Annotated in this window: 127 protein-coding genes, 1 tRNA gene and 1 pseudogene (2 of these 129 running past the window's edge); 52 read left to right on the top strand and 77 right to left on the bottom strand. The window is 69.6% G+C overall.

What is annotated here, in order from left to right; all coding sequences use genetic code 11:
• From dcd to FXF51_RS06690, 3 genes are all read left to right on the top strand, one after another.
• Nucleotides 1-309, top strand: partial view of a dCTP deaminase gene (gene dcd, locus FXF51_RS06700; RefSeq protein WP_148433524.1) — the 3' portion only. The gene continues 267 nt to the left of window position 1, outside the view; only the last 309 of its 576 coding nucleotides appear in the window; the start codon falls outside the window, past its left edge; it ends in the stop codon at nucleotides 307-309.
• A 252-nt stretch (nucleotides 310-561) separates the two neighbouring features.
• Nucleotides 562-1,179 carry a DUF47 domain-containing protein gene (locus FXF51_RS06695; RefSeq protein WP_020544729.1) on the top strand — a complete coding sequence of 206 codons (618 nt, stop codon included), beginning with the start codon at nucleotides 562-564 and terminating at the stop codon, nucleotides 1,177-1,179.
• Nucleotides 1,180-1,188: 9 nt separating this feature from the next.
• On the top strand, nucleotides 1,189-2,196 hold the full coding sequence (locus tag FXF51_RS06690; protein WP_148433377.1) for an inorganic phosphate transporter: 1,008 nt from the start codon (nucleotides 1,189-1,191) through the stop codon (nucleotides 2,194-2,196).
• Nucleotides 2,197-2,259: 63 nt separating this feature from the next.
• Here the strand turns inward: FXF51_RS06690 and mshD are convergent, their stop codons facing one another.
• Nucleotides 2,260-3,165 (bottom strand): mycothiol synthase, encoded by a 906-nt coding sequence (gene mshD / locus FXF51_RS06685; RefSeq protein ID WP_262379321.1) that lies wholly within the window; start codon nucleotides 3,163-3,165, stop codon nucleotides 2,260-2,262.
• 108 nt (nucleotides 3,166-3,273) lie between these two features.
• On the opposite strand from mshD, the gene FXF51_RS06680 reads away from it, so the two are divergent.
• Nucleotides 3,274-5,061, top strand: coding sequence for a bifunctional metallophosphatase/5'-nucleotidase (locus FXF51_RS06680; protein WP_148433375.1), 1,788 nt, complete (start codon nucleotides 3,274-3,276; stop codon nucleotides 5,059-5,061).
• On the opposite strand, the gene FXF51_RS06675 is transcribed toward FXF51_RS06680, so the two are convergent.
• The gene (locus FXF51_RS06675) at nucleotides 5,058-5,390 is read right to left on the bottom strand and encodes a pyrophosphatase (protein WP_148433374.1); all 333 of its coding nucleotides are present in this window, start codon (nucleotides 5,388-5,390) and stop codon (nucleotides 5,058-5,060) included. The two genes, FXF51_RS06680 and FXF51_RS06675, sit on opposite strands and share 4 nt — an antisense overlap.
• Nucleotides 5,391-5,413: 23 nt before the next feature.
• Nucleotides 5,414-6,739 (bottom strand): sensor histidine kinase, encoded by a 1,326-nt coding sequence (locus FXF51_RS06670; protein WP_187414225.1) that lies wholly within the window; start codon nucleotides 6,737-6,739, stop codon nucleotides 5,414-5,416.
• Nucleotides 6,740-6,953: 214 nt separating this feature from the next.
• Between FXF51_RS06670 and FXF51_RS06665 the strand changes: the two genes are divergently transcribed.
• Complete coding sequence (locus FXF51_RS06665; RefSeq protein WP_148433372.1) at nucleotides 6,954-7,937, top strand: NAD-dependent epimerase/dehydratase family protein; 984 nt, start codon at nucleotides 6,954-6,956, stop codon at nucleotides 7,935-7,937.
• Nucleotides 7,938-7,965: 28 nt separating this feature from the next.
• Here the strand turns inward: FXF51_RS06665 and FXF51_RS06660 are convergent, their stop codons facing one another.
• The gene (locus FXF51_RS06660; RefSeq protein WP_262379320.1) at nucleotides 7,966-9,387 is read right to left on the bottom strand and encodes an MFS transporter; all 1,422 of its coding nucleotides are present in this window, start codon (nucleotides 9,385-9,387) and stop codon (nucleotides 7,966-7,968) included.
• Nucleotides 9,388-9,474: 87 nt separating this feature from the next.
• On the opposite strand from FXF51_RS06660, the gene FXF51_RS06655 reads away from it, so the two are divergent.
• On the top strand, nucleotides 9,475-10,935 hold the full coding sequence (locus FXF51_RS06655; protein WP_148433370.1) for a purine-cytosine permease family protein: 1,461 nt from the start codon (nucleotides 9,475-9,477) through the stop codon (nucleotides 10,933-10,935).
• Entirely contained in the window at nucleotides 10,928-11,386 is a 459-nt protein-coding gene (locus tag FXF51_RS06650) for a hypothetical protein (RefSeq protein WP_148433369.1), read from the top strand. The genes FXF51_RS06655 and FXF51_RS06650 overlap by 8 nt, the downstream gene beginning before the upstream one ends.
• 4 nt (nucleotides 11,387-11,390) lie before the next feature.
• Here the strand turns inward: FXF51_RS06650 and FXF51_RS06645 are convergent, their stop codons facing one another.
• Nucleotides 11,391-13,190, bottom strand: coding sequence for an alkyl/aryl-sulfatase (locus FXF51_RS06645; protein ID WP_148433368.1), 1,800 nt, complete (start codon nucleotides 13,188-13,190; stop codon nucleotides 11,391-11,393).
• A gap of 130 nt (nucleotides 13,191-13,320) precedes the next feature.
• On the opposite strand from FXF51_RS06645, the gene FXF51_RS06640 reads away from it, so the two are divergent.
• Nucleotides 13,321-13,947, top strand: coding sequence for an HAD family hydrolase (locus FXF51_RS06640; protein ID WP_222871145.1), 627 nt, complete (start codon nucleotides 13,321-13,323; stop codon nucleotides 13,945-13,947).
• Nucleotides 13,948-14,017: 70 nt separating this feature from the next.
• On the top strand, nucleotides 14,018-14,956 hold the full coding sequence (locus FXF51_RS06635) for a ribose-phosphate diphosphokinase (protein ID WP_148433366.1): 939 nt from the start codon (nucleotides 14,018-14,020) through the stop codon (nucleotides 14,954-14,956).
• Nucleotides 14,957-15,011: 55 nt separating this feature from the next.
• Here the strand turns inward: FXF51_RS06635 and FXF51_RS06630 are convergent, their stop codons facing one another.
• Complete coding sequence (locus FXF51_RS06630; RefSeq protein WP_148433365.1) at nucleotides 15,012-15,827, bottom strand: SDR family NAD(P)-dependent oxidoreductase; 816 nt, start codon at nucleotides 15,825-15,827, stop codon at nucleotides 15,012-15,014.
• 10 nt (nucleotides 15,828-15,837) lie between these two features.
• On the opposite strand from FXF51_RS06630, the gene FXF51_RS06625 reads away from it, so the two are divergent.
• Together FXF51_RS06625 and FXF51_RS06620 are read left to right on the top strand one after the other, a co-directional pair.
• Nucleotides 15,838-16,566, top strand: coding sequence for a nucleotidyltransferase domain-containing protein (locus FXF51_RS06625; RefSeq protein WP_148433364.1), 729 nt, complete (start codon nucleotides 15,838-15,840; stop codon nucleotides 16,564-16,566).
• A gap of 91 nt (nucleotides 16,567-16,657) precedes the next feature.
• Nucleotides 16,658-17,296 carry a maleylpyruvate isomerase N-terminal domain-containing protein gene (locus tag FXF51_RS06620; protein WP_148433363.1) on the top strand — a complete coding sequence of 213 codons (639 nt, stop codon included), beginning with the start codon at nucleotides 16,658-16,660 and terminating at the stop codon, nucleotides 17,294-17,296.
• Between the two features lie 264 nt (nucleotides 17,297-17,560).
• On the opposite strand, the gene FXF51_RS06615 is transcribed toward FXF51_RS06620, so the two are convergent.
• Nucleotides 17,561-18,130 (bottom strand): TetR/AcrR family transcriptional regulator, encoded by a 570-nt coding sequence (locus FXF51_RS06615; protein WP_148433362.1) that lies wholly within the window; start codon nucleotides 18,128-18,130, stop codon nucleotides 17,561-17,563.
• A 60-nt stretch (nucleotides 18,131-18,190) separates the two neighbouring features.
• Here FXF51_RS06615 and FXF51_RS06610 point away from each other — a divergent pair, with 60 nt between their 5' ends.
• Complete coding sequence (locus FXF51_RS06610) at nucleotides 18,191-19,366, top strand: FAD-dependent monooxygenase (protein ID WP_148433361.1); 1,176 nt, start codon at nucleotides 18,191-18,193, stop codon at nucleotides 19,364-19,366.
• Here the strand turns inward: FXF51_RS06610 and FXF51_RS06605 are convergent.
• A complete protein-coding gene (locus FXF51_RS06605; protein WP_187414222.1) occupies nucleotides 19,347-20,297 on the bottom strand; it encodes an alpha/beta hydrolase family protein in 951 nt (316 codons plus the stop codon). The genes FXF51_RS06610 and FXF51_RS06605 overlap by 20 nt on opposite strands.
• Nucleotides 20,298-20,803: 506 nt before the next feature.
• Between FXF51_RS06605 and FXF51_RS06600 the strand changes: the two genes are divergently transcribed.
• Together FXF51_RS06600 and FXF51_RS06595 are read left to right on the top strand one after the other, a co-directional pair.
• A complete protein-coding gene (locus FXF51_RS06600; protein WP_262379319.1) occupies nucleotides 20,804-22,243 on the top strand; it encodes a sensor histidine kinase in 1,440 nt (479 codons plus the stop codon).
• Nucleotides 22,244-22,625: 382 nt separating this feature from the next.
• A complete protein-coding gene (locus FXF51_RS06595; RefSeq protein WP_148433359.1) occupies nucleotides 22,626-23,306 on the top strand; it encodes a response regulator in 681 nt (226 codons plus the stop codon).
• 185 nt (nucleotides 23,307-23,491) lie between these two features.
• Here the strand turns inward: FXF51_RS06595 and FXF51_RS06590 are convergent, their stop codons facing one another.
• From FXF51_RS06590 to FXF51_RS06565, 6 genes are all read right to left on the bottom strand, one after another.
• Nucleotides 23,492-25,216 carry an alpha/beta fold hydrolase gene (locus FXF51_RS06590; protein WP_187414221.1) on the bottom strand — a complete coding sequence of 575 codons (1,725 nt, stop codon included), beginning with the start codon at nucleotides 25,214-25,216 and terminating at the stop codon, nucleotides 23,492-23,494.
• Between the two features lie 261 nt (nucleotides 25,217-25,477).
• The gene (locus tag FXF51_RS06585) at nucleotides 25,478-26,485 is read right to left on the bottom strand and encodes an ABC transporter ATP-binding protein (RefSeq protein ID WP_148433357.1); all 1,008 of its coding nucleotides are present in this window, start codon (nucleotides 26,483-26,485) and stop codon (nucleotides 25,478-25,480) included.
• A 79-nt stretch (nucleotides 26,486-26,564) separates the two neighbouring features.
• Nucleotides 26,565-27,539, bottom strand: a complete 975-nt coding sequence (locus FXF51_RS06580; protein WP_148433356.1) for an ABC transporter ATP-binding protein — start codon at nucleotides 27,537-27,539, stop codon at nucleotides 26,565-26,567.
• Nucleotides 27,536-28,417 carry an ABC transporter permease gene (locus tag FXF51_RS06575; protein ID WP_148433355.1) on the bottom strand — a complete coding sequence of 294 codons (882 nt, stop codon included), beginning with the start codon at nucleotides 28,415-28,417 and terminating at the stop codon, nucleotides 27,536-27,538. The genes FXF51_RS06580 and FXF51_RS06575 overlap by 4 nt, the downstream gene beginning before the upstream one ends.
• Nucleotides 28,414-29,469, bottom strand: a complete 1,056-nt coding sequence (locus tag FXF51_RS06570; RefSeq protein WP_187414220.1) for an ABC transporter permease — start codon at nucleotides 29,467-29,469, stop codon at nucleotides 28,414-28,416. The genes FXF51_RS06575 and FXF51_RS06570 overlap by 4 nt, the downstream gene beginning before the upstream one ends.
• On the bottom strand, nucleotides 29,466-31,280 hold the full coding sequence (locus FXF51_RS06565; protein ID WP_187414219.1) for an ABC transporter substrate-binding protein: 1,815 nt from the start codon (nucleotides 31,278-31,280) through the stop codon (nucleotides 29,466-29,468). The genes FXF51_RS06570 and FXF51_RS06565 overlap by 4 nt, the downstream gene beginning before the upstream one ends.
• A gap of 148 nt (nucleotides 31,281-31,428) precedes the next feature.
• Here FXF51_RS06565 and FXF51_RS06560 point away from each other — a divergent pair, with 148 nt between their 5' ends.
• A complete protein-coding gene (locus FXF51_RS06560; RefSeq protein WP_222871144.1) occupies nucleotides 31,429-31,785 on the top strand; it encodes a DUF2809 domain-containing protein in 357 nt (118 codons plus the stop codon).
• Nucleotides 31,786-31,855: 70 nt separating this feature from the next.
• Here the strand turns inward: FXF51_RS06560 and FXF51_RS06555 are convergent, their stop codons facing one another.
• On the bottom strand, nucleotides 31,856-32,122 hold the full coding sequence (locus FXF51_RS06555) for a heavy-metal-associated domain-containing protein (RefSeq protein ID WP_148433353.1): 267 nt from the start codon (nucleotides 32,120-32,122) through the stop codon (nucleotides 31,856-31,858).
• 112 nt (nucleotides 32,123-32,234) lie between these two features.
• Here FXF51_RS06555 and FXF51_RS06550 point away from each other — a divergent pair, with 112 nt between their 5' ends.
• Together FXF51_RS06550 and FXF51_RS06545 are read left to right on the top strand one after the other, a co-directional pair.
• Nucleotides 32,235-32,771, top strand: a complete 537-nt coding sequence (locus FXF51_RS06550) for a type 1 glutamine amidotransferase domain-containing protein (RefSeq protein WP_148433352.1) — start codon at nucleotides 32,235-32,237, stop codon at nucleotides 32,769-32,771.
• Between the two features lie 154 nt (nucleotides 32,772-32,925).
• A complete protein-coding gene (locus FXF51_RS06545) occupies nucleotides 32,926-34,455 on the top strand; it encodes an amino acid permease (RefSeq protein WP_148433351.1) in 1,530 nt (509 codons plus the stop codon).
• Between the two features lie 40 nt (nucleotides 34,456-34,495).
• On the opposite strand, the gene FXF51_RS06540 is transcribed toward FXF51_RS06545, so the two are convergent.
• The 3 genes from FXF51_RS06540 to FXF51_RS06530 form a co-directional block, all read right to left on the bottom strand.
• A complete protein-coding gene (locus tag FXF51_RS06540; protein WP_222871143.1) occupies nucleotides 34,496-35,968 on the bottom strand; it encodes an alpha/beta fold hydrolase in 1,473 nt (490 codons plus the stop codon).
• Nucleotides 35,969-36,133: 165 nt separating this feature from the next.
• Nucleotides 36,134-36,769, bottom strand: coding sequence for a lipoyl(octanoyl) transferase LipB (gene lipB / locus FXF51_RS06535; protein WP_148433349.1), 636 nt, complete (start codon nucleotides 36,767-36,769; stop codon nucleotides 36,134-36,136).
• A 57-nt stretch (nucleotides 36,770-36,826) separates the two neighbouring features.
• Nucleotides 36,827-37,405, bottom strand: a complete 579-nt coding sequence (locus FXF51_RS06530) for a DinB family protein (protein WP_148433348.1) — start codon at nucleotides 37,403-37,405, stop codon at nucleotides 36,827-36,829.
• An 85-nt stretch (nucleotides 37,406-37,490) separates the two neighbouring features.
• Here FXF51_RS06530 and FXF51_RS06525 point away from each other — a divergent pair, with 85 nt between their 5' ends.
• Entirely contained in the window at nucleotides 37,491-38,399 is a 909-nt protein-coding gene (locus FXF51_RS06525; protein WP_148433347.1) for a hypothetical protein, read from the top strand.
• Here the strand turns inward: FXF51_RS06525 and FXF51_RS06520 are convergent.
• From FXF51_RS06520 to FXF51_RS06510, 3 genes are all read right to left on the bottom strand, one after another.
• Complete coding sequence (locus tag FXF51_RS06520; protein ID WP_148433346.1) at nucleotides 38,369-38,575, bottom strand: PspC domain-containing protein; 207 nt, start codon at nucleotides 38,573-38,575, stop codon at nucleotides 38,369-38,371. The genes FXF51_RS06525 and FXF51_RS06520 overlap by 31 nt on opposite strands.
• Nucleotides 38,576-38,640: 65 nt before the next feature.
• Nucleotides 38,641-39,162: an HAD domain-containing protein gene (locus tag FXF51_RS06515; RefSeq protein ID WP_187414218.1), complete on the bottom strand. Its 522-nt coding sequence runs from the start codon at nucleotides 39,160-39,162 to the stop codon at nucleotides 38,641-38,643.
• Complete coding sequence (locus tag FXF51_RS06510) at nucleotides 39,159-40,076, bottom strand: AraC family transcriptional regulator (RefSeq protein WP_148433345.1); 918 nt, start codon at nucleotides 40,074-40,076, stop codon at nucleotides 39,159-39,161. Before FXF51_RS06510 ends, FXF51_RS06515 begins: the two co-directional genes overlap by 4 nt.
• Nucleotides 40,077-40,151: 75 nt before the next feature.
• Here FXF51_RS06510 and FXF51_RS06505 point away from each other — a divergent pair, with 75 nt between their 5' ends.
• A complete protein-coding gene (locus FXF51_RS06505; RefSeq protein ID WP_148433344.1) occupies nucleotides 40,152-40,961 on the top strand; it encodes an NAD(P)H-binding protein in 810 nt (269 codons plus the stop codon).
• A 60-nt stretch (nucleotides 40,962-41,021) separates the two neighbouring features.
• Here the strand turns inward: FXF51_RS06505 and FXF51_RS06500 are convergent, their stop codons facing one another.
• On the bottom strand, nucleotides 41,022-42,155 hold the full coding sequence (locus FXF51_RS06500; protein ID WP_148433343.1) for a C45 family autoproteolytic acyltransferase/hydolase: 1,134 nt from the start codon (nucleotides 42,153-42,155) through the stop codon (nucleotides 41,022-41,024).
• 206 nt (nucleotides 42,156-42,361) lie between these two features.
• Between FXF51_RS06500 and FXF51_RS06495 the strand changes: the two genes are divergently transcribed.
• The gene (locus FXF51_RS06495) at nucleotides 42,362-43,192 is read left to right on the top strand and encodes an undecaprenyl-diphosphate phosphatase (protein WP_148433342.1); all 831 of its coding nucleotides are present in this window, start codon (nucleotides 42,362-42,364) and stop codon (nucleotides 43,190-43,192) included.
• On the opposite strand, the gene FXF51_RS06490 is transcribed toward FXF51_RS06495, so the two are convergent.
• The 3 genes from FXF51_RS06490 to FXF51_RS06480 form a co-directional block, all read right to left on the bottom strand.
• On the bottom strand, nucleotides 43,161-43,844 hold the full coding sequence (locus tag FXF51_RS06490; RefSeq protein ID WP_148433341.1) for a hypothetical protein: 684 nt from the start codon (nucleotides 43,842-43,844) through the stop codon (nucleotides 43,161-43,163). The two genes, FXF51_RS06495 and FXF51_RS06490, sit on opposite strands and share 32 nt — an antisense overlap.
• Before the next feature lie 111 nt (nucleotides 43,845-43,955).
• Entirely contained in the window at nucleotides 43,956-44,369 is a 414-nt protein-coding gene (locus tag FXF51_RS06485; RefSeq protein ID WP_148433340.1) for a hypothetical protein, read from the bottom strand.
• A 42-nt stretch (nucleotides 44,370-44,411) separates the two neighbouring features.
• Complete coding sequence (locus FXF51_RS06480) at nucleotides 44,412-45,551, bottom strand: MFS transporter (RefSeq protein ID WP_148433339.1); 1,140 nt, start codon at nucleotides 45,549-45,551, stop codon at nucleotides 44,412-44,414.
• Between the two features lie 86 nt (nucleotides 45,552-45,637).
• Here FXF51_RS06480 and FXF51_RS06475 point away from each other — a divergent pair, with 86 nt between their 5' ends.
• Genes FXF51_RS06475 through FXF51_RS06465 form a run of 3 tightly spaced genes read left to right on the top strand, consistent with a single transcriptional unit; the run spans nucleotide 45,638 to nucleotide 49,015 of the window.
• Entirely contained in the window at nucleotides 45,638-45,970 is a 333-nt protein-coding gene (locus FXF51_RS06475) for an ArsR/SmtB family transcription factor (protein WP_148433338.1), read from the top strand.
• Nucleotides 45,963-48,395: an ATP-dependent helicase HrpB gene (gene hrpB, locus FXF51_RS06470; protein WP_148433337.1), complete on the top strand. Its 2,433-nt coding sequence runs from the start codon at nucleotides 45,963-45,965 to the stop codon at nucleotides 48,393-48,395. The genes FXF51_RS06475 and hrpB overlap by 8 nt, the downstream gene beginning before the upstream one ends.
• Complete coding sequence (locus FXF51_RS06465; RefSeq protein WP_148433336.1) at nucleotides 48,392-49,015, top strand: hypothetical protein; 624 nt, start codon at nucleotides 48,392-48,394, stop codon at nucleotides 49,013-49,015. The genes hrpB and FXF51_RS06465 overlap by 4 nt, the downstream gene beginning before the upstream one ends.
• Here FXF51_RS06465 and FXF51_RS06460 read toward each other — a convergent pair.
• Entirely contained in the window at nucleotides 49,005-50,183 is a 1,179-nt protein-coding gene (locus FXF51_RS06460) for a pyridoxal-phosphate dependent enzyme (RefSeq protein ID WP_148433335.1), read from the bottom strand. The two genes, FXF51_RS06465 and FXF51_RS06460, sit on opposite strands and share 11 nt — an antisense overlap.
• Before the next feature lie 29 nt (nucleotides 50,184-50,212).
• Between FXF51_RS06460 and FXF51_RS06455 the strand changes: the two genes are divergently transcribed.
• Both FXF51_RS06455 and FXF51_RS06450 read left to right on the top strand, forming a co-directional pair.
• Nucleotides 50,213-51,676: an amidase gene (locus tag FXF51_RS06455; RefSeq protein WP_262379317.1), complete on the top strand. Its 1,464-nt coding sequence runs from the start codon at nucleotides 50,213-50,215 to the stop codon at nucleotides 51,674-51,676.
• Between the two features lie 27 nt (nucleotides 51,677-51,703).
• Nucleotides 51,704-53,056 carry a leucine-rich repeat domain-containing protein gene (locus FXF51_RS06450; protein ID WP_148433334.1) on the top strand — a complete coding sequence of 451 codons (1,353 nt, stop codon included), beginning with the start codon at nucleotides 51,704-51,706 and terminating at the stop codon, nucleotides 53,054-53,056.
• A 15-nt stretch (nucleotides 53,057-53,071) separates the two neighbouring features.
• On the opposite strand, the gene FXF51_RS06445 is transcribed toward FXF51_RS06450, so the two are convergent.
• Genes FXF51_RS06445 through deoC form a run of 4 tightly spaced genes read right to left on the bottom strand, consistent with a single transcriptional unit; the run spans nucleotide 53,072 to nucleotide 56,448 of the window.
• Nucleotides 53,072-53,917, bottom strand: a complete 846-nt coding sequence (locus tag FXF51_RS06445) for an aldehyde dehydrogenase family protein (RefSeq protein WP_148433333.1) — start codon at nucleotides 53,915-53,917, stop codon at nucleotides 53,072-53,074.
• A complete protein-coding gene (locus tag FXF51_RS06440) occupies nucleotides 53,910-54,104 on the bottom strand; it encodes a hypothetical protein (RefSeq protein WP_148433332.1) in 195 nt (64 codons plus the stop codon). The genes FXF51_RS06445 and FXF51_RS06440 overlap by 8 nt, the downstream gene beginning before the upstream one ends.
• Nucleotides 54,097-55,515 carry an aldehyde dehydrogenase family protein gene (locus FXF51_RS06435; protein ID WP_148433331.1) on the bottom strand — a complete coding sequence of 473 codons (1,419 nt, stop codon included), beginning with the start codon at nucleotides 55,513-55,515 and terminating at the stop codon, nucleotides 54,097-54,099. The genes FXF51_RS06440 and FXF51_RS06435 overlap by 8 nt, the downstream gene beginning before the upstream one ends.
• Before the next feature lie 3 nt (nucleotides 55,516-55,518).
• Nucleotides 55,519-56,448, bottom strand: a complete 930-nt coding sequence (gene deoC / locus FXF51_RS06430) for a deoxyribose-phosphate aldolase (protein WP_148433330.1) — start codon at nucleotides 56,446-56,448, stop codon at nucleotides 55,519-55,521.
• 199 nt (nucleotides 56,449-56,647) lie between these two features.
• Here deoC and FXF51_RS60610 point away from each other — a divergent pair, with 199 nt between their 5' ends.
• The gene (locus tag FXF51_RS60610; protein WP_187414217.1) at nucleotides 56,648-56,794 is read left to right on the top strand and encodes a hypothetical protein; all 147 of its coding nucleotides are present in this window, start codon (nucleotides 56,648-56,650) and stop codon (nucleotides 56,792-56,794) included.
• Between the two features lie 100 nt (nucleotides 56,795-56,894).
• Complete coding sequence (locus FXF51_RS06425; RefSeq protein WP_262379314.1) at nucleotides 56,895-59,747, top strand: ATP-binding protein; 2,853 nt, start codon at nucleotides 56,895-56,897, stop codon at nucleotides 59,745-59,747.
• Here FXF51_RS06425 and FXF51_RS06420 read toward each other — a convergent pair.
• The 8 genes from FXF51_RS06420 to pstS all read right to left on the bottom strand — a co-directional run bounded on the left by FXF51_RS06420 (nucleotide 59,744) and on the right by pstS (nucleotide 65,413).
• Nucleotides 59,744-60,313 (bottom strand): TMEM165/GDT1 family protein, encoded by a 570-nt coding sequence (locus tag FXF51_RS06420; RefSeq protein ID WP_148433328.1) that lies wholly within the window; start codon nucleotides 60,311-60,313, stop codon nucleotides 59,744-59,746. The genes FXF51_RS06425 and FXF51_RS06420 overlap by 4 nt on opposite strands.
• 223 nt (nucleotides 60,314-60,536) lie before the next feature.
• On the bottom strand, nucleotides 60,537-61,574 hold the full coding sequence (locus tag FXF51_RS06415; protein WP_148433327.1) for a UDP-N-acetylmuramate dehydrogenase: 1,038 nt from the start codon (nucleotides 61,572-61,574) through the stop codon (nucleotides 60,537-60,539).
• Between the two features lie 11 nt (nucleotides 61,575-61,585).
• Nucleotides 61,586-62,665 carry a glycosyltransferase family 2 protein gene (locus tag FXF51_RS06410; protein WP_148433326.1) on the bottom strand — a complete coding sequence of 360 codons (1,080 nt, stop codon included), beginning with the start codon at nucleotides 62,663-62,665 and terminating at the stop codon, nucleotides 61,586-61,588.
• A 91-nt stretch (nucleotides 62,666-62,756) separates the two neighbouring features.
• A complete protein-coding gene (locus FXF51_RS06405) occupies nucleotides 62,757-63,185 on the bottom strand; it encodes a MaoC family dehydratase (RefSeq protein WP_148433325.1) in 429 nt (142 codons plus the stop codon).
• A 1-nt stretch (nucleotide 63,186) separates the two neighbouring features.
• Nucleotides 63,187-63,636, bottom strand: a complete 450-nt coding sequence (locus tag FXF51_RS06400) for a MaoC family dehydratase N-terminal domain-containing protein (RefSeq protein ID WP_148433324.1) — start codon at nucleotides 63,634-63,636, stop codon at nucleotides 63,187-63,189.
• Nucleotides 63,637-63,855: 219 nt separating this feature from the next.
• Nucleotides 63,856-64,020: a 50S ribosomal protein L33 gene (rpmG, locus tag FXF51_RS06395; RefSeq protein ID WP_019632658.1), complete on the bottom strand. Its 165-nt coding sequence runs from the start codon at nucleotides 64,018-64,020 to the stop codon at nucleotides 63,856-63,858.
• Nucleotides 64,021-64,091: 71 nt separating this feature from the next.
• Nucleotides 64,092-64,165 (bottom strand) — tRNA-Met (locus tag FXF51_RS06390).
• Between the two features lie 177 nt (nucleotides 64,166-64,342).
• Nucleotides 64,343-65,413 (bottom strand): phosphate ABC transporter substrate-binding protein PstS, encoded by a 1,071-nt coding sequence (pstS, locus tag FXF51_RS06385; RefSeq protein WP_148433323.1) that lies wholly within the window; start codon nucleotides 65,411-65,413, stop codon nucleotides 64,343-64,345.
• A 145-nt stretch (nucleotides 65,414-65,558) separates the two neighbouring features.
• Between pstS and FXF51_RS06380 the strand changes: the two genes are divergently transcribed.
• Together FXF51_RS06380 and FXF51_RS06375 are read left to right on the top strand one after the other, a co-directional pair.
• A complete protein-coding gene (locus tag FXF51_RS06380; protein WP_148433322.1) occupies nucleotides 65,559-65,822 on the top strand; it encodes a hypothetical protein in 264 nt (87 codons plus the stop codon).
• A gap of 580 nt (nucleotides 65,823-66,402) precedes the next feature.
• On the top strand, nucleotides 66,403-66,648 hold the full coding sequence (locus tag FXF51_RS06375) for a hypothetical protein (RefSeq protein WP_148433321.1): 246 nt from the start codon (nucleotides 66,403-66,405) through the stop codon (nucleotides 66,646-66,648).
• Here the strand turns inward: FXF51_RS06375 and FXF51_RS06370 are convergent, their stop codons facing one another.
• The 3 genes from FXF51_RS06370 to FXF51_RS06360 form a co-directional block, all read right to left on the bottom strand.
• The gene (locus tag FXF51_RS06370) at nucleotides 66,649-66,894 is read right to left on the bottom strand and encodes a winged helix-turn-helix domain-containing protein (RefSeq protein WP_148433320.1); all 246 of its coding nucleotides are present in this window, start codon (nucleotides 66,892-66,894) and stop codon (nucleotides 66,649-66,651) included.
• A 210-nt stretch (nucleotides 66,895-67,104) separates the two neighbouring features.
• Nucleotides 67,105-67,599 (bottom strand): GIY-YIG nuclease family protein, encoded by a 495-nt coding sequence (locus FXF51_RS06365; RefSeq protein WP_148433319.1) that lies wholly within the window; start codon nucleotides 67,597-67,599, stop codon nucleotides 67,105-67,107.
• Between the two features lie 46 nt (nucleotides 67,600-67,645).
• The gene (locus FXF51_RS06360) at nucleotides 67,646-68,071 is read right to left on the bottom strand and encodes a GntR family transcriptional regulator (protein WP_187414215.1); all 426 of its coding nucleotides are present in this window, start codon (nucleotides 68,069-68,071) and stop codon (nucleotides 67,646-67,648) included.
• A gap of 109 nt (nucleotides 68,072-68,180) precedes the next feature.
• Between FXF51_RS06360 and FXF51_RS06355 the strand changes: the two genes are divergently transcribed.
• From FXF51_RS06355 to FXF51_RS06345, 3 genes are read left to right on the top strand one after another with little or no spacing between them, the layout of a single operon-like run.
• The gene (locus FXF51_RS06355; RefSeq protein WP_148433317.1) at nucleotides 68,181-68,408 is read left to right on the top strand and encodes a hypothetical protein; all 228 of its coding nucleotides are present in this window, start codon (nucleotides 68,181-68,183) and stop codon (nucleotides 68,406-68,408) included.
• On the top strand, nucleotides 68,405-68,638 hold the full coding sequence (locus tag FXF51_RS06350; RefSeq protein ID WP_148433316.1) for a hypothetical protein: 234 nt from the start codon (nucleotides 68,405-68,407) through the stop codon (nucleotides 68,636-68,638). The genes FXF51_RS06355 and FXF51_RS06350 overlap by 4 nt, the downstream gene beginning before the upstream one ends.
• 26 nt (nucleotides 68,639-68,664) lie before the next feature.
• The gene (locus FXF51_RS06345; RefSeq protein ID WP_148433315.1) at nucleotides 68,665-69,270 is read left to right on the top strand and encodes a hypothetical protein; all 606 of its coding nucleotides are present in this window, start codon (nucleotides 68,665-68,667) and stop codon (nucleotides 69,268-69,270) included.
• Here the strand turns inward: FXF51_RS06345 and FXF51_RS06340 are convergent.
• The 3 genes from FXF51_RS06340 to FXF51_RS06330 all read right to left on the bottom strand — a co-directional run bounded on the left by FXF51_RS06340 (nucleotide 69,245) and on the right by FXF51_RS06330 (nucleotide 70,728).
• The gene (locus FXF51_RS06340) at nucleotides 69,245-69,490 is read right to left on the bottom strand and encodes a hypothetical protein (protein WP_148433314.1); all 246 of its coding nucleotides are present in this window, start codon (nucleotides 69,488-69,490) and stop codon (nucleotides 69,245-69,247) included. The two genes, FXF51_RS06345 and FXF51_RS06340, sit on opposite strands and share 26 nt — an antisense overlap.
• Nucleotides 69,491-69,497: 7 nt before the next feature.
• Nucleotides 69,498-69,866 (bottom strand): DUF6247 family protein, encoded by a 369-nt coding sequence (locus FXF51_RS06335; RefSeq protein ID WP_148433313.1) that lies wholly within the window; start codon nucleotides 69,864-69,866, stop codon nucleotides 69,498-69,500.
• Nucleotides 69,867-69,966: 100 nt separating this feature from the next.
• The gene (locus tag FXF51_RS06330; RefSeq protein WP_148433312.1) at nucleotides 69,967-70,728 is read right to left on the bottom strand and encodes a GntR family transcriptional regulator; all 762 of its coding nucleotides are present in this window, start codon (nucleotides 70,726-70,728) and stop codon (nucleotides 69,967-69,969) included.
• 206 nt (nucleotides 70,729-70,934) lie between these two features.
• On the opposite strand from FXF51_RS06330, the gene FXF51_RS06325 reads away from it, so the two are divergent.
• The 15 genes from FXF51_RS06325 to FXF51_RS06265 all read left to right on the top strand — a co-directional run bounded on the left by FXF51_RS06325 (nucleotide 70,935) and on the right by FXF51_RS06265 (nucleotide 82,034).
• A complete protein-coding gene (locus tag FXF51_RS06325) occupies nucleotides 70,935-71,150 on the top strand; it encodes a helix-turn-helix domain-containing protein (protein WP_148433311.1) in 216 nt (71 codons plus the stop codon).
• Between the two features lie 490 nt (nucleotides 71,151-71,640).
• Nucleotides 71,641-71,895, top strand: coding sequence for a hypothetical protein (locus tag FXF51_RS06320; protein ID WP_148433310.1), 255 nt, complete (start codon nucleotides 71,641-71,643; stop codon nucleotides 71,893-71,895).
• 80 nt (nucleotides 71,896-71,975) lie between these two features.
• Nucleotides 71,976-72,137, top strand: coding sequence for a hypothetical protein (locus FXF51_RS60605; RefSeq protein WP_187414214.1), 162 nt, complete (start codon nucleotides 71,976-71,978; stop codon nucleotides 72,135-72,137).
• Between the two features lie 164 nt (nucleotides 72,138-72,301).
• Complete coding sequence (locus FXF51_RS06315) at nucleotides 72,302-72,670, top strand: SsgA family sporulation/cell division regulator (RefSeq protein ID WP_148433309.1); 369 nt, start codon at nucleotides 72,302-72,304, stop codon at nucleotides 72,668-72,670.
• Nucleotides 72,670-74,133, top strand: coding sequence for a hypothetical protein (locus tag FXF51_RS06310; RefSeq protein WP_148433308.1), 1,464 nt, complete (start codon nucleotides 72,670-72,672; stop codon nucleotides 74,131-74,133). The genes FXF51_RS06315 and FXF51_RS06310 overlap by 1 nt, the downstream gene beginning before the upstream one ends.
• A gap of 169 nt (nucleotides 74,134-74,302) precedes the next feature.
• A complete protein-coding gene (locus tag FXF51_RS06305; RefSeq protein ID WP_148433307.1) occupies nucleotides 74,303-74,491 on the top strand; it encodes a hypothetical protein in 189 nt (62 codons plus the stop codon).
• 31 nt (nucleotides 74,492-74,522) lie between these two features.
• The gene (locus FXF51_RS06300) at nucleotides 74,523-75,563 is read left to right on the top strand and encodes a hypothetical protein (RefSeq protein ID WP_148433306.1); all 1,041 of its coding nucleotides are present in this window, start codon (nucleotides 74,523-74,525) and stop codon (nucleotides 75,561-75,563) included.
• A gap of 43 nt (nucleotides 75,564-75,606) precedes the next feature.
• The gene (locus FXF51_RS06295) at nucleotides 75,607-77,754 is read left to right on the top strand and encodes a hypothetical protein (RefSeq protein WP_148433305.1); all 2,148 of its coding nucleotides are present in this window, start codon (nucleotides 75,607-75,609) and stop codon (nucleotides 77,752-77,754) included.
• A gap of 144 nt (nucleotides 77,755-77,898) precedes the next feature.
• Nucleotides 77,899-78,438, top strand: coding sequence for a hypothetical protein (locus FXF51_RS06290; RefSeq protein ID WP_148433304.1), 540 nt, complete (start codon nucleotides 77,899-77,901; stop codon nucleotides 78,436-78,438).
• Nucleotides 78,435-78,626, top strand: a complete 192-nt coding sequence (locus FXF51_RS06285) for a hypothetical protein (RefSeq protein ID WP_148433303.1) — start codon at nucleotides 78,435-78,437, stop codon at nucleotides 78,624-78,626. Before FXF51_RS06290 ends, FXF51_RS06285 begins: the two co-directional genes overlap by 4 nt.
• Nucleotides 78,626-80,947, top strand: a complete 2,322-nt coding sequence (locus FXF51_RS06280) for an FtsK/SpoIIIE family DNA translocase (RefSeq protein WP_148433302.1) — start codon at nucleotides 78,626-78,628, stop codon at nucleotides 80,945-80,947. The genes FXF51_RS06285 and FXF51_RS06280 overlap by 1 nt, the downstream gene beginning before the upstream one ends.
• A 41-nt stretch (nucleotides 80,948-80,988) precedes the next feature.
• Nucleotides 80,989-81,150 (top strand): hypothetical protein, encoded by a 162-nt coding sequence (locus FXF51_RS60600; protein WP_187414213.1) that lies wholly within the window; start codon nucleotides 80,989-80,991, stop codon nucleotides 81,148-81,150.
• A complete protein-coding gene (locus FXF51_RS06275; RefSeq protein ID WP_148433301.1) occupies nucleotides 81,147-81,356 on the top strand; it encodes a hypothetical protein in 210 nt (69 codons plus the stop codon). The genes FXF51_RS60600 and FXF51_RS06275 overlap by 4 nt, the downstream gene beginning before the upstream one ends.
• A 106-nt stretch (nucleotides 81,357-81,462) precedes the next feature.
• Nucleotides 81,463-81,765, top strand: a complete 303-nt coding sequence (locus FXF51_RS06270) for a hypothetical protein (protein WP_148433300.1) — start codon at nucleotides 81,463-81,465, stop codon at nucleotides 81,763-81,765.
• A complete protein-coding gene (locus FXF51_RS06265; protein ID WP_148433299.1) occupies nucleotides 81,762-82,034 on the top strand; it encodes a hypothetical protein in 273 nt (90 codons plus the stop codon). The genes FXF51_RS06270 and FXF51_RS06265 overlap by 4 nt, the downstream gene beginning before the upstream one ends.
• A 59-nt stretch (nucleotides 82,035-82,093) precedes the next feature.
• Here the strand turns inward: FXF51_RS06265 and FXF51_RS06260 are convergent, their stop codons facing one another.
• On the bottom strand, nucleotides 82,094-82,291 hold the full coding sequence (locus tag FXF51_RS06260; RefSeq protein WP_148433298.1) for a hypothetical protein: 198 nt from the start codon (nucleotides 82,289-82,291) through the stop codon (nucleotides 82,094-82,096).
• Between the two features lie 125 nt (nucleotides 82,292-82,416).
• Nucleotides 82,417-82,734 (bottom strand): hypothetical protein, encoded by a 318-nt coding sequence (locus tag FXF51_RS06255; protein ID WP_148433297.1) that lies wholly within the window; start codon nucleotides 82,732-82,734, stop codon nucleotides 82,417-82,419.
• Between the two features lie 532 nt (nucleotides 82,735-83,266).
• Here FXF51_RS06255 and FXF51_RS63670 point away from each other — a divergent pair.
• From FXF51_RS63670 to FXF51_RS06245, 3 genes and pseudogenes are all read left to right on the top strand, one after another.
• A pseudogene (locus tag FXF51_RS63670) lies at nucleotides 83,267-83,455 on the top strand (HNH endonuclease); the annotation flags it as partial.
• 6 nt (nucleotides 83,456-83,461) lie between these two features.
• The gene (locus tag FXF51_RS06250) at nucleotides 83,462-85,159 is read left to right on the top strand and encodes a DEAD/DEAH box helicase (protein WP_262379312.1); all 1,698 of its coding nucleotides are present in this window, start codon (nucleotides 83,462-83,464) and stop codon (nucleotides 85,157-85,159) included.
• On the top strand, nucleotides 85,156-85,752 hold the full coding sequence (locus FXF51_RS06245; protein WP_148433295.1) for a hypothetical protein: 597 nt from the start codon (nucleotides 85,156-85,158) through the stop codon (nucleotides 85,750-85,752). Before FXF51_RS06250 ends, FXF51_RS06245 begins: the two co-directional genes overlap by 4 nt.
• 108 nt (nucleotides 85,753-85,860) lie before the next feature.
• Here the strand turns inward: FXF51_RS06245 and FXF51_RS60595 are convergent, their stop codons facing one another.
• From FXF51_RS60595 to FXF51_RS06215, 9 genes are all read right to left on the bottom strand, one after another.
• Nucleotides 85,861-86,010, bottom strand: coding sequence for a hypothetical protein (locus FXF51_RS60595; RefSeq protein WP_187414212.1), 150 nt, complete (start codon nucleotides 86,008-86,010; stop codon nucleotides 85,861-85,863).
• On the bottom strand, nucleotides 86,010-86,213 hold the full coding sequence (locus FXF51_RS06240) for a hypothetical protein (protein ID WP_148433294.1): 204 nt from the start codon (nucleotides 86,211-86,213) through the stop codon (nucleotides 86,010-86,012). The genes FXF51_RS60595 and FXF51_RS06240 overlap by 1 nt, the downstream gene beginning before the upstream one ends.
• Nucleotides 86,214-86,631: 418 nt before the next feature.
• On the bottom strand, nucleotides 86,632-86,802 hold the full coding sequence (locus FXF51_RS60590; RefSeq protein WP_187414211.1) for a hypothetical protein: 171 nt from the start codon (nucleotides 86,800-86,802) through the stop codon (nucleotides 86,632-86,634).
• A gap of 31 nt (nucleotides 86,803-86,833) precedes the next feature.
• Nucleotides 86,834-87,187 (bottom strand): hypothetical protein, encoded by a 354-nt coding sequence (locus tag FXF51_RS06235; protein WP_148433293.1) that lies wholly within the window; start codon nucleotides 87,185-87,187, stop codon nucleotides 86,834-86,836.
• 9 nt (nucleotides 87,188-87,196) lie between these two features.
• Nucleotides 87,197-87,739: a lamin tail domain-containing protein gene (locus tag FXF51_RS06230; RefSeq protein WP_148433292.1), complete on the bottom strand. Its 543-nt coding sequence runs from the start codon at nucleotides 87,737-87,739 to the stop codon at nucleotides 87,197-87,199.
• A gap of 100 nt (nucleotides 87,740-87,839) precedes the next feature.
• On the bottom strand, nucleotides 87,840-87,965 hold the full coding sequence (locus tag FXF51_RS62425) for a hypothetical protein (protein ID WP_262379311.1): 126 nt from the start codon (nucleotides 87,963-87,965) through the stop codon (nucleotides 87,840-87,842).
• Entirely contained in the window at nucleotides 87,962-88,762 is an 801-nt protein-coding gene (locus FXF51_RS06225) for an N-acetylmuramoyl-L-alanine amidase (protein ID WP_148433291.1), read from the bottom strand. Before FXF51_RS06225 ends, FXF51_RS62425 begins: the two co-directional genes overlap by 4 nt.
• Entirely contained in the window at nucleotides 88,762-89,163 is a 402-nt protein-coding gene (locus FXF51_RS06220) for a hypothetical protein (protein ID WP_148433290.1), read from the bottom strand. Before FXF51_RS06220 ends, FXF51_RS06225 begins: the two co-directional genes overlap by 1 nt.
• Nucleotides 89,160-89,591 carry a hypothetical protein gene (locus FXF51_RS06215; protein ID WP_148433289.1) on the bottom strand — a complete coding sequence of 144 codons (432 nt, stop codon included), beginning with the start codon at nucleotides 89,589-89,591 and terminating at the stop codon, nucleotides 89,160-89,162. Before FXF51_RS06215 ends, FXF51_RS06220 begins: the two co-directional genes overlap by 4 nt.
• Before the next feature lie 77 nt (nucleotides 89,592-89,668).
• Here FXF51_RS06215 and FXF51_RS06210 point away from each other — a divergent pair, with 77 nt between their 5' ends.
• Entirely contained in the window at nucleotides 89,669-89,911 is a 243-nt protein-coding gene (locus tag FXF51_RS06210) for a hypothetical protein (protein ID WP_148433288.1), read from the top strand.
• Between the two features lie 94 nt (nucleotides 89,912-90,005).
• Here the strand turns inward: FXF51_RS06210 and FXF51_RS06205 are convergent, their stop codons facing one another.
• From FXF51_RS06205 to FXF51_RS06170, 8 genes are read right to left on the bottom strand one after another with little or no spacing between them, the layout of a single operon-like run.
• Nucleotides 90,006-90,389: a hypothetical protein gene (locus tag FXF51_RS06205; protein WP_148433287.1), complete on the bottom strand. Its 384-nt coding sequence runs from the start codon at nucleotides 90,387-90,389 to the stop codon at nucleotides 90,006-90,008.
• A complete protein-coding gene (locus FXF51_RS06200) occupies nucleotides 90,389-92,221 on the bottom strand; it encodes a hypothetical protein (protein ID WP_148433286.1) in 1,833 nt (610 codons plus the stop codon). The genes FXF51_RS06205 and FXF51_RS06200 overlap by 1 nt, the downstream gene beginning before the upstream one ends.
• A 47-nt stretch (nucleotides 92,222-92,268) precedes the next feature.
• Complete coding sequence (locus FXF51_RS06195; protein ID WP_148433285.1) at nucleotides 92,269-93,351, bottom strand: phage distal tail protein; 1,083 nt, start codon at nucleotides 93,349-93,351, stop codon at nucleotides 92,269-92,271.
• A 12-nt stretch (nucleotides 93,352-93,363) separates the two neighbouring features.
• On the bottom strand, nucleotides 93,364-94,038 hold the full coding sequence (locus tag FXF51_RS06190; protein ID WP_148433284.1) for a hypothetical protein: 675 nt from the start codon (nucleotides 94,036-94,038) through the stop codon (nucleotides 93,364-93,366).
• A gap of 4 nt (nucleotides 94,039-94,042) precedes the next feature.
• The gene (locus FXF51_RS06185; protein ID WP_148433283.1) at nucleotides 94,043-94,489 is read right to left on the bottom strand and encodes a hypothetical protein; all 447 of its coding nucleotides are present in this window, start codon (nucleotides 94,487-94,489) and stop codon (nucleotides 94,043-94,045) included.
• 60 nt (nucleotides 94,490-94,549) lie between these two features.
• The gene (locus tag FXF51_RS06180; protein WP_148433282.1) at nucleotides 94,550-95,017 is read right to left on the bottom strand and encodes a hypothetical protein; all 468 of its coding nucleotides are present in this window, start codon (nucleotides 95,015-95,017) and stop codon (nucleotides 94,550-94,552) included.
• A gap of 11 nt (nucleotides 95,018-95,028) precedes the next feature.
• Complete coding sequence (locus FXF51_RS06175) at nucleotides 95,029-95,259, bottom strand: hypothetical protein (protein ID WP_148433281.1); 231 nt, start codon at nucleotides 95,257-95,259, stop codon at nucleotides 95,029-95,031.
• Between the two features lie 41 nt (nucleotides 95,260-95,300).
• Nucleotides 95,301-99,524 (bottom strand): hypothetical protein, encoded by a 4,224-nt coding sequence (locus FXF51_RS06170; RefSeq protein ID WP_148433280.1) that lies wholly within the window; start codon nucleotides 99,522-99,524, stop codon nucleotides 95,301-95,303.
• Nucleotides 99,525-99,688: 164 nt separating this feature from the next.
• Here FXF51_RS06170 and FXF51_RS06165 point away from each other — a divergent pair, with 164 nt between their 5' ends.
• Nucleotides 99,689-100,159: a hypothetical protein gene (locus tag FXF51_RS06165; protein ID WP_148433279.1), complete on the top strand. Its 471-nt coding sequence runs from the start codon at nucleotides 99,689-99,691 to the stop codon at nucleotides 100,157-100,159.
• On the opposite strand, the gene FXF51_RS06160 is transcribed toward FXF51_RS06165, so the two are convergent.
• The 14 genes from FXF51_RS06160 to FXF51_RS06095 form a co-directional block, all read right to left on the bottom strand.
• Nucleotides 100,160-100,498, bottom strand: coding sequence for a hypothetical protein (locus FXF51_RS06160; protein ID WP_148433278.1), 339 nt, complete (start codon nucleotides 100,496-100,498; stop codon nucleotides 100,160-100,162).
• A gap of 32 nt (nucleotides 100,499-100,530) precedes the next feature.
• Nucleotides 100,531-101,055 (bottom strand): hypothetical protein, encoded by a 525-nt coding sequence (locus FXF51_RS06155; protein WP_148433277.1) that lies wholly within the window; start codon nucleotides 101,053-101,055, stop codon nucleotides 100,531-100,533.
• On the bottom strand, nucleotides 101,055-101,543 hold the full coding sequence (locus tag FXF51_RS06150) for a hypothetical protein (RefSeq protein WP_148433276.1): 489 nt from the start codon (nucleotides 101,541-101,543) through the stop codon (nucleotides 101,055-101,057). The genes FXF51_RS06155 and FXF51_RS06150 overlap by 1 nt, the downstream gene beginning before the upstream one ends.
• A 3-nt stretch (nucleotides 101,544-101,546) precedes the next feature.
• Nucleotides 101,547-101,753 (bottom strand): hypothetical protein, encoded by a 207-nt coding sequence (locus FXF51_RS06145; protein WP_148433275.1) that lies wholly within the window; start codon nucleotides 101,751-101,753, stop codon nucleotides 101,547-101,549.
• A complete protein-coding gene (locus tag FXF51_RS06140) occupies nucleotides 101,753-102,085 on the bottom strand; it encodes a hypothetical protein (RefSeq protein WP_148433274.1) in 333 nt (110 codons plus the stop codon). Before FXF51_RS06140 ends, FXF51_RS06145 begins: the two co-directional genes overlap by 1 nt.
• A gap of 74 nt (nucleotides 102,086-102,159) precedes the next feature.
• On the bottom strand, nucleotides 102,160-102,525 hold the full coding sequence (locus FXF51_RS06135) for a DUF3168 domain-containing protein (protein ID WP_148433273.1): 366 nt from the start codon (nucleotides 102,523-102,525) through the stop codon (nucleotides 102,160-102,162).
• A gap of 47 nt (nucleotides 102,526-102,572) precedes the next feature.
• Nucleotides 102,573-102,950, bottom strand: coding sequence for a hypothetical protein (locus FXF51_RS06130; protein WP_148433272.1), 378 nt, complete (start codon nucleotides 102,948-102,950; stop codon nucleotides 102,573-102,575).
• 3 nt (nucleotides 102,951-102,953) lie between these two features.
• Nucleotides 102,954-103,346, bottom strand: coding sequence for a DUF6093 family protein (locus FXF51_RS06125; RefSeq protein WP_148433271.1), 393 nt, complete (start codon nucleotides 103,344-103,346; stop codon nucleotides 102,954-102,956).
• Nucleotides 103,343-103,915, bottom strand: a complete 573-nt coding sequence (locus tag FXF51_RS06120) for a hypothetical protein (RefSeq protein WP_148433270.1) — start codon at nucleotides 103,913-103,915, stop codon at nucleotides 103,343-103,345. Before FXF51_RS06120 ends, FXF51_RS06125 begins: the two co-directional genes overlap by 4 nt.
• Nucleotides 103,916-103,926: 11 nt before the next feature.
• Nucleotides 103,927-104,244, bottom strand: a complete 318-nt coding sequence (locus tag FXF51_RS06115; RefSeq protein ID WP_148433269.1) for a hypothetical protein — start codon at nucleotides 104,242-104,244, stop codon at nucleotides 103,927-103,929.
• Nucleotides 104,244-104,624: a hypothetical protein gene (locus tag FXF51_RS06110; RefSeq protein WP_148433268.1), complete on the bottom strand. Its 381-nt coding sequence runs from the start codon at nucleotides 104,622-104,624 to the stop codon at nucleotides 104,244-104,246. The genes FXF51_RS06115 and FXF51_RS06110 overlap by 1 nt, the downstream gene beginning before the upstream one ends.
• Nucleotides 104,625-104,639: 15 nt before the next feature.
• On the bottom strand, nucleotides 104,640-105,512 hold the full coding sequence (locus FXF51_RS06105; protein WP_148433267.1) for a P22 coat protein - protein 5 domain protein: 873 nt from the start codon (nucleotides 105,510-105,512) through the stop codon (nucleotides 104,640-104,642).
• Between the two features lie 22 nt (nucleotides 105,513-105,534).
• Nucleotides 105,535-106,374, bottom strand: coding sequence for a hypothetical protein (locus tag FXF51_RS06100; RefSeq protein ID WP_148433266.1), 840 nt, complete (start codon nucleotides 106,372-106,374; stop codon nucleotides 105,535-105,537).
• A gap of 83 nt (nucleotides 106,375-106,457) precedes the next feature.
• Nucleotides 106,458-107,317: the 3' portion of a hypothetical protein gene (locus FXF51_RS06095; protein WP_148433265.1), read on the bottom strand. It continues 172 nt past the right edge of the window; the window shows 860 of its 1,032 coding nt (coding positions 173-1,032); its start codon lies off the right edge, out of view; it ends in the stop codon at nucleotides 106,458-106,460.

Genomic DNA, 107,317 nt, shown 5'->3' with positions numbered 1-107,317 from the left:
CTGCCGGACGATCTGGCGTCGCGGCTGGAGGGGAAGAGTTCGCTGGGGCGGCTGGGGTTGCTGACGCATTCGACGGCCGGGTTCATCGATCCAGGGTTCAGCGGCCATGTGACGCTGGAGTTGTCGAACGTGGCGACGTTGCCGATCAAGCTGTGGCCCGGCATGAAGATCGGGCAGTTGTGCGTCTTCAGGCTGAGCTCGCCGGCCGAGCATCCGTACGGTTCGAGCAAGTACGGGTCGCGCTACCAGGGGCAGCGGGGGCCGACGCCGTCGCGGTCGTTCCGGAACTTTCACCGGACGAAGATCTGAACAAGATGAACAGTAGATGAACATCTGAGGAACGTACGGGTGACTTCACGCGCCCGACCACGCCCGGGTGAGGGGTTACGGGCTACCCCAAAGCGGGCGTGAGCAGCAAAAAACCGCCTAAAACTACGCGGTTCTGCGGTGTCGTACAACATACGTCGGGTAGCCAGTAGGCGAAGGGGACATGAAGTTCGCATTTCGCCTGGTAAGCCATACCCTCTTCCACGGACCATCCCCGCACATCTGGAGAACGACGTGCGTCTGCGTCTCACGCCACGTGAGGACAGCTACTACGACCTGTTCGCCGACTCGGCGAACAACCTGGTCACGGCATCCCGCCTGCTGGTAGAGATCATTAGCGACGGATCGGACAGGGAGACCCTGGCCGAGAAGATGCGCGCTTGCGAGCACGCCGGTGACGAACGCACCCATGCGATCATGAACCGGCTCAATGAGAGCTTCATCACCCCGTTCGACCGCGAGGACATCTACCGGCTGGCCTCGAACCTCGACGACGTGATGGACGCCATGGAGGCCGCCTCCGACCTCATCGTCCTCTACCAGCTCGACCACCTCCCCAAGGACGTCGTGCGCCAGGTGGAGGTGCTGGAGCGGGCGGCGGAGCTGACCGCCGAGGCGATGCCGCGCCTGCGGTCGATGAAGAACCTCAACGAGTACTGGATCGAGGTCAACCGCCTGGAGAACCAGGGTGACCAGGTCTACAGGAGGCTGCTGGCCAAGCTGTTCAGCGGTGAGTACGACGCCCTCACCGTCATGAAGATGAAGGAGGTCGTCGACGCCCTGGAAGAGGCGGCCGACGCCTTCGAACACGTGGCCAACACCGTCGAGTCGATCGCGGTCAAGGAAAGCTAGGCCCAGAAAGTGGACCTCACGCTCGGCCTCGTCATCGGTGTAGTCGTCATCGCCCTGGTCTTCGACTACACCAACGGGTTCCATGACGCGGCGAACGCCATCGCGACCTCCGTCTCGACCAGGGCCCTGACCCCCAGGGCCGCGTTGTTCATGGCCGCCGCCATGAACTTCATCGGCGCCCACCTGGGCACCCAGGTCGCCCAGACGGTGGGCAAGGGCATCATCGACGCTCCGGACGGCTCACACGGCCTGGTCATCGTCGCCGCGGGGCTGATCGGCGCGATCACCTGGAATCTGATCACCTGGTACTTCGGCCTGCCGTCCTCCTCCAGTCACGCGCTCATCGGCGGCCTGGTGGGCTCCGCGCTGGCCTCGGCCAGCGTGGTGCACTGGGACGGCGTCGTCGAGAAGGTCGTCATCCCCATGATCCTGTCACCGCTGATCGGGTTCACCCTCGCCGCGGCGATCATGATCGCAATTTATTGGATCTTCCGCAACAGCCAGCCGGGGCGGACCAACCGCGGCTTCCGCTACGCGCAGACCGTCTCGGCCGCCGCCATGGCACTCGGGCACGGCCTCCAGGACGCGCAGAAGACGATGGGCGTCATCTTCCTGGCGCTCGTCGTCGGCGGGTTCGCCCAGCCCACGGACCCCATCCCGCAGTGGGTCATCCTGGCCGCCGCCGGGGCGATCTCGCTGGGCACGTACGCGGGCGGCTGGCGCATCATGCGCACGCTGGGGCGGCGCATCATCGCGCTGGACCCGCCGCAGGGTTTCGCCGCGGAGTCGGCGGCGGCGACCGTCCTGTACGGGGCCGCCATCGGGTTCGGGGCGCCCATCTCCACCACGCACACGATCACCTCGGCGATCATGGGTGTGGGGGCCACCAAGCGGCTCAGCGCCGTGCGGTGGGGCGTGGCGGGCAACATCGTGACCGCCTGGATCCTGACCATCCCCGCCGCCGCGATCGTCGCAGCGGTGTCCTACTTCATCCTGCACGCCATCGTCGAAGGCTGATCGCGCGAGGCGCAATGCACGTCACACGGGGCGTAATACACGCCACGCGAGACATACAGCAAGTCACGCGGGGGCGTACATCACGTCCACGTCCCACCGGTTGAACCCGAGGGACTCGTACAGCCTGATCGCCGCCGTGTTGGTCTCGTCCACGTACAGCATCGCCTGGGCGAGACCACGCGAGCGCAGGTGACTCAGGCCGGCGAGGGTGAGCGAGCGCCCGAGGCCGGTGCCCTGCTGGGAGGGGTCGACGCCGACGACGTACACCTCCCCCAGCGGCTCGTGACCATGGTCGGTGGAGCCGTGGATCTTCGTCCAGTGGAAGCCGGCCAGCCGGTCGCCGCGGACGGCCAGGATGAAGCCCTCGGGGTCGAACCAGGGCTCCCGCTCGCGCAGCAGCAGGTCGTCCATCGTCCACGCGCCCTGTTCCGGGTGGTGGGCGAAGGCGGCGGCGTTCACCTTGAGCCAGGCCTCCTCGTCCTGTCCCGGCACGAACGCGCGCAGGCTCACGCCAGGCGGCAGCGTGTACGCGGCCAGCGGGGCGTACAGGGAGCGGCGCATCTGCCACAGCGAGCGGACCCGGTCGAAGCCGAACGCGGTGGCCAGCGCTCCGGCGCCCGCGTGGTCGCCGTGGGCCCACAGCCGCAGCCGGCCGTTCGTCAGGTCGGTGACCGCGCGCAGCAGGCTCGTGCCGTTGCCCTGGCGGCGGTGCGCGGGGTGGATGACCAGTTCGACGCTCGGCCCCTCGACCTCGTCCGTGGGATCGACGTGCGCGTACCCCGCCAGCGTCGAACCCGCCCAAAGCAACACGGAGCGGGCCTGCGGGTCGCCGCCGTAGCGGAGGTGCAGCATCACGTGCTCGTTCAGCGGACGCACGCCGTCCGCCTCCGTCGCCGCCTCCACCACGCCGAGCACCCCGGCGATCTCCTGGTCGTCCAGCCGTTCCCTGATCTCTGTGCGCGCGTTCACAGAACGAACTCTAGGCGTCCGACTGGCAAATAACGCCATGTGACAGCCCGGCATATCGTTACCTTTGCGACATTGGCTGCATAGATTCCAGCCGTAACGTCTTGGGCCATGACGTCTCGTTCCCTCCTCCGGCTGGCGCTGGCCGGCGCCGTCGCCTCGGGTGCGGTCCTGCTGGCCACCCTTCCGGCGGACGCGAGCAAGGCCCCCCGTACGGTCCCCGTACGCCTGCTCGCGCTCAATGACTTCCACGGCAACCTCGAACCCCCCACCGGCTCCTCCGGCCGCATGGTGGACGAGCACGGCAACACGGTCGACGCCGGCGGCGCCGCCTACGTGGCCACCCACATGAAGGCCCTGGCCGACAGGAACACCATCGCCGTCGCCCAGGGCGACCTCATCGGCGCCACCCCGCTGATCTCGGCCGCCTACCACGACGAGCCGTCCATCGAGTTCATGGACAAGCTGGGGCTCAAGGTCGCCGCGGTCGGCAACCACGAGTTCGACGAGGGCTACACCGAGCTGCGGCGCATCATGGACGGCGGCTGCCACCCGGTGGACGGCTGCTCGCCCGCGGGCGAGTGGAAGGGCGCCAAGTTCGACTACGTGGGCGCCAACGTCCTGTTCAAGAACCGCAACGAGAAGACCGACGCCCTGGCGGCGCTCGGCGGCTCCGACTCCGCGCAGGTCAAGAAGGTCCTGTCCGACTGGGGCGTGCCCGCGCTGCCGCCGGTCAGCATCAAGTGGATGAACGGCGTGCCGATCGGCTTCATCGGCCTCGTCACGCAGACGACGCCGAGCATCGTCACGAGCGAGGGCATCAAGGACCTCAAGTTCGTGGACGAGGTCAAGGCCGCGAACGTGGCGTCCAAGCTGCTCAAGCTGGTGGGCGTGAAGGCCCAGGTCGTGCTCGTGCACGAGGGCGACCAGGTCACCGCCGGCCAGTCGCCCGACGCCTGCGCCGCCGTCCCGGGAGCGGGCAACCGCATCGCCACCCAGGTGGACGCCGAGATCGACCTGATCCTGAGCGGCCACTCGCACCAGGCGTACCTGTGCCAGGTCAAGGACCCGGCGGGCAACGACCGCGTCTACTCGCAGGGCGGCTCGTTCGGGCGGGTCATCACGCAGGTCGACCTGAACGTCGACGTGCGGACCCGCGACATCGTCCGCTCCTCCGTCGTCGCCGACAACCACGTCGTGACGCGGACGGTCGCCCCCGACCCCGAGATCTCGGCGTTCGTCCAGACGTGGAAGGACCGCGTCGCGCCCGTCGCGAACAAGGCGGTCGGCACCATCAGCGCCGACATCACCAACGCCGCCGCGCCGTCCGGCGAGTCGCCGCTCGGCGACCTCATCGCCGACGGCCAGCTCGCCGCCACGCAGGCGGGCGGCAACGCGCAGATCGCGCTGATGAACCCCGGCGGTGTACGGGCGTCGCTGTCGTACGCCACCTCGCCCGCGAACGAGGGCGCCGGCGTCGTCACCTACGGCGAGGCGTTCACGGTGCAGCCGTTCAACAACCTGATGCAGGTCGTCACACTGACCGGCGCCCAGCTCAAGACGGTGCTGGAGCAGCAGTTCACCAGCGGGCCGAACAACCAGGCGTTCACCAAGATCCTGCAGCCGTCGGCGAACTTCACCTACACCTACAGCCAGAGCGCCGCCTGGGGCTCCAAGGTGTCCGACATGAAGATCGACGGCGTGCCGGTGACGGACACGCAGCCGATCAGGGTCGCGGCCAACAACTTCCTGGTGGGCGGCGGCGACGCGTTCCTCGCCTTCAGGGACGGCACGGACCTGTGGAGCGGGCCGCTGGACATCGACGCCTTCGTCGAGCACCTCGGCAGGAACAACCCGATCGCTCCCCCGGTCACCAACCGGATCACGGTCGTCGGCTAGCGCGTCCCCGGGCCCGCCTCCCCCCGGAGTGCGGGCCCCAACCACTTGCGCGCGATCTCCTCCTCCAGGTCCACCCCGTGGTGACGGGCCATGAGCAGCACGTGGCAGACCACGTCGGCCAGCTCCGCCCTGAAGTCGGCGTCGAGCTCCGCGCCGGTGCGGCCCTTCGTCCTGGCCCGGCCGGTGAGCATGAGGAACGCCTGCGTCAGCTCACCGACCTCCTCCTGGAGCTTGAGCAGGAACCAGGTGTCGTCGCGGTCGATACCGAGGTGATCGGCGTACCGCCGCGAGATGGACTCGATCTCCTCGGACAGCTCGCGCAGATCCATGCCGCCGAGTCTAGGCCCCCTGCTCACGAGCGGTGCAGCGGCAGAACGGCGACGAAGCGGGCGCCCGGGGTGTGCTCGGCGACCGTGAGGGTGCCGCCGTGCGCCGTGGCGATCTCCCTGGACAGCGGCAGCCCGAGCCCGCTGCCGCCCTTGTCCTTGGCCCTGGCGCTCTCCAGCCGGGTGAACCGCTCGAAGACCCGTTCCCTGTCCTCCGGCGCGATCCCGTCGCCGTCGTCGGTGACCGTCACGACCACCCGATCCCCCCGTACCGCCACCTCGACGTCGATCCTGGACGCGGTGTGCCGCGTGGCGTTGTCGAGCAGGTTCGTCAGCAGGCGGTCGAGCTGCATGGGCGAGCCGAGGACGGGCGCCGGCGCGCAGGCGTCCAGGAAGATCGGAGCCCGGCCGCCCTCGCGGCGGCGGATCTGCTCCTCCGCCACCCGGCACAGGTCCACCACGCGGCGCGGCGTGAGCGCGCCCGCGTCGAGCTTGGCCAGCATCAGCAGCTCGTCGATGATGCCGGTGAGCCGGTCGGCGGCGGCCAGCGCCCGCGCGCCCGTGGCCGGCCAGTCCGTCTCGTCGGGGTAGTCGTGGGCCACTTCGAGCTGGGCGCGCAGCGCGGAGATGGGGCTGCGCAGCTCGTGCGAGGCGTCGGCGACGAAGCGGCGTTGCGTCTCGGCCGAGCGCTCCAGGCGGTCGAGGGTGTCGTTGGTGGTCTCGGCCAGGTCGGCGATCTCGTCGCCCGTGGGCGGCACGGACACGCGGCGGCTGAGGTCCTGGCCGGTGATCTCGGCCAGCTCGGCGCGCACCCGCCCGACGGGCCGCAGCGCGTAGCTGACCACGGCCCAGGTCAGCATGGCGATCAGGACGAGGACGAACGGCGTGCCGAGGTAAATGATCAGGTGGATCCACATCAGGGCCCTGTCGACGTCGGCCAGCGACGAGGCCGCCTGCACGGTGACGGGGCCGCGCGGCGAGCGCACGGTGATGGCCATGAGCAGGTGGTTGCTCCTGGGCTCGTCCGGGTGACGCGCCAGGTCCAGCTCGGTCGTCTCGATCACCTCCCTCCTGACCGGCCTGAACGCGGTCACCCGGGCGTCCTGGGGGAAGGAGGTGCTGCTCGCGAGCACCTCACCGCGCTCCGAGAGGACGCGCAGGAGCTGGACGCGCGCCGGTGTCGGCAGCTCAGCGGGCAGGGTGCCGGTGCGCGCCTGGCTCGCCACCCGCCGGATCGCCAGCTCCGCCCTGGTATGGACGATCCCGTGCAGGTTGTCCGGGACGGTGGACAGCGTCAGGGCCGACGCGCCGGCGAAGACGGCCGCGGCCACCAGGGTCGCGGCCGTGGTCATCCGCGCCCGGATCGAACGCGGAAGGAGCGAGCGCGCGAGGAGCCACCCTGTCAATCCCATCCCGCCTTCCTGTCATCACTGTCTGTGACATTTACCCGCCCCTGACGCCCCCCATGTGATCGACGGATACTCTCCGTACATGTTTCGCTCCCGGCGATTCCGCTGACGGCGTGCACGCCTTCCGGCAGGGGCGTGCGGAGGCCAGGGTGGGGCCATGAAGGTTCTGGTGCTGGGTGGCACGGGGTTCGTGGGCCGGGTGTTCGTCGACGAGGCGCTGGCGTCGGGCTGGGAGGTGACGACGTTCAACCGGGGCAGCCACGAGCCGCCCGCCGGGGTGACGGCGTTGCGCGGCGACCGCTCGGCGCCCGGCGGCCTGGCGGAGCTGGAGCGCGGCGGCGAGTGGGACGTCGTCGTGGACACCTGGTCGCTGGCGCCCTCGGCCGTCAGGGACGCGGCGGCGCTGCTGGCCGGGCGGGCCGGCTCCTACGTGTACGTCTCCAGCAGGTCCGCCTACGCCGAGCCGGTGCCGTACGGCGCCGACGAGAGCGCGCCCGTGGTGACGGCCTCGGCCGACGACGGCGAGGCCGACTACGCGCGCAACAAGGCGGGCGGCGAGCTGGGGGCCGTGGCCGCGTTCGGCGAGCGGGCGCTGCTGGCCAGGGCCGGGCTGATCATCGGGCCGCACGAGAACGTGGGGCGGCTGCCGTGGTGGCTGAACAGGATCGCGCGCGGCGGCCCCGTGGTCGCGCCGGGGCCGGCGGATCGCGGCATCCAGTACATCGACGCCCGTGACCTGGCCGTGTGGTGCCTGGAGGCGGCGGCGCGGGGTGCCGGCGGGGCGTTCAACCTGGTGTCACCGCTGGGGGCGACGACGATGCGCGACATGCTGGAGACGTGCGTCAAGGTGATCGGCTCCGACGCCGAGCTGCGCTGGATCGAGCCTGAGCGGCTGCTGGCGGCCGGGGTGGAGCCGTGGGTCGGGCTGCCGTTCTGGCTGGTGGGCGCCGAGTACGACTTCCTGCACGGCGGGGATGTCAGCAAGGCCTTGGCGGAGGGGCTGCGGGTGCGGCCGGTGGAGGAGACGGTGGCCGACACGTGGGCCTGGCTGCGCGGGCTCGGCGGGCAGGCGCCGCAGCGGGCCGACCGGCCGCTCAAGGGCCTCGATCCGGAGCTGGAGGCGCGGATCCTGGCATCGTGACCTCGCTCGGCCGTGCGACGCCGCCCTGTCAGGCGTCAGCACGGGCCGCCTCCCTGTCGCGGTGGCTGCGTACCAGGTCGTACAGGGCCGCCGCCAGGGCGATGCACACCGACGACAGCACCACGACCAGGCCGTGACGGAAGGCCGCCGCCCAGCCCTCGTCCAGCGACCCGAAGAACGTCGTCCCCGCCGCCGCGATGCCGATCGCCGAGCCGAGTCGCTGCCCCGTCTGCAGCACCCCGGCGGCGCTCCCGCCGCCGGAGGGCGGCACCTCCGACAGCGTGATGGCCTGGTTGGGCGAGATCACCAGGCCGCTGCCCATGCCCGCGACCAGCAGCGGCAGCGCGGTGGCCAGCCCGGTCGCCGCGCCGGGCACCAGCGCGGTGGCGGCCATGGTGGCCAGCAGCCCGACGATCACCATGCTCAGCCCGATGGCGACCAGCCGCCGTCCCATGCGCGACACGAGGTGCCCGCCGACCATGGCGGCCGAGGCGGAGCCGAGCGCGAACGGCGTGATGGCCAGCCCGGCCTGCAGCGGGCTGTAGCCGTGGCCGCTCTGCAGGTAGAGCGTGAAGATGAAGAAGATGCCGGTGAACCCGGCGAAGTAGAACAGCGCGATCGCCGATCCGAGGCTGTACGAGCGTTTGCGGAAGAGCTCCAGCTTCACCAGCGGCTCACGCCGGTAGAACCGCTCCCACGTCACGAACCCGGCCAGCACCAGCAGCGCGGCCGGCACGAGCAACCACTTGGCCGCCCCCTCCCACTGGTGCCGCTGGATGAACGGCAGCAGCAGCCCTGCCACGCCGACCCCGAGCAGCAGCACGCCGACCGGGTCCATGCTCTCCGGCCGCGTGTGCACGTACTGGGGGCGCGGCAGCAGCCGGTAGGCCAGGGGCAGCAGCGCCAGCCCGATCGGCAGGTTCACCAGGAACACCCACCGCCAGCCGTGGTCGGCGCCGAACACGGTCACCAGCGCCCCGCCGATCAGCGGCCCGGCCGCCGTGGAGACGCCGATGGTGGCGCCGAGCGCGCCGAAGGCGCGGCCTCGTTCGTACCCGTGGAACATCTGCTGGATCAGCCCCGACACCTGCGGGTTGAGCATCCCGGCCGCCATGCCCTGCACGAGGCGGGCGGCGATCAGCACGTTCATGTTCCAGGCGAAGCCGCAGAACGCGCTGGAGAGCGTGAACAGGACCACGGCCCACAGGAAGATGGTCCTGCGGCTCCTGGCGTCGCCCAGCCGTCCGGCGGGGACGAGGAGCAGGCCGAACGTGAGGGCGTAGCCGGACAGCGTCCACTGCAGGCCGTCCTCGCTGGCGTGCAGCCCTGCCTTGATGGACGGCAGCGCGACGTTGACGATGCTCACGTCGAGACCGGTCATGAAGGCGGAGACCAGGCACACGGCGAGCGCGCGCCGTCGTGTGTCGGTGCCGGGCTCCTCCTTCATCATCTCGCCCATGCTTCCCATCAGTGCCTGAAATATCGCCTTACAGCCGTTTCTTTGCCCATCACCGGAGAAGATGGGTAACGTCCGATCATGAGCACGATGACGGTCGAGCAGAACGGCATCAACGCGGTCCCAGCAGGGGAACGGCGCGGCCGGCCGAGAGATCTGTTCTGGCCCTGGGCGGGCTCGAACCTGTCGCTGTTCGGGGTGGCGTTCGGCGTCTACGTCGTCGGGCTCGGGCTGGGCGTGATCCCGGCGATCATCGCCGGGGCGGTCGGGTACGGGCTGTCGTTCCTGCTGGTCGGCCTGGTCGCCGTCGGTGGCGCCAGGTCGGGGGTGCCGACGATGACGCTGGGGCGGGCGGCGTTCGGCTACCAGGGCAACAAGCTGCCGACGCTGTTCAGCTACATCTCCAACGTCGGCTGGGAGATCGTGCTCGTCACGCTCGCGGCGCAGAGCGGCGCGGAGATCATCAGGCGGCTCGGCCCCGGTCTGCCGGAGACGGCCCGGCTGGAGCCCGGCACCCCGCCCACGGCGGCCACGGCGATCTGCTTCGCCGTCGCGGCGGTCGTGGTGATCGCGGTCGGCGTGTACGGCCACGCCATGATCATGGCGGTGCAGCGTTACCTGACGTACGCGTTCATCGCGCTCACGGTCGTCTACCTGATCCTCATGGTGCCCAGGCTCGGCGCGGGCTCGCTGGAGACCACGTCGGGCGCGGGCGGCTGGGTCGGCGGGATCATCTTCGCCATGACCCTGCTGGGCCTGGGCTGGGTCAACTGCGGCGCCGACTACTCCCGCTACCTGCCCGCCAGCTCTCCCCCGCGCGCGGTGGCCCTGTGGACGACGCTCGGGGGCGCGCTGCCGCCGCTGGTGCTGCTCGTGTTCGGGGTGCTGCTCGTCGGGGGCGATCCCACGCTGGCCGAGGCGGCGGGGGCCAACCCGGTGGCGGCGCTGGCGGGGGCGTTGCCGACCTGGTTCCTGGTGCCGTACCTGCTGACCGCCGTCGGCGGCTTCCTGGCCGGCGCGATCATGGACATCTACTCGTCCGGGCTGTCGATGCTGGCGCTCGGCGTGCCCGTCAGGCGGCACTTCGCGGTGCTGATCGACGGGCTGCTCATGGTGCTCGGCGGCTACTACCTGCTGTTCGTCTCCACCAGCTTCCTGGCCACGTTCCAGGCGTTCCTGGCGATCGCCGGCGTCGTGATGGCGGCCTGGGTCGCGATCTTCCTGGTCGACATGTGGCGGCTGCGGGCCGGCGGGCGGGCCTACGACGAGCGGCTGCTGCGGGCGGGCGCGCCCGCGCTCAACTGGCCGGGCCTGGTGTCGCTGGTCGTGGCGTCGATCGCCGGGCTCGGGCTGATCACCTCAGGCGACCCGAACATCGCCCGGGTCGTCGGCTTCCTGATGAGCGACGAGCTGAAGGCCGGCACCTTCGGGACGGCGAACATCGGCGTGGTGATCGCGCTCGTGCTGGCCGGGCTGCTGTACTTCTCGATCACCGCTTTCGCGCGCCCCCGCCGTGCGGTTACTCTTGGTAATGATGACTGACGTTGCGTTGCGGCTGCTGAGGTGGGCGATACACGTCACGGTCTGCGGGCTGCTGGCGATCGCCGTGATCGGCGTCCTGCGCGAGGGCCGTGCCGGTCCGGCCGCGGGCGGCGTGCTGCTCGGCATCCTGTACGCGGCCGGCCCCGTCCTCCAGCGCCGGCCCGTCGCGGGGCAGGTGTGGCTGGGGCTGGTGACCGCCGGGTGGCTCGTGCTGGCCGTGGCGGCGCCGCCGTTCGTGTGGGTGGCCTTCCCGCTGCTGTTCGCGTACCTGCACGTGCTGCCGCTGTGGGGCGCGATGTTCGGCGTGGCGGTGCTGACGTCGGCGGCCGTCATCGCGGCGGCCTGGCACGCGGGCGAGCTGACCACGCCGCTGCTGGTCGGGCCGGGCGTCGCGGCGGTCGTGGTGACGCTGCTCGCGCTCGCCTGCAAGGAGCTGCGCGCCGGGGAATGACCCGTCAGGCCGTCACGATCGCGAAGTCCGGCACCGGCCGGTCGAGCACGGCCACCAGCCGCTGCAGCACCGTCGTGTCGCCCTCGCGCCGCACCCCCTCCACCCCCTTGCCCGCCAGCAGGCCGATGAGCTGCGCTTTCGTCAGCCGCAGCGTGAGGTCGGCGTCGTCGTCGGGCGGGGCGGGCTGCTGGATGAACGCGCCGTTCGACAACGTCGTGCGGTAACGCTCCTCCAGGTCCGTCAGGTGCCAGTCGATGGACAGCCGCTCGTGCCAGGCCCGCGGCCCGTCCACGCGGATGGCGATCGAGTCGAAGATCTGCTCCACGGTCAGCGCGGCGAAGAAGTCGGGCGATGCGGTGTCCAGGGCGGCGGGCACGATGCCGTCGGCCAGCTCCAGCGCGCCCATCAGGTAGCAGTTGCGCCAGGTGGCGTTCTCGGCGCCGTGGCCGAGCCGGGTGTAGACCTCGGCCAGCAGGTCGCGGGCCGCCTTGTTGCTCTCGTCGGCGAAGACGGCGTGGTTGAGCAGCTGGGCGGCGAAGCGCAGGTCGTTCTCCTCGATGTAACGCCTGGCGAACGCGACCACGGCCGCCCCGCCGCCGAGGCACTCGACGTACCGGATCGCGCTCTCCCTCGGCGGGTGCTCCCACAGGTGCGCCGGGTTGCCGTCGAACCAGCCCAGGTAGCGCTGGTAGACGGCCTTGACGTTGTGGACCAGGGAGCCGGAGTAGCCGTGCGTGTGCCAGGCCTGCTCCAGCTCGGGCGGGAGCTGCACGGTCTCGGCGATCTCGGCTGCCGTCAGGCCCTTGTTGAGCAGGCGCAGGGTCTGGTCGTGCAGGTAGGCGTACAGGTCGCGCTGCTGGCTGAGGAAGCGGTGCACGCGATCGGCGCCCCAGGTGGGCCAGTGGTGGGAGGCGAACGCGACGTCCGTGTGACCGCCGAACAGGGTGATGGCCTCCGCCAGGTACCTGGCCCAGGCGCGTACGTCGCGGACGGCGGCGCCGCGCAGCGGCAGGAGGCTGTGCTGGTTGTGGGTGGCGTTCTCGGCCAGGCAGAGCGCCCGGTGGCCGGGGAACGAGATGTTCATCTCGGCCGGCGACTCGGCGCCAGGGGTGAGCTGGAAGACCATCCTGACGCCGTCGATCGTCTTCTCCTGGCCCGTGCGGGCGATCTCGTCCGTGGGCGGGATGAGCGACATGGTGCCCGTCGAGGCGGTCATGCCCAGCCCTGCGCCGATCTGACCCTGGGCGGAGCGGAGCAGGGAGCGGCCGTACATGTAGGCGGCGCGGCGGGTCATGGCGGGGCCCGCGTAGAAGTTCTCGGCCACCGCGTGGCGCATGAATCCGGCGGGGGCCAGGATCGGCACCCCGCCGGGGGTGACGCCGCGTACGCCGCCGAAGTGGTCGGCGTGGGCGTGGGTGTAGATGACGCCGGTGACGGGGCGGTCGCCGCGGTGGACGCGGTACAGCTTGAGCGCGACGGTGGCGCACTCGGTGGAGACGAGGGGGTCGATGACGATGACGCCGCGTTCGCCCTCGACCAGCGTCATGTTGGACAGGTCCAGGCCGCGGACCTGGTAGATGCCGTCCGTGACCTCGTACAGGCCCTGTTTGGCGCAGAGCTGGCCCTGTCTCCAGAGGCTGGGGTGGGCGGTGTCCGGGCAGTCCTCCCGGAGGAAGTCGTAGGAGTCGTTGTCCCACACGACCCTGCCGTCAAGGGTTTTGATCACTGCTGGGCTGAGCTTCGCGATGAAACCACGATCCGCGTCCTCGAAGTCGCCCCTGTCCTGGAAGGGAAGGTCTGCCATGTTCAGCCGCATGCCCCCCTTTTCGGGCAAATAGCTCAATAGATGCCCTAAATAGGATGAATCTCCGACAAGTCGATGTGATTGGCTTGGCTCTGAGCTGATCGACTCAGGGGGATGCATGGACGCGTGCGTGTTCGACCTCGATGGCGTGCTGGTGGACAGCGAGCCGGTCTGGGAGGAGGTGCGCCGGGCGTTCGTCGCCGAGCACGGCGGCACCTGGCAGCCCGACACGCAGTCCAGACTCATGGGCATGAGCACCGGCGAATGGGCCGCTTACCTGCACGAACTAGGCGTCTCACTGCCGCCGGACGAGATCGCCGGCGGAGTCGTCGAGCAGATGGCCGACCGCTACCGGGGCGGGGTGCCGCTGATGCCCGGCGCCGTCGAGGTCGTGCGGCGGCTGTCGGGACGTCTAACGCTCGGGCTGGCCAGCTCGTCGCCGCGCCGCCTCATCGACGTGGTGCTGGACGCGGCCGGGCTGACCGAGTGCTTCGCGGCCACCGTCTCCACCGAGGAGGTGCCGCGCGGCAAGCCCGCGCCCGACGGCTACCTGGAGGCCGCCCGGCGGATCGGCGTGGACCCTCACGGGTGCGTCGCGGTCGAGGACTCCAGCAACGGGCTGCGCTCCGCGCACGCGGCCGGGATGCGGGTGATCGCCGTACCGCACCCGCGCTACCCGCCCGCGCCGGACGCGCTCGGCCTGGCCTGGCGCGTCCTGCCCGACCTCGACGCGCTGAGGTCGGAATTGGTCGCCTGACCAGCTCGGACGCGCTGACCGGGACCGGGTCTCGTGCAACGTCAGTGCCTCTGGCTACCATGTGGGAATCGTGCGAGACATCACGGTTTTCAGCGGCAGCGCCCACCCCGAACTGGCCGAGGAGATCTGCGCCCACCTGGGCACACCTCTGCACCCCGTTCAACTCAACCGCTTCGCCAATGACGTGCTCGAAGTGCAGCTCCAGGCCAACTGCCGCGAGCGCGACGTGTTCCTCATCCAGCCGCTCGTGCCACCCGTGCAGGAGCACCTCGTCGAGCTGCTGCTCATGCTCGACGCCGCCCGCGGCGCCTCCGCCGCCAGGACCACCGTGGTCCTGCCTCACTACGCCTATGCCAGAAGTGACAAGAAGGACGCCCCGCGCATCTCGATCGGCGCGCGGCTGGTGGCCGACCTGATGGTGGCGGCGGGCGCCAGCCGGGTGCTGGCGATGACGCTGCACTCGCCGCAGGTGCACGGCTTCTTCAGCGTCCCCGTCGATCACCTGCACGCGCTGCGCGAGCTGGCCGCGCACTTCCGGCAGTACGACCTGTCCAACACGGTCGTCGTCTCCCCCGACCTCGGCAACGCCAAGGAGGCCGCGCACTTCGCCCGCCTGCTCGGCACCGGCGTCGCGATGGGCGCCAAGCAGCGCTTCAGCGACGACCGCGTGGTGATCAGCTCGGTGATCGGTGACGTGGGCGGCAAGGACGTGATCATCCTCGACGACGAGATCGCCAAGGGCAGCACGGTCATCGAGCTGCTCGACCGCCTGCGCGAGCAGGACGTGCGGTCGGTGCGGGTGGCGTGTACGCACGGCCTGTTCTCGGGCGACGCCATCGAGCGGCTCAGCGCGCTGCCCGAGGTGCAGGAGATCGTCTGCACCAACACCGTCCCGTCGCCCAAGCCCAGCGACAAGCTGACCGTGCTGTCGATCGCGTCCGCGCTGGCGGAGGCCATGCGCCGGATCCACTACGGCGAGTCGGTGAGCGCCCTGTTCAGCACGTCCTGAGGTCCTGTACGCCGCGAGGGCCAGGACGTTCTGCACGCCAGGACGTCCTGGAGTATCAATACATCCTCAGGATCTGCCCCGTCACCCGCCGCCCCTGGTGCGAGGCCAGGAACGTGATCACCTCGGCCACGTCCTCCGGCTGCGCGATCTCCTTGAGCACCGTGCTCTCGGCGACCCCCTTGGCCACCTCGTCGTTGATCCAGCCGGTGTCGGTGACGGGCGGGTAGACCATGTTGGCCGTGATCCCGTACGAGCCCAGCTCATGCGCGGCCGACATGGTGTAGTTCTCCTGGGCCGCCTTGGCCGCGCCGTACGAGACCTCCGTCGGAAAGCCGTCCGGCCCGCCTGAGGTCAGCCCGATGACGCGGCCCCAGGTAGCGCCGCGCGCCACGTGCCGCCGGGCGAACTCCGAGATCAGCAGCGCGGCCGCCCGCGCGTCCACCCCGAACTGCCTGTCGAACGTCTCCACGTCCACCATCCGCAGCGACCGGCCGAAGGCGTCCTGCCCGGCGGGCGCGAAGGTGTCGCCGAGCCCGGCGCTGGCGTTGTTGACCAGGATCTCCACCGGCCCGAACGCCTTCTCTGCCAGGTCGAACAGCGACTTCGGAGCCTCCGGGTCAGCGAGGTCGGCCTCGGCCGCCTCCGCGGTGCCGCCCGCCTCGCGGATGCGGCGCACGACGTCGTCGGCGGTGCCCGCCCGCACCCGGTCGTAGGTCTCCGGATAGGCCGGCTCGTTCAGGGGCTCCAGCCGCTTGTACGTCAGGAACACGGCGACGCCCTCGGCCGCCAGTGCGATCGCGGCCGCCGCACCTATGCCGTGATTGGCGCCTGTGATCAGCGCAACCTTTCCTGTCAGCCGTGTATCGATCATAGTTGCCATCATGCACGCAGCCACCGAACGACTGCTAAGGCATTTTCTCGAGAGCATCGAGCCCGCCGTCCCCCTGGTCGCGCTCTGGGCGCACGGCTCGCTCGCGTTGGGCGACTACCAGGAGGGACGCAGCGACCTCGACCTGATCGCGGTGCTCGACTCGCCGCCCACCATGGGCGACTGGCGGCGGATCAAGGCCGTGCACCGAAGGATCCGCCTGCCGCTGGCGGAGCGGCTGCACTGCTCGTACATGTCCCGGCAGGAGCTGGACGACCTCGGCGCCGAGCACATCACGTGGGCGCACAGCAGCATCTTCAGGCGGCCCGTCAGCGCGGTCACCCGGCGCGAGCTGCTCGACGGGGCCAGGGTGCTGCACGGCCCGCCGCCCGCCGGGCTGCTGCCGCCGGTGTCGGACGAGGAGCTGACCCGGTTCGTCCGTACGGACCTGCGCGACTTCTGGCTGGTCAAGGCGCAAGAGCGGCGGCGCTGGCTGCAGGACATCTGGGTGGATCTGGGCACGGTCACGGTCGCCAGGGCCACCGTCACCCTGCGGGAGGGGCGGCTGATCAGCAAGCTGGAGGCGCTGGACGTGCTGGCCGAGCTGGGGGCGCCGGAAGTGGTGGTCGCGGACGTCCGCGCCCGCCGCTACGGCACGCCGGCGCCGGTGCTCAGCCGGTTCAGACGGGGACGGCTGACGCGGGCCTTCGTCAAGTCGGCGATCAGGCGGGCACTCGGCTGAGCCCCACCAGGAAGAATGGCGGCATGCCGGTGGTTTGTTACGTGCGTAGTGTTAGCGCCAATCACCACCTGGAACCTGGGAAGGGCGGCAAATGGGGGAGAGCAGGCAGTCCTATCTCTTGGCCGCGGCGTCGGCGGTGTCGCTCCTGCGCGATCCGGCCGTGGCGGCATCGTGGGACAAGCCGAGCGCGCTGATGGAGTTCAGCGTCGCGGGGCTGGCCGGGCACGTGGCCCACCAGCTCGTCAGGGTCGGCGACGTGCTGGTGCCCGACGGGCAGGCCGGGGAGCCCGTCACGCTCATCGAGCACTACTCGCGTTCGCCGTGGGTGCAGGCCGGCCTCGACCACGAGAGCAACCTCAGCGTCCGGCGCGGCGGCGAGGCGGCCGCGGCGGCCGGCCCCGCGGTGCTGGTCGAACGGGCGCAGGCGCTGTACGAGATGCAGAGCGCCGCGCTGGCCGCCGAACCGGCCGGCCGGGTCGTGTTCCTGCCGTGGGCCGGCTGGTCGCTGCGGCTGGACGACTTCCTGCTCACCCGGCTCGTGGAGCTCGTCGTGCACTCCGACGACCTGGCGGCCAGCGTGGGCGTGGAGACTCCCGACCTGCCGGACTCGGTGATCGAGCCGGTGGTGGAGCTGCTGGCCAGGCTGGCCGTGCACCGCCACGGGCCTACGGCGGTGATCCGGACGTTGAGCAGGGCCGAGCGCGCCCCGGCCACGATCAGCGCCTTCTGACGGCCTTCCGACGGCCTTCCGACGGCCATCTGACGGCCATCTGACGGCCTTCCGAGCACACACCGGCCACCCGCCCAGCACGCCACGGCCCTGGCAGGCGCCGCCAGCCCGTCGGCGCCTGCTGGCCTGGCGAGCACGCCAGCACCTTCGAGCCGGCGAACGCGCACCGGCCGCCCGCCAGTTCTACCGACCCCCTCGCCTCGCGGGCACGGACCGGCCATCCGCCGACGCCCCGGCCCGGCGTGCGGGTGCCCGGCCGCTGTCTCATTGCACGATCATGCGCAGGGCCGCGACCACCTCGCGGCCCGACAGCGCACTCGCCGGGTCGAGCAACCACTGCGACAGAAACCCGGTCAGCATCGCCTGATAGACCGTTCCCGTGAGCCGCTCACGTTCGGGATCGGTCCCGAGCGTGACCCCCTCGAACAACTCGGCCAGCCCCAGCCGCGCCTCCCCGATGGCCCGCGCGAGCTGCTCCCGCACCTCAGGCGCGGCATGGTCGATGTGCCCGAGCAGATCGAACTGCGTCACCCACAACGGCCGCAGCTTCTCGAACGACTCCACCACCCGATCCCACGCCGCCTCGAACCGTTCCAGCGGTGTGGCGTCCGGCCGCACGTCGGCCGACAGGGTCGCCCCCAGCTCCTCGCCCCAGTCCTTCATCACCTCGAACAGCGCCTCGTTCATCAGCGCTTCCTTCGACCTGAAGTGGTAACCGATGCCCGCCAGGCTCACGCCGGACGCGGTCGCGATGTCGCGCGCGGTCGTGCGCGAGTAGCCCTTCTCGGTCAGGCACCGCTTCGCCCCCGCCAGCAGATCTTCCCTGTTTCCCATGCCCGAAGGCTAACACACTTGTACTAGACAAGCGTCTGAGACACATGTACCGTCTCGCTCATGACGAACATCCTCATCTCCGGCGCGAGCATCGCGGGCACGGCGACGGCGTACTGGCTGCGGCGGCACGGGCACACCGTGACCGTCGTCGAGCGGGCCCCCGCCATCCGCACGGGCGGGTACAAGGTGGACGTGCGCGGCGCCGCGCTACAGGTCGTCGAGCGCATGGGCTTACTGGACGCGGTCCGCGCCAGAGCTACGGACATGCGCGTCGCCACCTACTACGACCCCGCCGGCCGCCCGATGGCCGCCGTGGACGCCGACCTGTTCGGCGGCCGCACGGGCGACGACGCCGAGATCATGCGCGGCGACCTCAACGAGCTGCTGTACGACCTGACCCGCGAAGACGTCGAGTACATCTTCGACGACTCCATCACCGGCATCGCCGACGACGGCACCGTGACGTTCGAGCGTTCCGCGCCGCGCACGTTCGACCTGATCGTGGGAGCCGACGGCGCCCACTCCAACGTGCGGCGGCTCGCGTTCGGCGAGGAGCGGGCCTTCACCCGCGACCTCGGCCACTACATCTCCATCTCCACCGTGCCGAACACGCTCGGCCTGGACCGCGAGGAAGCCGTGCACGCCGCCGTCGGCAAAACCGCGAACGTCTACAGCACCCGCCAGGACAGCAGCGCCAAGGCCCTGTTCATGTGGTCGTCGCCGCCGGTCGACTACGACCACCGCGACATCGCCGGGCAGAAGAAGCTGGTCACGGAGGCCATGAACGGCGTCGGCTGGCAGGTGCCCGCGCTGCTGGAGGCGATGCGCGACGCCGACGACTTCTACTTCGACTCCGTCGCCCAGATCCACCTGGAGAGCTGGTCGAAGGGGCGGGTCGTGCTGGTCGGCGACGCGGGCTACTGCGCCTCCCCCGCCTCCGGCCAGGGCACCAGCCTGGCGCTGGTGGGGGCGTACGTGCTGGCGGGCGAGCTGTCCACGGGCGGCGGGACGGAGGGGTACGAGCGGGAGCTGCGCCCCTTCGTGGACGCCAACCAGGCGCTGGGCCCCGCCAACATCAAGGGCATGGTCATCGGGTCGCGCTTCGCGCTGTGGTTCCAGCTCAGAATGATGCGGCTGCTCCCCCACCTGCCCGGACGGAACCGGATGATCGAACGCATCACCGGCCCCATCCACCGCGCCGCCAACGCCATCACGCTCAAGGACTATGCACGGTGACCTCGGGATAGTCCTTGACCGGAGTGTTTCTGCCCAGCAGGTGCCGGTCGAGGAAACCCGCCAGGTGCGCGCGGGTGATCTCCAGCGCCCGCCCGCCGTCGAGCTCCTGCGCGGGCAGCCCGGCCTGCGGCCTGAGCACCGCGTAGTCCACGAACGCCGAGTGGTCGGTGCCCTCCACCGTGATCCAGCGTTTCCAGCCGGCCAGATTCCGCCACGCCTTCTTCCACGACTCGTCGGTGCCGCCGGGCGTGTGCGACTTCGGCGCTCCGATCAGCATGAACGGCCGCTTGAGCGGCTCGTCCACCCGGAATGTGCCGTCCAGATTGACCCCGGCCTTGATCCGGCCGTCGGCGAGCATCGCCTGAGCAGCCGCGTAACCGCCCACCGAATGCCCCACCATGGCGATCCGCGACCGGTCGATCCGCCGCCCCCAGCCGCCCCCGATCAGCTCGTCCAGCACGAACCGCACGTCCCTCGCCCTGCTCGCGGCGACCTTCGCGTGGTCCTGACCTTTCACGCAGGCCAGGCAGGTGGTGGTGCGGCCGTCGGGGAAGGTGGTGGCGACCGACTCGTACGTGTGCTCCACGGCGGCGACCAGGTAGCCCCTGCTGGCGAAGTCCTCGGCCAGCGAGGTCAGGGTGGCGCGCGGGAAGCTGAAACCGGGCGACATGACCACCAGAGGACGCCTGCCTGCGGCTGCGGGGGCCTTCAGGCGGGCGTGCGTGGTGACCTTGGTGAGCGTGTCGGGGGCGACAGGAAAGCCCTTCAGCACGGCCGCCGACTCCTGCGCGGTCATGTACGGCACCCGTCGCGCCGTGGCCTTCTCACCCTTCTTCGCCGGGTACCAGAGCGAGACCAGCAGCTCGCGGTGCAGCGCTTCGGGATTCCAAGGGTCGGGGCGGCTCTTGTCGGTGAGGTGCAAGGTGGTCATCCCGACGGGCTTCGACCCGGTCGGCTCGGGCAACGCCAGACCGGCTGACTCCGTGCCTGCCGCCCCGGCGCGGCCCAGCCCGACCGCCTGCACTTGAGCAGGCCCGGCCGCCTGCGTGTGAGCAAGCCGGGCCGGCTGCGCTTGAGCAGGCCCGACCACCTGCGCTTGAGCAGGTCCGGCCGCCTGCGTGTGAGCAAGCCGGGCCGGCTGCGCTTGAGCAGGCCCGACCACCTGCGCTTGAGCAGGCCCGACCACCTGCGCTTGAGCAGGTCCGGCCACCTGCGCGTGGGCGAGGGTACTCGGCTGCTCTTGGGCTGACGTGGACGCCTGGGCCTGGTAAGGAACGCCACAGAGGACGACCGACGAGAGGGCTGCTACAGCAGCGGTGCTTCGCATGCCGACCACGCTGCCGGAACCCCGCCACCAACCGTCCTCCCCGATCGTCGATCAGCACCCACTACTTTCGTCGTAACCACCTTTCCCACCCCTCCCCCTACGCTGTGACCATGCGCTTCGTACTGCTCGGCGCGGGAGTCTTCGCGGCTTCCCTGTTCGTGATGAGCGGGCAGGCGGGGGTGCCATCCGGCCTCCCGCTCCCCGTCCAGGTCGCGATCGCCGCAGCGGCGGGCGTGGCGGCCTGGCACGCCCGGCGGTCCTGGTGGCCGCTGGCCGCCGTGGGCGCCGTCACCTACGCCTGGCTGGTGGTCTGGCCACCGTTGCTCGTCGCCTCCTACTACGCGGGCCGCACACTCCACAGAGCCCGAGACGTCGCCGCCTACATCGCCGCCTGTCTCGTCGTGTGCGGCATCTCGGCGGTGGTCGGCGACGCACGCGAAGGTCTGCAGGAGGTGCTGACCGCCGGTCTGGGCAACGCCCTGTTCATGGCACTGAGCATGATCGGCCTGCCACTGGCCGTGGGGTTGTGGACACGCGCCAGAAGCGAGGTCCTGGCGGCCGCCGAGGAGCGGGCGCGGCGACTCGAACGCGAACAGGTCATGCGGGCCGACCAGGCCAGGGCGCAGGAGCGGGCCCGAATCGCCCGGGAGATGCACGACATCGTGGCGCACCGGGTCTCGCTGATGGTGCTGCACGCGGGAGCGCTGGAGGTGCGCACGCCCGACGAGGAGGCGGCCAGGACCGCCGCCATGATCGGCGGGATCGGCCGGGAGGCCCTGACCAACCTCCGCGACGTACTCGGCGTGCTCCGCGCACCCCACCACCAGACAAACCGACCCGCCAAGCCTCCCCCCGACCACCAGCCAACCAACTCTGACGCCGACCACCAGCCAACCGACTCCGACGCCGACTCCGGCCACCGGCTGACCAGCTCTGACTCCAGCCACCGGCTGACCGGCTCTGACTCCAGCCACCGGCTGACCGGCTCTGACTCCAGCCACCGGCTGACCGGCTCTGAGGCCGTGGCCCGGCGTGCGGGCCTGGTCGGCGACTACCGGCCTGCCGACTTCGACGCCGCCTACCGGCCGCAGCCCACGCTCGGCGACCTCGACCGGTTGCTCGACCAGTCGCGCGCTCTGGGCATCGCCGTGACCCGGCACGACGAGGGCGATCCCCGGCCGGTCGAGGAGACGGTGGAGCGCACCGCGTACCGCGTGATCCAGGAGGCGCTCACCAACGTGCACAAGCACGCGGGGGACGCGCGAACGGACGTGCTGCTGCGTTTCGGGGACCAGGAACTGCAGGTGGAGGTACGCAACCAGGCACCGCACGCACGGCGGCAGGCGCCGCCGGGCCAGGCACAGCGAGAAGTACTGCCCGGCCAAGCGCAGCGGGAGGTGCTGCCCGGCCAGGCACAGCGAGAGGTGCTGCCGGGCGCGGGCTGGGGCCTGGTGGGGCTGCGGGAACGCGTGGAGCTTCTCGGCGGCACGCTGCGCACCAGCGCCGAGGAGAGCGGCGGCTTCCTCGTCAGCGCCAGGATCCCGGCATGAGCGAGCCGTGGGTGAGTGATCCCGCCACAGCCCACGAGCCCCGAAAGAGCGAGCCACCCGCGAGCGTCACTGCCACAGCCCACAAGACCCACAAGACCGAGCCACCCGCGAACGTCACCGCCGCAGCCCACAAAACCCACAAGACCAAGCCACCCGCGAACGTCACCGCCGCAGCCCACAAAACCCACAAGACCAAGCCACCCGTAAGCGGTGCCGCCACAGCCCGCGAGACCATCCAAGCCGAGCCGTCTGGGAGCGGAACCGCAGGAGGCGGCGGGATCTGGATGAGCGGGTCGTACGCAGGCGGCCCCCTCGTAGGAGGCGGGATCGGCATGAGCGAATCTCGCGTGGGTGGTCACGCCGTAGGTGGCGGGATCTGCACATGATCCGGGTGCTGGTGGTGGACGACGAGGCGCTCGTACGTTCGGGGCTGCGGTTGATCCTGGAGGCGGCGGGCGACATCTCGGTGATCGGCGAGGCGCGCGACGGCGCCGAGGCGGTGTCGGCGGTAAGGCGGCTGCGGCCCGAGGTGGTGCTCATGGACGTGCGGATGCCCGTCATGGACGGCCTGAGCGCCGCCGCACGCATACTCGGCGACCCGGAGCCGCCCAAGGTGGTCATGCTGACCACGTTCGACGTGGACGAGTACGTGCACGAGGCGCTGCGGGTGGGTGCCGTGGGCTTCCTGCTCAAGGACACGCCGCCACGGGAGCTGGCCGCCGCCGTGCGTACGGTTGCCGACGGTCAGGCCATGCTGTCCCCGTCCGTCACGAAGCGGGTCATCGCGCAGTACGCCGACCGCGCCCCCTCGCGGGCTGAGGCCGCCCGCAGGCAGTTGGACGGGCTCACCGGCCGGGAGGGGGACGTGATCAAGGCGCTGGCTCGCGGCCTGTCCAACGCCGAGATCGGCCGGGAGCTGCGGCTGACGGAGGCGACGGTGAAGGCGCACGTCAGCCGGGTGCTGGCCAAGCTGGGGCTGGCGAACCGCGTCCAGGCCGCGATCCTGGTGCACGACGCCGACCTCGGGCGGCCCGGCCCCGATGCCGACTTCGCTGCCTGGTGACGGCTCTGGGGCTCGCTTGCCTGGGTGACGGCCTGAACCTCCTGCCTCGGTGACGGGCTCTGGGGGCCTCACTCGGTTAGTGAAGGACATCGGGCCCTGGCTGGTGCCGGGCTCCGAGTCTCGCCTGGATGGTGGCGGTTCCGGGTCGGCTGGTAAGTCGTCTGTGCGCCCGGGGCCGGGCGGGGTCAGCTTGGCAGGGCGGTGCCCTTGCAGCCGCCGTCGATCCGGCCCGTCTCGAAGTAGCGCGCCACGTCGGCGGCGCACTCCGGCACCCGCGTGCTGGACACGTGCACGTCATCGGCCACCGTGTAGACGGTGCCGCCGACGGCGCGTCGCGTTTGCAGCGTCCAGTCGTAGGCGGACATGAACTCGTGCAAGTGGCCCGCCAGCACCAGCGAGCCGTCGCTCCGGCGGAGCGTGGCCTGCTGCACCGGTAGCGGCCAGCCCTGGCACATGGCGCCGCCCAGTCCCCAGCCTCGGCCGGTCGCCGGGAAGCGCTTGACGAGCTGCTGGTAGGTGCGCCAGGCGGTGTCGAAGGTGGGTCGGCTGTCGTCCTCGTTGCAGGCGACCGACCAGTTCATGGTCAGGTTCAGCATTTCCGGCGCGCCGGGCACGGGGGTGCCCATCATCCCTGCGCCGAGCAGCTCCTTGACGGTGGGCGGGGCGGTGGCGCCAGTGCCGGTGCCGGTCCCGGAGGAGGGGCTAGCGGAAGTGCCGGTGCCGGAAGAGGTGCGGGTGGGAGTCGGGGTGGGAGTGTTGGCGAAGTTAGCGGTGCCGGTGGAGGCGCTGGCGAAAATACTGGTGCTGGCAGAGGGGCTGGCAGCGGTGCTGGTGGAGGGGCTGGCAGCGGTGCTGGTGGAGGGGCTGGTGGAGGGGCCGGTGGAAGGGCCGGTGGAAGGGCCGGTGGAAGGGCCGGTGGAAGGGCCGGTCGAGGGGCTGGTGCTGGTGTAGGGGACGAGGGCGGTGCGTAGCTCTGCCAGGGCCTTGCCTGCGCGTGCCCACTCCGTCGAGTTGCGCTTGGCCAGGTCGGCGATGGCCGAGCCGTCGATGGGGCGCTGGAGGTCGCTGTAGATCCTGGGGCTCCGATCGTACGCACGCACCAGCTCGGCCACCTCCGCCCGCACCTGGCGCGTGGTGGCGCCGAGGCCGTAGAGGGCGTCGCGGCGGGCCAGCCAGGCGGCCATGCGCCCGAAGTTGGCCTCGGCCGCCTGGGCGGCGCCCTCGGTGTGTTCGACGAGGTTGGTCCACGGCGGTGCCACGCTGTCCAGGAAGGCCCGTCCGGTGCGTTGCGGGTACAGGCTGCGGTACACCATGCCCAGGTAGGTGCCCCAGGAGAAGCCGAGCAGGTTGAGTTCGGGCTCGCCGAGCGCGGCCCGGACCAGGTCGAGGTCCTTGGCGACGTTCTCGGTGGTGAGTTGTCCGAGGAAGGCGGGGTCGGAGCGTGCGCACTGCTGGTTGGCAGCGATCTGGGCGTCGTAGATCTCTCTGGCCGACTGCTTGGTGAGCGGGCCAGGTTGTCGCGGCCCTGCCTGGGAGGCGGGGCAAGCGGTCTTGGTGCTGTAGCCCACTCCGCGCGGGTCGAAGCCGATGATGTCGTAGTGCTCGTTGAGGCCTGCCATCTGGTCGTTCCTCAGGGCGGCGCGCAGGATGGGGTCCAGGTAGCCGCTGTTGCCCGGACCGCCTGGGAGGACGGTGATGGCGCCGAGGCGGTGGGTTCGGTCTGTGGCGGCCAGGCGGGTCACGGCGATGTCGATCTCGCGTCCGGCGGGGTCGTGGTGGTTCAGGGGGACGGTGACCGTCCCGCATTCCAGGCGTCTCATCAGGCTGTGGAAGGACGCGATCTTGTCCTGTGCGACGCCCAGGCCGCGTGCCACCTCGTCGGTGTAGGACGGGCAGGGTTTCCAGGCCACGGAGGACGACGGCACGCCGGAGCTCGGCACGGTCGCAGCCGCCGGCGACGCGAGAACCGCCGAAGCCGATGCGAGGACCGAAGGTGATGCGAGGGCCGAAGGTGATGCGAGGGCCGAAGGTGATGCGAGGGCCGCTGTTGGCATCGCGGAGGAAGCCGCCAGCGCCGTCACGGCTGTCAGGGCAGTCAGTGATGTTCTCATGGGAACCAGCAGTAACGCCGCGGCGGTTTCCGCGGCGTTTCCACCGGCCCGATCACCGGGTCACTGGCCGGCCGTCTCCGCGTAGTAGCAGGCCGCCTGCGCCTCCGCCGTGGCGGGCAGGATGTCCAGCAGCTGGGTACGGCACCGCCCGTCCACCCCCGCCTCGGCGGCCTTGCCGGAGGCGAGTACCTGGCAGCGGGCGTGGAAGCGGCAGCCGCCGGGGATGCGGGTCGGGTCCGGCGGCTCGCCGGTCAGTACGACGCGTTCCGGCGACTCGGGCAGCACCGACATCAGGGCCTGCGTGTACGGGTGCCGCGGCGCGGTCAGCACCTGCTCGACGGGCCCGGATTCGACGATCCTGCCCAGGTACATCACGGCCACGCGGTCGGCGATGTTCCAGGCCAGGCCCAGATCGTGGGTGACGACGAGCGCCGACAGGCCCAGTTCGGCGCGCAGCCGGAGCAGCAGGGCCAGGATCTCGCCGCGTACGGAGGCGTCCAGGGAGGCGACCGGCTCGTCGGCGATGAGCACCTTGGGGTTGAGCGCGAGGGCGCCGGCGATGACGACGCGCTGCCGCTGCCCACCCGACAGCTCGTGCGGGTAGCGCAGGAAGAACCGGTCGGGTGGCCGCAGGCCGGCGTGGGACAGGGCGGTGGACACGACGTCCTGCTCGTCGCGCAGTCCGTGGATGCGGGGGCCTTCGGCGACGGCCTCGTACACGGTGTGCCTGGGGTTGAGTGAGCCGGTCGGGTCCTGGAGGACGAGCTGCACCTGCCTGCGGTACGCCTTGAGCGCCTTGGAGGTGTAGCTGAGTGGGTCGCCGTCGTAGCGGACCTCGCCGGTGGTGGGGCGTTCGAGGCCGAGCAGGGTGCGGGCGAGCGTGGTCTTGCCGCAGCCTGACTCGCCGACGAGGGCGACGATCTCGCCTTCGCCGATGGCCAGGTTGACGCCGTCCACGGCGCGGGCGCGGCGGCCTCGGGAGGAGAACTCGACGTGCAGGTCGCGGGCCTCCAGCAGGGCCGGCCGGGTGGTCGCGACCGCCTCCGCGGCCGTCTGCGTCTCGGTCATGAGACCTCCGCGTCGATCTGGGGTGAGGTCATGGGTTGTGTGCGATGGCAATGGCGAGGGCGAGGAAGCTGAGGTGAGGTCATGAGGCGTCCTCCGTCTCCCTGACGCGCACGCAAGCCGCCCTCCGCCCATCCCCGGCCGGCCAGAGCTCCACATCGATCGACGAGCACTCGTCCAGCACAACAGGGCAGCGCGGATGGAACGAGCACCCGCCCGGCAGGTGCATCGGGTCGGGCGGGTCGCCGCCGAGCCCCTTGGGCGCCATCCGGGAGACGGGGTCCCCCACGGTGGGGAAGGCCGCGGCCAGCGCCCGGCTGTAGGGGTGCCGGGCTTCGTGGAACACCTCGCCGGACGGCCCGTGCTCGACGACGCGCCCCGCGTACATGACGGCGAGCTGGTCGCAGACGTCGGCGAGCACGGACAGGTCGTGCGAGATCATGATGAGCGAGATGCCCTGCTCGGCGACCAGCTCCTTGATCAGGGTGAGCACCTGGGCCTGCACCATCACGTCGAGCGCGGTGGTCGGCTCGTCAGCGATGATCAGCCGGGGCGAGCAGGCGAGCGCCATCGCGATCATGACGCGCTGCCGCTGCCCGCCGGACAGCTCGTGCGGGTAGCTGCGGGCCCGCCAGGCGGGCAGGCCGACCTGTTCGAGCAGTTCGGCGACGCGCTTGCGGGCGGCGTCCGGCTTGGCCAGGTCATGCACGAGCAGCGGTTCGGCGATCTGCTCGCCGATCCGGCGCACGGGGTTGAGGCCGTGCTGGGCGCCCTGGAAGACGATGGACGCCTCGGCCCACCGTACGGCGCGCAGGCGGCCCCACTTCATGGCGAGCACGTCGTCGCCGTCGAGCAGGATCCGGCCGCCGACGCGCGCGTCGCGGGGCAGGAGCCGCAGCAGCGCCATGGCCAGCGTCGACTTGCCGGATCCTGACTCGCCGGCGATGCCGAGTGCCGCTCCGGCGTCCAGGGTCAAGGACACCCCGCGTACGGCGGGCACCTCGCCGGAGGCGATGCGGTAGGTCACCGACACGTCGTCGAGTTCGAGCAGGCTCATGCGGCCCTCCTCAGCCGGGGGTTGAGCACGGCCTCCAGCGCCCGCCCCACGAGGGTGAACGCCATCACGACGACGAGGATGGCCAGGCCGGGGATGAGGATGTACCACCAGGCGCCCTCGTTGGCGGCGCCGAAGTCGTAGGAGGCGCGCAGCATGGTGCCCCACGAGGTCTTGTTGGAGCTGGCGCCGAGGAAGGCCAGCGTGGACTCGGTGACGATGGCGCTGGCGACCTCCAGCGTGGTGCTGGCGAGCAGCAGCGGCGCCACGTTCGGCAGCACGTGCCGGGTGGTGATGTGCCAGTGTCCGGCGCCGAGCGCCTTGGAGCGCTCGATGTACGGCCTGGCCTCGACGGCGAGCGTCTGCGCCCTGATCAGGCGGGCGGTGGACGGCCAGGTGGTGATGCCGATGGCCATGATGATGGTGAACGTGCTCCCGCCCAGGACCGCCGCCAGCACCAGGGCCGTGACCAGCGAGGGCAGCACCAGGAACCAGTCGGTGACCCGCATCAGGGCGGCGCCCAGCCAGCCGCGGAAGTGCCCGGCGGCCACGCCGACGACCAGGCCGATGACGATGCTGAGCAGCGCCGCGAGGAAGCCGATGAGCAGCGACGTGCGCGAGCCCCACCAGACCATCAGCAGGATCGAGCGGCCGGACTCGTCGGTGCCGAACGGCTCGCTCAGGCTCGGCGCCGCCCACTTCTCGCCGACGCCCTTGACGACGCTGGTCACCTCCTCGCTGATGAACAGCGGCGCGACCAGCGCGAGCAGCACGGCGGCGACGAGCACGACCAGGCCGATCACGCCGCCGCGGTGCTGGCGGTACTCGGCCCAGAAGCGGCTCAGCGCGAGCCGCCTGCGGGCCGTGGAGACACTGGTCACGCCGACCTCACCCTCGGGTCGAGTAGGTGGTAGACCACGTCGGCCAGCGTGTTCATGACGATCACGGCTACGGTGATCAGTAGGAAGGTGCCCTGCATGAGCGTGAAGTCGGGCACCCTGATCGCCTCGTAGAACAACTGCCCGAGCCCGGGCCAGGTGTAGATCGTCTCGACGGTGACCGCGCCGCCGACGACGAAGCCGATGCGCATGAAGACCAGCGTCACGGTGGGCAGCAGGGCGTTGGGCACCGCGTGGCGGCGGCGTACCTCGTCGTCGCGCAGGCCCTTGGCCTTGGCGACGGTGACGTAGTCCTGGCTGACCTCCTCCATCAGCGACGAGCGCATGACGAGCAGGTACTGCGCGTAGACCACGGCCACCAGCGTCAGGCAGGGCAGCACCATGTGGGAGGCCACGTCCAGCACGTACGCGAACCCGTCGGGCGCGTCCACGCTCTCGATGCCCCGGAACGGGAAGATGCCGGGGATCGGCCCGATGCCGACGCCGAACACCATCATGAGCAGCAGCCCGAGCCAGAACGTCGGCACCGACCACAACAGCAGCGACGTGCCCGTGGACAGGCGGTCGAACCGGGTGCCGTGCCGCCAGCCGGCCCGCGTGCCCTGCCAGATGCCGAGGCTGACCGCGATCACCAGGCCGGTGCCCGCGAGCAGCAGGGTCGGGCCGAGGCGCTCGCCGATGAGGTCGAGGACGGGCCGCTTGTACTCGTAGGAGGTGCCGAGGTCGAGCCTGAGCGTGTCGCCGACGAAGTCGATGAACTGGTCGAGCAGCGGCTTGTCGAGGCCGAGCCGCCGGCGTTCCATGTCGAGCTGGCTCGGCGTCATGTTGCGGCCCTGCGCCAGGTTGCGCACGGGGTCGCCGGGCAGCAGCCGGAACACGAAGAACGTGCCGACCAGCACCATGGCGATGCTGAACAGCGCCCCACCGCCCTTGGACAGCGCGTACCGCAGCGTGCCGCGGCTGGTGGGGCGCTCGTCACCAGGGCCCGCCGCCTGGACGGCGGCGGGCTCTGCTGCTTCGAGCGGTGTCGTCATTCGCGCTCGTCTGCGGTGCTCTTGCGCCGCCTGGTCAGGAAGAAGGCCGCGGCCCCGATGACCACCACGGCGCCGACGATGCCGGCGATGAGGCCGGTGTTGGAGCCGCCGCCGGTGGCGCCACTGGCTGCCGCAGCGGCCTTGACGTCCACGGTGTAGAACGGCCAGTAGCCGCTGCCGCCGTACAGCAGACCCTTGTCCTCAGGGATGGGGGTGATGCTGGTGACCTTGTCCTTGCGGTAACCCTCCAGGTCGTTGGTGTAGTAGATCGCGATGATCGGCGCCTGGGTGTAGAGCCGCTCCTGCATCTGCTTGAGCAGGTCGACGCGCTTGGGGCGGTCGAGCTCCTTGAGCTGATCCTGGTAGAGCTTCTCGAAGGTGTCGTCGCAGAAGAACGACTCGGTGCCGCCGCCCTCGCCGCCCGGTGCCGGCCTGCGGCTGCACAGGTGGGTGGCCATGACCTCTTCCGGGTCGGGGTTGACCGACCAGCCGCTGATCGCGATGTCGAAGTTACCGGTGACGCCGGTCTCCTCGGTGAACTTGCTGGACTCCAGCTTCACCGTGGTCAGCGTGATGCCGACCTCCTTGAAGAAGGCGGTGAGGTACTCGGCGAGCTTGTCCTCGATCGGCGTTTCCGTGTGGATGGTGAAGCGGAACTCCAGCTTGCGGTCGCCGTCGGGCATCGTGCGGACGCCGTCGGCGCCCTTCTTGTAGCCGGCGTCGTCAAGGATCTGGTTGGCCTTGGCGGGGTCGTAGGAGACCTTCTCCTCGCCGGTGGCCTCCCAGAAGAAGTCCTTGTACATCGGCGGCACGATGGAGCCGTCGGCGGGCTTGGCCAGGCCGTTCTGCACCTCGTCGACCAGCTTCTGCTTGTCGATGGCGTAGTGCAGCGCCTGGCGCACCTTGAGGTCCTTCAGCGCCGGGTGACCGTCGCCGACCGCCTTGTCGTCGGTGGTGGTGGCGCCGTGGTTGACCTGGAGGTAGGCCGCGCGGCGGCCCTGGGTGTTCCAGGCCTCGATGTTCGGGTCGTTCTGGATGGCCTCGAACTCCTGCGGGGTCATCCGGCCGAGCAGGTCGATGTCACCCTTCTTCAGGCCGGCGATCGCGGCCTGCGGGTTGTCGTAGAAGATGACCTGCAGCTCGTCGATCTTCGGCTTGCCCCGCCAGTAGTTGGGGTTGGCCTGCAGCTTGACGTACTGGTCCTTCTTGTGCTCGACCGCGATGTACGGGCCGCTGCTCACGGTCGGGTACTTCTCGGCGTCGTAGTTGGCCATGTCGGTGACCGACTCCCAAGCGTGCTTGGGCATGATCGGGACCGGGTTCTCCAGCATGGACGCCTGCGGCGCCTTCAGCTTGATGGTCAGGTCCTGGCCGTTGGCCGTGACGCTCTCGAAGTTCTCCACCGCGGGGCCGTTGGCGGTCTTGGCGGCCTCGTCGGTCATCATCTTGTTGAACGTCCAGGCCGCGTCCTCGGCCGTGACGGGCTTGCCGTCGGACCACTTCGCGGCGCGGATCTTGAACGTCCACGTGAGCCCGTCCTCGGACGTGGTCCACGATTCGGCCAGGTCGGGGCTGGGCTGGAGGGTCTTGGAGTCGGGCACCGTCAGGTAGCCGTACATCCAGCGGTGGATCGACGTCGAGACCAGGCGGACCGCGAGGAAGGGGTTCATCGAGTCCATGGCCTGCGTCGCGCCGACGCGAAAGACTTTCTTCCCCGCCGCCGGATCTTGGGCAAGGGCGGCCGTGGTGCCCGTACCGGCCACTAATAGCGCGACGCCCAGCGCGGCCAGGCGTGCGAACCATCTCCTCATGAGTGCCTCACCTTCAGGCAGGGGGGTTCCTGTGTAGAGAAAGGCACACCATACGGAGTCCGCATGTCAACGAGGTGCGGAAAATTGTTTCACCTTCGTTTCCTTTGGCGGTGTAAATTTTCAGCGCACTTGGCACTACGTTGAGCTGGTGCCCCGCCTGCCGACCGCCCTAACCTGCGTCGTGATCGTCGCGTGCGGGCTCGGCGTCCGGGCGCTCTGGGACGGCGCCTTCTCGAAGTACGCGGGCGACGCGCTCTACACCGCGCTGATCTACGCGCTCCTCGTGCTCGCCCTGCCCAGGATCCGGCCGTGGGTGGCGGCGGCGGTGTCGGCCGGGCTGAGCTGGGCGATCGAGTTCGCCCAGCTCGGGGAGATTCCCGAGCCGCTGCGGCCGGTGCTGGGCAGCACGTTCAACCCGCCCGACCTGCTCTGGTACGCCGTCGGCGCCGCCGTCTGCTGGCCGGCCCACCATCGACTGCGTGCCCGGCACGCCGAGCAGGGCTAGCCGTCCGGCGTCCGGGCGCATGACGCGGCGCCGCTCCTCCTCCGACGTCAACGGCCGCTGCCCCGGTGAGCTAGTGGCAACCGCCGGAACCGCAGCACGACGACCCGCTCACCTGAGGCAGCAGCTCGACCTTGCCACCCAGCTCGTAACCGGCCTCGACCACCGCGGCGTCGATCAGCGCGACGTCGATCGGCGCCGCGCTGGTCACGGTGACCGCCCCGTTCGCCAGATCGACCTCGACCCCGCTCACGCCGGTCACCTTGCCGACCTCCTCGGTCACGGCGCTCACGCAGTGGCCGCAGGTCATGCCGTCCACCTGGTACGTCGCGACAGTCATGGTCACACTCCTCACTCTCGGCTCTCGTGCCCCACAATATACCCCCTAGGGGTAAAGACGCATACATCCGGCGGTCACGGAAAGAGGGGTGGAAACAAGGGAGGGCAGTCACATGCTGGACGGCAAGACCATCGCTTTCCTGGTCGCTCCCGAGGGAGTCGAGCAGGTGGAGCTCACCGAACCGTGGAAGGCGGTCAAGCAGGCCGGCGGCACGCCCCGGCTCGTCTCGACCTCTCCCGGCCAGATCCAGGGGTTCAACCACCTGGACAAGGCGGACACCTTCGCCGTGGACGAAACGGTGGAAGAGGCCTCGTCCTACGACGGCCTCGTGCTGCCGGGCGGCGTCGCGAACCCGGACTTCCTGCGCACGGTGCCGGAAGCCGTACGGTTCGTCCGGTCGTTCTTCGACGCGGGCAAACCGGTGGCCGCCATCTGCCACGCGCCGTGGACGCTGATCGAGGCGGACGTCGTACGCGGCCGGACCCTGACGTCCTGGCCCAGCCTGCAGACGGACCTGCGCAACGCCGGGGCGACCTGGGTGGACAAGGAGGTCATGGTCTGCACGAACGGGCCGAACACCCTGGTCACCAGCCGCAAGCCGGACGACCTCAAGGCCTTCTGCCAGGCCGCCATGGACGCCATGTCCTGACACCCCCTCGCGGTGGTCTCCCCGCACGTGCCGGGGAGGCCACCTCAGGGCCTGACGAGATCGAAACCCCGCTGTAACGCCTTGTCCCCTGGGCAGAAATGGTCTAGACGTAGACCAAAAGGAGCGTCCTCCGCGCCCCCCAGGGAGACCTCACATGACCACTGAAGAGGATTCCAGGCGACTGGCCGAGCTCGGCTACAAGCAGGAGCTGGCCCGCACCTGGAGCGGTTTCTCGAACTTCGCCATCTCCTTCTCGATCATCTCCATCCTCGCCGGCTGCTTCACGACCTTCGGTCAGGCGTGGAACAACGGCGGCCCCATCGCCATCTCCTGGGGCTGGCCGCTGATCTCACTGTTCATCCTGATCATCGGTTTCTGCATGTCGGAGCTGGTGTCGGCATACCCGACGGCGGGCGGCATCTACTGGTGGGCCGCCAAGCTGGGCAAGCCGATCCACGGCTGGTTCACCGGCTGGCTGAACCTCATCGGCCTCATCGCCGTCACCGCGTCGGTCGACTACGGCTGCGCGACCTTCCTCAACATCACCCTGAACCGCCTGACCGGCGGCGCCTGGGAGGCCACCCTCCCCCAGGCGTTCCTCCTCTTCGTGATCATTCTCGCGCTGCACGCGCTGATCAACATCTACAGCCACAAGCTCATCTCACTGCTGCAGAACGTGAGCGTCTGGTGGCACGTGGCCGGCGCCGCGATCATCGTGGCCATCCTGATCTTCGCCCCGGAGAACCACCAGTCGGCCTCCTTCGTCTTCTTCGGCACCAACAACAACTCGGGCTTCGGCGACGGCTCGGACGGGCTGCCCTTCTGGCTGTACGTGCTGCCGCTCGGCTTCCTGCTCACCCAGTACACGATCACCGGCTTCGACGCCTGCGCGCACGTGTCGGAGGAGACCCAGGGCGCGGCCAGGAGCGCGGCCAGGGGCCTGTGGCAGTCGATCTTCTACTCCGCCATCGGCGGCTGGATCCTGCTGCTGTCGTTCCTGTTCGCCGCCACACACGTGGACGAGATCAACAAGAACGCCGGCTTCGTCGGCGCTATCTTCGACACCGCGCTGTCGTCCCCGCTCGCCACGGCCGTCTTCGCGATCTCCACGATCGGCCAGTTCTTCTGCGGGATGAGCTGCGTGACCTCGATGTCCAGGATGACGTACGCGTTCTCGCGCGACGGCGCCGTGCCCGGCTGGCGCCTGTGGTCGAAGGTGGACCGCAACCGCACCCCCGTCAACGCGATCATCGCGGGCTGCGTCGCCGCCGCCCTGCTCACGCTGCCCGCCCTCTACGCCCCCGCCGGCCTGACCACGCCGGTCGCCTTCTACGCCGTCGTCTCGATCGCCGTCATCGGGCTCTACCTGGCCTTCCTCATCCCGATCTGGCTGCGGCTGCGCATGGGCGACGCCTTCCAGCCGGGGCCGTGGACGCTCGGCAAGAAGTACAAGGCGCTGTGCTGGATCGCCTGCGTCGAGATCGTGATCGTCTCGATCTACTTCATCATGCCGTTCTCACCGGCCGGCGTGCCGGGCAGCCCCGACTTCACCTGGACGTCGGTCAACTACGCGCCGATCGCCGTCGGGGTGGTGCTGATCGGGATCGCGCTGTGGTGGGCCCTGTCGGCCCGCCACTGGTTCACGGGACCCCGCCGGACGGTCGACGAGGTCCCCACCACGTGAAACAGCGTCGGGTACGGCGCGGGCGCCGTACCCGACGGCCTTACCAGGAGAGGCGGTCAGTCGGCCAGGCCGGCTTCGCGCTCTTGAGCTTCATCGTCTCCTCAGGCGTGCCCACGGCGCAGCGCGTGCCGTGCGCGGGCACCTTCAGCGAGATCAGGTACTCGTCGAAGATGTCCGTCTGGCACTTGTCCTTGCCGTAGATGCGGTGACCCCAGCCCTCGTACGTGAGCAGCACCGCCTTGGAGCCGAGCTGGCGGGCCGCGTTGGCCGACCAGATCCACGGCGTGGCCGGGTCGTGCAGCGAGTTGCCGAGCAGCAGCGGGGCGTCGCCCGTGTACTTCAGCTCGTGCGGCGGGTTGGTGGTCCCGTAGTTCATGCAGATCGGCAGGTCGTCGACCGGGTACGGGTGGTACCGCGTGTCCGGCGCCAGCTTGCCGGACACCTTCATCAGCGCGGCGTACTCGGTGTAGTTACGCACCCTGAGGTTGTAGTCCTGGCAGAGGATCGCGGTCGGCAGGTACGCCACGTCCCCCTCGACGGGCCCGCGGCCCGGCAGCGGAGGCACCCAGTCCGGCTCGGCGCCGCCGTTCAGCCAGTTGATCGTCTGGCTCAGCGTCACCCAGTCGGGCCCCTCGTTGCCCAGCGCGGCGTTGTAGATGACCTGCAGCTCCGTCATCTTCGTGCCGGTGCTGGGGTAGACGAGCTCGCCCTTGCGAGCCTTGTCCAGCAGGCTCTTCCAGATCGCGCGGACGTCCTGGCCGTGCAGCACGCAGCTCGGCTCCTGGTCGCACCAGCCGACGAACTGGTCGAAGGCGTCCTCGACGGCGAGCGCCTCGGTGGACAGGAAGCCCGTGACACCGAGGCTGTGGTCCATGTTGCTGTCGAGCCCGAGCGCCCGGACGCGGTCCGGGAACAGCTCGGCGTACATCTGGCCGATCAGCGTGCCGTAGGAGATGCCGTAGTAGGTGAGCTTCTCCTCGCCGAGGGCGGCGCGCAGCGCGTCCAGGTCACGAGCCACGTCCGTGGAGTCGACGTGGTCGTACAGCGGGCCGGTGCGCTCGCGGCAGTCGGCGTGCAGCTTCTTGGTGAACGAGTTCCAGGCGTCGAAGTCGGCCTGGCTCTTCATCACGGTGTGCGGCATCTGGTTGTAGACCGACGCCGAGCAGATCACCGGATTGCTGCGCCCCACACCCCGGGGGTCGAAGCCGACGATGTCGAACCGCTTCTGCAGCTCGTCGGTGAACCAGGTGGCGCCGTACGCGGCCTCCACGCCGGAACCGCCCGGGCCCCCCGGGTTGATCACCAGCGAGCCGATGCGGGCCGACGGGTCGGTGGCCTTGCGCCGGGCGACCGCGATGTCGACGGTCGGCCCGTCCGGCTTGGACCAGTCGACCGGGACAGTGAGCTTGCCGCACTCGGCGCTGGGCTCCTCCTCGCAGGGCGCCCAGGTGATCGTGCGTGTCGTCTCAGCCGTGTCCGCGTTGGCGGGGGCGACGGACGAGAGTGTCGCCATCGCCATTAAGGCGGCGGCGAGCAGGGAAAACCTTCTTCGCACAGTGCTCCAATCTTCGATCGATCCCCCCGTCGGGGCGTGCGATCAAGATTGGATCATTGCCTATTTGCAGGGACGAACGGGGAGAAATAACAAGATTTCCTCCCTGAGAATGACCTCGGCCTGTCAGGAGGCCTCGAACGCCTCGGCCACCGCCGCGCGCACCCGGGGCATCGCGGCGTCGTCCAGCTCGCGCTTGAGCGAGGTCATGTCCACGTCGGGCATCCCGCAGGCCACGGCCCAGCTCCACGGCGTCAGGTCGCCGTCGACGTTGAGCGCGAACCCGTGACTGGTGACGCCCCTGCTCTGCCGCATCCCGATCGAGATGATCTTACGACCGGTCTCGGCCGTCCACACCCCGGTCAGCAGCTCCGACCCGGGCGGCGTGTCGCGCCGCTCGGCCGGCAGCCCCAGCTTGCCCAGCGCCTCGACCAGCCGCAGCTCCACCTCGCGCACGTAGTCGACGATCCCCTCGCCCTCGTCCAGCTTGACGATGAGGTAACCCACGAGCTGACCGGGCCCGTGGTAGGTGAGCTGGCCGCCGCGCCCGGTCTCGACGACGGGGATGCCGCGCGTGGGGTCGGGCAGGTGGGCCATCGGGGTGCGGCGGCCGATCGTGTAGACGGACGGGTGGCTCAGCAGCCAGAGCGTGTCCGGCCGCTCGTCCCGTTGGCGCTGCCCGACGAGGTCGGTCATGCGCTCCATCGCCTGGTCGTAATCGACGAGCTCATCCTGGATGAGCGTCAGCGGCCTTGCCCTCATGCTTCGAGGATATGTCGCCGCGCGGACGCCCAGGCACGCGCCTCCTACGGGCCTGTCCTACTGGCCGATGCGCCCGTCGATCCGTTCGCGCAGGAGGTCCACGTGGCCCATGTGCCGGGCGTACTCCTCGATCATCCCCAGCACCACCTCGCGCAGCGACATCGCCCCGCCACCGCTGCCGTGCAGGTTCTGCGGGTCGTCAGCGGTCGCCTCCAGGCTGGGCACCTCGGCCAGGAACCTTGTGGAGAACTCCGCCTCCGCCCGCCACGTCCGCCACGCCTCGGCGACCACCTCGGGGTCCGCGACCGCGCCGTCGAAGTCACCGTCACGGTCGGTGTCGGAGCAGTACAGCTTGGGCACGTCCTGCCCCGCCAGCAGCCTGCGGAACGTCGCCCGCTCCACCTCGGCCAGATGCCGCACCAGCCCCAGCAGCGACATCGTCGAGGGCTCCACCGCCCGCCGCGCCATCTGCTCCGCGTCGAGCCCCGCGCACTTCAGCTCCAGCGTGAGGCGCAGGCAGCGCAGCGATTCCGCCAGCGTGGCGCGCTCGTCGCCGAGCCGGGGCCCGTGCTCGCGCGGGTCGTCGTCGGATGGTCTGCCGTCCTCGGTGAACATGTCCGCGCGTCGAGTCGTCATGGCGGCCATCCTGAGCGACGCTCCGCACGGCTCACAACCGAATAAAGGCCTGAACCACTCGGAGACGGCATCCGTCTCAACCGGTGTGAGATCACTCCACTGGCTCATCGCCGGGCTGCTCGCGGTCTCGGGGTGCGCCGTCGCGCAGGGATCCCCACCGGCGCCGCCCTTCTGCCCGCAGCAGTGGGACAGCGAGAAGATCGGCGGCTGGGTCCCGGACGCCGCCGACCTCGACGGCGCCGCGGACCGGCTGGTACCCGGCGCGCCGGACCTCGCGCTGATCTGCGCCTACCCCGGCCGGAACACCGACCCGGGCGGCGAGAAGCTGGACGGATGGCGCACGCTGAACCACCAGAACACCGAGGCGATGGCCCGCGACCTGGCCTACCTGCCGATCGACACCGCGAACGCCGAACGTGGCTGCACGCTGATGGGCGGCCGGATGACGAACTACCTGGTCCGTTTCGCCTACTCCGACGGCGGCACGCTGTGGCTGGGCGGCGCGGAAGAGGTCAACTCGTGCGCCACGATCACCAACGGCACGGCCACCAGCGACGTCTATCTCGGCCGCGGCCTCACCGCCGCCTTCCGGACGGGGACCTGGAGCCTCCCTCAGCCCGACGACCCCTGCGACGAATCGCTCGGCCGGCGCGGGCAGAACGAGCAGATGGTGCCGGAAGGGGCCGTCAGCATGCTGGTCTGCAGGCTCACGCCGGGCCAGAAGCCGGGCGCGCGGTCCGAGCACGGCGCGCGGGAGGCCGCCGCGCTCGCCGCGGCGCTGAACACGCCCGGGACCAGGCCGAGCACGAACGGCTGCCAGCAGGCGGGGCCTGTGAGCGACTCGTTCCGGCTGGTCTTCCGCTACGGGGAAGGACCGGCGGCCTGGGTGCACGTCATGCCGGACTGCCGGCCGGGCGTGAACAACGGGCTCTTGCAGGCGGAGCTGGACGCCCCGACCCGGGATCAGGTGGCGCGGCTCGCCCCACCGGCGTAGCCCTTCGGCGCTTCCGGGATCAGGATCCACATCACGACGTAGACCACCCAGAGCGGCCCCGGAATGAGCGACAGCAGCAGCCAGAGAATCCGTACGAGGGTGGGCGGCAGGCCCATCTTGTCGGCGAGCCCGCCGCAGACGCCTGCGATGATCCGGTGCTCACGAGAGCGGTACATGCTGTTCCTCCGTGTGGTTTTCGCGACCTATCTGGAAAACGGACAGCGTGGCCGCAAGACTCCCGTCAGGAACCCTGAGAAAACCCTGTAAGGGTCAGCCATTCATGTGCCATGCCCAGATGTCGGCTGGTCAGTCCCTGTCGCGGATCCACGTGGATGAGCAGGAAGTCGGCCAGACCCTGATGGACCCTGAGGTACTCCTCGTCCTCCGCCCACACCTGGTCGTCGAACCAGACGAACGGCCGCTGCCCCGCGTACGCCGCCACGTGCGGCGTCTTGAACATCTCGCCGTGCTCGCTCGCCGGCACGCCTGCGGAGGAGGGGGCGCCCATGGTGATGACGGGCAGCGAGGGCAGGCCGATGCGGGGGGCGATCCAGTCGTTGGCGTGATGTTCCCAGGTGGTGGCCCAGACCAGCTCGGAGCCGGTGGCCAGGGCCAGTTCGAGCAGGCGGCGGCCGTGGCGGGGGTTGAGGTGCACGGTGTAGACGTCGGCGCCGATCGTGCAGCGGTAGCGGCGGAAGTCGGGCGTGGGGCGGCCCATCGGGTTGAGCACGCCGTCCACGTCGAGCAGGAGCAGGGGTTTCACTTAGCCGCCGCCCGGTGTTCCTGCGGGCTGACGCCGTGCACCCGTTTGAAGGCGGCGCTGAGCGCGAACGGGCTGCCGTACCCGACCTTCCTGGCGACCGAGCCGATCGTGGCGTCGGGCTCGCGCAGCAGGTCGGCGGCCAGGGCCAGGCGCCAGTCGGTGAGGAAGGACATCGGCGGCTCACCGACCAGCTCGGTGAAACGCCTGGCCAGCGCGGCCCTGGAGACGCCCACCTCGGCGGCCAGGGCGGCGACCGTCCACGGGTGGGCGGGGTTGTTGTGCAGCATGCGCATGGCCTTGCCGACGACCGGGTCGCTCATCGCGCGGTACCAGGCGGGCGCCTCGTGCGTGGCGAAGTGGGCTCGCAGGACGGCGATGAGCAGCAGGTCGAGCAGCCGGTCGAGGACCGCTTCCTGGCCGGGCTCGTCCTTGACGATCTCCGCTCCCAGCAGCCCGATGATCGGGCCGCCCGGCTCCACGATGAGCTGGGGCAGCGCTTCGAGCAGCCGCCTGCTGACCTCGCCCTCCAAGTTGTAGGTGCCGGTGAGCAGCACGGTGTCGCCGTCCGTGCTGTTGCCCCACGTGCGGATGCCCAGGTCGAGGGAGGCGTAGAGGGCCTCGCCGTCGATGGTGGTGCAGTGCTGGCCGGGGTGGATGACGACCTGCGGCCTGGTGCCTGGCTCGTCGGCCACGGTGTACGGCTCGGGCCCGCGCGCGATGGCCACCTGCCCGGGCGCCAGGTGTACGGGCTCGGCGTCGTCGAACATGATCCACGACTCGCCCCGCACCTGCGCGATCACCGACAGCGGCGCCTCGTCCTGGATGCGCAGCGACCACGGCGGACGCAGGATCGAGCGGAGGAGGAAGGCCCCGCGGGCTCTCGGGCCGTCGAGGAGCGCCGCGAGCTGGTCCATGGGTTAGACGATCGCATATGGGATTGCGCTTCTCAACCATGGAGAGTCTTATCGGTATGGCGACTTACTAGTTACATGATGATTTTGGTACTCGGCGGCACCGGCAAGACCGGCCGCCGCGTCGCTGACCGGCTCACCTCGCTCGGCCTGCCCGTACGGGTCGGCTCCCGCTCCGCCGCCCCGGCCTTCGACTGGCAGGACCGCGGCACCTGGCAGGCGGCGCTCGACGGCGTCACGGCCGTCTACCTGTCCTACTATCCCGACCTGGCCTTCCCCGGCGCGCACGACGACATCAAGGCGTTCACCGAGCTGGCCGTCCGCAGCGGCGTGCGCAAGCTGGTCCTGCTGTCCGGCCGCGGCGAGCCGGAGGCCGAAGCCAGCGAGCGCACCGTGCGGGAGTCGGGCGTCGACTGGACGATTCTGCGCTGTAGCTGGTTCATGCAGAACTTCACCGAGGACTTCCTGCTCGGCGCGGTGCTGGACGGCGTGATCGCGCTGCCCGCCGCCGACGTGCCCGAGCCGTTCCTGGACGTGGAGGACATCGCGGACGTGGCCGTGGCCGCGCTCACCGAGGAGGGGCACGCGGGCAGGCTGTACGAGCTGACCGGCCCGAGGCTGCTGACGTTCGCGGACGTGGCGGAAGAGCTGACGGAGATCACCGGCAGGCGGATCGCGTTCGTCCGCGTCACGGCGGAGGAGTACATGGCCGCGGCGGTGCGGCACGGGGTGCCGCGCGAGGCCGCGGAGGGCCTGGGGCACCTGTTCACCGACATCCTGGACGGCCGCAACGCGAGCGTGACGGACGGCGTGCGGGATGCGCTCGGCCGCCCGGCCCGCGACTTCGCGGACTTCGCCCGGTCGAACGTGCAGGCCTGGAAAAGCTGAACCGCACGCCTGGAAACGCTGGACCGCACGTCTGGAAGCTCGACCGCGCGTCTGGAAGCGCTAGATCCGGGCGTCGCCGTGCGGCCCGTCGTAGAGATTCCACGGCAGGCGCTCGTACTCGTGGTCGCAGGGCGTCCCGGCCGCGATCAGGTAGTCGCCCGTGGTGAGGTCGACGCAGCTCGACAGCAGAGTCGCCCACCGCTTGACGGCGGGCTGCCCCGGGTCGGGATGGGTGCAGAGGGACTCGGGGAAGCCGAGGTGGTCGGACATGGCGGCCCTGATGCGCTTGCGGGCCTCGTCGGTGCCTGATGCCTCGCGCACCGTACGCAGCCCGCCCTCGGCCCTCGGCACCCGGACCAGCGAGTCGGCGGCGCTCGGCCGGTAGTGGGCGGCGAGTTGCGGCGGCACGAACGCCTGGTAGTGGTTGCCGTGCACGAGCAGCCCGTGGGCCGGGTACATCCAGCCGACCGCCCCCGGCGTGGTCTCCAGGTCGATCGCGAAGCCGGCCTGGTGCGTCACCAGCGCGTTGCTGGCGATGTGGGCCTTGGTCCCGGTCAGCGTCTCCAGCGCGGCGCTGAGGTTGCCGCTGTCGAGCACCCTGCGCCTGATCAGCGTCTGCGGCACGCCCACCGAGTCGTCGAAGCGCCCGCCGAGCCCGTTGGCGTTGAGCGCGATGCCCGCCGAGTTGGCGCCCTGCCGCCCCACCTGCCCCGCCTCGACGTGCATGACGACGGTCGGGCGGCCCGGCTGGACCACTCTGAGCACCATCAGCGTGCCGGAGACGCCCTCGCGCCAGTCCCAGTTCTGCCCGGCGTAGACGTGGCCGTCGCCCGTCGCCTCGCCCATCAGCGCGAACGAGGTGCAGCCGTCGGCCTCCATGGCGCTGAACGTGGTGTCGTAGATGATCTCGCCGCGGGCGTTCAGCGCGAGCACGTCGAGGAAGCCGACGCCCGCGCCCTCGGCGATGCCCTCCATCTCCTCGACCAGCTCCGGCGCGAACGCCTTGCTCGGCCCCGCCCAGCGCGCCGCGCGCCGCACGACCTGCTCCCACGACAGGCCGCTGGCGTGCCCGAACGCCTCGGCGTAGTAGGTGAGCGAGCGCTGGACCCGCTCGCGCGCCTGCTCACCGTACTGGCGCCCGCGTTCGCGCGGGGTGCCGGAGATCTCCACGAGGGGCAGGGATGTGCGGCTCAATGGTGCTCCTTGGACCGGCCGGATGCCTCTCAAGCAACCTACACACGGCCTGACGGGCAGCCCTGGAGGAACATCGGGCGAATTCCCGGTGAACTGCGAGGATGATCCACCGGCCGATCAGCTCAACGCCTTACGAGAGCGATTGCCCGGCCCGCGATTCCGCTAACCTCACCCTCATCACTCCGGCGTGCTCGAAAGGTGTAGTCGTGATCGGCTGGCTAGAAGCGGTGATCTTGGGGTTGGTCCAGGGGCTCACGGAGTTCCTGCCGATCTCCTCCAGCGCCCATATCCGGGTGGTCTCCGCCTTCGCCGGCTGGCCCGACCCGGGAGCGGCGTTCACGGCGGTCATCCAGATCGGCACCGAGCTGGCCGTCGTGATCTACTTCCGCAAGGAGCTGTGGGAGATCATCTCGACGTGGACGCGCTCGCTGTTCGTCAAGGAGCTGCGCCCCCACTGGGCGGCCCGCATGGGCTGGTACATCATCATCGGCACCCTGCCCATCGGCGTGCTCGGCCTGGTGCTGAAGGACCAGATCGAGACGGTCTTCCGCGACCTGCGCCTGGTGGGCACCACGCTGATCGTCTTCGCGCTCATCCTGTGGTTCGCCGACCGCACCGCCCGCAACAAGCTCACGCTGGAGAAGCACCTCAGCATCACCCACGCCCTCATCTACGGCTTCGCCCAGGCGCTCGCCCTCATCCCCGGCGTGTCCCGCTCCGGCGGCACGACGACGGCCGGCCTGCTGCTCGACTACCGGCGCGAGGACGCGGCCAAGTACTCGTTCCTGCTGGCCATGCCCGCCGTCTTCGCCTCGGGCCTGCTGGAGCTGTTCGAGATCGGCGAGGCCGGCACGCCCGCCTGGGGGCCGACCATCGTGGCCACGATCGTCTCGTTCATCGTGGGGTACGCGGCGGTGGCGTGGTTCCTGCGCTACATCAGCACCCACCGCTTCACGCCCTTCGTGATCTACCGGATCATCCTCGGCTTCTTCATCATCCTGGCGGTCACCGCAGGCTGGATTCCGGCACTCGGCTGACCTCGTAGTAGCCCGCCCACGCCGCGTCGCCCATGCGCAGGATCCGCACGCCGGTCCAGCCCAGGGCGACGACCGGCGCGGTCCAGAACGGCACGGTCAGCGGCCCGTACGGCACCAGGAAGCCGCCCAGGTATCCGGCGGCCACCAGCAGCGGCACCCACCACCCCACGAAGCCGGCCCGCCACACCGCCACGGTCAGCAGCGGCAGCCCGATGAAGCCGAAGAACATCCACGGCATCTGAAAGCCGAAGGTCACGCCGGGCAGGTTCATCATCTCGTCGAGGATGCGCTGGGCCTCCTCCGGGCTGTTGTGCTGCCCCAGATACCACTCGACGGGGTCGATCAGCAGCAACCCGGAGAGCTGGAGGTAGCCGATCACCGCCAGCACGCCCGACACGTGGCCGAGCCGCGTGGCCCTGCGCCTGGTGAGGTGCATCAGGCCGATGACGGCGACGGCCATCAGCATCCAGCTCCAGTGGTAGAGCACGGACTGCGTCTGGGCCAGCGCGGGGTTGTCGCCGAAGCTGACGGCCTCCCGGTCGTCGCCCCAGGTGCCAGGGTCGACGACGACGGCCACGGCCTGAAGGAGGGGGGCGACGACGAGCAGCGTGCCCGCCGTGACGCGGCGGAACTTCACCTGATCGTTGAACATGCGGCCGACCGTAGGCGGGCGAGCCGCCGCGAGTCGTCCCCCTGCGGGCCGACCGGCCGTCCCCTCCGAGGTGGAGATCCCGCGCACGGATCGGGCGGGCGGGCGGGCGGATCAGGCTGACGTGCGGGGGTAGCGGCTGGCCCAGGCGAAGACGGCCGCGAACAGGGCCCAGGCGGTGACGTACGCGACCGGATGCGCCCAGCCGTCCCCCACGATGTCGGCCAGCGCCGCGCGGCCCTCGAAGTAGGCGGCGAGCCCCAGCACCGCGCCCGGGATCGCCCCCCACCACCGCTTCCACCACACCTCGTGCACGGCGATCTCGAACACCACCAGCGCGATCGGCCCGAACAGCAGGAACTTCAGGTTCAGGGCCGAGGGCGCCAGCGCGCCGAGCACCATGACGCCCGCCGCCGCGGCGACCGTCAGCAGGACGACGGCGGCGAAGGGCGCGGGCTCGTCGCGCGGGTCGTCCTCCGGCTGCGCGGGCGACGAGCCGGAGTCGCCCGCCAGGGGATCGTGGGACACATCCATCATTGTGGCGAACGACCCGCCCGCACGGCCCCCTACTTAGGTAGCGGGCACGCTCATCTTCGGCTGCCCCCGGTAGGTGACCAGGGTGAACAGCAACGCCACCAGCCCGAACCCGGTGGCGACCACCACGACCCCCACCCGGCCGTACGCCTCCAGCGCCGCGCCGCCGGCCAGCCCCGCCACGAAGAGCCCGAAGTACTGCGCCGACGACAGCAGGCCCAGCCCGATCGGCACGTTGTCCGGCACCGCCGTGACGGTCCTGAACTGCTGGGCGGGCGCCACCAGCCACCCGGTCGCCCCCCACAGGAAGCCCCAGGCCAGGGCGACGGGCAGGGACAGATTCGCGACGGGCGCCAGGGCCAGGAACACCACGGACATGGCCAGCCCGGCGAGGATCATCCGGCGCGGCCCGTAGGCGTCGGTGAGCCGCCCGCCGAGCGCGTTCCCGACGATGCCGCCCAGCCCCCACGCCCACAGCAGCGCGGGCAGCGGCAGGTCGAACAGCGACCCGATGTAGGTGTAGGCGGTGAAACCGGCCGCGAACATCAGCAACTGCGTCACCATCACCGCCAGCACCCGCCGCTCCCGCAGCGGCTCGAACCGCTCCCGCAACCGCCCGGACACGGGGATCCGCACCTCGGGCACCAGCGCGGCGACCCCGATCAGGCCGATCAGCCCGAGCCCCGCGACCATCCACAGGGTGGCCCGCCATCCGGCCGCCTCGCCCAGCCAGGTGCCGAGCGGCACGCCGATGGCCGACGACACGCTCAGCCCGCCCATCACCAGCGCCAGCGCCCGGCCGCGCCGCTCGGGCTCGGTCAGCGCGTTCGCCACGGCCGACGAGGTGGGCGTGAACATGGCCGCGCCCGCCGCCGCGATCACGCGGGTCAGCATGACCAGCGCGTACGTGGGCGCCAGCGCGGTCAGCACGCTCCCCGTCACGAACACCCCCATGGCCACCAGCAACAGCGTCCTGCGCGACATCCGGGCGGTCAACGCGGCGAGCAGCGGCGACAGCACGGCGTAGGCCAGCGCGAACACGGTCATGAGCTGCCCCGCCGCGGACCGGGAGACCCCCAGGTCCGCGGAGATGGGCGGCAGCAGCCCGGCGGTCACGAACATGCCCGTACCGATCGCGAAATTCCCGGCGGCCATCGGGTAGAGCCGCGAACTCATGGAGCCTCCAGCATTAGTTGGACGCCCATCAAACTGACCTATAGTTGGATTGTTGTCAAACAATAAAACGGAGGTAGGGTTTCCCCATGCGCCTGCTGCCTCATCCGTCCACGGAGAACATCCAGCTCACGGAGGTTCTGCGGGCACTCAGCGACCCCGTACGTCTTGAGATCGTGAGCCGCCTCGCCGCAGCCGGCGAGATGACGTGCACGGTCGCGGGCGACGACCTCGGGGTGCACAAGTCGACCGCCTCGCACCACTACCGCACACTGCGCGAGGCCGGCGTGGTCCTCACCAAGCAGGAGGGCAGGCTCAAGTACATGAGCCTGCGCCGCGACGACCTGGAGAGCCGCTTCCCCGGCCTGCTCGACGCGGTGCTCACCGCGACGCTCCCCGTCCCCGCCGCCGCGCATGCCTGATGCGGTGCTGCCCATCCGGCACGTCCTGCCCGAGCTGCTCGCGGCGCTCGACCGGCACGGCTGCGCGGTCCTGACGGCTCCACCCGGCACCGGCAAGACCACCGTCGTCCCCCTGGCACTGGCCGAGGCGGGCCTGCGGGTCGTGGTCGCCGAGCCGCGCAGGCTCGCCGTCCGCGCGGCGGCCCGCCGCATGGGCGTCAGCCACACCATCAGGGGCGAGCGCCACGTCGGCGCCAACCCCATGGTCGAGGTCGTCACCACCGGCGTGCTGCTCCAGCGCCTCCAGCGCGACCAGGAGCTGCCCGGGGTGGACGCGGTCGTCCTCGACGAGTGCCACGAGCGGCACCTCGACGCGGACACGGCGCTGGCGTTCCTCCTCGACGTACGCCAGACGCTCCGCCCCGACCTGCGCCTGCTCGCCACCTCGGCCACCGCCGACGCCCAGCCGTGGGCCGACCTGCTCGGCGGCCCCGTCGTCGCCGCCACCGGCGCCGCCCACCCGGTGGAGACCGTCTGGGCCCCGCCAACGCGCCCGGTCGCCCCGCCGCACGGCCTGCGCGTCGATCCCGCGCTGCTGTCGCACGTGGCCGCCGTCGTGCGCCGGGCGCTGGCCGAGCGGGACGGCGACGTGCTGTGCTTCCTGCCCGGCGTCGGCGAGATCGCCAAGGTGGCGGGGATGCTGGCGGGCGACGTCGAGCACCTCCTGCAAGTCCACGGGCAGGCGCCCGCCCACGTCCAGGACGCCGTGCTGAGCCCGGGGACGGCGCGCCGGGTGGTGCTGGCCACGTCGGTCGCCGAGTCGAGCCTGACCGTTCCCGGCGTGCGCGTGGTGGTGGACGCGGGGCTGGCCCGCGAGCCCCGTACGGACCACGCCAGGGGGCTGGGCTCGCTTACCACGGTCCGCGTCTCCAAGGCGTCGGCCACCCAGCGCGCCGGCCGCGCGGGCCGCGAGGCTCCTGGCGCGGTGTACCGCTGCTGGTCGGCGGCCGAGCACGAGCGGCTGGCCGACCACGCGCGGCCGGAGATCGCGCTCGCCGACCTGACGGGCTTCGCGCTGCAGGCGGCCTGCTGGGGCGCGCCGGACGCGTCCGGCCTGGCCCTCCTCGACCCGCCGCCGCCCGCAGCCCTGTCCGCCGCCCTCCGCACCCTGGAACTCCTCGACGCGCTCACCGAGGGGGCGGAGCGTGCGCGGGTGACGGAGCGGGGGCGGCGGATGGCGCTCGCCGGCGTGCACCCGCGCCTGGCCAGGGCCCTGCTCGACCTCGGCCCCGACGCCGCAGAGGTGGTCGCCCTGCTGTCGGAACAACTCCCCAGGGACGCCTCCGACGACCTGGCGGAGGTCTGGCGCGCGGCCCGCCGAGGCGGCGCCGGCTTTCCGGCCCGCTGGCGCCAGGAAACGGCCCGCCTGCGCCGAACCGCCACAGCCGCCCGCACCACCGCGAACGCCCGCACCACCACGAACGCCCGCACCGGCCCCACAACAGACGCGCTGGCCGGGACGGCGGTCGCCCTGGCCTTCCCCGAACGGGTCGCCCGCCGCCGAGGCGGCGGCTACCTCATGGCGTCCGGCACCCAGGCCCAGCTCCCGGACGGCTCCAAGCTCCAGACCGCCGAATGGCTGGCCATCGCGATCGCCGACCGCCCCACCGGCTCCGCCTCGGCCCGCATCCGCCAGGCCGTCGTCATCGACGAGCCCACCGCGAGAGCGACCGTCGGCACCACCACCCAGGACGAGATCACCTGGCACGTCCCGCCGGGCGAACGACGCGGCGACGTCTCGGCCCGCCGCGTCGAACGCCTCGGCGCGATCGAACTGAATGCCACCCCGCTCAAGAACGCCGACGTCCGCGACGCCATCCTGCACGGCCTGCGCACCGAGGGCCTGCTCACCTGGACGAGACAGGCCAAGGACCTGCGCGACCGCCTCGCGTTCTGCCACCGCGCGCTCGGCGCCCCCTGGCCCCCGATGGACGACCTCGTCGCCCTCGCCGACCAGTGGCTGGAGCCCGAGCTGAGCAGGGCCCGCCGCCGCGCGGACGTGGAGCGCATCGACGTCGCCGCCGCGCTGCGACGCCTGATCCCCTGGAGCGAACGCCTCGACCTGACGGCCCCCGAGCGCATCGAGGTGCCCACCGGCTCCAGCGTGCGCCTGGACTACTCGGGCGACCAGCCGGTGCTGGCGGTCAAGCTGCAGGAGCTGTTCGGCTGGCAGGAGACCCCGCGCATCGCCGGCGTCCCCGTCCTGGTGCATCTGCTCTCCCCGGCGGGCCGCCCCCTCGCCGTCACGGCCGACCTGGCCTCGTTCTGGCGGGAGGGCTACCGCCACGTACGCGCGGAGATGCGCGGCCGCTACCCCAAGCACCCCTGGCCGGAGGACCCGCTCACCGCCCAGCCCACCCGCCGCACCAAGAGGAACACCCCATGACCGACTGGCAGGCCGAGGCGGCCCTGGACAACGCGCGCTGGTGCGACCTGATGTGCCGCGCGCACGGCGTCCCCGGCACGTTCACGCCGCTGACCTGGACCAACCCGTCCAGGACCCCGCCGTACTACCCCGACGCGGTCACCCTCTCCCCGGAGGCGACGGCCGCCGACCTGCTCCCCCGCCTCGACGCGGGCCCGGGCGCGTCGATCAAGGACAGCTTCGCCACCCTCGACCTGCCGGGCTTCGACGTGCTGTTCGAGGCCCAGTGGATCCATCGCGACGCCCCCGCCAGGACGGGCGCCTCGTGGCAGGTCGTCCAGGACGAGGAAGGCCTCGCCGCGTGGGAGCGGGCGTGCGGCCTGAGCGGCCTGTTCCTGCCCGCGCTCCTCGACGAGGCCACCATCGTGCACGCCCCCGACCTCGGCTCCGGCGCCGTCCTGACGGCGACAGGCCCGGCCGTGGGCGTGTCGAACGTGTTCGGCGACTGGGACGGCGTCCTGGCGACGGCGGCCGAGCTGTTCCCCGGCCGCCCCCTGGTCGGCTACGAGAGCGACCCGGCCCCCGCGCTGCGGCACGGCTTCACCGCCATCGGCCCGCTGCGCGTCTGGCTCAGGGCCTGAGGTCGTCCAGCGTCGGGTTCTCCAGGACGGGGTAGCGCTCGCCGCCCACCCCCAGATCCTTGAACCCGCTCGACGTGGCGATGCACACGACGGGCCCGTCGAAGTCCCTGCGCAGCCTGCGGTGCCCGGCCAGCCCCGCCGTGCCCGACAGCTCCTGCCACAGCCCGGCCCGCGCCAGCTCGCGCTGCGCCCGCCGCATCTCCTCGTCGGTCACCAGCACGGCCTCGCCGCCGCTGTCGCGCACGGCGACGACCCCGCGGTGCCCGCCGACGGACCCGGCGACGCCGTACGCGTCGGTGGGCCCCAGCTCGACGACGGCGGCGGGCGCGCCGGTGGCCAGCGCCTTGGCGTGCGGCCCGCCTGCGGCCGTCTCGCAGGAGAACATCCGCGGCGCCTTCTCCGTCACCCCGAGCAGCAGCAGCTCGCAGAACCCCTTCCACACCCCGTAGAGCAGCTCGGCGTAGCCGGTGGGCGTGAACACGGCCGCGGGCACCTCGCCTAGTTGCAGGAACAGCTCGTACGCGATCGTCTTGTACCCCTCGGGCCCGAACGGGTGCCCGGTGTGCGTCACGGTCTGGTTGCTGACCGGGTGGTACCCGAGCCGGTCGACGACCTCCCGCAGCAGCGGCCACCGCTTCTCGCCGGGCATGGACACGACCTTCGCCCCGTACGCGCGTACGAACGACTGCACGGCGGGCGGCGAATCCGCGGAGGCCAGCACGATGGCGCGGAGCCCGGCGCGGGCGGCGTAGGCGGCGGCCGAGGCGCCGTGGTTGCCGGAGGAGGCCACGACCACGCCGGGCGCGCCCGCGGCGACGGCGGCGCTCACGGTGACCCGGTTGAGCCGGTCCTTGTGCGACCAGGTCGGGTTGCGCGACTCGTCCTTGATGTAGACGTCGCCGAACGGCAGGAGCGGCGTGCCGCCCTCGCCGAGCGTGGGCGCGTCCAGCGGCGGCAGCAGGGGCGACCAGCGCGCCAGGTCGGGCCCCGGCGTCTGGTCGAACAGGCCGCGGTCGACCTTCGCGTAGTCGTAGCCGACGTCCAGCGGGTAGGCGATCTCGTCGGTGCTGGTCTTGGGGCAGCCTCTCGTCAGTGGCGGGAACAGCGGGAACTCGGCCGATGGGTCACCCAGGGAACGCTGGCGGAGGGCAAGCGAAGGTCCGTTCACGTGAATCGACCCTATCGACCCTCGCAACGATGAGTGAAAACCTGCACACTCTTCTCATGTTGTGGGCAGGCAGGTCCGCCATCGAGATCGCGACGGCCGTCCGGCATGGTGAGGTCAGTGCCACGACCGTCGTCGAGGAGCATCTCCACGTCATCTCGGAGCGGGACCAGAAGATAGGGGCGTTCCGGCGGGTCAGGGAGCAGGCCGTGCACGAGGCGCGGCTGCTGCAGAAGCGGCGCGACCTGGCCGACCTGCCGCTGGCGGGCGTGCCGGTGGCGGTCAAGGACAACCTGGAGGTGGCGGGCGAGGCCACGCGGGGCGGGTCGGCCGCCACGCCTGGCACGCCCGCGCCGGAGGACCACGTGACGGTGGCGCGGCTGAGGGCGGCGGGGGCGGTGATCGTGGGCGTCACCAACCTGCCGGAGCTGGGGCTGGTGGCGCTGGGCGACAGCGCGTACGGCATCGTCCGCAACCCGTGGAACACCGCGCGCACGGCGGGCGGCTCGTCGTCGGGCAGCGCGGCGGCGGTGGCGGCGGGCATGGTGCCGATCGCGCTCGGCAACGACGGCATGGGCTCGCTGCGCATCCCGGCGGCGTGCTGCGGCGTGCTGGCCGTCAAGCCGGGCACCGGCCTGGTGCCCCCGCCCGCGGACGACTGGGAGCGGCTGACCGAGAACGGCCCGCTGGCCACCACCGCCCCGGATCTGGCGCTGGCGCTGTCGGTGCTGGCCGCCGATCCGGCGCTGGCGGAGGCGTGGCGGGGCGGTCGGCGGGTGGAGCCGCCGCCGCGCATGCTGCGCTCGGTCTGGGCGGACGACGACGAGGTGTGGGAGGCGCAGCCGCCGCCCGCCAGCCCTGAGCCGTTCGACCTGCGGGTGGCGTACGCGCCGCAGCCGCTGCCGCCCGGCATGCGGATGGACAAGGAGTTCGCCTCGGCGGTGCGCGGCGCGGCGGAGACGCTGCGCGTGGCCGGGCACACGGTCGTCGAGCACGAGCACAGGCTGCCCGTGTGGCTCGGCCCGGCCACGATCGCGACCTGGCTGGTCAGGGCGGCCGTGTCAGCCGACGGCCTGGAGGGGCTGGAGCGCCGCACGAGGGCGCTGGCCCGCGCGGGCCGGATGCTGCGGGCGCTCAGGCTGGACGGGGTACGCGGCCGGGAGCGCTGGAGCGGCTACGGTGCCGACCAGTGGTTCGGCGAGGCGGACGCGCTGATCACGCCCGCTCTGGCCGCCGTCCCGCCGAAGGCCGAGCGCTGGGGCGAGCGCGGCTTCGTGCGCAACGCGTGGACGAACGTCACCTACGCCCCCACCGCCGGCCCGTGGAACATGTGCGGCTGGCCCGCCATCAGCGTCCCGGTGGCGACGCACTCCAGCGCGATGCCCATCGCCGTCCAGATCGTCGCCCCGCCGGGCGGCGAGCCGCATCTCCTGGGCCTGGCGGCCCAGCTCCAGGCGGCCCATCCACCGCTGCGACCGCCGGGGTTCTCGTTCTGACGGTGCCGCCCCGTAGGGTCTCCTGGCATGATCCAGTCCGCAGATCTGATCACCTTACGCACGAAGCTGGCGACCGCGTCCCCGGCGAACGCCTGGAAGGCCGTCCGGCGCCTCGCGCTGGGCGGCCGCGGCCGCGAGGCGCTTGCCCTGGCCGACGACTACGCCCAGATCGCGAAGCCGTCCACGGACAAGCTGCTCAAGCTCTGGCCGCAGGCGCTCGACCCCGACGGGTTCGCGGAGCACGTGCTGGCCCCGGCCTTCGACGCGGAGGGCTGTGCCGAGCTGAAGCTGAGCAGAGCCGGCTCGCTCACCGGGCTGCGTCACCTGACGATGCTGGAGAGCCTGACCCTCGACCACTGCAAGACGCTGACGGACCTGTCCGAGGTGGCCGCGCTGAGCGGGCTGCGCGCGCTGGAGCTGGACGGCTGCACGGCCGTCAGCGATCTCCGGCCGCTGTCCGGGCTGTCCGGGCTGGAGAGCCTGCTGCTCCGCAACTGCCGCCAGGTGGCGAACCTGACCCCGCTGTTCGGCCTGCGCGGCCTGCGCCGCCTCGACCTGCGCGGCACGTCGGTGGCGAGCGTCGCGGGGGTCGGTGACACCTTTCCCCGCCTCGAAGTGCTCGACCTGAGCGGCTGCCGGCACCTCGAGGACGTGCGCGGCCTGTCGGGGCTGCGCGACCTCAGGGAGCTGGACCTGAGCCGCACCAAGATCACCACCTTGGAAGGGCTGCGCGACCTCGGCTCCGTCACCGAGCTGCACCTGCACAGCACCCGCTTGACCGGCCTCGACGGCATCGGCGTCATGACGGAGCTGGAGACGCTCTACCTGGGCGGCAGCACGAAGCTGAAGAGCCTCGACGGCTTCGGCCGCCATCCCCGCCTCACCACTCTGGGCCTGCCGCCCGCCGCGCTGCCCGACCTGCGCCCGCTGTCGCGGCTGCCCGCGCTGCGGCGGCTCTGCATCGACAGGGATCAGCGGCTCACCTCGCTCGACGGGCTCGAAGGGCACCCGTCGCTGGAGGAGCTGCACCTGGCCTACGCGGAGGACCTGACCGACTTCTCGGCGCTCGCCCGCATGCCCGCCCTGCGCGTGCTGACCCTCCAGGGGCTGGAGCAGCTCGCCGACCTCACCCCGTTCTCGGGCCTGCCGCACCTGGAGCAACTGCACGTCTGCTTCACCGATGACCTGCGCACCTTCGGCGACGTCGATCGCCTGCCCGCGCTGCGCACGCTCGACCTCTACAACTGCCCCAGGCTGAGCGACCTCGGCGCGATCACCGGCCTTCCGTCGCTCAAGGAGGTCCGCGTCGCCGACTGCCGCGCGTTGCCCGCCGACCTCGTCGGCGAGCTGAAGGCCCGGGGCCTGTACCAGAAGTACTGAGCCCCGGGCGCGCACTCAGATGCCGATCGGATGCCAGACGGTCTTGGTCTCCAGGAAGCGCGTCATGCGGCCGGTCCCCGGATCGGCCGCCCAGTCCTCCCGCACCGGCCGCAGCACCCGCTTGAGGTTCTCCGCCGCCGCCTGCTCGCAGCTCAGCGCCAGGTCGGCGTCCTCGACCCCGGTCAGGTCGAGCCCGTTGACGTCCATGTGCGCCGCCAGCCACGGCGCCAGCTCGGCCTGCCGCCCGGTGAGAACGTTGACCACCCCGCCCGGCAGGTCGGACGTGGCCAGCACCTCGGCCAGGGTGATCGCCGCCAGCGGCGCGGGCTCGGAGGCGACCACGACACAGGTGTTGCCGGTCACGATCACCGGCGCGACCACGGACACCAGCCCGAGCAGCGGATCGGCGGGCGCCACCACGGCCACCACGCCGGTCGGCTCCGGCGTGGACAGGTTGAAGTAGGGCCCGGCCACCGGGTTCGCCGCCCCGTGCACCGAGGTGATCTTGTCGGACCAGCCCGCGTACCAGACGAGCCGGTCGATGGCCGCGTCCACCTGCTCCAGCGCGGCGCGCTTGCCGCCGCCGACCTCCTCGGCGAACTGCGCGCGCCGCCCCTCCAGCATCTCGGCGACGCGGTAGAGGATCTGCCCCCTGTTGTACGGCGTCGCACCCGACCACCCGGGGAACGCCTTGCGCGCGGCCACCACGGCGTCGCGGGCGTCCTTGCGCGAGGCCCGCGAGGCGTTGGCGAGGAACTCGCCCTTGGCCGAGGTCACGGGGTAGGACCTTCCACTCTCGGAGCGCGGGAACGCCCCGCCGATGTACAGCTTGTAGGTCTTCTTGACGGACAACCTACTCATCGCCCCGCCCCCTCCACGTGGACTCCTGCGACATCTGGACCGGGACGAAGACCTGCCCGCACCGGCTCACGCCGCAGCGGTGGGCGTACCAGCCGGTGCGCACGGGCCGACCGGCCCTGGCGAAGGCGTGCCCCCTGGTGGCCTCGGCGCGCCGCTGACGGCGGCGGGCACGGCGGTGCTCACACATCAAGGTAGGCCTCCAGCCCGGCGAGCCCGCCCTCACGCCCGTACCCCGACTCCTTGTAGCCGCCGAACGGCGAGGTCGGGTCGAACTTGTTGAACGTGTTGGCCCAGACCACTCCGGCCCTGAGCTTGTCGGCCATCCACAGGATGCGCGAGCCCTTCTCGGTCCACACCCCGGCCGACAGCCCGTACGGCGTGTTGTTGGCCTTCTCGACGGCCTCGGCGGGCGTGCGGAAGGTCAGCACCGACAGCACGGGGCCGAAGATCTCCTCCCTGGCGATGCTGTGCGACTGCGCGACGCCGGTGAACAGCGTCGGCGGGAACCAGAACCCCTTGCCGGGCAGCTCGCACGCGGGCGACCAGCGCTCGGCCCCCTCGGACTCGCCCAGGTCGCTCAGCCGACGGATCTTGGCGAGCTGCTCGGCCGAGTTGACGGCGCCGATGTCGGTGTTCTTGTCCAGCGGGTCGCCCAGCCGCAGCGTGCCCAGCCGCCGCTTGAGCGCGGCCAGCAGCTCCTCCTGGATCGACTCCTGGACGAGCAGCCGCGACCCCGCGCAGCACACGTGGCCCTGGTTGAAGAAGATCCCGTTGACGATCCCCTCCACGGCCTGGTCGATGGCCGCGTCGTCGAAGACGATGTTCGCGGCCTTGCCGCCCAGCTCCAGGGTGAGCTTCTTGTTCGTGCCCGCGACCGACCTGGCGATGACCCGGCCGACCTCGGTGGAGCCGGTGAAGGCCACCTTGTTCACGTCGGGGTGCGCCACCACGGCGGCGCCGGTCTCGCCCGCGCCGGTGACGATGTTCACCACGCCGGGCGGCAGGTCGGCCTGCCGGCAGATGTCGGCGAACAGCAGCGCGGTCAGCGGCGTCGTCTCGGCCGGCTTGAGCACCACGGTGTTGCCGCAGGCCAGCGCGGGAGCGATCTTCCAGGCCAGCATGAGCAGCGGGAAGTTCCACGGGATGACCTGCCCGGCGACGCCGAGCGGCTTCGTCCCGAACCCGGCGTAGGCCAGCTTGTCGGCCCACCCGGCGTAGTAGAAGAAGTGCGCCGCCACCAGCGGCACGTCCACGTCGCGCGACTCGCGGATCGGCTTGCCGTTGTCCAGCGACTCCAGCACGGCCAGCTCCCTGGCCCGCTCCTGGATCAGCCGCGCGATGCGGAACAGGTACTTGGCCCGCTCGGCGCCGGGCAGCGCGCTCCAGACGCCGAACGCCTTGCGCGCGGCCTGGACGGCACGGTCGACGTCGTCGGAGGTGGCGGTGGCCACCTCGGCCAGCGTCTCCTCGGTGGCGGGGTTGACGGTCTTGAAGGAAGGGCCGGAGCCGTCGACGAACTCACCGTTGATGAACAGCCCGTAGGAGGACTTCAGGTCAACGACGTCGCGCGACTCGGGGGCCGGTGCATACTCGAACATCGTCTAGTCCAGGGTGAAGTAGTCGGGACCCGCGTACCGGCCGGTGGCCAGCTTCTGGCGCTGCATCAGCAGGTCGTTGAGCAGCGAGGAGGCGCCGAGCCTGAACCAGTCGGGGGTCAGCCAGTCGTCGCCGGCCGTCTCGTTGACCAGCACCAGGTTCTTGATGGCGTCCTTGGTGGTGCGGATGCCGCCCGCCGGCTTCACGCCGATCTGGCGGCCCGTCGCGTCGCGGAAGTCGCGCACGGCCTCCAGCATGATCAGGGTGACCGGCGGCGTGGCGGCCGGTGACACCTTGCCGGTGGAGGTCTTGATGAAGTCGGCGCCGGCCAGCATCGCCAGCCAGGACGCGCGCCGCACGTTGTCGTAGGTGGACAGCTCGCCGGTCTCCAGGATGACCTTCAGGTGGGCCGGCCCGCAGGCCGCCTTCACCGCGACGATCTCCTCGTACACCTTCATGTACCGCCCGGACAGGAACGCGCCCCGATCGATCACCATGTCGATCTCGTCGGCCCCGGCCGACACCGCCAGCGCGGTGTCGCTCACCTTGACCTCCAGCGAGGTGCGGCCGCTGGGGAACGCGGTGGCCACCGAGGCCACCTTGATACCGGTGCCCTTGAGCGCCTCGACCGCGACGGGGACGAGGTCGGGGTAGACGCAGACGGCCGCCACCGAGGGCGCGTCGCCGCCGGGCCGGACGGCCTTGGCACACATCGCGCGCACCTTGCCGGCCGTGTCGGCCCCTTCCAGCGTGGTCAGGTCGACCATCGAGATGGCCAGGTCAATGGCCTGCGCCTTGGCCGTGGTCTTGATCGAACGGGTGCCCAGCATCGCCGCCCGCTGGTCCGCGCCGACCCGGTCGACCCCGGGCAGGCCGTGCAGAAATGCTCGCAACGCGGCTTCGGACGAAGCGACGTCCGCGAGCGAGGTAGTCACAGTTGACACCTAGACAGCATCGCCGACCAGGCCCACTACCTCCAAACCGGACCACCTTAGGGCACCCGGGGCCCGGGTCCTAGGTATGCCGGGGGCGTTCTCGCGCCGGAGATAAGGCATCCACCCGATGTGGCGGGGCGGGCCTTAGCCCGAAGCTTAAGTGTGTCGGCAAGCGACACGAACAAACAGGAGAAACACCATGCATCCCGAGATGGAATACCAGCTCATGAAGAGTCAGGCGAGCGAGCTGCGCGAGGCGGCCGCCCATCACCGTCGCGTACGTGAGGTCGAGCGTGCCAACAAGAGCGAGCGCCGCTCGTTCTTCGGCAAGCGCCGTACGTCATGACCGTCCCACGAGAACCCGGCCGCGATCTCGCTCGCGGCCGGGTCTCGATACCGCCATAAACCGTCGAAAGCACCGGAAGTGGCATGACATGCTGGACGACATGCGGGGACGTTCTGTCAGTCCCGTCTTCGTAGGGCGGGAAGAGGAGCTGGCGGCGCTGGCGGAAAGCTTCGCCGAAGCGCGCTCGGGCACCGCGACGGCCGTCCTGCTGGGGGGCGAGGCCGGGGTCGGCAAGACCAGGCTCGTCCAGCGCTTCGCCGAGCAGTGCGCCGCCGGCGGCGCCCACGTGCTCTTCGGGGGCTGCGTGGAGCTGTCCACCGAGGGTCTGGCGTACGCGCCCTTCACCGCCGCGCTCCGCCAGCTCGTCCGCGAGCAGGGGCCGGCCGCCGTGGCGGCGCTGCTGCCGGACGGCGCCGAGCGCGACCTGGCCAGACTGCTGCCCGAGTTCGGGGAGCCCAACGGCGACGGCGAGACCGACACCGGCCGCGCGCGCCTGTTCGAGCAGTTCCTCACCCTCCTCGAACGCCTGGCCGACAGCCGCCCCACCATCCTCGTCATCGAGGACATCCACTGGGCCGACCGCTCCAGCCGCGACCTCATCGCCTTCCTCAGCCGCAACCTGCACACGCCGCAGGTGCTGATGGTCATGACATACCGGTCCGACGACCTGCACCGCCAGCACCCGCTCAGGCCGGTCCTGGCCGAGCTGGGCCGCGTCCACGGCGTGCACCGGCTCGATCTGCCCCGCCTGTCGCGCGACGAGGTCGCGCAGCAGATGACCGCGATCCTCGGCACGACCTCCGAGTACGGTGCGGTCGAGAAGGTCTACGAGCGCAGCGAGGGTATCCCGCTGTTCGTCGAGGCGCTGCTGGAGTGCGGCGTCGACTGCACCTTCCCCGACTCCATGCAGGACCTCATCCTCGGCTCCGTCGAGCGGCTGCCCGAGGAGACCCAGCGCGTGCTGCGCGTGGCCGCCGCCGGCGGCATCCGCGTCGGCCACCCGCTGCTGGCGGCCGTGAGCGGCCTGTCCGACGTCGAGCTGGAGAGCGCGCTGCGCCCCGCCATCGCCGGCAACGTGCTGCAGATCGCCGACAACCGCGCCTACGTCTTCCGGCACTCCCTCATCCGCGAGGCCGTCCACGACGAGCTGCTGCCCGGCGAGCACCAGCGGCTGCACGCCAGGTTCGCCGAGGCGATCTCCAAGGACCGCAGGCTCGTCCCGCCCGGCCGCGCCGCCGTCGAGCTGGCACACCACTGGTACGGCGCCCGCGACGACCGCTGGGCCCTCATCTCGGCCTGGGAGGCGGCGCAGAAGTCGTTCAAGGCCTACGCCTACACCGAGGCCGTCCCGCTGCTGGAGCGAGTGCTCCTGCTGTGGGACCGGGTGCCGGACGCCGCCGAGCTCATCGGGGCCGACCACACCGCCGTACTGGAGCGCGCCTCCGAGGCGGCGAACGCCGGCGGCGAGGTCGACAAGGTCGTCAGATTCGTCAAGGCCGCGCTGTCCCAGCTCGACGAGACGCGGGAGCCCGAACGGGTGGCCCAGCTCATCGTGCGCCGGTCCGCGTGCAAGAACTCCAAGGGCCAGCCGGGCGTCATCGACGACCTCAGGCAGGCGCTCGACCTGGTCCCCGGCGACAGCCTCGACCGGGCCCACGTCGTCATGACGCTGAGCCGCCACCTGATGCTGCGCGGCCGGATCGAGGAGGCCCGCGGCCTCCTCGACGAGGGCCTGCGCCTGGCCAGGAAGTACGGCGACCGCTGCCTCGAAGGCGACCTGCTGATGAACCAGGCGCTCGGCCACTCCTTCAACGGCGACACGGAGAACACGGTCACGCTCAACGAGCAGGCGCTGCGGATCGGCAGGGACGAGGACTCCGCCCGCCTGATCACCCGGGCGCTCGCCAACAACATCGACGCGCTGCTCGACATGGGCCGCGAGGACGAGGCGCTGCGCCTGGCCGAGGACGGCTGGCGGACCTCCAAGAAGTACGGCAGGCTGCGCGCCAGCGGCCTGTTCATCGCCAACAACTGGGCCGAGGCGCTGGAGGTGCTGGGCCGCTGGGACGAGGCGATCGAGATCGTCGAGAACGCGCTCAGCCACGGCCCCGTCCTGCGCCACAGGTACGCCCTGCTGCGCGTGCGCGCCGACATCGCCATGGCCAGGGGCGAGCTGCCGTTCGTCGAGGCGCTGCTGGCGGAGATCGGGGTGTTCAAGGACCACCACGAGGAGTTCGTCCAGGACATCGTCAACAACGCCCGCCTGCGCATCGGCTGGCGCCTGACCAACGGCGATCCAGGAGGCGCGCTGCACGAGGCCGAGGAGGTCCTCACGCGGCTCAAGCAGCCGAGCAAGGCCATGCTCGGCTGGCGGCTGCTGTCCACGCTCCGCGTCGTCTGCGACGCCGTCCAGGACATCGAGCCGGAACGCACCGAGTCCGTACGCCGGCACGCCGCCGAGGTGGCCGCCGGGCTGACCGCCAAGGGGCCGGTCGTGGAGGCGTACCGGCTGTCGTACTCCGGCGACTTCGACGCCGCGGCGGCGGCCTGGGAGCGGCTGCGGCGCCCGCACAACCAGGCCAAGGCGCTGCTGCGGGCAGCCGGCGTGGCCGCCCGCGACGGTGACAGGGAGGGTGCGGCGACCCGGCTGAAGGCGGCGCTCCCGCTGGCCGAGTCGCTGCGCGCGGCCCCGCTCGTGACCGACATCGAGGCGCTGTCGCGCCGGGTGGGCGGCCTCCAGCAGGCGCACGAGCCGTCCGAGCTGCTCACGCCGCGCGAGCTGGAGGTGCTGCGCCTGGTCACCCAGGGGCGGACCAACCGCGACATCGCGGCCGAGCTGTTCATCTCGGCGAAGACGGTGAGCGTGCACGTGTCGAACATCCTGGGCAAGCTCGGCGTCACCACGCGCGGCGAGGCGGCCGCGGCCGCCCACCGGCTCTCGCTGCTCTCCTAGAGGAACGCCTCCACCAGGAGGATCACCCCGAAGACGGCGAACGCGGCGGCGGCGCCGTACCTGATGACCTTCTCGGGCAGGTGCTTGCCCAGCAGCCGCCCCACGAGGATGGCCAGCGCGTCGGCCGCCACCATGCCCACCGTCGAGCCGATCCACGTGCCGACCCAGTCGTCGTAGCGCGTCGCCAGCGTGATGGTCGCCAGCATCGTCTTGTCGCCCAGCTCGCTCAGGAAGAACGCCACGGTCACCGCGATCAGCGCGTTCCTGGTGGTGCGCTGGGCCTTCTTCGACTCCTCCTCGGTCAGCTCGTCGCCGCGCAGCGTCCACGCGGCGAAGCCGAGGAAGGCCAGGCCCGCCACGACGGAGATCGCCGTCGTCGGCAGCCAGTCGCCGACCAGCCCGCCCAGCGCGACACTGAGCAGGTGCACGACGGCCGTGGCGACCGTGATGCCCAGGATCACGGTCCACGCCTTGAAACGGGTGGCGAACGTCATCGCCATGAGCTGGCTCTTGTCACCGAGCTCGGCCACGAAGATGGCGACGGTGCTGATCCAGAACGCTTCCAACGGTCCTCTTCCGCGCGACCAGGCCGGAAGCAGGCACCCAGGGAGATTTCGGGCACGACTTCGGCCCGGCAGCGTCTTTGTCATGACTGCCAGGCCGAAGGTCTCGTCCGCCCGTTCAAGGCCCGCGCGACCGGGCACCCAGAGGTGCCAGTGTGTCGATCACGCGATTGGGACTACTCCCCTTCGGTAATTCTGAACAACCATAACAGCCCCGGCCCGGTGCCTATTCCCCGATTTCGCAGCCCACCAGCACCGGCTCGTTGACCAGCGTGACCCCGAACTTCTCGCGCACCCCGTCACGCACCTCCCTGGCCAGGGCCAGCAGGTCGGCGGCGGTGGCGCTGCCGGTCGGGTTGGTGAGGGCGAGCGTGTGCTTGGTGGAGATGCGCACGGGGCCGCGCGTGTACCCCTTGGGGTAGCCCGCCTGCTCGATCAGCCACGCGGCCGGCACCTTGACCAGCCCGCCGGGCAACTCCCAGCGCGGATGCCCGGGCGCGCGCACGGCCAGCTCCGCCGCCTGCTCCGGCGTCAGCACCGGGTTGGTGAAGAACGAGCCCGCGCTGCGCGTGTCGGGATCGTCCGGGTCGAGCACCATGCCCTTGCCCCTGCGCAGCTCCAGAACGGCCGCACGGGCCCGGTCGAGCGGCACCCGGCCGCCGGCCTCGGTGCCCAGCCTGCGGGCCAGCTCCTCGTAGGCCAGCGGCCCGGACAACTCGGACTGATCCAGCGCGTACGTCACCGCCAGCACCACGTACCTGGACAGGTCGCGCTTGAAGAGGCTGTCGCGATAGGAGAAGCCGCACTGCCGGGCCTCCAGGTCCACCACCTGCCGGGTGCGCCGGTCATAGGCGCGCACACACCTGATGGTCTGGGCGACCTCCTGCCCGTACGCCCCGACGTTCTGGATGGGCGTCGAGCCCACCAGGCCGGGCACGCCGGACAAGCACTCGATGCCCGACCAGCCCTCGGCAACCGCGCGGGCCGCCAGCCGGTCCCAGTCCTCGCCCGCCGCGACCACCAGCACGACCTGCTCGCCGTCGCGCGAGACGGTCACGCCCTCGGTGGCGACCTTGACGACCAGCCCGTCGAACCCCTCGTCGGCCACCACGACGTTGCTGCCCCCGCCGAGCACCAGCGTGGGGACGCCGTTCATGTCGGCTTCGGCGATCAGTGACACGAGCTGCTCCGCCGAGGTCGCCTCGGCGAAGTCACGGGCGGGGCCGCCCAGACGCAGCGTGGTGTACGGCGCGAGCATCTCCATGAGCAACTAGCTTAGGAGGCACTCAGCATGCGCAGCACCCCGTCGTAGTTGCGCCGGGACTCCCGGTCCAGGTAGCCGGACGGCACCTCGTGCCTGCCCAGCCACTCCACGTGCGGCGGCTCGTCGGGGACGACCAGGTCGCCGCGCAGGGCCAGCGAGAGCTCCAGATCGGCGTACGCGCCGTAGCAGGCGTCCTCCGGCAGCGCCCCGATCGCCTGCGCGCGGCGCACCGCGAACAGCCCTCCGGTCAGCGCCCGCACCTTCCCGGGCCCCGCCTGCCGCCACTCCGGCCCCGCGCCGCCCGGCCCCTCCTGCCACTGCGGCATGATGCCGATGCTCGTGTGCTCCGTGGCGCCGTCCGACGGCTCCAGGCCGCGCCAGCCCGCCGCCACCGCGCCCTCCACGACCGCGGCTACCAGCGGGGTCAGCGCGTCGCCGCGCAGCGCCACGTCCGTGTCCATCAGCACGTGCACCTCGGACTCGTCCAGCCGCAGCAGCTTCGCCCTGCCCTCGCCCCACGTCGCGGTGCCGCCCCGCCAGTGCGGCTGCTCGGCGACGTGCCAGGCGGCGATCCGCTCCGGATACCGCTCGGCCAGCTCACGCAGCACGTCGCCCGCGCCGTCCACGTTCCCCAGGTCGAGGGCGAAGATCCGGGCGTTCGTGTGGTCCACGAGCGACTGCAGGCACGTGCGCACGTCCTCAGGCCAGCCGTCCACGAGCAGGCCAGCGCCGACCGTGACGTCCTTGGTCTCCATGCGTTGCCGCTCGGTGTCGATGCCCAGCTCGTCGAGCCGGTTGGTGGCCAGCGTGCCGTCCCAGACGCGCTGGGCGTGCAACATCTCGTCGCCCGGGTCGCCGTGCTGGCCGGGATCTCCGGAGAAGCCCAGCTCGGCGGCGGGGTTCATCCTGGCGTGCTCGCCCTCGGTGTGCTCGTTCCCGTGCCGGGGGCTGCCCGCCGTGCCGACCCCGGGGGCCCGCCCGCCGCCGCCCATGGTCGCGCCTCCCGCGGTGTCCCGGCCGGTGCCGGTGCCGCCCGCCACCCTTCCCGGCCGCGCGGGGCGCAGGTGGGCGGGCGGCTTGGCGTCGGTCACCGCGGAAACGGGGATCGATTGGATCGTCGGCCAAACCTGTCGCGCAGCATCAGTCATACCGACACGCGCTACCCGCGAGCCGCCCTTCGTATCACGAGAGCTGGACCACCGCCCGCGCCTTGGACAGCACCTTCGCGTCCCCGGACTTCGCGGTCAGCCCCACGACCACCCTCTTGTCCTCAAGCTTCTCCTCCACGACCCCGCTCACCGAGATCGTCGCCCCGCGATCGTCGTCCGGCACGACCACCATCGACGAGAACCGCACCCCGAAGTCCACCACCGCCCCCGGATCCCCCGCCCAGTCGGTGACGAACCGCCCGGCCTGCGCCATCGTGTACATGCCGTGCGCGATCACGTCGGGCAGCCCCACCATCTTGGCGAAGCGCTCGTTCCAGTGGATCTGGTTGAAGTCGCCGGACGCGCCCGCGTACATCACGAGGTTGACCCGCCGCACGTTGTACTCCGCGGCCGGCAGCTCCTGCCCGACCTCGACCTCGTCGTACCGCACCGTGGCAGTCATCTCAGCCGGCCCCTCCACGCTCGACGATCGTGTTGTACGTCACGCAGACCTGCTCGCCCTGCACCGTCCGCACGTCGCTCCTGACCGTCAGCAGCTCGTTGCGCCCGGCCGTGCGGATGTCGGTGATCGTGGACGAGATGACGAGCTCGTCGCCGGCGTGGACGGGCCGCACGTACTCGAACCGCTGCTCGCCGTGCACCACCATGGCCAGGTTCAGCCCCAGGTCGGGGTCCACCAGCGCCTCGCCGCCGCTCTGCAGGCTGAAGACGATGGGGAAGGTGGGCGGCGCGATCACGTCGGGGTACCCGGCGGCCTGGGCGGCCTCCCTGTCGCGGTAGAGCGGGTTGTTGTCGCCGATCGCGGCCGCGAACTCCTTGATCTTCACCCTGCTGACCTCGTACGGGGCACTCGGCGGATAGGTTCTGCCCACGAAGTCACGATTCAAGGCCATCGCTGCTCCCTCGCATGTCTCCGTCCCAGCGCTGATGGGCCGACGCTAACAGAACAAGGTTCGGCTGTCGCTGGGGATGGCCTGCTTTTTGCCCGGCACATGCGATGGCCCGGAAAAGGCCCAGAAAACACGACAAACCGGCGCCCTGCTAGGGGACGCCGGTTGTGCGAGATGTCGCTAGGTATGTCTGTAGGAGGGCAGAAGCCCTGCCCGGAGGCCCTATCGGGTCTCGCGGTGCGCGCGGTGGCAGCGGCAGTTGGGGCAGTACTTCTTCAGCTCAAGCCGATCCGGGTCGTTGCGCCGGTTCTTCCGCGTGATGTAGTTGCGGTGCTTGCACTCCTGGCAGGCCAGCGTGATCTTAGGCCTAACGTCGGTGGCAGCCACTTGGGAGTGCCTTTCTACGTTCGGGACATGGACACGCCCATACCCAGGCCTGGCGACCTGGGATTGGGCAGTAGCGGAGGCCGGACTTGAACCGGCGACACAACGATTATGAGCCGTTTGCTCTGCCTGACTGAGCTACTCCGCCTTTGAGCCGGAAAGGCCCGGCCCGTAGAGGATACCCGACACGGCGAGCACATTCGTAACTCACCCGGTCAGGTGGGGTGCTCCCAGTATGCCTCAGGAACCCCGACAACCGAAATCAACCGCCCGGCAGCCCCGCCCGCCGCGGCCCTCCCCCGAGGGGTGATCAGCGTAGCAGCCTTCAGGTGGTGCCACCGAGCCGCCCGCGGACCTTGGCCAACAGGTCGTCGGGAAGCGGCGCGTAACCGTACAAAGAGAGGTAGGACTGCCCGGCGTCGCTCGCCGTGTAGCCGAGGAAGGTGAGCACCACCGGGTCCGTGTTCCGCGCGCAGATGATCTCGTACGTCGTGAGGATCAGCGAGTAGGCGCCGGAAGCCTTGGTCGTGTAGTCGATCCGCACCACGAGATCGTCCGCCCGCCCGGCGCTCTTCGCCCCCTTCAACGCCCTGCTCGCGCTCTGCGGCGACAGCGCCACGAACTGCCCTGCCCCGTTACGGATCTTCGCCACCGTCAACCGCGCACTGCTCGCGAACCCGTACTCCACGTACCCGATCGAGTCCCGCGTGTGCCTGACGGCCCGCGTCATGTCACTGGAGCTCACCACCCCGCGCCCGGGCCCCTCCCACCGCCTCGACGGCGGCTGCGGCCACCGCCCGGCCGCCCGCAGGTAGGACAGGAAGTTGTGGGTGGTGCCCGAGTCGTCGGAACGGTGAAAGGTGTGAATCTTCGCGTCCGGCAGCCTGCCGCCCCGGTTGTCCGCCGCGATCCGCGGATCGTCCCACCTGGTGATGCGCCCGCTGAAGATGCCCGTCAGCGTGCCCGGCGACAACCTCAGATCCGGCACCGACGGCAGGTTGTACGCCACCGCGATCGGCCCCACCACCATCGGCAGATGCACCGCCCGATCACCACACCGCCGATCCGCCCGCACCTGCTCCTCAGGCGTCATCGGCACATCGGACCCCGCGAACGCACTGCGCCCCTCGATGAAATCCCTGATCCCGGCGCCGGAACCGTTGGCGTCATAGGTCACCCGCAACCCCGGATGCATCCGCGCGAAATCGGCCCGCCACGCGTCCATCGCGCCCTTCTGCGCCGTGGAGCCCGAACCGCGCGCCGCATCGGTGACCGGCGGCTCCCGGCGCTCACCGTCGCCGCCGAGCAGCACCATTCCGCTCGCCACGGCTACCACGATCACCACGATGATGGCGGCGACCACGGCCGCTGAGGCGATCCAGGTTGACCTTGCCATTTTTCTCAGGCTACGGACGCGGGGGCTCGGGGCCCATCAGCCTCGTCTCAAATCTCGGGCTTGATCCAACAAGCTGCGCCCCGCACCCGGCCTGAGTCATCGGCGCGGGTGCCCGAATGGCGAACCCGCGTGGCATGCTGAGGGCGTGGCACTGATCGAAGCAGCCCGCCGGCAGGCCGGAGCCGCCGTGAGCCGGTACGGGCAGCAAGTGGCCGCCCGCCCCGTCCTCACCCTCGCCACCAGCGGCGTCGTCGCCGGCCTGTGCGTGTTCGCCATCGGAGCAGTGTTCGCCGTCCTGGTCGGCGACGATCCGATTCCCTGGGGCTGGTATGCCAAGGTGGCGATCGTCCAGGCAGCGGCCTGGTGGGTGATGGCTCTGCTCGTGCGCGGTCGCCGATCAAGGCGGTAGGCGCCGCGTGCCGTGCCCCTCGGCCTCCGAGGCGACCGGCCGCGACCTGCCCGGCGGCTGACAACAGGCTCAGCCGTGCCCGTACATGGCGGGCCCGAGCCGGCGGCTGGGCGATGGGTACGCGGAGATCTCCGGGATCGCGGGAGGCGGCCAGGATGAGCATGGACAACAAAAAGCCCGACCTGAGAGATTCTCAGACCGGGCGATCCTCTTGCTCACGATGCGAGCCCCCAAACGGAATCGAACCGTTGACCTTCTCCTTACCATGCAGATTCGCGCATTCCAGCGACCTCGGATAATTCGCGTAAGACCAGGTCAACGTGGCAGTCCTTGGCAGATCAGAGGCGATCGGAGAGATCGTTAGCCCGTTTCTATCGCGAATCCATCGCGAATGGAAACGGAGCCCAAAACGATCACCGTTCGTGCCTCCGCCCGAGAATGAGTGACGGCCGATCGGCCGTCAGGCGAAACTCCGAGTAACACCTTCCGCACACATATGTGAACAACGCATGCTGTTAACCCCGGCACAAGGGGAGACAGCCGGGACTCACGGAACATCAGCAGCCAGGGGGGCTCCTGCATGACCATCCCGTCACCACAACCCCGCACCACCACCACAACCCACTCCGTCTTCGCCGCCCTCGAACACACCTTCCCCGCCTGGGAGATCAACGTCTCCCGGCACGGCATGTGGAGCGCCGTCCGCGTCCAGGAGCCGACCCCGCAGCAACTCGCCGCCGGCCTGCTCCCGCACATCGTCCGCCGCAGCCGCGACGACCTCGTGGCCACGCTGATCGAGCAACTGCTCATCGCCCAAGGGTGCTGATCAATGCTGCGGGCGATCCTCCGGCGGCACGACGAACGTCCCCTGGGAGCGTTTGATGACCACCAATCCCTCCTCGGCGAGCAGGTAGACCGCATGCAGCGCCGTGTTGCGGCCGATCTCGTACTGCTGCATCAGCCGCGGGATGGCCGGGATCGTCGTACGGGGCGGGAACTCGCCGCGAAGGATCCGCTCCCGGAGGTCGTCGGCGACCTCTTCGTAGCGGTACTTCGGCTCCCACTTGATCATGAGGAGAAGGTAGTAGTGCCAGGCACGCCCAGGTACACCGGGAATTACCCAGGCCGTCCCGGGTGGTACTGGGACCACCCTTGCGGTCCTACCCGATCCTCCGACATCTGAGGTTTCCTGAACGACTTGTGCGGGAACAGCAGACAAAAGCGGCGGCGCGGGAATCAGTCATCCCAACCGATGCTGTCGGGCCCGCGCCGCCGCGTTCACCTAACTCCTCGCCGGCGGGCCCCCGCACGCAGGACAGTGACGCGCCGTCCACGACGCCCGGACCCGGACACTGTGCGGCTCAGACTTCATGTTGCCCGACGGGCCGCGGCAGGGCTCATACTCCAGCGCGGCGCAGTACTCGAGCGGGCACGCGGTCTCGTACGGCGGCAGACGGTGGTCGTCATCGCCGTGAAAGGCGCGCGCGGCGGCAAGCGCACGCCGTTGCATGCGTGCATCCCACGCAGCCAAGCGCTCTGAAAGCCGCGGATCCCCGTTGTCGGCCACGTTGAAGGCTGGCCCCTCTGCTCGGATCGCCTGCACCTCGGCCTCGCGAGCAATCTCTCTGGTTGGGAAATGCTCGTATTTGGCGCTTGCAACAAGGTGCCACCAGGGCTGAACGGCAGCATGCCCGTCAAGACGCACCAGAGGTGCTTCAGTGATCCCGATGTAGAGCAAGGTGCCTTCGTCGTCGAAGAATCGGTAGAGGGTTGCCACGCACGCCTCCCGCGAGAACCAGCAGGCGCGAGTCTAGCGGCTTGCCTCAGCCCTTCTGCGCTTCTCTCTTGCCGGTGATGACGACTTCATCGCTCGGCAACAGCTTCTCCTCGGTTCCGCGGCGAGCTAGGACAACGAGGGCTACGCCTTCATCGATGTCGAGCTCGACCCGCTCGGCCGGCGTCGGCATGCGGATCGTGACCTTGTCGGCGGCCCCGAGTTCGATCCGCTGGCGCTCGCGTGGTGTCCGCACGTAGGAGCCTTCGCCGCGGCGAGTGGCGACGAGCCCTTCGGAGCGGAGGACTGCGAGCGCCTTGCGAGCTGCTTCGCGGCCGACAGCGTACTGCTCGGCGAGCTTGAACTCTCCCGGCAGATCGGTTCCGGGAGCCAGGTCGCCTGAGCGGATCTGGTTGCGCAGGATGTCCGCCAGTTGCTGGTAGACGGGCACGTAGCTCCTCGGATTGATCGTCACAGGTATGAGGTTATAGACGCACAAGCATTCTGTGATCTTGTGCGCTATACCTGCTCAAGCATCCTATGCAATCTGTTTGCCTGTACGTACATGTGCTACGTTCTGCGATATGGTCCTCGCGCAGCCTCCGGACAGCTCCACACCTGGATCTGCCGGGCAATCTTCTCCCCTCCCGGAGATCCCCGAGTTCAGGGATATCGAGCAGCTAGACGATGGCTCCTGGCGGGCCGTGCACAAGCTGTCCGGCGAGGTGATCGAGGCGGCGACCTTCTCCCGTCTTGAGAGCATCGAGGCCCCTGCCCAGCGCCTCGCGTACACCCTGCGGAGCGGGTCGTGAACGAGGAAGAGACGCGCGCCTACTACGACCGCCCAGAGAACGCGCAGGCAATGTGTTCGCTGCTCATGCGCACCCATCCGCACTGGGTGGTATGGCGGCAGCGCACGGTAGGCCACGGGCCCATGTGGTTCGCGCGGCGCGAAACGTGGGGTGAGCGGCGCCCATCGCTGGCGGATGTCAACGCCGGGGGCCTCAACGAGGCCATGGCCACCAGCCGGGGGCTGTGGTGAGCAGGCTCGCGCCAGCAAGAATGCGGGTGCCGTACATCACCGCCTACGACGGCGAGGACATCCCCTACCAGCTCGCCCTGGCTCCACACGCTGAGGCCACCGATGGGCAGCGTCTCTCCTACGTCAACGCTGTGCCCACCGACTGGATGTTCGGCGTGCTGTGGCACCGGCACGGCCTGTCCCGCGCCGGCAACCCCGAGTGGAAGCTGGTGAACACCAGCCGGCAGCGGCGTTGCATGCGCCGCAACCTCTGCCAGGTGTGCGGCCAGTCGGCGGCGGACGAGGACGGGCGGGTGTGGTGGGTGATGGCTGAGCCGCCCGGCCGGTCGGCGTTGGGAGAGCCATTCACGAACGCGCCTCCCACATGTCGGACCTGTATCCCCATGGCCCAGCGACTCTGTCCGCGGCTACGTGAGGGTTGTCAGGTGTTCACAGTTCGAGGCGTGGAGCCGTATGGCGTCGTCGCAGAGATCTTCCGGCCGGTCGGCGGGAAGCTACTCATTCGTGACACCACCACAGAGATGCCACTCGACGCCTTCCGTGACTTGGAGTATTCGCTCGCGAGGCAGTTGATCGTGAAGCTGGAACATCTGCGGCCAGCAATCCTCACAGCCACTGGAGAGACACGATGAACACGATGTCCTGCCGCTCGTCTATGAAGTAGGTGGCGATGCCTGTCGCGCCGAATGGGTGGGTTCGGAAGTTCGCCGTGGGGCTCCGCCCGGGGAGGAGTGGCCCGTTCTCTGGCGACATCTCCAACATGGTCTGTAATTCCATGTAGGCGATCATCGCCTCAGGTGGAAGATCGTCGCGTGTCCTCTCCGCGTCCGGAGCGAGGACTACGGTGTACACGCCGGAACTACTTGCCCTGATCGATCTGCTCTTGCAGTCGCGCCTTGTAGGCGTCGTCCACGACGACCGCTCCTGGCGGCAGCTCACCGCGAGCCAGGTAAGACATGGCGCGTTCGCCAGCCTCGATGGTCGCTCGGTACTCGTCTGGGTCCGCCTTGAGAACAGCGGTCATCCACCAACGCGTCTGGAAGTCGTGGATGGGTGTCAAATCGTAGGAGACTCTGGCCTGGTCCAAGGACGCCGCGTACTCGCGATCGAACAGCTCGTGATCGTCGACAGGGGCTGCAGCACGTAGGGCTTTCGGGCTGCGATCATCCTTGATCGAAGCTCTGACCTCCTCCGGCGTCCGGTGCTGCTGGTGTGGCTGAGCGGTCATGGCGTGCTCCTCTCCCCCATCATTCGACACTAACCCGCCGACAGCGTCGCGTCCGCCCTTCACGCCAGGACGTAGCGACAACTGCTGTCGGTCTCTCGGCTCACTCGGTAGGCAGTTCGTACGTAAGGACGTTCTCATCTCCACGCAGGACGAAGTGGCTGACATCCATCGGGGTGTCATCCTGGTCATAGCTGATATGCAACACGTCTAGAACAGGCGTTCCCGGCTCTGCGTTGAGGCGCTCAACCTCTCCATTGCGCGGCATTCTCGCCTGCACCTCTTCGAGCATGCGTGTCAGCCGATGCCCCTGCTCCTCAAAGGCCGCATAGATGCCTCCAGGGCCTGGCACCTCCTCCTCCAGCGAGGTTCCTTCAGCGATGGACAACGGGATGTAGGTGTTCACGATCTGCACGGCCGCATCGTCCACGTAGTACGTATTCTCCCGCCGGAGAACATGATCACCGCCTCCCAGTCCAAGACGCTCGGCAACCCACTTAGGCGGCTCAATGCGAGCGATGCTTGTGACTTCGACACGCGCAGAACGGCCTTGCGCTTCCACTTCAGCTTTGAAGGGGGCCTTCCCCGACTCTCGCCAGCGGCGTGCATAGCGGTCATGCGCGTGCCTGATGAGCTGTGGCCGTCTGCGCACGAAGACACCGCGTCCAACCTCGCTCACAACCAGACCGGTGGACTTGAGCAAGGCGATCACCTTGTTCACGGTGCCGCTCGAAATCTGGTACTTGGCCACGAGTTCCCGCTCTGAGGGAAGTAGCGAGCCTGGCAGCAGCTCTCCCGCCTCGATCGCCTGCCGCAACTCACGCGCCACTTCCCGACTGCGGGGCATCCGCCGACGATCAGCCATTTGACCTCCCGTTACTCCGTAAGTTCCCAGCTTACAGCCTCTTCATAGAGACCACTATAAGGAAGTTCCCAGCCAGGCTTGACACACCTCCTTAAGGAGGTTCACGATGGACCAACAAGGAAGCCTCCTTAAGGAGGTTGTCCGCAGCCGTCATCCCTGGTTGTCCAGATTTGAGGTGCTTTGTGACTCAGTCGCCTGCGCCCCTCATGAGGCCGCGAGACGTTGCACGCATATTCGACGTTGAGGTCTCGACCGTTGTGGAGTGGGCACGCATTGGCAAGATCCCTGCCATTAGGACGCCCGGGGGGCAGCAGTACCGCTTTCGCACCGTCGACGTCGTCGCGATGTTGGAGCCGCTCACCACTGTTGGCGGCGATGGCCACGGACTCGACTCCGCCAAGCAGCGACAGGAGTCGACGTGAATCGCAGCCAACGTGTAGGGCCGCACTCTCCTTGGACATGCGAAGGGCGGCCCTCATCCGCCAAGACGAAGCCGCCCACTCGCGTGCCCTCCCCGGCCGGTCAAAGCACGGAAGGACGTCCCCATCATGACACAGCCCGCGTTCAACACCACTCTCTCCCAGGAGAGGCTGCAAGCGGTCCAGGTCACCGCCGACGCCTGGCGGTCGAGAGGCCACGTACAGGATGCGGACAACCTCCTGATCGTGGCCGGCCTCGCCACCGGACAGCCGTCAGCCACGCCCCCGTCAGCCACACCCCTGTCGAACGTGTTCTCCCTCGCGGACTTCCGTTCCCGTCAGGCGGTACAGCGATGACCGTCCCTGAGATCCGCGCCACGCTCTCGGCCCTTGAACGGGAGATGAAGTCTCCACCGCGTGCTCTCCCGCACACGCTGGACCGGGGCCGGTGCACGGATGTCCGCTGCTCGTCCTGTTCTCGGAGGGCAGCTCGATGACCGACACCGCACCCTCTGACTTCGCCGCCCGCGCAACCGAGCTGTTCGAGTCCGCCAGCAAGGAACTCAACCGCTACCGGCCGAGCGACATGCGGGAAGAGCACGCGCTTCGGGACGTGGAGCTTGCGAAGACGCTGGCGCTGATCGCCATCGCCACCACGTTGCAGCAGATCCACTCCGACGTCCACAACGCTGTGAAGACGCTGGCCTGCCCTCGCCGTCGCCGCCTCTGGCGGAGGACGGCCCGATGACCACGGCCCGCCCACCGCATCTCTCCCACCCTCGCAGGCGGTGGGCGGGCCCTTCCCTCAACCCCCGTCTGGAGATCGGCATGACTGCCCACACCTTCACCCTGGTTCCCGTCCCTACCCCGTCCCGCCAGTACCGGTGGTCCTGTTCGTGCAGCAACGAGGCGAGTCAGGCGTTCTTCGCCACCGAGGCGCAGGCGAAGAGGGCGCACGGCGACCACGCGCAGGCGAAGAACGCCGGCTGACCCGATGATCTCCCGTCCAGGGGCCGCGGCCCCACATCATCCCAGCCGCCGGATCCTGGACGGGCCCCTTTACTCCCCCCGCCTGCGAACGTGCACGGAATCCAACCCTCTTCGCCCCGGGCGGGGGCTCAACAACTTCCCACCCGATCCACCAGGAGTACGCGATGACCAGCGCGACGGACTTCGTCCACCAGCCCTTCACCCTGTGGGGAACCGGCGACCAGATCGAGGTGCACGCCGCGTTCCTCGCCTACGGAAAGGACTGCCCGAACACAGTCGAGGTCGTCTTCACCCGCCACGACGGCAGCGACTCGTGCAGCAGCTACCTGGTGGCCAGGGCGGTGCTCGCCGCAGGACTGGTTCGCCCGGCCAGCGACGGCACGTTCACCGTAGGGCCGCACGCCCGGCCCGACTGGCTCATCGTCACCCTCCCGATGGGCGAGCAGGCTCGCGGCTACTACGCCGACGCCGTCGTGCTGCGGGCCTTCCTCGACGCCACTGCCCAGCTTGTGCCGATGGAGGTCGCCGCCTGATGGACTGGAACCTGTATCTGCCGCCCGCCGAAGTGGTGTGGGCGGTTGGTGCGCTTCTCACGATCGCTGCGGCCAGCGTACCCCTGGCCGTGATCTACGGGACGCGCAAGAACCGTAGGAGGGATGCCTCCTCCTCCAGCCCGGTCGAGGACTGGCTGACCCGCGGCGTGGCCGCCATTGCGACCGGCGTGTCCGCGGAAGGCATGTGGCGATTCACCCGCGACGTGCTCAAGCTGGACGGCCCGCTGCAGATCGCGTTGTTCGCGTTCATCGAGCTGTCCATGGTGACCGAGGCCGTGCGGGCCCGCCGCAACATGCGCGAGCACGGCTCTGCCGGCCTCGATGGGATCGCTGTGTGGGCGCTGGCGTGCCTGACCGCTGTCCTGTCGAGCATGGACGCCAAGGCGCCCGCTGAGGTCGTCTTCCGGCTTGCCGCCCCGCTGGTGGCGGCGTGGATGTGGGAACGCGGCATGCGGCTGGAGCGGCGGCGCCAGCGCGGCAAGGCCGGCATCAACTGGCGGCTCACACCCGAACGGCTCCTGGTGTGGGCTGGCCTGGCGGAAGCCCGTGACCGTACCGCCTCCGAGGTGGACACGCACCGCAGGCTCAAAAGGGTGGCGCTGGCCGCCAAGCGCGTGGACCAGATGCGCGAGGCGAACGCCAAAGCCAAGAAGGTGGCTGCGGCGATCGGCAGGCGAGACAGGATGCTCGATCTCGCTGTCGCCCACACCGACCTGGCCACCAACCCGCGTACTCAAGAGACGCTGCTGGCCGTGCTGCGCACGCTCGGTGGCGGGGAGGACCTATCTGTTGTGCTGTCCACCGCGCTGGCGCCGTGGCGGGACCTCGACCATCCGGCCGTCAACGGCCAGAAGCGGCTCAGTGAAGCCGCCCGGCTCGCGGCCGAGATACAGAAGCTGACCGAGGCCGTCCTCCAAGGACGCGACCCGGACTCCGCCGCGACGATCAAAATGCTCGCCTCCATGCTCGTCGGCCGGCGCATCCCGCCACCTGGTAGCGCCACCTCGGGTGAGGTGGCGCCGACGGTAGCGGATCTAGTGGCGGGTCGAGTGGCGCTGCGGCCCGTCCCGCCCCTGCCTGGCGACACCGCAACCGACACTTGGACCGCTACTCGTGCCGCTACCGATCATCCAGTGGCGGACGAGGTAGCGGACGAGGTGGCGGATCTCGAAGCGGAAGAGGTGCTGCGGCAGCTCCGCGAGGAACCCGACGACGACGGCGACGACACCGTGACCGCCACCGCGAGCGCCACCGAAGCGATGTGGCGCTACTGGCAGGACGCCATCGACAGAGGCGACTTGCCCACCGGCGCCGACCTGGCCAGAGAGGGCGGATGTGTCGACTCCTACGGCCGGCGCAAGCGCAACGAATGGCTCGGCCAGTTGGACGTCCGCACACGCCGCCGCCTGCTGAACGCCACGCGGCGCGAAAGGAGCGCCTGATGGGCCGCTACCAGTGTCCGCTCTGCCAGTGCTTCCACCCGGACGAGGCCAAGCCTTTCTGTTCCGTCCACGGTAGGGACGGCTACTCGCCTCGCTGCCAGGAGTGCATCCAGTCCGTCGCCAACCCGCCGTGCGCGGTGCAGTCAACACCCACGTAAGGAGATGTGACATGTCTTGGATGGTGGTTGCGTGGCTCGTCCTTCTGGGCGTGATCACCACCTGCGTGATCGTCAAAGTGACCCGCTGGTACGAGCTGCTGTTCATCGGCTCGTTCGGGTTCTTGACCGCCACCCTGCTGGCGGGCGTGACGACGCCCGGCGGGCTCGCCTTCGAGAACCTGTGGGGGGCGATTTTTTGATGGATGGCCTGCCCGCACGCCAGGAGCGGTGATGAGCGGCCTCGAGTTCGTCATCGCCGCCGTCGTGATCGCGGTCCTCGCTGGGACAGCCAGACGCATGTCGCAGCCGGCGGACCGCCCCAAGACGGCCAACTGGCTGATCCGCACGTGGAACGCCAGTGGCGCCCGTGAACTGCAAGGGACCACGTTCGGCGACGCGGTCACGGGCCTGTCAGGCCGCGCCATCGGCAGCGCCCTGCGCGGCGGCAAGCGGTCCGCCATCTGGACGGGACGCAAGGGCATCCTGCCTGCTGCGAAGGCAGGCGGCAGGATCGCCGCGTGGACGGTGAGCACCACCTTCGTTGCCCCTGCCAAGAAGACCGCCCGCGTCACGGCCCGGCTTCGCCGCTCCGCGATGCGGCGGATGGGCCGCCGCTGGGACGCCAAGGCCGCTGATCGCGAGCCGCGGCTGTTCCGCCGCCGCGAACGCCCGGCCGGACGGGCCGGCACCTCGGGCCGGATGAGCCGGGTCCGCGGCTGGCTGCACCGGCATCGGCCGTGGCGCCGCGCAGGCACCCCGCCCGACACCCCTCCGACCGTAGCGCCTGCCGCTCCCGTGGTTCCGCCCGCCCCTCCGACCCGCCTGCTCCGGCTCGCGCCCCCGCCCACCTCTGGAGAAGCCATGACAACCCCCGACACCACCTCGCAACCCGCCGCCGCCCCCACTGCCTCGAACGGGCTGCCGCTGCCGCCGCCCCCCGACTGGCAGATGCTGATCCGACGGGTCGGCAACCTGGAACCGGGCAGCGACATCGCGCTGGAGCGCTTCATGCTCGGCGAGATGACCGGGATGATCGCCTACGCGGAGGCGTTGAAGAACGTGCACGGCACGTGCGTCGGCGCGCTCGGCCTCGACCCGGCCTCCGTGCAGGGCATCGCCGACTACGCCATGGCGGCAGGCGACGCGGGAGCGGCGATGGCCGGCGCGCACAAGCGGTGGCGGGCGGTCTACGAGGAGATCCTGCGCGCGGTCCGCTCCGGCGTGATCATGCCGTTCAAGGGCCGCTTCTTCACCACCGGCCGCGCCGGATAGCCCTCTGCCCACGTCCCCTGTCCAGGCCTGTTGTGAGGTGACCATGCAGCCCAAGCCGACGCTCCGCGAGGCGTTCTCCCGCCGCCGCCCGAAGGACGGCGCCGAGACGACCCCGCAGGGGCAGGAGGCGGTGAAGCGCCCGCGCGGCCTGGGCCTGGTCCGGTGGGTCCGCCAGAAGCCCGCCGAGCGCATTCCGCTGCCCGTCGGGGCCGGCCTGTACGGGGCCGGTTGGGCCGGGTACGGGCTGGACTGGTCGTCGCCGTGGCTGGCCGCGGGCGGCGTTGCCGCCGCTGTGGTCACCTACCTGGTGGGGGTGCGCAACATCGGCGGTGAGGACCGGGCGTTCCGGCTCGCCGCCGGCGTGGCCGGGGCCGGCGGGTGGATGGCGCTCAGTTCCGCCGTCGGCCCGACGTGGGGCCCGTACGGGGCGCTCACGTGGCTGTACATGGCCGCCTACGGGGTCGCCTACTGGGTGTACCGGGGCGATGTCGCCGTCCAGAAGAAGATCGTGTGGCGGGAGCAGAAGACCGGCTGGCACCAGTTGGGCCCGAAGTTCGGGATGCGCGGCTCTCACCTGCTGTATCACGAGCCGACCCGGCTGGGTGAACGGTTCCTCATCGACACGCAGGGCACCGGGCAGCGCGCTTCGGCGTTCGCGACCCCGAGCCAGGAAGAGCTGATCGCCGAGAAGCTCGGCCTGCCCCGGGAGCGGGTCAGGTGCCGGCCTGACTCCATCGCCGGACGCCTGTGGATCTCCATCCGGTACACCGACCCGTGGGCGCAGCCGATTCCGCACCCCGTCCTGGACGACAACCCGGAGATCGTGCTGCCGGAGGTGGCCGACATCCGCAAGCCGCAGCCGGTCGGGGTCGATCCGGAGACGGGCAGACCGCTGACGCTGACGGTCTGCAACCAAGACGGCGGCCTGCACACGCTGATCGTCGCCATCAACCGGTCGGGCAAGACCGTGCTGCTCAGCAACATCAACGAGCGGCTCACCGCCGCCGACAACGTCTTCCCCATCGGGATCAACGTCGGCATCAAGGCGCCCGAGATGTACCGGTGGCGCAAGGCGTTCGCCCTGTCGGCGTGCGGCCCCAAGGAGCGGGTGCGTGCGCTGCGCATCCTCGAGCTGGTCCGCGACGGCATGGAGTGGCGCGGCGCCAACCACGGCGACGAGACGGTGTTCGAACCGCGCGCCGGCCGCCCCCTGTGGGTGATCGAGGTGGACGAGATGGACGCGCTGCTCGGCCACAACGACAACATCGGCCACGCCATCCGGCAGTGCGTCGTCGACATCGCCAGCAAGGGCCCGTCGGAGGGGTTCGCGCTCATCCTGGCCGGTCAGCGCGGCACCCAGGAGTGGATCGGGTCGACCGACATCCGCACCCAGATCCGCAACTTCGTGTTCCTGCAGCTCGGCGCCGGTAACGAGGCGTTCAACGCGGCTGGTGACCTGGGGTTGACGCTGCCGGACATGGCCACCTACGGCGAGGGCCACAAGGGTGTGGCGTGCATCGCGCAGTTGGGCGGCGACTACGAGATCGGCCGCACGTTCAACCTGCGCGAGCTGGTCGACATCGACCGGGTGGCCGAGGGCCGTCGCCCGTCCCGGCTGGAGCCGCTCCTGACCGCGCACTTGGGTGTGAAGCTGGAGCGGCTGCTGGCCTCCGAGCCCGGCCCCGGTGAGATGCATGCCCGCGATCTCAAGGAGTCCCGGCCTGCTGCGCAGCAGGCCGGGACTACGCCGAACAACACGGCCCCGGACGCGAGCCCGGAAACGAGCCCGGTCGGCCAGCAGGACAACGGGCTCGACAAGGCCACCGAGAAGATCGACGAGACCCGGACCTACCTCGCCTCGTTGTCGCCGCTGGCCGAACCCGACCCGGAGGTGGCCGCGGCGCTGGCGCAGTCGGCGGAGGAACGCTCCCGGCAGATGGCCGAACAGGTCGACATGTCCGAGCAGGTCCGCGCGCGGCTGCTGGACCTGCTCGCCGACGGCACGACGGTGCGGCCCGCGGCGGAGGCGCTGGAGGACCTCGGGGTGAGCCGGTGGAAGGTGCACGAGTGCCTGACCCGCTTGCACGCCGAAGGCGTGGCGGTGCGGGAGGGCAAGGGCCGCGGCTCGATCTGGCGGCTGGCGCCGTCCGAGCCCGACGAGGAGGACACCCCAAATGGTAACGCTGTGTGACGAAGAAATGTCCGGTGGATTGTCCGGAAGAATGTCCGGACCCCCTCCCCCGGCCCCCGTATATGAGAGACCAGACAGCCCCTGCCGGACATTTCCGCGGCGCTCCACCACCCTCACAATCCGTGACACCCGCGGGGGTGCGTGATGACGCACACGAGTGCCGCCGCGGCGCACACCGACTTCACTGACGCCGCCTCCACGGCAGCGATCATGCACGCTCGCTGCCGTGCGGCCGGTCTCGACCCGGTCTCCTACAGCGGCCTGGCAGGTGTGGCGCTGACCCTCGGACATGAGGAGATCGCGTCCTGGGCGGTTCCCTGGCCAGCCGACCGTGATCTTGTCTCTGCCGTTGTCGGCCTCGAACACGAACTGCGCGGGCGGGCGGCCCGCCTGACCACCTTCCAGTCCAAGATCGCCGCGTCGTATCGGCACGCACAGGAGCAGGCCCACGCCGAAGCGAACGCCTCGGGCGGTATGTCCGACGCCACCCGCGCCTGGCTCGCCGACTGCCTCAACGCCGAAACCATCGTCCAGAGCGGCCTCGCCCGGCTCCGCTACGCCCGCCGCCGCCTCTCAGCCATTCCCACCGAGTTGGGGGAGCGGTATGAGGCCATCTACCGGTTCGTCAACCAAGGCCACGTCCTGCCGGTCAACGGCCGATGGCTCACCGAAGCGGGGTCATGACCATGGAAGCCTTCCTGATTCTCGCCGCTCTCGCGTTCACCGCCTGGGTGGTCATCGACTACCAGCGCAACCGGCTGTCACGCTGCCCCCGCTGCAAGGGCAGCGGCCAGTTATCGGCGCGGTTCTGGCCGAACCGGTACCGGGCGTGCCCGCGCTGCAACCGCCGCGGCGAGATCGGCAGACGGTGATGGCCGCCACCAGAAGGACACGCCGGCCAGCCGCCCGGCGCGCTCCCGCGAAACCAGCCCGTACGGCGCTCCCTGCCCGCAAGGCACGGACCGCGAGCAAGGACCCGGCCGCGTGGATCGCCCGCAAGACCAAGCGGCTGCTGTCCGCGGCGTGGACCAGAAGCGCCCACCGGGTGGGCCGAAGCATCCGCCGCGAACCCGCAGACGCCGCCACCGCTCACCACGACAACGCCGCCCTGGCCGTTCTCGCTGCCGGGCTGCTGCTCGCGGCCGGCGTGTGGAACCTGTGGGACAACATGTTCGCTGCCGCGGCTGCGACGCTGACGCGCGCCCTGGTCGGGTCTGCGGCGGTCGCCGTCCCGCCTGCCGTGATGGTGGCGGCGTGGCGGCGCTTCCGCCACCCGGACCGGCCCATGACCCGCCTGCTGTCGGGCTGGGCGGTCGCGCTGGCCGCCTGGGCGGGCATCGCGCACGCCGTCCACGGCGGCGGTGTCGCGTCCCCAGAGACGGGCGGCCTGGCCGGATACGCGGCGGCAGCCTGGCTGACCTCCCACATCCCGGACGCGGACGTGCCGATCCTTGCCGCGGCAGGACTCCTGGCGCTGTTCATCGCGGGCGGCGTCCATCCGCGCGACATCCCCGAGCGGGCCGCCGCCGTCCGCAGCCGGTTCGCCGCACCGGTCGCAGTCGGCGCGCAAGAGAGCCCGCCCGAAGGCGACCAGGAACCACCAGAGACGGAGCCGGACCGCACCGACGAGACGTCCGACGAAGCCGCCGGCGAACCTGAGCCGGCCTCCGCCGATGACGGGCCACCGCAAGAGTTCGCAGCCCCAGGGAACACGCGCACGCCCGCCTCGTACGTGCCCGCCGACCCGCGCATGCTCAAGCAGGGCAGCACCGCCCGGCCGCGCACCAGGGCAACCGATGCCGTCGTCGAAGCGCTCTCCCGGGTACTGGCCGAGTTCGACATCGATGCCGCCGTGGACGACTTCGTTCGCGGCCCGCAAGTCACCCGCTACTTCGTGACGCTCGGCCCCGGCGTCAAAGTCGAGAAGATCACCGGCCTGTTGAAGAACTTCCGCGTGGCCACGAAATGCGACCAGGTACAGATCCACGCTCCCGCGCCCGGCCGCGACGCGGTCGGCATCGACGTCCCCAACGCCGAGCGAGACCTGATCCGGCTGGGCGACATCCTCAACTCGGCGGAGGCGAAGGCCCGCAAGCACCCGCTGACGGTCGCGCTCGGCGCCGACATCGAGAACAAGCCGATCGTCGCCAACCTGGCCGGAACACCGCACCTGCTCATCGCTGGCGCCACCGGCGCCGGCAAATCCATCTGCGTCCACGACCTGATCGCCAGCGTCCTGCTCCGCGCCACCCCGGAGGAAGTCCGCATGGTGCTCATCGACCCCAAGCGGGTCGAACTCGCCGTCTACAACGGCATCCCGCACCTCATCACCCCGGTCATCACCAACCCGAAGAAGGCCGCCGAGGCCCTCGAATGGGTCGTGGGCGAGATGGATCGGCGCTACGACGACCTGGCGGCGTCGGGGTTCCGGCACGTGGACGAGTTCAACAAGGCCGTGCGGGCGGGCAAGCTGCAGCCGCCGCCGGGCAGCGAGCGGGTCTACCAGCCGTACCCGTACCTGCTGGTGATCGTGGACGAGCTGGCCGACCTGATGATGGTGGCCCCGCGCGACGTCGAGGACTCGATCGTGCGCATCACCCAGCTCGCCCGCGCGGCGGGCATCCACCTGGTAATCGCCACGCAGCGGCCGTCGGTGGACGTCGTCACCGGCCTGATCAAGGCGAACGTGCCGTCCAGGCTCGCCTTCGCCGTCTCCAGCCTCACCGACTCGCGGGTCATCCTCGACCAACCGGGCGCAGAAAACCTCATCGGCAAGGGCGACGGCCTGTATCTGCCCGCGGGCGAGAACAAGCCCATCCGGTTGCAGAGCCCCATGGTCACCGAGCAAGAGGTGCAGCAGATCGTCGCCCACTGCAAGAAGCAGGGCGCCGCCGCCTACCGAGACCTCGAACCGGCCGCGCCCGCCCCCAAGCAGGCGCTCGACATCGGCGACGACCTCGACCTGCTGATCCAGGCGGCCGAGCTGATCGTGACCACGCAGTTCGGCTCGACCTCGATGCTGCAGCGCAAGCTGCGGGTCGGGTTCGCCAAGGCGGGGCGGCTGATGGACCTGCTGGAGAGCCGGAACGCGGTCGGTCCAAGCGAGGGCTCTAAAGCACGCGAGGTGCTCGTCAAGCCCGACGACCTGCCCGACCTCCTCGGCAATCTCCGCGCGACGCAGAAAGCGCCGTGAGCACAGCCATCTCATCCGGCAACCAACCAAGGAGAACCGGCATGAACAAACGGAAGCAAGACAGGAACCGGCTGTACACCCGCAGACAGCAGCCACGACAGCAGCCCGCAGCCGCGTGGGTGTGGAACGGGCGCACATGGGCCGACGCCACACCGGAGCAGGAGCACACGCTGCTCACGGCGCTGTTCCGAGGACGCAGATGACTCGCCCCGACGAGACCTCGCAGATCAAGCAGAGGTTCATCGACCAGTACCCGGAAGAGAACCTCCGCCCCGACGAGGTACGCCTCCTGCCTGACGGTGACGTCGTCATCGACAGGAGGGTTAAGTACCCGAACGCGCAGCAGTTGGTTGTCGGCCGGTGGAAGCCCGGCACTGGTCGTCCCCCGTTCTCGCTGGTGAACGACTGACTAATCCCACACCCGTTGAGGGTGTCCCACCCATCCGGCTCCGGCTGCCCGAACCTCGCGGCCGGGGCCCACATTCCCTTCCCACACCTACAAGGAGGTGCCTTCCATGGCGGAGGACATCACCATCACGATGCCGGCGTCCGAGCTGGAGATGCGGTATAGGGGCGGCAGCATGTACCGGCTGGTGTCCATGAACGGCTGGCACCCACCGCGAGCAGGCGGGCGCTGGCCGCTCATCCTGAACGTGGACCACACCGCCGACGACGGGCCGCCGCTGGTGGTCGTCGAAATCGAGACAGACACGGACGCACACGGAGTGCCACCCTCTAGCAAGGTGAAGGTGATCCCCGTCAACCCATCAGGGGCCACACGATCCACCGGGGAGGCACAAGAGGCGGTGAACACGTGAGCCGCCCGGACCGGGCCCTGATAGCGGAGATCATCGCCGCGTACAGGGCAGCCCCGCGACAGAACAACTGGGTTCGGCTGAACGAGATCCGCGCCAGGCTGGGCGCGTGGACGCGGGCCGAGGTAGACGCGGCCCTCCTTCACCTGCTCAACACGGAGAACGTCAGTCTGGAACCCGAGTCCAACCGCCACAGGCTGGCTGATCCCGAGTACCGTGACGCGGCGGTCCGCATCGGCGGGGAGGACCGGCACCTCATGCAGATCTACTGACGTCTGCGCACAAAAGAACGCCCCCGGTCGCTTCCCCATGACCGGGGGCGTCTGACTGTTCAGACTGGGGTGGAGTCTTCATCCAGAGTGCTCGCGGCCACCCACGCGAGAACACGGTGCCGCGCCTCCGCGCTGGACTGCGACTCCAGCAGGGAGCGGACGGCGAACGCGGTGTCGATTTCCGCTTCGTCGTGCAGGACGGGGTGGCCGCCGACGCGTTCGATGCCGCCGTCTGGCATCTCGTAGGTGTTCGTCATGCCGGTCAGTGGAGCACCGCTGTGTCGCACTGGTGTCGCGAGGTTCCCTGCTTTTCTCGGCGGACCGCCGCGCCGTGGGGGGTATGTGGGAACGCCCCGGCTGCTTCCCCACAGCCGGGGCGTTGTCATGGGGGCGGGGACCCGTCGCCAGCCTCCGCGGCGAGGGCGTCCTTGGCGGCCTGTGTCAGTCCCAGGCTGGTCCTGAGCCGGTCCTCCGCGCCTTTCGCCATGGCCGGGCGCCGGTAGATGGCGTCCACCAGTTTCAGCCTCCACGCCCGCGCCTCGTTGAGCTGCTGCTCCAGTTCGGTGTCTCGTTCTGCTTCGAGCGCTACGACGTCGACGCTGGATGGCAGCGCCCTGCTGATCCTCTCGCATTCCGCCTCGGCCTTGAGGAACTCCTTCTTGAGTTCCAGCAGGTCACTCGGTACTTCACGATCCGCCATGACGCTCCCCCGATAGTGGTTCGAGGGGATGATACGGACATCGCTGCGGGTGATCACGTACCGGGGTGAGGATGTCGGCCATGGACCCGGAAGAGGTTGAGCAGCGCTTGGCGGAAGTACGGCTACGCAGGGAGATGGAGGAGCACATCCTCGCCACGGAGGAGGTGCCGCCCGAGGCGAGCCAGGCCGTGCGGGACTTGTTTCGAGAGCATCCCGTTGGGTGATGTCAACCGACTGTGGAGAATTCCATCACATGAGGGCAAACGAGTGAAAGCGGGCATCATCTAATGAATCCATCGCGCATTCAAGTGATCCGCATCACACTCTGCCATCATCTTCATAACAATGATCTTTGGATGGCGCTTTCACGGTGCTGTAATCGCTGTCCGTATTGATGCGAGAACTCTTCGCAATAGGCGCTGAATCACTACGCAGCGGATTCGAATAGGGCACGCTTCTGCTCACGGATCCGCGCGGTTCACTGTGCGTTAATGGGGACGCCGCCGCGCCATGCTTCGGGGGAGGCGTGCGGATGAGCCGCCGTTTCAACCAATCCCAACGGGCCGCTCTCTTCCTGGCCAACGATGGACGCTGCAGTCGCTGCGGAGTCGATCTCCAGCCGGGCTGGCACGGAGATCACGTCATGCCCTACTCCCACGGAGGGGCAACGGACGTGAGCAACGGGGAAGCGTTGTGTCCCGAATGCAATCTCCAGAAGGGGGATCGCATGAGTCAGCTCCGGGCCTGGCAGGAGGACGCCCTCAGGGAGTACACCCTGTGGATTCCGCGCGAAGGCAACGGCTTTCTGGTCGAAGCCACCCCGGGCGCAGGCAAGACCAGGCTGGCGATCGAAATCGCCCGCCGAGCGCTCGCCTCGGGGCGCGTCCAACGCATCGTGGCCGCCGTACCGACCGCACGCCTCGAAAGCCAATGGGCCGAAGAGTTCAGCAGACAGGGCATCAGCATCAACCCCGGCTGGCACGCCGCCGATGGCCGCCTCGCCACTGACGAGCAAGGGTGCGCCGCAACCTACGCCGAGATCGCCAAGCAGCCGCAGATCTACCGCAAGCTCGTCTCCGAGAAGCCGACGCTGGTCATCCTCGACGAGATCCACCACTGCGGCGGAGAAGAGCGCGCCTGGGGCGCTGGAGCACGAACCGCCTTCGAGCCAGCCGTGGCCAAGCTCCTGCTGTCCGGCACACCCTTCCGGTCCGACAACGACGAGATCCCGTTCGTCAACTACGTCGACGGGGTTGGCGCGCCGGACTTCCGCTACGGCTACGACCGGGCTCTGGCCGACGGCGTCGTCCGTGCCGTCTTCTTCCCCCGCCGCGGCGGACTCATGGAGTGGACCGCTCCCAATGGCGCCAACCGCAGCGCCACCTTCGAGGATGAACTCAATGACCGCGACGCCGCCCACCGGCTGCGCACCGCGCTCTCGCCCACCGGCGAATGGCTGCCATCCGTCCTCAAAGAGGCCAACACGCAGCTCGCCGAAGTGCGCACCAGCGACCCCGAAGCCGGCGGCATCGTCTTCTGCGAGGACTCCTACACCGCCCGCGAAGTGGTCAAGCTGCTCACCGCGCTAGGCCAGACGCCCGTTCTCGCGATCTCCGATGAGCCGGAGGCGGACGGCCGGATCAAGACCTTCAAGTCGTCGACCGCTCCGTGGATCGTCACGATACGCAAGGTCAGCGAAGGCGTGGACATCCCCCGACTCCGGGTCGGCGTCTACGCCACACCGTGGATCACCGAGTTGTTCTTCCGCCAGGTCGTCGGCAGGCTCGTACGAATCCGCCCCGGCGAGGACGACCCGACCGCCTACCTCTACATCCCCGACGACTCAAGGCTGCGGGCCATGGCCGCACAGATCAAGCAACAGCGTGACCACATCCTCGACCAGCAGGACGCCGAACTGCTCGGAGACTCGGGCGGGGAAAGCTCTGGGCCGTCGGGCGAGCAGCCGCTCTTCTCGCTGTTTTCCCCCATCTCGGCGACGCCAACGGACGAGGGCGTCATCGTCGACTCCGACACCATCACGCCGGCCGAGCTGGCTAACGCCGAGCAGGTCAAGCGGATGGACCCGACAACCACCGCCATGCCGACCGCGTTGGTGGCCAAGCTCCTGCGCAACGCAGGCGCCACCTTCACAACGGCCCAGCCCGTTCCCCCCTCGGAGGCCGCCGACGCGCCGTTCGAGCGTAAGGAGAAGCTGAAGAAGCAGAACAACACCGCCGCGCAGCGGGTCGCGCGTGCCTACGGCATCCCTTACGGCACCGTGAACGGGCGCCTCAACCAGCTCGTTGGCGTGCCCGTGTCACGGGGAGTCCGTCAGTGCAGCGAGGAACAGCTTGAGAGGCGTCTGCAGTTCGCGAAGCAGTGGCTGGCCACCGGCGTAGCTCCCGGCGCACGGGAGGGCGAATGACGGTCGATCCGCGGGTGGAACACGACCACCTCGTAACGGACCTTCGTGGCGCCGTTCATAACGGTGAATCAGGCCTGGCGTACGTGCCGCGGCTCCTGAAGCGCTTGCTGGAGACGGAAGCATGGCGGGAGCGGTACGACGTCAAATCCAGGACCGTGGTGATGTTCAAGAGCTTCATGGAGTTCGTCACGACGCCGGCCACTGAAGGGTTGGGCGCGTCCATCGAGCTAATCGATCGCATCGTTGGCACGGACGATCCCGATCTCCTGATCCTCCTGCGCGAGGCCAAGGCGGGCACGCCAGGCCGACCCAGAGCTGATGCAGAAAACCCATTAGAATCTAATGGGTTTTCCATCCAGGGAGAGTCCACCGAATACACGGCAGCCCGTTTGGCAGCAGAGGCGCCAGAAGAGTTTGAAGCCGTACAGCGCGGCGAGAAGTCGATCCACGCGGCTGCTGTCGCGGCCGGCTTCCGTCGGCGCCGCATCCCTGTCCGCCTCGACAACGCATCATCAGCGCTACGAAGCCTGCAGGCGAACAGCAGCCCGGAATTCTGGGCCGAATTCAAGCGACTCGTGGCGGAGTCCGAGTAGGGGCCGACAATCCGAAGAGGCCCTCGCCCTCCCGGAGGAGAGCGAGGGCCTCTAAGCCCAGGCAGCGGCGTCCCGAGGGGACCGGCCTGAGGTTGACGATACGTGTGATCAGCTTGTTTCGGTAGCCGTAGGAGACAGCAGCATGTGCGGCAGCGCCGACGTCGGGCAGGTGGTGACGCCGTTCTCTCTGGCGTCGAAGATGGCCAGCAGTTCGTTCGGGTCTTCGTCTTCGTAGAAGTCCAGAGCGGTTCTCGCCACTACGCCTCCCGTGCTGCTCGAAGTTCCTCGATCTTTGCTCTCACCTCGTCGAGGTCGTCCACCGTGAGCTGCTGCATGCGCCGCTCCTCCGCGCCGGCCAGCATCGCCTGGACCTCATCAACGTACAGGCGAACCCCGTCCGGGTAGACGTACACGTCGCGCCCGTCATGCCATCTGACGACAGTGGGTGGCTGGTGCTCCATCTCGCCATCCTCCTAACGTCCTCCTCGACGAGGAGGAGGGGCCGGGCCATCCCGAAGGATGACCCGGCCCTCATCGAGAGTCCAGCGAGTTACTAACCGAGACATCAGGCCCCGGGGTTCTCCACCCTTCACAGCCCACTTGTCCCTGCCGCCCTGGCCTGGGCGGTCAGTCGGGCACTGGACTCCCAATCCAGACGGCACCGTAGCGCCCCTGGCTGGCCTCGAAACGCACGAGAGCCCCCGCACCATGGCGGGGGCTCAAGGCGAGATCGCCGGGTGTTGAGGGCGCCCTGGACCTCTCACCGGCTCCTACCGCCAACAGGGACGGCAGGCCTACGGGATCCCGGATTCGGGCTCTGTCGTGCTCCGGGATCGGGGCAGTCCCGGCACCCGGCCATACCGGGGCGAGACCACACTGTCAGGGTAGCGGCACGAACTCCGCGCCCTTCCGCTTGTAGTAGTCGGCCACCCGCTGCTCCGGCTTACCGATGGACCAGCGGGCGATCGGGGCGGCATCGACGACACGGCCATCCCTGACGACGACCGCGAAGGTTGCGTACGTGAGGGACACCCATATCCACCGATCCACCCCGCCACGCTAACGAACGGGACCGACAGGATCAGGCGCTGGTGACCGCCGTCTCCTTCGGCTCCTGGTTCTGCCTCAGCATCAGGCCCAGCACCGCAGACAGGGCGGCGACGATGACGCCCTGCTGCTCCGTGGTGAAGGTGAGGCCGGGCAGCCCGAACGCGACGATCCCGGTCAGGATCGTCTGCGCGGCACCAGTGATGGCGGCGACGACGACCGGGCGGGTGGTGAGCGCCACGATCAGCGCCATCACACCGTTCGCCACCACCATCGTGTAGTCGGCGGCGTCACCGGTCAGCGTCCCGAACGCGACCAGCACCGCGAGCAGCGACTGAAGGCCGTACAGGATGGCCGCAGGGTCGCGGCCGAACAGCTTGAACTGCATGACGACCTCCTAGTTGACGGTGTATCCGCCGTTCCAGTCCCAGCTCTTGCTGGCCACCTGCGTGGCGCCGGAGGTCAGCCAGACAGAGTCGGCGTCGTTGTTCAGGAAGTGGCCGGAGGCGCCACAGTCCACGTCGCTCTTGGCGTACAGCCGGTACGCGGAGCCGTCCTTGTAGTTGCCGCCCCACCGGGAGCCGTTGTAGACGGTCACGGTCTCGCCCGCGGCGAGCAAGGCGGCGGAGCCCTGACCCGGCAGGCCGGTGATCACGTACTTGTTGCAGGTGTGCGGGCTGCCGTTGTTCTTCGACCAGTTGTCCTGAACCACCAGGCCATCGATGTCCACCGGGCCGCCGCCCGTGACCTTGAAGGTGACGAACTCGCGGTTCCGGTTCGCGAAGGTGTCGCTGCCCATCGCGTCGGTGCCGACCTCGACGATCGTCAGCGCGCCCACAGGCAGATCGAGGGCGGAACTGGAGGCCGAGGCCGGGCTGCCCGCGAGGCCAGCAGCGGCGACGACGGCAGCGAACAGAAGCGCGCTCTTGTTGAGACGCATGAGGATGCTCTCCTACAGGGAGGTGACATGAAAGAAGCGCCTCCGCATCGGGCGGGGCGCTTCGGGGGCGAACTCTTTCCGAAAATTGGAAATAGTTCGCTCAGTTGGCCTCGTCGAAGAGGCCCGGCACGCGCTCAGGCGTGCCCTCGTCCGCGGGCTCGGGATGCCGCGGAAGCAAGGATGGGTACAGGGTGTGCCACCAGCGCAGCCACAGGCCGTCGCTCACGAGGCGACTCGCACCAGCGCCGCCCACGTCTGGGGGCCGATCAGCGAGTCTGCGTCCAGCTTCTTCAGCTTCTGAAACCCCTTGATGAGGCCGGCGAACTCGTCGTCGTACCTGGTGCGGTCCAGCCAGGACTCCAGCCCCGCGCCGGCGTACACGGTCTCGGGCAGGTAGCCGCGGGAGCGCAGCAGGTGCCGTGCCGTCTTGACGTCGTAGTTGTCGTCTCCGGGCCGGAGCAGGGGCAGGTCCTTCACCAGGGTCTCCGTCCATGAGGTGTCGGCCGGCGCCGCGGGTTCGCCCTTCAGCAGGGCGGCCACGTCCTTCCGGAAGGCGTTCATGTTGATGCTGTGGGGGTCGGGCTTGGAGGCGTTGACCTCCTTGTGGCCCTTCACCGTGGACACCGGCAGCCCGAACTCGCGGCACAGTTCGGCACACAGCCGCTTGTAGGCGTCGAGCTGCACCGCTGGCCACGGCGCCTTGCCGTCGTTCTCGGCCTCGATGCCGATCGACCGGCTGTTGGTGTGGCCGAGCGACAGGCTCGGCGCGTTGTGCCAGCACCGGCCCGCAGCCACGATGAAGATCCGCCCGTCACGCCTCAACCAGATCTGCGACAGAGGGCCGTCCAGACCGGGCCGCCCGTCCCGGACCACGTGCATGTCGTTCCAGCCCGCAGTGTGGTGACAAACCACCCCATCGACCTCGGTCAACGGGCCGTGGCCGCGCGTCTTCCAACCGCTCACCTCCGTCACCGGGCAGCCCGTGCGTCGGGCCACCTTGGCGAGTTGCGTCAGGTACGGCATCAGAAGGTCTCCCCCTCACGCGGGTCAACTCTCAGGTCGGCGAGGCGGGTCTGGAGCTTTTCGCACTGCTCCTGCAGCCTGGCCAGCCTGGCGAGCGTCCTGGTCACCTCAAGCTCAAGTTCGGCGATCCGCTGATCCCGCTCCTGCAGCTTCTGGTCGCGTTCCGTCAGCGCCTGCTCGAGCCGGTTGATCGTGGATTCGGCGCGGTCCAGCGCCACCTGCAAAGCGGCCACCGCTTTCTCGGCGCCGCCGATGAACACGTTCTCCAGCTCTACCGGCTGGCGTTCCTCGTCGAGTTTGGCTTTCCGCAGGTCGATGCGGGCTTTGACGAGGACTCCGAGGGCTGACATCAGTCCTCCGGCCAGCAGGGTGATGACCGCCGGTGTCAGCCACTCGGTCAATCGGTGCCTCCCGTGTGTTTGCGGATGGTCTTCTCCAGACGGGACACCGCGACAGCACGGGCAGCGCACGCGACAGCCACTGCCACCAGGACGCCCGCAGGGTAGATGGCGCGGACGCCGGCGTAGCCGACGACGACGATCCCGTACACAGTCGCGGCGGCGGCGAGCGGCCACAGGCCGGCTCTTTCCATCCGGAATCCGACGATGAGCAGGGCGGGACGCCAGTAGCGGATGACGATGCCGACGATGATGAGCGCCCCTGCCAGGAGTTGGATGCCACCCCACGCCCACGCGACCGCTGGCGGGAGGGTGGCGTTCAGGCTGGTGGGTGGTCCTGCCCCGAACACGAGGGCAGCACCGGACAGGAACGCGGCCAGGCCGACGAGTAGTTCGAAGGGATGTTCCGCGAGGGGGACGAACCGTTTCAACGCGTTCCTCTCTCGCGGAGGTTGGGGTGCCGCCCGTGCGCATCCTCAGGAACGGGCGGCACCGATCAAGGAGACAAATGGCGCGGCTAGACTCCGCGCATGGGGGCGAGGTCTTGAAGAGGGCGTTGCGGTATGGGCTGGCCGCGCTGATTCTGGTGGTGGTGGCAGCGATCACGTCAGCCGCCCTGGCAGTGGTTCCGTTCCTTCTCCACGGGGACATCTCCGACGCGTTGCTGACCGGTGCCGGTTCCGTTGCCGTCGTGGTTGTCGGACTTCTCTTTCGCGCCTGGCGGGAACGCAGGAACAGCAGCTCTGACTAGCAAGGGATGGCCGCCCGCGCTCCCTCTACCGACGCGTCCCAGCACACCCTCAGGGCTGGATTCCGGTACGCGGACGGCCACGCATTAGGGCGGGCTAGATGGTGTCCATCAGCCCGGCGATCTTCATGTTGGTGATGATCAGGTTGACGCGGTCCTTCAACTGGTTCAGCAGATCCTGCTCGGACGTCGTGTACGTGGTGCCCGCGTTCGCGGCGCCGACCGCCTGCACGAAGCCCGCTTTCGCCTGGTCGTTCAACGCGATCGTCCCGAAGCTGGAGCGGGCATACAGTTGGCCGCCTTGGGCGTAGATGTGGATGTCGCCGGTGGGCGGCACGCTGGGGGTGGCCATCTCTCTCAGCACCCAGCCCTGCGACGCCTCGGTGAGCGCCTCGCGGGACGCTCCCGCCCGGAGTTCCTCGACGGCTTTCTCCAGGTCGCGGATCCGCTGGGTCAGGTCGGTGGGATAGACGTCAGGCATCAGGTGGGCGCCTCCTGTCCTTCGAGCACCAATCGGGCTTCTTCTTTGCCGCTGGCGCGGGAGGTGGGGGTGATGCCGATGCCGATGACGCGGCGGGTCCGCCAGTGCGGCAGATGCCATTCGTTGTTGAAGTACAGCCTCGCCGCGTCGCCCAGGTTGTTCGGGGTGAGGGACGGGTTCTTGCCGAACGTGACGGTCACCTGGTCGACGCGCAAGGCGCCGGCAGCTCGTTGTGCCCAGAAGGCGGCGTAGTCGTCGAGCGTGGCCTGCTCGGTCACTGTCGAGTACGACAGGGTTTTGTCCAGTCGGGGCCAGCCCGCTTCGAGGTGGGCGGTCGCCTCGTGCACCGCGGAGATGAGCGGGGTTGCGGCGACGGACGCGTCTCCGCTGGAAGAGGAGCCGCGCGCCCGCCACCTGGTCGCGCCGCGCAGCGCGTCGATCTCCTCGCTCCATTCGAGGATGTCGCCGCCTGACCGGCCGTCGGCGAACAGGTGCGGGGGCGGGTCCTGGACGCCGAGCCGCGGGTAGCCCCACACCCAGTTGCGGACCAGCGAGCCGTCCACCAGCTCGAAGTTGATCATCCATTCGAAGCCGTCATCGACCTGTGCCAGCTCGATGAGCCGCTGCCCGTAGGTGCCGCCTTCGGTGTCGAGGTAGACGCGGTCCCGGGCGACGCCGGAGTTGCCGGACTGCAGGTTGAGGCCGATCCCCGCGTGGTCGTCGGACATGAGGTCGGACAGCAGCGACCGGGCGATCTCCACCTGGTCGGTGCCCGTGTAGAAGAGATCCGACTGGATCTCGACCCGGGACAGGTAGGCCTCCAGCGTGGAGCCGCGTAGCTGGATCTCCGGGGTGCCGCGGCGGCTGCGGGACGGCTGCGCGGAGGTGATCCAGTACTCGCCCCACGGCTCTCCCTCACGGAAGATCTGCACCGTGATCACACCCGGCCCTCTGTCCAGGTACGTCTCATCCCGGGGGATGATCTCGGCGATCTGGTCGCCCACCCGCCGCGACGGGATCGGGATCGTCGCCGAGAAAGATCCGGCTTGCAGGATCCGTTTGTCGAAGGAGACGTTCTCCAGCTCCAGGTCGCCCATGTACTGCCGTGATCGCAGGTCCGTCACCACATACCGGTACTGGGAGGAGCCTTTGCCGGGCGCGTACGGCTGCACCACCGGCGGATCCGGCACCGGCGGCGTCGTGGACGCGATCAGCACCGTGATGCCGTGCACCGCCGCCAGAGAAGGCGAGGAGGAGAACGTCACGAACGGCACATCCAGCGACGACACGACCGGCGCCGACGCCACCATCACCGAGGTGAAAAAATCGCCCTGCTCGTCCACCAGCTCCGTGAACCCGGCCGGGACCGACCATGACACTGACGCGCCAGGCGGCGACGGCACCCCCGCCATGTACCGCAGTTGCAGGCCGGACGCTTCGGCAGGCGTCGCGCCCGGGGCGAACGAGGATCCGTTCGCGCCGAGCTGGATGACGACGTTGTCGGTCTGCGCGGCGGCGACCGCGACGATCGTGACCATCGTGTCCGCGACCGCGCCGCCGAACGCCTGGTAGGTGGCGGGCTCGCCAGCCTCGCACACCTTCGTGTAGATCTTCGTGCCCGCCCAGGTGCCGCTGTTGGAGCCCGGCCAGACGCCGCCCGGCATGCTGCCGCCAAAAATCCAGGCGCCGCCCAGGCTCATGGCGAAGTTCCCGCCGGAGTCCGCCGACATGAACGCCACCAGCACGTCGCCGGGCGAGGCCGCTCCCCGGGCTGCTTCGCCGTTGCCGCCGTTGATGTGGGTGACCTTCACGGAGCGGACACCAGCGGTCATCCCTGCGCCTCCCCTCTCGGGCGGTCAGCAGGGGAAGAGGTGGAGGACTAGAGGGTGGCGTGCCGCCACAGGAAGTCGGCGCCTTCGCCGCCGCCGGAGGTGACGGCGTAGGTGATGGTGTTGGAGCCCGCCTTCAGCACGAAGTCGGAGACCGGCACCGACGAGCCTGCCAGGGTGGACATCACGTTCTCGTCGGCGACGGTCGCCGTCCCGAAGTCGGTGTCGATCTCCATCAGGTCGCCTTCGCCGAGCGTGATGGCGAACTGCAGGGTGCGGCCGAGTGTCTGGTTGGTCAGGACCGGGTTCGTCGCCGGCCCTTCGATGCGGATGACCGGGTGGCTGGAGGCGTTGCCGGTGTTGGCCAGCGTGGTCGGCAAGCCGACCGGGACGGTGACGCCTGCCCGCTCCAGGCTGTACAGGCGCGGGTCCGCGCACGCGATGACCACGCCCATCGTGGGCATGCCCACGTTGTAGTCGCCGTCCAGGGTGAGCGGCCGGTCCACGACCTGCCCGTACGCGAGTTTCGGCGCCCCGTACGCTTTGATCACCAGCGGGAGCGGCGCCTCATCCTCAGGGATGCCGGTCACCGCCAGAACCTGGTCGATCAGGTCCTGCACCTGGGTGGGGTCGGCGGCCGAGTTCGGCTGCAACCTGATGGAGACGATGCGCTGCTTGGCGACTTTGCGGGCATCCCACGCGCCGTGCCTGCCCGGCCTCTCAACGTTCAGGTTGTCAATGCTCGGGCTGCCCAGCCACCCCTCCACAGGCAGCAGCACCCGCACATCGGTGGCGGGCCCCCACAGGGTGCCGTTCCATTCGACCTCGCCGTTCGCGCCGGTGAGGCTGTCACCGGGCTTGACCGGGATCGTCACCGCCAGCGGCGGCCATTCCGACAGCGACTCAAACGGGGCCAAGGTGAACCGCTGCTCGAAGCGCAACGTCAGGGCGGGCCACTCCGACGCCGACTCGAACGGTGCGAGCAGCACGTTCACGTTCGGCGTGATGACCTCAAGGTTGGGCCACTCGCTGACCGATTCGAAAACCGGGAGGGTGAACTGCTGCGGAACGCCCCGGTAGGAGGGGACGGTCCGGCGTTGCGGGGCCGGAAAGGCGCGACCGTACCGGGACACCCGGCCTCCCCCCTACCAGCGAGACGCGCGGTGGACGGCAGTCGCAGCCACCAGCGTGGGGCGCGGGGCAGGATCGACAGCAGGACCCAGGGGACCGTCGGTGGAGACCGCGAAATCGTCGAAATACTGGACGACCGTCACGTCGGACGGCCGGAGAATCTCCTGCGTCCGGCATGTGCCGCCAAGGTCGGACGCGGTGGACGCCGACGCCGACACCGTGCCCGAATCGGACGAGTTGTACAACTGTGCCGACGCGCCGTTCGTGGTGGAGAACATGGCTTCGACGCGCACCCACTGGTTGAGCGTCACCGCCGCGCCGGCCACGTTGACCGTGGCGCCGCCGCATACCAGGTCGAGAAAGCCGTTCGCTTTGGTTTCGATGCCGCCCTGGTAGGCGCCGCTGGCGTCCACGTTGTCCCACAGCCGCAGCAGACTCCCGGCCACGTGCTGCGTCAGGTAGGCGTAGAACCGCACCCAGAAGGTCGCCCCTGCCAGTTCGAACCCGACCCCGGAGAAGTCGGAGGCGACAGTCGCGCACGACAACGTTCCGGAGTGAGCCTGAGTGTTGCTGAAGGTGGGCGCGCCAACGATGTGCTGCACGGCGTCCCCGGAGACACCCCCAGAATTGCCTGTCGTGATCTCGGTGCCGTTGCTGCCGCCGTTGAAGTTGTTACGCAGTGTCGCCACGAGTTCAGTGGCCTTCGCGCCAGTACAGTTGGACGGTGCAGTTGACGGTCGCGGCGGCGGTCACCGTCAGGCCGAGCCGACCGGATGCCGGGATCACGATCTCGTCGCCGAGCGGAATGTATTCGGCCATCCCGGTCTGCGGGTGCACCTCCTGACTGAACAGCAGATCACCAGAGGTGGGTTCGGTGGAGGAGAAGGTGATGTTCGCCGTCGCGGTCGCTGAGACGCCTGAGGAGTCCACCGACCCGATCGACGCCGTACCGCCCGAGGTGCCCGCCGTCGTCTGCCGGACCAGCCGGAACCGTACCGGCTCCGCGATCGAGCTGGTGCCCTTACAGGAGACGCGGATGCCGTACACGCCGCACCGCTGCGTGCCCGCGACGATCTGCAGCAGCGTCTTGGCGGCCGTGCCGGAGGCGACACCTTCGACGGCGGCCGTGTATCGAGCCATGACCTGGCCCCTTTCATGCGAAAGCCCCGCACGCCGGCGGGGCTGAGGTCGGAAACCAGGTCAGGCGGTGTTGCGGAGCACGACACGCCACGCCCCGCCCTCGGAGTCGAAGGAAATCTCGAACGTGCCGTCCGCCGTGGTCTTGACTCCGTCGAAGGACCGCAGCACGAACGCCTTGTTCGACAAGCCGGGCGCGTAAATGAGCAGCCCCTCCGCGCTCAGCGTCGTGGCCTCCCACGTGACGGTGGCGAACCGCCACCCGACCTTGTTCGTCGCCGTCAGCGTCCCGAACGAGGCGACGGTCAGGTCCTGCCCGCCCGCCGTATAACCCGGCCCTGACGACTCGCCACTGTTGAGCGGCGACGACCCATAGGCCGGGTTCGTCTGGTTGAAGTCCGGCACGACGCTCCCCGTGAAGAGCGCCCCCTTGAACAGGCCCGGCGTCGTGCTGCCCACATCAATGGTCGTCGTCTGGCGCATGACCTTGGCGTAGGTGTCCACGAACCAGGCGTCCTGCGTGATCGCCATGCCGTCCGCTCCTATCTGAGGTTGACGCGGACGTGCTGCTTCTCGTGGCCGTCCGGGGTGGTTTCCTGCGTGGTCTCATGGCCCGCCTGGTCCGTGGTCCGCTTGAAGCGGCCACCGTCAGCGCCGGTCCACTCCGCCACCTGGTCCCGGGTGGCCCACGTCCAGCCCGTCGTCCGGACCTGGATGCCCTTGCGGCGCAACTGCTCCGCATATGAGAGGCCCTCATCGGGCTGTTCAGGCATGGCGAAGCCCGCCCTCCAATCCGTGTTGATGTTGAGCGGGCTCAGCCGCGCGAATCCACCCGCACGCCGATCTGCGCCACGAGAACGTCAGCGTCCGCTTCGCGGTGGATGGTCGTCCCGTACATGGCGACCAGCGGGCCGCCACCAGACCCCGACCCGGACCCGCCCGAGCCGGACCCCGACGTTGCCCCGGGCGACTCATAGGTGGTGCTACTGCTGGCCGACATCTGCTGCGGAGCCGACACCCTGGAGGCGTTGGCCGGCGAGCCGTACGTGAGCGCTGAATCGCCTCGCAGGTAGCCGCCCGACCCGTAATCGCCAGCGATCATGTCCACCGGGGTACTGCCCTTGACCGAGCCGCCCTTACCAGTGACGCCCTTCGCCGCCTCCAGCAGCAAGTTCAGCGCGGAACTCTTCGCCGACCCCGACTTGCCGGACCCGCCGCCCGCCTTCCCTTCAGCGAGCGCCGTCATCAGGTCCTTTACCGACACCGTCAGCGCATCCACGCTCGTCGACATGACCGTCACCGAATCGGCGGTCACGGTGGCCACGCTCGACACGGCGTCGGTCACGGCAGCCGACGTGTCACCCACCGTCGCGGTGAGCTGCTCGGCTGTCGTGGCCACCCCGTTGATGCTGGACGTCAGCGACCCGGCCTGCCCCATCGTCTCCTCTAGGGAGCCCATGACGCCGGACAGCTTGTCGCTGATCACCAGGCCGGAGTCGTCGATCGTGACGCTCAACTTCGCAAGCCCGCGAGCCGCCTGCTCGTTGTTGAGGCTGAGCCCGAAATCGTTCGCGACCTGGCCCAGCAGCGCGGTCGCTTCTTCGCGGTACCTCGCCTCATACGGGATGAAGGCCTCGTCATCCGCGCCCTCCCCGTACAAGATGGTGGGCCGGGTGGCCAGGTGTGGGCGCATGGACCGCACACCGCCGGCGGCGTACCGCTCGATCCCGCCTTGCGCGTACCGGTTGATCGCGCCCTTCGCATTCTTCTGCCACGACGCCCGAGCCCCATGCTCTTGCAGCTCTGTGCGGACCTGGATGGTGTACGTCTTGGAGAAGAAGGCGGCGATGTTCTTGCCCAGCGTCCCCAGCGCCGACATGGCCCCAGAGACGTCCGCGCCGATATCCACCTTCTTGGACTTCAGCTCGCCAATGACATCCTTGACGCCCTTGACGCCGGTGGCTGCCTTGTCGGCCTGGGCACGGTTGACGCCGAACCCTTCAGCCAGGTTGTAGATCTGCGCCTTGGCCTCGGACGACTTGCCCGCCAGCTCGAACAACTGTGGCAGTTGGCGGATGAACGCGTCTCTGGCCTCGTCGCTCTTGAGGGCCGCCTCTCCCGTCTTGCCCCCGAGTTCGCCGGCCGCTCGCGCGGCTTCGAGGACCTTCGTGATGTAGCCGGAGAACTCGTCCCGCGCCTTGACGACGGCCTGACGCTGCTTGTCCGTCATCCCGGCCGTGAGGTCGAGCTTGCCGCCCGCCTCCTCGACGGCCCTCTTCGCCTCGTTGAAGGCGTCCCGCAGTTCGAGTGTCCGCTGCGCGACGTCCGTCTTGGCATTGAAGGTGTCCAGCGAGGTGTTGAAGGCCTGCATGGCGACCGCCGTCGGATCGACTTCGGTCTTGAGCAGGCCCATGGCGTCCCGCATCGCGTCGGTCTGCGGGATCGCGCCGTCAAGGCTCGCCGCATACTGCGGGAACAGTTCCCGCAGCTTGTCCACGGGCACGCCGGCGTCCTGCGCCTGAGTGGCGAGACGGTTGAAGGCGCCCGCCGCTTCCTCGGGACGGCCCGACTGGACCAGTTGCACGAGCGCCTGGTCCAGGTTGTCGATGGCTTGCCGCCCGCCATCAAGCTGGACGCCGAACGAGTCGTCGATGATGCCGCTGAGGCTACGTCCGAGCTCGTCGAACGGGTTGTCCGACGCCAGCCGGCGCGCCGAGTCACCGAACGTCTCGAACCGGCCCACTAGGCTCTGCAGCTTCGGGTCGAGCTGGTCCAGCAGTTCACCGGTCGGCGCGGCACCCCGGCCGAAGTCGGCGAGCCCATCGGCGACCTTGTCGATGCTCGGGTTGAGGCCGTCCAGCGAATCAGTCACCTGATCGACGGCGAGGGCGGTGCCGGCCGCGGCAGCAGCGATGACGCCGCCTTTGCCGAGCAGCCCTGCCAGGTTGGTCAGTTTGCCCTTGGCTCCGTCCGCGCTCTTGCCTGCCGCGTCCATGCTGCCGGAAAGGCCGCGGAAGAACTCCGCCGCCCCCGTGACCGCCTGGAAGCCCTTCACCGCGGTCACCACGGCGGCGATCGCCACCGCGAGCGCCTGGATCTGGCCCGGCGACATGTCCGACAGCAGCTCGGCGAGCAGAACGAAGGCCCCCAGCTTGAGGGTGGTGCCCGCCTTGGCCGCCGCGAAGATCAATCCGATGCCGGTGGCGATCGCCTGGATCTGGCCAGGCTCAAGATTCGCGAGCCGGTCGGACAGGACGACCATGAAGTCCAGCACGCCAGGCCCGAGGTCCGCACCGACGTCCACGAGCTTGCCCGCGAACGTGGCCAGATTCCCGAAGATCTCCGCCACCTTCGGGCCGTTCTCCCGCACGTAGGCGAGGAACTCCTCGAACTCTGGCGACCCTTCGAGGTTCTCGCCCCAGTCCTCGAATCGCTGCGTCAGCCTTTCGACCACGCCGAGCAGTTCGGTCGACTCTGGCAGGACCGCCGAGAACACTCCCCGCAGCCCGTTCCCCACGTTGATCGCCGAGTTGCCCAGCTTGTCGATCGCTGTCGGAGCCGTTTCGGCCAGGTCGTCGAAGAAGTCCTTCCATTCCTGCGACTTCAGTTCGGTGTTCAGTTCCTTGAGGAGTTCGTTGAACGCCTTCGACGACGACTTGATCAGCGGCGTGGACAGTTTCATGCCGGTCGACATGAGATCCATGCCGGACCTGATCACAGGAAACACGTCCGGCTGCAACGACCGCTGCCAAGCGACGTAGGAGTCCTGGAACTTCTTGATGTCCTTGGCGAGCGCCTGCTCACGCTTGCTGAGTTCGGCGAACTTCGACGCAGCCCCGCCAGCGGCGCCGCCCGCCTGCTCCATCGCAGCCTTCTGCTGCAACTGGGTGACCGTCAGTTGCTTCTGCGCCTCAACCAGATCCTGCTGCGACTTGAGCAACTTGTCCTGGGCGGCGCGAACCTGGTCCGACCCTTCGACGCCCTTCCGGTCCGCTTCGGCCTTGTCCTCCTTCAGGCGCTTGGTGCGGGTCTGCTGCTCCTCCAGTCGCGCCATCGCCTGCCGGTGAGCCAGCTCGGCGCGCCTGATCTCCAGGTCCGTGGACTTGTCGTCGGCCTGCACCTCAGCCAGCCGCCTCGCGGCCTCCTCCACAGACAGAGCGGCATCTTCTTCGGCAAGGGCGGCGTCCTTGACGCTGAAGGCGTAGTCCTCAAGGGCGCGCTTAGCGTCCTGCCTCGCCCGGGTGAGATCTTCCTGGGCAGCCTTGACGCTCTTCTGCGCGTCCGCGACACGGCGCTCCGCCTGCTCCAACTGCAGAGCCCGCGACGCCGCCTCGGCTGCGGACTGTGCGGCGCTCTTGGTGGCCCCTCCCGCTCCGCCAGCGGCAGACGCCTGCTGCTGAAGCGCCTCGTTGATGCGACCGAGGCTCGGGACCGCGACGGCGGCGAAGCCTGCCGCCCCAGCCCCCGCCGCGGCAAATGCGCCGCCTAGCGCGCCGACCCCGACAGCGATGCTCGTCACCGCAGGCAGGCCTGCCAGGGCCGCGCCGACCATGGCGATGCCGGCGAGCGCCCCGCCGACGTCTGCGTCCACCTTGACCCGGGCCGACCTGCTGGACACCGAAGTCATCTGCGCCTCAAGGGTGCGCAGATCGGCAAGCGCCCGCATCGTGTCCACCCGGACGTCGATGTCGGCAGAGGACCGGTTCAGAGCCTCCAACTCCCGCTGAATCGCAGCAATCTCCGCCTTGGCGGCTCCAGCGTCGAGGTCCACGCCGATGGTGCGTGACGACAGATCCGCCATTCGACGCTGCAACTCCGCGATACTCGCCTGAGCCTGCGCGGTGTCAACGTCTGGCCGGATGGGGTCGCGGCGATCCCGCAGCTTGGCCAGGTCCCGCTCGAGTTGCAGAATCTTCGCCTGCGCGCTGGCCGCGTCGAGGTTGACGGGCAACGGCTTGCCGAGCGAGTCGCGGAACTTGCTCGCGGCGAGGGCGGCCTTGCTCATCTCGGCAACGAACGGCTTGACGTCGCCCTTCAAGACGACCGTTACAGACCTGTCGGCGATCGGACTCACCTCCGATCGAAGGGGCCCAATCCCGGCCGAAGAAGTGGCCTACATGCATCACGTCGTGGCACGGTGCAAACCGCGTCACCTTCCGGCGCGTCTACTGCGCGCCCATCTACTGCCTCAGGAGCCACACAATGCAGCCATGGCCATACGGCGAGCAGCCGCCCGGATCCCAGCCGTACGGGCCGCCTCAGCCGCCGCCGAACCCGTACGGGCAGCGGTACGCGCCACAGCAGCAGCCGTCCTACACGCCCGTGCCGGCGAACCACCGTGCAGCGCAACGCAGCCAGGGGTTAGCCATCACGACGGTCGCCCTCGGCATCGTCGCGATCATCCTGGCCGCCACCCCGCTGCGCGGGATCGGCCTGCTGGTCGGGCTGGTCACCGCGGTCCTCGCGATCATCGCCTTGGCCGCCAGAAGTCAGGGCGGCACGATGTTCGCTGTGACCGGGCTGGTGCTGGCGATGCTGTCCTTGCCGGTGGCTTTGCTCATGTACATGTGGGCAACCGAGTCCGCGGAGTCGGACGCGGACCGGCAGAAGGCGTTGCAGGAGTGCATCGCCGCGAACCCAGAGAAGGTCTTGGAGTGCGCCGGCTGGGAGTAGTCACGTCCTGGCCAGCGTCTTCTTCACCTTCAAGTACACCCTGAACAGCAACCCGGGCGGCGACTGCGTGTACTCGCCCTTCCGGTGCTCCAGCGGGGTGCAGGCGTGGCACCGCATCGGGGGCGGCGCCTCGTATCGGCCTTCGTTCTCCGGGTCGGTGGTCTCGCTGAGCGGCAGTCCGCACCCAGGGCATTTGTCCAGGTCGTTACGACGCTGGCCTTTCGCATAGCCGAGGTCCTCGCCCAGCCATTCGGCGTCGTGCGTGGTGACTGACCGGGCCAGCCGCCCGTCCTCGTACTCGTACACGGTGACCGAGCGGCGCTGACGGCCCAGCAGCATCGACCGCGGCACCCTATACGCCGCGGCAAGCGCTACTTCTTCGGCGAGCTCTGGAGAGCTTCGGAGGCTCTCCTGGATTTTGGGACGTCAACACCGGACCGGTTGAGTCCCCACAGCGTGTTGAACAGGTCGTTCCACTGGCCGGTGCTCATCGAGTCGACCAGCTTGCCGGCCTGCTCCTCGCTCATCACCGGATCGACCGCGCACTCCGCCAGCAGAGCAGGCCCGAACGTGGCGCTGTTGAAGGCGCCGTCGTTGTCATTGCCCTCGCGTGGCGGGTGCTTGGCGAGCAGGTCCATCCACTCCTTGTGGGTGCGCGCCCGCAGCTTGATCGCCACCGTGTGGGCGGCCATCTCCGCTTCCAAGTCCTGGACGCGGGACGCGAGTTCCCGCACCTCAGCGGAGTTGCCCACCAGCGAGTCACGGGCCTGCAGTTCGGCGCGGGCGAGCGTCTGCTCGGCCTGTTCCCACTCGCCCTGAAGGTCCGCCCTCGTGCACAGGTTGAAGGTCCGCTCGGGCAGACGCATCTGCCCGAGCAGGTCGTCGATGCTGGCCACTACGCGGCCACCGTCACGTCGGCGTCAGCCGCAGTGTGGTTGAACAGCTTGGACACGAACCGCTGCGCCGCGTTGAGCTCGGGCGGCTGCATGTTGGGCCGACCGCAGCGGACCGGGTACACCTCGCCCTTCTGGTCGGCTGCCCATGCGGTCTCGTGGGCCATGTTGCGGCGCACCGCGAGATAGCCGAGCTGCCGGTCCACCAGCGTGTTCCAGCCGATGTCCTCGGCTGCGATCTCCTTGCGCTTGACGGTCAGCTCGATCGAGTACTTGACCGTTCCCGCGTCTTCGGTCTCATCGCGGGACGCGAGCGCGGTGTTGTCCACCGCTGCCTGCTCGGGGGAGATGCCGAGCCCGTCCTTGGTGATGAACTCCTGCAAGTCGACGCCCGCGTTCAGCTCTGCGGCGGTCGGGGCGTTGACGTTGGCGATGGTGAGGCAGAACGTCACCTTGACGTTGCCATCACCCAACAGGTCGGCGCCAGCCATGGCCTACTCCTCGTCGTTCTTGGCCGCGGCGCGGCGCGTCGTGGTGGGCTTGGGGGTGTCCGCCTCGGACGGCGGCGCAGGAACCGTTGACGGCGCGTCAGTGGCGGCGTCGACCGGCTCGAAGTCGGGGAAGTGGCGCAGGGCGTCCGGCGAAACCAGCGCCGTGTGGCCGGTGATCCTGGAGCGGACGAGGACAGTGGGGCGGGCCATCAGATGCGCACCGCCGCGAAAGTCACGCTGGTCACCGAGGAGCAGACGAACGTGACCAGCCGTCCGTCGTTCGGGTCGCCGAACTCCGGCAGCATCGGGATCCACATCTCGGCGCCGGTGCCGATCGTGTACGCCTTGTCGGGGTTGTCCACCAGGTAGGCGGTCTGACCGGCGCCGGAGATGGTGCAGGTGATCGACCCGCCGGAACCGTTCTTGACGTGGATGAACGTCCTGCCGTCGGCGAGGACCTTGTCCCCGGTGGTGGCGGTCGCTGCGTGGTAGGTCGGCGTGACGCCAGCCACCGTGACCGCCTGAGCTGTGCGGGTAGCCACTACGGGCTCCTTTCGGGCATGCGAAAGAGCCCGGTCACCTGGGGGTGGCGGGCTACGAGAAAGCGGAGGAAGGGTTAGGTGGGGTCGGAGCGCACCAGGTACTGGGCGGTGGCCAGCCAGAGCGCGCTGGATTCGTCGTCGCGGCGGACCGGCTGTGCCGCCTCTTGCCGGATGGGCCTCACCCGGCGACCAGGCACTGTCAGCAAGCTGGTGAGCAGCGCCCGATTCGCTTTGTCTGCGACGAGCAGCGCCTGCTCAGCCGAATCTCCCACTGACGTGATCTGGAAGCGAAGATCGTTCGGAACGTCATCCGACAAGGCCCTGTCCGCAGTGGATTCCATGCCGATGTCGGGGTACATGACCGCATACGGTCGCGCCGCCCCGGCTGGAGCGCCACCCCAGTAGATGCCGATGGTGTTCGGGAACGCAGCGTCGAGCATGGCGACAACTGCTAGGACGAGCGGCCTGGAGTCGAGTGTTGTCGCGGTCACAGCAGCTTCTCCGACCACGTCTTCACTGCGGCCTCGAACCGGTCGGGCACGGCAACGATGGCTTGTCCCATGTCGTTGTGGGGAGGTTGGTTGACGCCGCCCCACTCGAAGCCGCGACCCATCCCGCCCTGAGGCAACGTTGTGTCGGGGCCGACCTCGTAGACAGCCTCACCGCCGACCTGCTCCAGGGTGATTGACGATGGGTAGTGCTTGCCATGCTTGCCTGCGGACTTGCGGGCGTTGTCTCGCCAGTCGTTGCGGAACCTGACGGCCTGCTCATGGACGACGTCCGACGCCCCAATGTGGGCGTGGACAGCTGATTCGAGCAGATCGGATTCCAGCTTCTCGGCCTCGGAGGTGTCCCAGTTAAGCAACGTTCATCCCTCCCGGTCTTCGACGAGGAGCCGCCGGGCCGTGGCGGTCCCAGCGAGGGAAATGCCAACCACTTCGAGGTCGCGCCCAATCAGCCAGGTGTCATCGGAAGCAGTGACACGGAGCCGGTCCTCCCGCTGGATTTCCGATGTGGTGTCCCACGGCAGTACAGCGATGTAGGAGCCCAGACTGACCTCGCGTTCGCCCCACTCGGCCTCTCTCGAGGTCCGCGGTTTGACCCGACAGGCACCTGTGTAGACGGTGCTCCACGACTGCTCAAGCAGGCCGGTCTCCTCATTGAGCACCGGCTCCCCCGACTTGCGTTCCACCGTGCAGGTGTCCCGCATCAACTGCAGTGCTGCCGCGCGCCCTCGGGCGAGGACTCCGGAGACGCTCACCGCGGCCTCACCACGTACGCGCCCGGTGCCGAACCGAGGAACCCAGCAAGGGACGAGCACTCACCCGGCAGCAGGCCGGACGCCGTCTCTACGGCTTCGGCGGCGTAGGTGACCTGGTAGTCGTCGATGGACTCCGACCTGATGCCGGCTTCCATTCCTGCGGCTTCGTCCGTTGCGGACAGCCGTGAGGCGACGGAGCAGACGAGGTCGAGCAGCTCGTCCGGGATGACGGTCAGGCCGTGCGTGTAGGTGACGTTGACGTCCCCGCTCGCCAGCGGGATGCAGTGGATGTGCTCCATGCCGTCCCACCGCCACCCGGTGAGGGTGGCGCCGCCGTCCTCGGCCAGCCGTGCGACGGTGGCCACGGCGGTGATCGGCCCCCCGGGGAGCAGGACCGCGCCGCCGTCGACACGCCGGCGCACCGTCGAGACGGTGGAGGAGATGGGACGACCTGCCTCCCTCCGCAGCCGGGCGGAGGCGCGGGCCAGGAACTCCATCTCCCGCCCCGCAGGGAGCGAGTAGCCGAGCCTGGCAGCGTCAGCAGGGGACGCCAGAGGGAGAGGAGGCATCAACTACCTCCTCAGCTCTTGGAGCCGTACAGTTCCATCAGGTCGTGCTTGGTGAGGGCTTCCGCCTCGTCGAGGGGAACGCCGTGGACGCGGTGCGCGTAGCCGATCCACGCCGCCTTGTTGGCGTTCGCTGGCGGCGCCTCCTCAGCGGAAGGCTCGCCGGGGTCCTCGCCTTCCGCGCCGGGATCCACGTACGGGGTGCCGTCGGCGTTCACCCGCGTCAGATAGCCCTTGACCAGCTTCTCGGCCATCACCTCGGACAGCGGCAGCGTCATCGGCCAGATGACACCGCCCTCCCCGCGGAACCATCCGGTCGGCTGGTCACCCATCAGGTGGCCCTCGGGATGAGCAGGACGTCGATGGCGCCGGTCATGCCGGTCTCGAAGTCGATCTCCATCGACCCGTTGCCCTGCAGGAACCGGCCGCTTTCGAACGGGCCGATGAACTGCACGCCGGTCGTGGCCGCCACGGTGACCGCGAGGTCACCCTGGCCGGCCGCCCACGCTGGCGGGTAGTCGCCCGCGCGGACGGTCACGACGTTCGTCGAGCCCTCGGTGTTGGTCACCCGGATCAGGATGTGCTCCGGATCGGCGCTGTTGATGACGACGCCGTTGGTGACGAGGGTGGAGTCGATGGTGGTGGCGCCGGTGGCGCCGTTGAGGCCCCCGTTCGCGACCAGTGCGCGCGGGGTCACAGCGGTACGAGCCATGATTCATTCCTCCGATCAGCCCGTGGTGACGGTGCAGGACGCGAGCGCTTCGGGGCGAACGAGCTTGGCGCCGTACAGCGTGAGGCCCTTGACGGCGTCGCTGAAGCCGCCCTCGGGCCGGTACGCCTCCGTCTTGTTGATCTGCTCGGCGAAGGAGATCGCCATGTCGATGCCCGCGGTGACGACGTTCTGGTTCGCGCCCGGGACCGGCGTGTTGTTCGACACGAGGATGTCGAAGCCAGCGGCCCGGCCGACCATGCCGTTGCGCAGGCCCTCGGTGGTGCCGGACGCGTCGAGCCGGATGAACCGGTCGTCGCGCAGCAGCACGCCGTGAAAGACGGGCGGGACGACGCAGTAGCGGCCCTCGGTGGGCACGTTGGCCTCGTCCAGCTTGACCTTGAGCGGGATGAGGACGTCGTTGTACGCCTTCGCCGACTCGGTCGCCCACGAGGTGGGGCTGGACGTGTCGATCGTCACTGCGGAAGCGACGTTTGCCGCAGGGATGCCGGTGTAGAGCGACGCCACGTACTGGTCCGCGACGTCGGCCAGCTTGTACGCGGCCCGCGACATCGCCTCGGGGATGACGTCGCCCTTGGCCTGCCGGGCGTCCACGTCATCGACCTTGAACGCGAAGTACTTGCACTGGTCGATCACCAGAGTGCGCTGAGCGTCGGTCAGCTCCTCCGGAGTGATCGAGGTGACGTTCGGAACATAGGTCCCCACGGTCGGGTCGGAGATCGACGTGATCCGGACCGTGTCACCAGCCTCCGCGATCTCGCCTTCGTAGTCGCGATTCACAACGCCGGGGCCCGCATACACGAGCCGCTTCCGGAGGGCGACCAGCAGCCGCGCACTCCAGATTTCCGGCACAAAACGCCTGATGGACATTTCAGCCTTCCTTGTTGATGAGCTAGCGCGTCAGGCCCATGAGGTCGTCGAAACGTCCTTCGTCCTGCGCCTGAACGATCTGCTCGGGCGACATCCGGCGGAGGTCGTCCTGAGTGAGCTGGGCCGGTTTCTGGGGCCCCTTGCGGGCACCGCCGTCCCCTGAGCCCTGGAATCGCTTGGCGCTTTGCGCTGCCACAGCCAGGTAGGGCTTCTTTTCGAGAAGCTCGTCGAGAGCTTCCTTGATGGCCTCGGCGTCGATCTTGTCGCCGTCGAGGAAGTCTGCGATCTCGTTGCCGGCCAGCAGCAGCGTGCGGACCACGTCGGGGTCCTGGGCGCGCTTGGCGGCGATCACTTCGATCTTGTCGCTGACGCGGTCCCTCAGCACTTCCGCCTTGACCGCGGCCTTGGCCTGCTCCTCCGCTTCCTTGCGGATAGCGTCCAGGTCCGGGCCCTTGTCGGCAGCCGTGTCGCCGTCGGCGGGCTTCTGCTCGGCCGCCTTGCGCAGCCGCTCCAGTTCGGCGAGAGCCTCATCGCGTTCCCGTGCCGCCTGCCTGCGCAGCCTGTCCGCTTCCCGGCGCCGGTCCTTCTCCGCCTGGAGCGCCTTCTCGCCCTTCGGCCCGAGCGGCTTGTCGTCGGAGTCATCGTCCTTGCCGTCGTCTGGCGCGCCGGCGTCGCCATCGCCGGAATCGTCATCGCTGTCGTCGCCAATGCCGGCGTCGGCAGCGTCGTCGTCGGCGTCAGAGACGATGACGTCGTCGTCTTCCGCCCCGCCGAGCACAGGCCAGATCGGCACACCGTTGCGGCGGAGCCCGATCGCCTGAAGGCCGGTACGAGGGTGGAAGGGCAGGGTGAGGTCGGTCATGCGGGTATCTCCCGTTGCGGGTGAAGGTGAAGCCCCGGCGTTGCGCAGGGGTGTAGGGACTGCCAAACCCCGGCGAGGCCCGGTTAGCTGGTGATGAATCCGAAGCGCTGCAGGAGCCGGATCGCTTCGTCGCGGTTGCCGTTCGCGGCCTGCAGAATCGCCTCAGGCATGAGCCTCGGTGTGCGGACTCGCTCCCGTCGGACCTGCCGCTGCTCGCGGCCTTGCCTGGTGATGCGAGTGGCGAACTCCTCGACCACCCGTACGGTGGGTGCGCCCTGCTCGATCAGCCGACGTCCGGCCACGCCGCGACGCGTTGTGCCTTCGGTCGTGATGAGCGTCTGCCTGCCGAACACGCTGGCCTGCTGCATTCCGCGGCGGGCATTGACGACCTGGCCGAGATCGGCTCCGAGACGGATGGATTCGGCGCCGGCCTTACCGAAACGGCGGTCCTGCTCCTCTTCCGACATCTGCTCGAACAGCTCTCGCGGCGACAGGACGGCCACGTCGTCGCCGGTGACGGGCATCATGCTGCAGTCGCAGTTCGGGTGGCGCAGAAAGCCTGTCGAGTGCGAATACACGCGGCCCGCCAGGATGATGCACCTGGAGCAGGCGGGCAGGTTCACCACCCGCACGTACATGACCCACTGCCGGTTCGCGGTCATGCCGGCCTCGACAGCGCCGCGGCCAGCGTCGGCCGCCTGAGTGGCGGCGATCATCGCCAGGTGGGCGGTCGCCCGGCGCATCGCCTCGTCGATCGGCACGCCTTCGGCTAGGAGCCGCTTGAGCGCGATGACCGGCTGGTACATCAACGACTCCAGCGGGCGGCCATCCGACGCGACGCCGGAGAACGCCGACGGCACCACCTCGTGTTCGGGCGGTTCGATGCCCTGAGCCTGCGCCACATCTCGCAGGTAGAACGGCACCAGTGAGGCGATGTCGGTCT

This window comes from Nonomuraea sp. PA05 (assembly GCF_008086045.1).
Classification (GTDB): Bacteria; Actinomycetota; Actinomycetes; order Streptosporangiales; family Streptosporangiaceae; genus Nonomuraea; species Nonomuraea monospora.
Note: the sequence above shows the minus strand (reverse complement) of the source record. Positions and strands in the feature narration are given on the sequence as shown.

Bases quoted from the DNA above. Each gene is read 5' to 3' on its own strand.
- FXF51_RS06680 (WP_148433375.1), top strand. From the start codon at position 3,274: ATGACGTCTCGTTCCCTCCTCCGGCTGGCGCTGGCCGGCGCCGTCGCC.
- FXF51_RS06675 (WP_148433374.1), bottom strand. From the start codon at position 5,390: ATGGATCTGCGCGAGCTGTCCGAGGAGATCGAGTCCATCTCGCGGCGG.
- FXF51_RS06670 (WP_187414225.1), bottom strand. From the start codon at position 6,739: ATGACCACGGCCGCGACCCTGGTGGCCGCGGCCGTCTTCGCCGGCGCG.
- FXF51_RS06665 (WP_148433372.1), top strand. From the start codon at position 6,954: ATGAAGGTTCTGGTGCTGGGTGGCACGGGGTTCGTGGGCCGGGTGTTC.
- FXF51_RS06660 (WP_262379320.1), bottom strand. From the start codon at position 9,387: ATGATGAAGGAGGAGCCCGGCACCGACACACGACGGCGCGCGCTCGCC.
- FXF51_RS06655 (WP_148433370.1), top strand. From the start codon at position 9,475: ATGAGCACGATGACGGTCGAGCAGAACGGCATCAACGCGGTCCCAGCA.
- FXF51_RS06650 (WP_148433369.1), top strand. From the start codon at position 10,928: ATGACTGACGTTGCGTTGCGGCTGCTGAGGTGGGCGATACACGTCACG.
- FXF51_RS06645 (WP_148433368.1), bottom strand. From the start codon at position 13,190: ATGGCAGACCTTCCCTTCCAGGACAGGGGCGACTTCGAGGACGCGGAT.
- FXF51_RS06630 (WP_148433365.1), bottom strand. From the start codon at position 15,827: ATGATCGATACACGGCTGACAGGAAAGGTTGCGCTGATCACAGGCGCC.
- FXF51_RS06625 (WP_148433364.1), top strand. From the start codon at position 15,838: ATGCACGCAGCCACCGAACGACTGCTAAGGCATTTTCTCGAGAGCATC.
- FXF51_RS06620 (WP_148433363.1), top strand. From the start codon at position 16,658: ATGGGGGAGAGCAGGCAGTCCTATCTCTTGGCCGCGGCGTCGGCGGTG.
- FXF51_RS06615 (WP_148433362.1), bottom strand. From the start codon at position 18,130: ATGGGAAACAGGGAAGATCTGCTGGCGGGGGCGAAGCGGTGCCTGACC.
- FXF51_RS06610 (WP_148433361.1), top strand. From the start codon at position 18,191: ATGACGAACATCCTCATCTCCGGCGCGAGCATCGCGGGCACGGCGACG.
- FXF51_RS06605 (WP_187414222.1), bottom strand. From the start codon at position 20,297: ATGACCACCTTGCACCTCACCGACAAGAGCCGCCCCGACCCTTGGAAT.
- FXF51_RS06600 (WP_262379319.1), top strand. From the start codon at position 20,804: ATGCGCTTCGTACTGCTCGGCGCGGGAGTCTTCGCGGCTTCCCTGTTC.
- FXF51_RS06595 (WP_148433359.1), top strand. From the start codon at position 22,626: ATGATCCGGGTGCTGGTGGTGGACGACGAGGCGCTCGTACGTTCGGGG.
- FXF51_RS06585 (WP_148433357.1), bottom strand. From the start codon at position 26,485: ATGACCGAGACGCAGACGGCCGCGGAGGCGGTCGCGACCACCCGGCCG.
- FXF51_RS06580 (WP_148433356.1), bottom strand. From the start codon at position 27,539: ATGAGCCTGCTCGAACTCGACGACGTGTCGGTGACCTACCGCATCGCC.
- FXF51_RS06570 (WP_187414220.1), bottom strand. From the start codon at position 29,469: ATGACGACACCGCTCGAAGCAGCAGAGCCCGCCGCCGTCCAGGCGGCG.
- FXF51_RS06565 (WP_187414219.1), bottom strand. From the start codon at position 31,280: ATGAGGAGATGGTTCGCACGCCTGGCCGCGCTGGGCGTCGCGCTATTA.
- FXF51_RS06555 (WP_148433353.1), bottom strand. From the start codon at position 32,122: ATGACTGTCGCGACGTACCAGGTGGACGGCATGACCTGCGGCCACTGC.
- FXF51_RS06550 (WP_148433352.1), top strand. From the start codon at position 32,235: ATGCTGGACGGCAAGACCATCGCTTTCCTGGTCGCTCCCGAGGGAGTC.
- FXF51_RS06545 (WP_148433351.1), top strand. From the start codon at position 32,926: ATGACCACTGAAGAGGATTCCAGGCGACTGGCCGAGCTCGGCTACAAG.
- FXF51_RS06540 (WP_222871143.1), bottom strand. From the start codon at position 35,968: ATGGCGACACTCTCGTCCGTCGCCCCCGCCAACGCGGACACGGCTGAG.
- lipB (WP_148433349.1), bottom strand. From the start codon at position 36,769: ATGAGGGCAAGGCCGCTGACGCTCATCCAGGATGAGCTCGTCGATTAC.
- FXF51_RS06530 (WP_148433348.1), bottom strand. From the start codon at position 37,405: ATGACGACTCGACGCGCGGACATGTTCACCGAGGACGGCAGACCATCC.
- FXF51_RS06520 (WP_148433346.1), bottom strand. From the start codon at position 38,575: ATGTACCGCTCTCGTGAGCACCGGATCATCGCAGGCGTCTGCGGCGGG.
- FXF51_RS06510 (WP_148433345.1), bottom strand. From the start codon at position 40,076: ATGGACCAGCTCGCGGCGCTCCTCGACGGCCCGAGAGCCCGCGGGGCC.
- FXF51_RS06505 (WP_148433344.1), top strand. From the start codon at position 40,152: ATGATGATTTTGGTACTCGGCGGCACCGGCAAGACCGGCCGCCGCGTC.
- FXF51_RS06490 (WP_148433341.1), bottom strand. From the start codon at position 43,844: ATGTTCAACGATCAGGTGAAGTTCCGCCGCGTCACGGCGGGCACGCTG.
- FXF51_RS06480 (WP_148433339.1), bottom strand. From the start codon at position 45,551: ATGAGTTCGCGGCTCTACCCGATGGCCGCCGGGAATTTCGCGATCGGT.
- FXF51_RS06475 (WP_148433338.1), top strand. From the start codon at position 45,638: ATGCGCCTGCTGCCTCATCCGTCCACGGAGAACATCCAGCTCACGGAG.
- hrpB (WP_148433337.1), top strand. From the start codon at position 45,963: ATGCCTGATGCGGTGCTGCCCATCCGGCACGTCCTGCCCGAGCTGCTC.
- FXF51_RS06465 (WP_148433336.1), top strand. From the start codon at position 48,392: ATGACCGACTGGCAGGCCGAGGCGGCCCTGGACAACGCGCGCTGGTGC.
- FXF51_RS06455 (WP_262379317.1), top strand. From the start codon at position 50,213: ATGAGTGAAAACCTGCACACTCTTCTCATGTTGTGGGCAGGCAGGTCC.
- FXF51_RS06450 (WP_148433334.1), top strand. From the start codon at position 51,704: ATGATCCAGTCCGCAGATCTGATCACCTTACGCACGAAGCTGGCGACC.
- FXF51_RS06445 (WP_148433333.1), bottom strand. From the start codon at position 53,917: ATGAGTAGGTTGTCCGTCAAGAAGACCTACAAGCTGTACATCGGCGGG.
- FXF51_RS06440 (WP_148433332.1), bottom strand. From the start codon at position 54,104: ATGTGTGAGCACCGCCGTGCCCGCCGCCGTCAGCGGCGCGCCGAGGCC.
- FXF51_RS06435 (WP_148433331.1), bottom strand. From the start codon at position 55,515: ATGTTCGAGTATGCACCGGCCCCCGAGTCGCGCGACGTCGTTGACCTG.
- FXF51_RS60610 (WP_187414217.1), top strand. From the start codon at position 56,648: ATGCATCCCGAGATGGAATACCAGCTCATGAAGAGTCAGGCGAGCGAG.
- FXF51_RS06425 (WP_262379314.1), top strand. From the start codon at position 56,895: ATGCGGGGACGTTCTGTCAGTCCCGTCTTCGTAGGGCGGGAAGAGGAG.
- FXF51_RS06415 (WP_148433327.1), bottom strand. From the start codon at position 61,574: ATGGAGATGCTCGCGCCGTACACCACGCTGCGTCTGGGCGGCCCCGCC.
- FXF51_RS06405 (WP_148433325.1), bottom strand. From the start codon at position 63,185: ATGACTGCCACGGTGCGGTACGACGAGGTCGAGGTCGGGCAGGAGCTG.
- FXF51_RS06400 (WP_148433324.1), bottom strand. From the start codon at position 63,636: ATGGCCTTGAATCGTGACTTCGTGGGCAGAACCTATCCGCCGAGTGCC.
- pstS (WP_148433323.1), bottom strand. From the start codon at position 65,413: ATGGCAAGGTCAACCTGGATCGCCTCAGCGGCCGTGGTCGCCGCCATC.
- FXF51_RS06375 (WP_148433321.1), top strand. From the start codon at position 66,403: ATGACCATCCCGTCACCACAACCCCGCACCACCACCACAACCCACTCC.
- FXF51_RS06370 (WP_148433320.1), bottom strand. From the start codon at position 66,894: ATGATCAAGTGGGAGCCGAAGTACCGCTACGAAGAGGTCGCCGACGAC.
- FXF51_RS06355 (WP_148433317.1), top strand. From the start codon at position 68,181: ATGGTCCTCGCGCAGCCTCCGGACAGCTCCACACCTGGATCTGCCGGG.
- FXF51_RS06335 (WP_148433313.1), bottom strand. From the start codon at position 69,866: ATGACCGCTCAGCCACACCAGCAGCACCGGACGCCGGAGGAGGTCAGA.
- FXF51_RS06330 (WP_148433312.1), bottom strand. From the start codon at position 70,728: ATGGCTGATCGTCGGCGGATGCCCCGCAGTCGGGAAGTGGCGCGTGAG.
- FXF51_RS06325 (WP_148433311.1), top strand. From the start codon at position 70,935: ATGAGGCCGCGAGACGTTGCACGCATATTCGACGTTGAGGTCTCGACC.
- FXF51_RS06320 (WP_148433310.1), top strand. From the start codon at position 71,641: ATGACCGACACCGCACCCTCTGACTTCGCCGCCCGCGCAACCGAGCTG.
- FXF51_RS60605 (WP_187414214.1), top strand. From the start codon at position 71,976: ATGACTGCCCACACCTTCACCCTGGTTCCCGTCCCTACCCCGTCCCGC.
- FXF51_RS06315 (WP_148433309.1), top strand. From the start codon at position 72,302: ATGACCAGCGCGACGGACTTCGTCCACCAGCCCTTCACCCTGTGGGGA.
- FXF51_RS06310 (WP_148433308.1), top strand. From the start codon at position 72,670: ATGGACTGGAACCTGTATCTGCCGCCCGCCGAAGTGGTGTGGGCGGTT.
- FXF51_RS06305 (WP_148433307.1), top strand. From the start codon at position 74,303: ATGTCTTGGATGGTGGTTGCGTGGCTCGTCCTTCTGGGCGTGATCACC.
- FXF51_RS06300 (WP_148433306.1), top strand. From the start codon at position 74,523: ATGAGCGGCCTCGAGTTCGTCATCGCCGCCGTCGTGATCGCGGTCCTC.
- FXF51_RS06295 (WP_148433305.1), top strand. From the start codon at position 75,607: ATGCAGCCCAAGCCGACGCTCCGCGAGGCGTTCTCCCGCCGCCGCCCG.
- FXF51_RS06290 (WP_148433304.1), top strand. From the start codon at position 77,899: ATGACGCACACGAGTGCCGCCGCGGCGCACACCGACTTCACTGACGCC.
- FXF51_RS06285 (WP_148433303.1), top strand. From the start codon at position 78,435: ATGACCATGGAAGCCTTCCTGATTCTCGCCGCTCTCGCGTTCACCGCC.
- FXF51_RS06280 (WP_148433302.1), top strand. From the start codon at position 78,626: ATGGCCGCCACCAGAAGGACACGCCGGCCAGCCGCCCGGCGCGCTCCC.
- FXF51_RS60600 (WP_187414213.1), top strand. From the start codon at position 80,989: ATGAACAAACGGAAGCAAGACAGGAACCGGCTGTACACCCGCAGACAG.
- FXF51_RS06275 (WP_148433301.1), top strand. From the start codon at position 81,147: ATGACTCGCCCCGACGAGACCTCGCAGATCAAGCAGAGGTTCATCGAC.
- FXF51_RS06270 (WP_148433300.1), top strand. From the start codon at position 81,463: ATGGCGGAGGACATCACCATCACGATGCCGGCGTCCGAGCTGGAGATG.
- FXF51_RS06260 (WP_148433298.1), bottom strand. From the start codon at position 82,291: ATGACGAACACCTACGAGATGCCAGACGGCGGCATCGAACGCGTCGGC.
- FXF51_RS06255 (WP_148433297.1), bottom strand. From the start codon at position 82,734: ATGGCGGATCGTGAAGTACCGAGTGACCTGCTGGAACTCAAGAAGGAG.
- FXF51_RS06250 (WP_262379312.1), top strand. From the start codon at position 83,462: ATGAGTCAGCTCCGGGCCTGGCAGGAGGACGCCCTCAGGGAGTACACC.
- FXF51_RS06245 (WP_148433295.1), top strand. From the start codon at position 85,156: ATGACGGTCGATCCGCGGGTGGAACACGACCACCTCGTAACGGACCTT.
- FXF51_RS06240 (WP_148433294.1), bottom strand. From the start codon at position 86,213: ATGGAGCACCAGCCACCCACTGTCGTCAGATGGCATGACGGGCGCGAC.
- FXF51_RS06235 (WP_148433293.1), bottom strand. From the start codon at position 87,187: ATGCAGTTCAAGCTGTTCGGCCGCGACCCTGCGGCCATCCTGTACGGC.
- FXF51_RS06230 (WP_148433292.1), bottom strand. From the start codon at position 87,739: ATGCGTCTCAACAAGAGCGCGCTTCTGTTCGCTGCCGTCGTCGCCGCT.
- FXF51_RS06225 (WP_148433291.1), bottom strand. From the start codon at position 88,762: ATGCCGTACCTGACGCAACTCGCCAAGGTGGCCCGACGCACGGGCTGC.
- FXF51_RS06210 (WP_148433288.1), top strand. From the start codon at position 89,669: ATGGCGCGGCTAGACTCCGCGCATGGGGGCGAGGTCTTGAAGAGGGCG.
- FXF51_RS06205 (WP_148433287.1), bottom strand. From the start codon at position 90,389: ATGCCTGACGTCTATCCCACCGACCTGACCCAGCGGATCCGCGACCTG.
- FXF51_RS06200 (WP_148433286.1), bottom strand. From the start codon at position 92,221: ATGACCGCTGGTGTCCGCTCCGTGAAGGTCACCCACATCAACGGCGGC.
- FXF51_RS06185 (WP_148433283.1), bottom strand. From the start codon at position 94,489: ATGGCTCGATACACGGCCGCCGTCGAAGGTGTCGCCTCCGGCACGGCC.
- FXF51_RS06180 (WP_148433282.1), bottom strand. From the start codon at position 95,017: ATGGCGATCACGCAGGACGCCTGGTTCGTGGACACCTACGCCAAGGTC.
- FXF51_RS06175 (WP_148433281.1), bottom strand. From the start codon at position 95,259: ATGCCTGAACAGCCCGATGAGGGCCTCTCATATGCGGAGCAGTTGCGC.
- FXF51_RS06165 (WP_148433279.1), top strand. From the start codon at position 99,689: ATGCAGCCATGGCCATACGGCGAGCAGCCGCCCGGATCCCAGCCGTAC.
- FXF51_RS06160 (WP_148433278.1), bottom strand. From the start codon at position 100,498: ATGCTGCTGGGCCGTCAGCGCCGCTCGGTCACCGTGTACGAGTACGAG.
- FXF51_RS06150 (WP_148433276.1), bottom strand. From the start codon at position 101,543: ATGGCTGGCGCCGACCTGTTGGGTGATGGCAACGTCAAGGTGACGTTC.
- FXF51_RS06145 (WP_148433275.1), bottom strand. From the start codon at position 101,753: ATGGCCCGCCCCACTGTCCTCGTCCGCTCCAGGATCACCGGCCACACG.
- FXF51_RS06135 (WP_148433273.1), bottom strand. From the start codon at position 102,525: ATGCTCGACGCTGCGTTCCCGAACACCATCGGCATCTACTGGGGTGGC.
- FXF51_RS06120 (WP_148433270.1), bottom strand. From the start codon at position 103,915: ATGCCTCCTCTCCCTCTGGCGTCCCCTGCTGACGCTGCCAGGCTCGGC.
- FXF51_RS06115 (WP_148433269.1), bottom strand. From the start codon at position 104,244: ATGGGTGACCAGCCGACCGGATGGTTCCGCGGGGAGGGCGGTGTCATC.
- FXF51_RS06110 (WP_148433268.1), bottom strand. From the start codon at position 104,624: ATGGCTCGTACCGCTGTGACCCCGCGCGCACTGGTCGCGAACGGGGGC.
- FXF51_RS06105 (WP_148433267.1), bottom strand. From the start codon at position 105,512: ATGTCCATCAGGCGTTTTGTGCCGGAAATCTGGAGTGCGCGGCTGCTG.
- FXF51_RS06100 (WP_148433266.1), bottom strand. From the start codon at position 106,374: ATGACCGACCTCACCCTGCCCTTCCACCCTCGTACCGGCCTTCAGGCG.